Source organism: Actinoplanes subtropicus, from assembly GCF_000721705.1.
Taxonomy (GTDB): domain Bacteria; phylum Actinomycetota; class Actinomycetes; order Mycobacteriales; family Micromonosporaceae; genus Actinoplanes; species Actinoplanes subtropicus.
The window spans coordinates 112,642-225,650 of the sequence record NZ_JOJL01000008.1; the positions used below are offsets into that span (position 1 = coordinate 112,642).

Genomic DNA, 113,009 nt, shown 5'->3' on the forward strand with positions numbered 1-113,009 from the left:
CTGCTGTTCGACGTCGACGGGCAGCGCGACGTGAACGAGTCGATGGGTCACGCCGCCGGCGACAAGCTGCTCGCCGAGGTGGCCGAGCGGCTGCGCGCGATCGCCGGCCCGGGCGCCCTGGTCGGCCGGATCGGCGGCGACGAGTTCGTGGTGACCCAGCGGGCCGAGAGCGTCGACGCGACCGTCCGGCTCGCCACCGAGATGCGCGAGCAGCTGCGCGGGCCGATGACGGTCGGCAGCCTCACGCTGGATGTGGACACGGCCGTCGGGGTGTCCGTCTACCCGGATCACGGCGCCGACCCCGAGACGCTGATCCAGCGGGCCGAGCTCGCCGCGAACGCCGCCAAGGTCCTCCCGTACGGCGTCCAGCTGTTCCACCCCGCCCTTGAGTCCCGCGCGGTACGCCGGCTCGGGATAGCCGCCGATCTCCGCAAGGCCCTCGACCGGGACGAGCTGGATGTCTACTTCCAGCCCAAGGTCACGCTGGCCGATCGGCACCTGGTCGGCGTCGAGTGCCTGGCCCGCTGGACGCACGCCGCGCACGGCGAGGTCGCCCCGGAGGACTTCGTGGCGGTCGCCGAGCACACCGGCCAGCTCGCCCGGCTCACCGAACGGGTGCTCACCGAGGGCCTGCGCCGCTGCCGGGAGTGGGCCGAGGCCGATCGCCCGCTCTCCATCGCGGTCAACCTGTCGGTCCGCACCCTGCTGGACTCCCGCTTCCCCGACATGGTGGCGGAGCAGCTGGAGCGGTACGGCGTGGCCCCGGCCCAGGTCACCTTCGAGATCTCCGAGCCGGGCATGCTCGGCGACATCGAGCGGGTGCTGCCGACCCTCTACCGGCTGCGTGATCTCGGCGTCCGGCTCAGCGTCGACGACTTCGGCACGGGCGCGTCCTCGCTGTCGTACCTGCGGCAGTGGCCGGTGCACGAGGTCAAGATCGACGACAGCTTCGTGCAGGGCATGGCGACCGATTCGGGCGACCTGGCGATCGTACGGGCGGTGGTCAGCCTGTCCCGTGAATTCGGTCTCACCGTGGTCGCCGAGGGGGTCGAGAGCGAGCTGACCCTCGACCTGCTGGAGGAGATGGGCTGCGAGATCGGCCAGGGTTATCTGTTCAGCCGCCCGCTGCCGTACGAGCGGCTGGAGGCCTGGTTCAGCGCCCAGACCGAGCCCGAGTCGACCCCGACGGGCGAGGTCCGGCGGCTGCGCGCGGTGATCTGACCCCGATTTCACCCGGGAACCCGGGCCGTGTATTGTCTTCTCTGCGCAGCAAGCGAAAGCGCGTGCGCAAGCCCCCTTAGCTCAGTCGGCAGAGCGTCTCCATGGTAAGGAGAAGGTCTACGGTTCGATTCCGTAAGGGGGCTCTACCGGGTTCTTTCCCCGCCGCCGGCGCTGGATCTTGAGCCTGGCTCGGCGGTGTAGCTCAGTTGGCAGAGCAAGCGGCTCATAATCGCTGTGTCGCCGGTTCAAGTCCGGCCACCGCTACTAGCAGTCTTTTGCAGATCGGCGTGTCGAGCGTCTACGCTTGCATGTCGTTGAACTAACCCGTGAGCAGGAAGGCACCTTGCCGTGGCCAAGGCGACCGACGTCCGTCCGAAGATCACCCTGGCGTGTACGGAGTGCAAGGAGCGGAACTACATCACCCGGAAGAACCGGCGTAACGACCCCGACCGCATCGAGCTGAAGAAGTTCTGCCCCCGGGACGGCCGGCACACCGTGCACCGCGAGACGCGCTGACCCAGCACGCACCGATCTGGCACGCACTGGGCACCACCCACCTGCTGCGCCGTCCGAAAGGGCGGCGCAGAGTAGTTTGTGGGCATGCCCCTGGACCAGTCCTACGTCGGACGTTCGTATCCGCCCACCGAGCCCTACCAGGTCGGTCGCGAGAAGATCCGCGAGTTCGCCCGCGCGATCGGCGCCGCCGACCCGGAGTACCTCGACCCCGAGGCGGCCCGCGCTCTTGGGTACGCCGACGTCGTCGCCCCGCCGACCTTCCCGATCATCTTCACGATGGCCTCGAGCCACCGGCAGATCGTCGAGGACCCGGAGCTCGGCATCGACTACAGCCGGGTGGTGCACGGCGACCAGAGGTTCGCGTACCGCCGGCCGATCGTCGCCGGCGACGCCCTGGTCTGCGTCAACACCGTCGAGGAGATCACCAGCCGGGGCGGGCACGACTTCCTGACCACCCGCAGCGACGTGTCGACCGACGCCGGCGAGCCGGTGGTCACCGTCTGGGCCAAGCTCGTGCAGCGCGGGGAGGAGTAGCAGATGACCTTCGAGCCGCAGACCTTCCGAGTCACCCGGGCCGACCTGGTCCGCTACGCCGGCGCCTCCGGCGACTTCAACCCGATCCACTGGAGCGAGCGCTTCGCCAACTCGGTGGGCCTGCCCGGGGTGATCGCCCACGGCATGTTCACGATGGCCCTGGTGGGCCGCGCGGTGACCGCCTGGGCCGGCGCGGCGGACGCGGTCGTCGAGTTCAGCGTGCGCTTCTCCCGGCCGGTCCCGGTGCCGGACACCGACGAGGGCACCGAGGTCGTCGTCTCCGCCACCGTGAAGGGCGAGACCGAGGAGGGGCACACTCGGCTGGCGCTCACCGCGACGTGTCAGGGGGAGAAAGTTCTCTCCATGGCACAAGCCGTCGTACGGAAACGGTAGGGCGGGTTGGGCTAACGGGCGCTGTACCCGTACACTGGTCCGCCGTGGGGCAGTGACCCCCTGGACGCGCATGCCGCGATCCGGGGGCGGAGCCGTTCCGCACAGGGGTGTAGCTCAATTGGCAGAGCAGCGGTCTCCAAAACCGCAGGCTGCAGGTTCAAGTCCTGTCACCCCTGCGCAACTCTCCCCGACGTGCCCGCCCGGGACTGCGGTCCGCACGACCCCCGCCCCGGAAACGGGCGCCGACGGGGGACCACCACCACGATGACGGAAGTAGGGCGCCATGGCCGAGAGGAATCGACCCGGTGACGCCGGCGACCCGGCCGACGACGAGGTGTTTGACGACGCCGTCGACGACGCGGAGTCCGAGGACGATGTCGAGGACACCCCGGTCAGCCGTGGCGGCACCGCCGTCGCCGAGCGCACCAAGGGCGAGCCCAAGAAGAAGAAGGAAGCCCGTCGCACCGGCTTCTTCGGCCGCATCGGTGGTTTCTTCCGTGAGGTGGTCAGCGAGCTGCGTAAGGTCATCTGGCCGACGCGCAAGGAGCTGCTGACCTACACGACCATCGTGATCGTGTTCGTGACGATCATGACCACGATCGTGGGCTTCCTCGACTACGGGTTCGGCAAGGCCATCTTTTGGGCCTTCGGCGGTAAGTGATCAGAAGACTTAGTTGGAAGTGAGCGAGCGTGCCTGAGTACGACGACGAGACCGCGCAGTCCGCCGACGAGCTCTCGTCGGTGGCCACGGCGGACACCGACGAGTCGGTCGAGGCCGCGCCCAACGAGGACGAGGTGGCCGAGGCCGCCGTCGTCGTCGCCGCCGAGGATGACGACGACTTCGACCCGGTGCAGGAGCTGCGGCAGAAGCTGCGCTACGCGCCCGGTGAGTGGTACGTGGTGCACTCCTACGCCGGCTACGAGAACAAGGTCAAGACCAACCTCGAGACCCGGATCACGAGCCTCGACATGGAGGACTTCATCTTCCAGGTCGAGGTGCCGACCCGCGAAGAGGTCGAGGTCAAGAACGGCAAGCGCCAGCAGGTCAACAACAAGGTCTTCCCGGGCTACATCCTGGTCCGGATGGATCTGACCCCCGAGTCGTACTCCTGCGTCCGGAACACGCCGGGCGTCACCGGCTTCGTGGGCGCCACCGACCGGGTCGACCGGCCGGCCCCCCTCTCGCTGGACGAGGTGCTCAAGTGGCTCGCCCCGGCCGTCGAGCAGGAGGAGAAGAAGGCCAAGCCCGAGATCAAGGTCCTCGACTTCGAGGTGGGCGACTCGGTCACGGTCACCGACGGCGCGTTCGCCTCGCTGCCGGCCTCGATCAGTGAAATTAATGCCGACCAGCAGAAGTTGAAGGTTCTGGTCTCCATCTTCGGGCGCGAGACGCCGGTGGAGCTCAACTTCAACCAGGTCACCAAGATCTAGCTTTCGTTGGAAAGCGAGTGGGAGGGGCACCGTGCCCCGCCATCAACCACAGGAGTAAGAGAACATGCAGCGCAGCAAGGGCTACCGCAAGGCGGCCGAGCAGATCGACCACACCAAGCTGTACGAGCCGGCCGACGCCATCAAGCTGGCCAAGGAGACGAGCCCGACCAAGTTCGACGCCACCGTCGAGGTCGCGATGCGCCTCGGCGTCGACCCCCGCAAGGCCGACCAGATGGTCCGCGGCACGGTCAACCTGCCGCACGGCACCGGCAAGACGGCCCGCGTGATCGTCTTCGCCCAGGGCGCCAAGGCCGAGGAGGCCGTGGCGGCCGGCGCCGACGAGGTCGGCACCGACGAACTCGTCGCCCGCATCCAGGGCGGCTGGCTGGAGTTCGATGCCGCGATCGCGACCCCCGACCAGATGGCCAAGATCGGCCGGATCGCCCGTATCCTCGGCCCCCGTGGCCTGATGCCGAACCCGAAGACCGGCACGGTCACCATGGACGTGACCAAGGCGGTCAACGAGATCAAGGGCGGCAAGATCACCTTCCGGGTGGACAAGCACTCGAACCTGCACCTGATCATCGGCAAGGCGTCCTTCTCCGAGGACCAGCTGATCGACAACTACGCGGCCGTCCTCGACGAGGTCCTCCGCGTCAAGCCGTCGGCGGCCAAGGGCAAGTACCTCAAGAAGGTCACCGTCACCACCACCATGGGTCCCGGCGTGCCGGTCGACCCGAACGTGATCAAGGGCCTCAAGGCCGAGGCCTGATCGAGCTGGATCGTTACGGAAGGCCCCCGGGGACATCCCGGGGGCCTTCTTTGTGGCAGGCTTGCGGCCGTGCGTTTCGAGCAGGTGTGGTTCCGGTACGCCCGGCGGGCCGACTGGACGCTGCGCGAGGTGGCGGCGACGGTCGAGCCCGGCTCCACGGTCGTGATCCTGGGCCGCAACGGCGCCGGCAAGTCCACCCTGCTCCAGCTCGCCGCGGGCGTGCTGCGCCCGGGCCGGGGCGCCATCCGGGGCCGGCCGGCCATCGTCGGCTGGGTGCCCGAGCGTTTCCCCGCCGACCAGCCGTTCACCGCCGGTGACTACCTGCGCCGGATGGCCCAGCTGCGCGGCGCCCCCGAGACGGCCGTCGGCCAGTGGATCGAGCGCCTGCTGCTGACCGAGCACGCCGGCACCCGCCTCACCGACCTCTCCAAGGGCACCGCGCAGAAGGTGGGGCTCGCGCAAGCCCTCCTCGTACCGCCGGGATTGCTTGTCCTCGACGAGCCGTGGGAGGGCCTGGACTCGGTCGCCCGCACGCTGATCCCCGACATCGTCGCCGAGGTGACCGCGGCCGGCGGCATGGTGCTGGTCAGCGACCACCGCGGCGAGATCACCGCGCTGCCCGGCGCGCGGCACTGGACGGTCGCCGACGGCACCCTGCACGCCACCTCGGCCCCGCCGGCGGCGCCCACTGAGGAGGACGAGGTGATCGTGGAAGTCGCGGTCCGCCGCTCCGAGGCCGACCAGGCGGTGGTCGCGCTGCGCGCATCCGGTCACCGTGTCTTGGGCGTACGAGGATGAGGCCGCTGGTGGCAATGCGGATCGCCGGTTTCGTGCGCGGCGGCCGAGCGCTGGCTCCCCTGATCGCCGTGCTGGTCGAACTGGGCATCATCTACGGCGGCGGCGCGTCCCCGGCCGCCGTCGCGTATGGCTATTCCGCCGCCGCGCTCTTCCCGGTCATCGCCTGGCTCACCAAGCTGCTGCTGGACGCCGAGCCCGACGTGCAGCGCCGCCTGGCCCGCCTCTCCATCGGCCCCACCCGGGAGGCCACCGCGGGCGTCCTGGCCGCCCTGGTGCTGTCCCTGGCCGTCTGTGTGGCCGCGATGGCCGCCCCCTGGCTGTTCAACGGCATCGACACCCGCGTGAATCTCGGCGCCGGCCTCGCCCTCGGCGTCCTGGCCCACCTGCTGGCCGTCCCGGCCGCGATCGCCGTCGGCGCCCTGGCCAGCCGGGCCGTCACGGGCAGCATCCGGCTGGGCGTGACGGTCCTGGTGGTGTCCGCGGTGCTGGTGGTGGTGCTGGGGCTGAGCGGCTCGATCGCACCCTGGCTGGTGCCCCCGGTGATGGCCACCGCCCGCGCCCTGAACGGCAAGTACCTGCCGACCGCCGACCGCCTCGCCTTCCTGACCGGCTGGGCAGCGCTGTGGTGCGCCGCCGCCTTCACCGGTTACGGCTGGCTACGCCGCGCCCGCTCCTGACCCCTGTCCGCCCTGTGCACAACGACCCGAAACTGTCGCACCCACCTGTTCGTCTTGGCCCCACCCAGTGCCGGGGCGGGGGCGGCTCGCGGCCCGGCAGTCTGTCCGAGCGCGCGAACTCTCCAAGGTCGAGTCCCGCGGCGCCGAGAGTGCGGTGCTTGCGTGCGGGGACGCGCGAACTCCCCCAAGGTCGAGTCCCGCGGCGCCGAGAGTGCGGCGCTTGCGTGCGGGGTGAGCGCGAACTCTCCACGATCGCGAAACGCGAGTACGAGAGTGGAGCGCCGGCGTTCGGAGCGCACGCGAAACCTCCAAGGTTGGGGCTCCTGGTGGGGCGTGCGGGAGAGTGGGAGGCGCGGGTGTTGGCGGTGCTTGGGGAGCGTGTGGACGACGGGGCGAAAATGTCAGAGGCGCCTGCTTGACTTGGCCCCACCCAGTGCCGGGGCGGGGGGCGGATTGTGGCCGGCGGCTGATGATCACGGGCGTTGCGGGAGGGGCCGATTTGGCGGCGGCGGCGGCACCGCGTACTCTTTCTTCTCGGAGTTCCACCCATAGACCGCTGGTCGCCGCGCCGACGTCGGAAACGACGGAGGTCGCGGTCGAAGGTCCCGCATGATGCGGGCGGCCCGCGCAGGGGAGAACGGTTCGTGAGCAGGCTTTCCTAGCGACAGCCGTGCGCCTCGCCCCGTGCCCTTGCGCCGGGGCGTTTCTCATCTGTGGTTCCTTCTCCCCGACCAGTGGCTTTGAGCACTGAGAGAGGAGGGACATGGCGGACAAGCCGGTCCGGGCCGACAAGGCCAGCGCCGTTGCCGAGCTCACCGACAACTTCCGTGGTTCGACGGCCACCGTGTTGACCGAGTACCGCGGCCTTACGGTCAAGCAGATCACCGAGCTGCGGCGTTCGCTCGGCAAGGAGACCAAGTACTCCGTGTCGAAGAACACGCTCGCGAAGCGGGCGGCGACCGACGCGGGCATCGAGGGCCTCGACGAGCTGTTCACCGGTCCTACCGCGCTCGCCTTCATTTCCGGCGACCCGGTCGAGGCGGCCAAGAGTCTTCGGGCCTTCGCCAAGGCCAACCCCGTCCTGATCATCAAGGGCGGTGTCTTCGAGGGCAGGGCGATCACGGCCGACGAGGTCAACAAGATCGCCGACCTCGAGTCTCGTGAGGTTCTGCTGGCCAAGCTGGCCGGCGCCATGAAGGGCAACCTGACCAAGGCGGCCGGCCTGTTCCAGGCCCCGCTGTCGCAGGTGGCGCGCCTCGCGGCCGCCCTGCAGGAGAAGCGCGAGAAGGACGGTTCCGCGGAGGCCTGAGCCGCGCGGGACCCAGCACGACATTCACCACAAAAGCTAGGAAAGGTTGCCTAACATGGCGAAGCTCAGCACCGACGAGCTGCTCGACGCGTTCAAGGAGATGACGCTGATCGAGCTGTCCGAGTTCGTGAAGCAGTTCGAGGAGACCTTCGAGGTCACCGCGGCTGCCCCCGTCGCCATCGCGGCCCAGGGTGGCGGCGCCGCCCCGGCCGCTCCGGTCGAGGAGGAGAAGGACTCGTTCGACGTCGTCCTCGAGAACGACGGTGGCAAGAAGATCCAGGTCATCAAGGTCGTGCGTGAGCTGACCGGCCTGGGCCTCAAGGAGGCCAAGGACGCCGTCGAGGCCGCCCCCAAGGCGATCCTCGAGGGTGTCAACAAGGAGAAGGCGGACGCCGCCAAGGCCAAGCTCGAGGGTGAGGGCGCCAAGGTCACCCTCAAGTGATCTAACGCTCCACAGCTTTCCCTTGCGGATGGCGGGGACCCGTGGCGGGTCCCCGCCATCCGTGTTTTGGGGGACGTTGTCCCAGCTAGCGGCGTTGCGCGCGGCTGTCGGGCTCCCGACCGGCAAAGTCGGTTTAATCGGGCAATCGCTGGAGTATGGTCGCTAGGACGCGCCCGCCGGGAGGCGGCGCGAGTCCGACCCGCGGCGCAGGCCTTGACTGAGTGTCCACTGACAGGCACGCTGACATCAGCAAGTTCTCCGCGCTTGCGACAGCCGCCCTGCGGGTGGCCCGCGATTTTGGATGACAGAGTTGCCGGGTCATTTGCAGACGGCACCCGAGGGAGTTGCCGCGTTCGAGCGGCCCCACGCAGAGGCCCTGGCCATGGAGGCGCAGGTCAGAGGCAGTGGGGACACGTTCCGCAGGCTGCCCTCTGGTGTGGGCTGGACAGCGGTTAGCCGAGCGGCTACACTGCTAGTTTGCGCTGCCTTCTGCCTTGAGCCCTGCCGGGACATCCATCCGGATGACTTCCTGGGGGCTCGTTGTAATGCCTACAAACGAGGGCAACGCAAACAGTTGCATACCGCAGCTGCAGCCGCATCAGCAGCACCGGTCCTCGGAAGGACGCATCTTGGCAGCTTCCCGCCCTGCGAAGACCAGCCGTACGTCGAGCGCTTACGCACCCCGCCGTGTCTCTTTCGGCAGGATCACCGAGCAACTTGAGGTCCCCAACCTCCTCGCCCTCCAGACCGAGTCGTTCGACTGGCTGGTCGGTAACGAGGCATGGCAGGCCCGGTCGACGGACGACCCGCACGCCCACTCGGGCCTCGCAGAGATCCTCGAAGAGATCAGTCCCATTGAGGACTTCTCCGGCACTATGTCGCTGTCCTTCTCGTCTCCCCGATTCGACGAGGTCAAGGCCTCGATCGAGGAGTGCAAGGAGAAGGATCTGACTTACTGCGCGCCGCTGTTCGTGACCGCGGAGTTCACCAACAACACGACTGGTGAGATCAAGAGCCAGACCGTGTTCATGGGTGACTTCCCGATGATGACCCCCAAGGGGACGTTCGTCATCAACGGCACCGAGCGCGTCGTGGTGAGCCAGCTCGTCCGTTCGCCGGGCGTGTACTTCACCAAGGAGCCGGACAAGACCTCCGACCGCGACCTCTCCAGCGTCAAGGTCATCCCGAGCCGGGGTGCCTGGCTGGAGTTCGACATCGACAAGCGCGACACCGTGGGTGTCCGGATCGACCGGAAGCGCCGGCAGGCCGTCACCGTCCTGCTCAAGGCGATCGGCTGGTCGGCCGACCAGATCCGGGAGCGGTTCGGCTGGTCCGAGCTGCTCATGACCACCCTCGAGAAGGACCACATCGCCGGGCAGGACGAGGCCCTGCTCGACATCTACCGCAAGCTCCGCCCGGGCGAGCCCCCGACCCGGGAGAACGCGCAGACCCTGCTCGACAACCTCTTCTTCAACCCGAAGCGGTACGACGTCGCCAAGGTCGGCCGGTACAAGTTCAACAAGAAGCTCGAGATCGACGTCCCGATCCAGAACGGCGTTCTCACCGAGGAAGACATCGTCAAGACCGTCGAGTACCTCTGCCGGCTGCACGCCGGTGAGGAGGGCTACGAGGCCGACGACATCGACCACTTCGGCAACCGGCGTCTGCGTACCGTCGGCGAGCTCATCCAGAACCAGGTCCGCGTCGGCCTGTCCCGGATGGAGCGCGTCGTCCGCGAGCGCATGACGACCCAGGACGTCGAGGCGATCACGCCGCAGACCCTGATCAACATCCGCCCGGTGGTGGCGGCGATCAAGGAGTTCTTCGGCACGTCGCAGCTGTCGCAGTTCATGGACCAGACCAACCCGCTGGCGGGCCTGACCCACCGGCGGCGGCTGAGCGCGCTCGGCCCGGGTGGTCTGTCGCGTGAGCGGGCCGGCTTCGAGGTTCGCGACGTGCACCCGTCCCACTACGGCCGGATGTGCCCGATCGAGACGCCCGAGGGTCCGAACATCGGTCTGATCGGCGCGCTCTCGACGTTCGCGCGGGTCAACCCGTTCGGCTTCATCGAGACGCCGTACCGGAAGGTCGAGGACGGCACCGTCACCGATGAGGTCCACTACCTGACCGCCGACGAGGAGGACAGGTACATCAAGGCCCAGGCGAACGCCGTGCTGAGCAGCGACGGCACGTTCGCCGAGGACCGCGTCCTGGTCCGCCGGAAGGGCGGTGAGGTCGACTACGTGCCCGGCGCGCAGGTCGACTACATGGACGTGTCGCCGCGGCAGATGACCTCGGTCGCCACCGCGATGATCCCGTTCCTCGAGCACGACGACGCCAACCGCGCGCTGATGGGCGCGAACATGCAGCGTCAGGCCGTTCCGCTGGTCAAGGCCGAGGCGCCGCTGGTCGGCACCGGCATGGAGTACCGTGCCGCGGTCGACGCCGGTGACGTGGTCGTCGCCGAGGTCGGCGGCGTGGTCGAGGACCTGTGCGCCGACTACGTGACGGTGCACCAGGACGATGGTCACCGCCGTACGTACCTGCTGCACAAGTTCCGCCGCTCGAACGCCGGCTCCTGCGTCAACCAGAAGCCGGTCGTGTTCGAGGGTGACCGGGTCGAGGCCGGCCAGGTCATCGCCGACGGCCCGTGCACCGACGAGGGGGAGATGGCCCTGGGCCGCAACCTCCTGGTCGCGTTCATGTGCTGGGAGGGCCACAACTACGAGGACGCGATCATCCTGTCGCAGCGCCTCGTGCAGCAGGACGTGCTCACCTCGATCCACATCGAGGAGCACGAGGTCGACGCCCGGGACACCAAGCTCGGCCCGGAGGAGATCACCCGCGACATCCCGAACGTCAGCGAGGAAATGCTGGCGGACCTGGACGAGCGGGGCATCATCCGGATCGGTGCCGAGGTCGTCCCCGGCGACATCCTGGTCGGCAAGGTCACGCCCAAGGGCGAGACCGAGCTCACCCCCGAGGAGCGGCTGCTCCGCGCGATCTTCGGCGAGAAGGCGCGCGAGGTCCGTGACACCTCGCTGAAGGTGCCGCACGGCGAGACCGGCACGGTCATCGGCGTGCGTACCTTCTCCCGCGAGGACGGCGACGAGCTGCCCCCGGGCGTGAACGAGCTGGTCCGCGTGTACGTCGCGCAGAAGCGGAAGATCCAGGACGGCGACAAGCTCGCCGGCCGGCACGGCAACAAGGGCGTCATCTCCAAGATCCTCCCGGTCGAGGACATGCCGTTCCTCGAGGACGGCACCCCGGTCGACATCGTGCTCAACCCGCTCGGTGTGCCCTCGCGTATGAACATCGGCCAGGTGCTGGAGACCCACCTCGGGTGGATCGCCAAGACCGGCTGGTCGGTCGAGGGCGACGACGCCGAGTGGAAGCGCCAGCTGAAGGCCATCGAGGCGCACGAGTCCCCCAAGGACTCGAACGTCGCGACCCCGGTCTTCGACGGCGCGCAGGAGGCGGAGATCAAGGGGCTGCTCGAGTCGACGCTGGTCAACCGCGACGGTAAGCGGCTGGTCAACGGCGACGGCAAGGCGCAGCTGTTCGACGGCCGCTCCGGTGAGCCGCTGCCGGACCCGATCTCGGTCGGCTACGTCTACATCCTGAAGCTGAACCACCTGGTCGACGACAAGATCCACGCGCGGTCGACCGGCCCGTACTCGATGATCACGCAGCAGCCGCTGGGTGGTAAGGCGCAGTTCGGTGGCCAGCGGTTCGGCGAGATGGAGTGCTGGGCCATGCAGGCCTACGGCGCGGCCTACGCGCTGCAGGAGCTGCTCACCATCAAGTCCGACGACGTGCTCGGCCGAGTGAAGGTCTACGAGGCCATCGTCAAGGGCGAGAACATCCCGGAACCGGGCATCCCGGAGTCCTTCAAGGTGCTGCTCAAGGAGCTGCAGTCGCTGTGCCTGAACGTTGAGGTGCTCTCCAGCGACGGCGTGGCCCTCGAGATGCGCGAGACGGACGACGAGGTCTTCCGGGCCGCGGAGGAACTGGGTATCGACCTGTCCCGGCGTCCGAACGAGGGCGTCAGCAGCGTCGAAGAGATCTGACGGATGGCGGCCCCTTCCCCGGAAGGGGCCGCCGCCGCCGGCCTTGAATTCATCCGAGCAATGAAACACGAGGGATAGTCCAAGTGCTCGACGTCAACTTCTTCGACGAGTTGCGTATCGGCCTGGCGACCGCCGACGACATCCGGCAGTGGTCGCACGGCGAGGTCAAGAAGCCCGAGACGATCAACTACCGCACCCTCAAGCCCGAGAAGGACGGACTCTTCTGCGAGAAGATCTTCGGTCCGCAGCGGGACTGGGAGTGCTACTGCGGCAAGTACAAGCGGGTCCGGTTCAAGGGCATCATCTGTGAGCGCTGCGGCGTCGAGGTGACCCGGTCCAAGGTCCGCCGTGAGCGCATGGGCCACATCGAGCTGGCCGCGTCGGTCACGCACATCTGGTACTTCAAGGGTGTGCCGAGCCGGCTGGGCTACCTGCTCGACCTGGCTCCGAAAGACCTCGAGAAGATCATTTACTTCGCTTCGTACGTGATCACGAGCGTCGACGCCGAGGCGCGGCACCGCGACATGTCCACGATCGAGAACGAGATCTTCGCCGAGAAGCGCCAGTCCGAGAACGGGCGCGACTCGGAGATCGAGAAGCGCGCCGCGAAGCTGGAGCAGGACCTCGCCGAGCTCGAGGCCGAGGGGGCCAAGGCGGACGTGCGCCGCAAGGTCAAGGAGGCCGGCGAGCGAGAGATGCGCCAGATCCGCGACAAGGCGCAGCGCGAGATCGACCGCCTCGACGAGGTGCTCGACACCTTCCGCAAGCTCGACTCCAAGCAGCTGGTCACCGACGAGCTGCTCTACCGCGAGCTGCGGGACCGCTTCGGTGAGTACTTCACCGGCGGCATGGGCGCCGAGGCGATCAAGGCGCTGCTCGAGAACATGGACCTGGACGCCGAGGCCGAGAACCTGCGGGAGATCATCCGCAGCGGCAAGGGCCAGCGGAAGATCCGTGCGCTCAAGCGGCTCAAGGTCGTCGCCGCGTTCCTGAACACCCGGAACTCGCCGCTCGGCATGGTGCTCGACTGCGTCCCGGTCATCCCGCCGGACCTGCGCCCGATGGTGCAGCTCGACGGTGGCCGCTTCGCGACCAGCGACCTGAACGACCTGTACCGCCGGGTCATCAACCGCAACAACCGGCTCAAGCGCCTGATCGACCTGGGCGCGCCCGAGATCATCGTCAACAACGAGAAGCGCATGCTGCAGGAGGCCGTCGACGCGCTGTTCGACAACGGCCGCCGCGGCCGGCCGGTCACCGGCCCGGGCAACCGCCCGCTGAAGTCGCTCTCCGACATGCTCAAGGGCAAGCAGGGCCGGTTCCGGCAGAACCTGCTGGGCAAGCGCGTCGACTACTCCGGCCGCTCCGTCATCGTCGTCGGCCCCCGGCTCAAGCTGCACCAGTGCGGCCTGCCGAAGCAGATGGCGCTGGAGCTGTTCAAGCCGTTCGTGATGAAGCGCCTGGTGGACCTGAACCACGCGCAGAACATCAAGTCGGCCAAGCGGATGGTCGAGCGTCAGCGTCCGGTCGTGTGGGACGTCCTGGAGGAGGTCATCAGCGAGCACCCGGTGCTGCTGAACCGCGCGCCGACCCTGCACCGCCTCGGCATCCAGGCCTTCGAGCCGCAGCTGGTCGAGGGCAAGGCGATCCAGATCCACCCGCTGGTCTGCACGGCGTTCAACGCCGACTTCGACGGCGACCAGATGGCGGTGCACGTGCCGCTGTCCGCCGAGGCGCAGGCCGAGGCCCGGATCCTGATGCTGTCCTCGAACAACATCCTCAAGCCGGCCGACGGCAAGCCGGTCACCATGCCCACCCAGGACATGGTCATCGGCCTGTACCACCTGACCCACCTCACGCCCGGTGCCAAGGGCGAGGGCCGGGTGTTCTCCTCGGACGCCGAGGCGCGGATGGCCTTCGACAACGGCGAGCTGCACCTGCAGGCGCCCGTCAAGATCCGTCTGCGGGAGGTCATCGGCGTCGACAACGGCGCCAAGGGCGCCAAGTGGGACGCGCCGGAGGAGTGGACCGAGGGCGAGCCGCTGCTCGTCGAGACCACCCTGGGCCGGGTGATCTTCAACGAGACGCTGCCGCCGGGCTACCGCTTCATCAACTACGAGATCCGCAAGGGTCAGCTGTCGGCGATCGTCAACGACCTCGCCGAGCGCTTCCCCAAGGTCGCTCTGGCGGCGACCCTGGACGCGCTCAAGGAGGCCGGCTTCCACTGGGCCACCTGGTCCGGTGTGACGATCGGCATGGGCGACGTCATCGGCCCCCCGCGCAAGCCGGAGATCCTCTCCCGGTACCAGGTCGAGGCGGACCGGATCGACAAGCAGTACCAGCGTGGTCTGATGACCGCCGAGGAGCGTCGCGGCGAGCTCATCGAGATCTGGACCAAGGCGACCAACGAGATCTCCAAGGAGATGGAGACCGCGCTGCCGCAGGAGAACCCGCTCTGGGTGATGATCAACTCCGGCGCTCGCGGTAACCTCCTCCAGCTCCGGCAGATCGCCGCGATCCGTGGTCTGGTGGCCAACCCCAAGGGCGAGATCATCCCGCGGCCGATCACCTCGTCGTACCGCGAGGGTCTCACCGTGCTGGAGTACTTCATCTCCACGCACGGCGCCCGGAAGGGTCTGGCCGACACCGCGCTGCGTACCGCCGACTCGGGTTACCTGACCCGGCGTCTGGTGGACGTCTCGCAGGACGTCATCATCCGCGAGGAGGACTGCGGGACCGACCGCGCGATCCCGATGCAGGTGGCGGACCGGCAGGCGGACGGCTCGCTCGTCGTGCACACGCACGCCGAGACCGGCGTGCACGCCCGTACGCTGGCCGACGACATCAAGGACGCCAACGGCAACCTGGTGGTGCCCCGCGGCGCGGACCTCAACTCGATCCTGGTGGACCAGCTGGTCCACGCCGGCGTCGAGCACGTCCGGGTCCGCAGCGTGCTGACCTGCGAGTCGAAGCTCGGCGTGTGCGCGGCCTGCTACGGCCGTTCGCTGCCGACCGGCAAGTCGGTCGACATCGGCGAGGCGGTCGGCATCATCGCGGCCCAGTCCATCGGCGAGCCGGGTACCCAGCTGACGATGCGTACCTTCCACACCGGTGGTGTCGCGGGTGAGGACATCACCCAGGGTCTGCCGCGTGTGCAGGAGATCTTCGAGGCCCGCGTGCCCAAGGGCAAGGCGCCCATCGCCGACACCCCGGGACGCATCCGGATCGAGGACGGCGAGCGCTCGCGGAAGATCATCGTGGTGCCGGACGACGGCAGCGAGGAGATCGTGTACGACAAGATCTCCAAGCGGGTCAAGCTCCGCGCCCACGACGGCGACCACGTCGAGGTCGGCGAGAAGCTGACCGAGGGCACCATCGACCCGCACGAGCTTCTGCGGATCATGGGGCCGCGCGCGGTCCAGGTCCACCTGACCCAGGAGGTCCAGGAGGTCTACCGCTCGCAGGGTGTGCTCATCCACGACAAGCACATCGAGATCATCATCCGCCAGATGCTCAAGCGGGTGACGGTCATCGACTCGGGCGCCGCGGAGTTCCTGCCCGGCGTGCTGGTCGACCGGGCGCTGTTCGAGTCGGAGAACCGCCGGCTCGTGGGCGAGGGCGGCGAGCCCGCCGCCGGTCGCCCGGTGCTCATGGGTATCACCAAGGCCTCGCTGGCCACGGATTCCTGGCTCTCGGCGGCCTCCTTCCAGGAGACCACCCGGGTGCTGACCGACGCGGCGATCAACTCGCGCAGCGACTCGCTCGTCGGCCTCAAGGAGAACGTGATCATCGGTAAGCTCATCCCGGCCGGTACCGGCATCAGCAAGTACCGCAACATCCGGGTCGAGCCGACCGAGGAGGCCAAGGCCAAGGTGTACTCGATGACCGGGTACCCGGAGACCGACTACGGCTTCGGGCCGGCCAGCGGGCAGGCTGTGCCGCTGGACGACTTCGATTTCGGGTCGTACCGCTGATTGTTGCGTCTAGCGAGAGGCGGTCGCGCACTGCGCGGCCGCCTCTCGGCGTTCCTAAGATGGGGTGGTGACCTCGCCCGCAGCCGCACCGTCCACCCGTCATCCGCTCGATCCGGATCCGGCGCCCTCGTCGAAGGCGCGGGCGGTCTTCGCGCTCGGTCTGGTGGGCTTCCTGACCGGCGCGTTCGTCGGCGGGGTGATCCCGGCCACGGTGGCGCTCCTGCTGGCCCGTCAGGCCGCCCGGGACGCGTATGCGGCCAAGGGCTACCTCACCGGCTCGGCGTGGATCCGGCGTGGCCGCCGGCTGGCCTGGGCGGGCATCGTGCTGGCGCTCGCCACGCTGGTGGTGGCCGCGATCGCCGGCCTGCTGCACCTGGCGTCGGCGCCGTCCGGCACGAATTTCGCGCCCGGCACCGACTAGTGCCTGTCGCCGGGCCCGGACTGCGCCGCGCCACGGACGAGTGACATCCTCGACTCATGAGCCAGCAGCCGTATCCGTACTCGGCGCCCGTGCCGCCGCCCCCGCCGTCCGGCCGGTGGCAGCCGGAGCGGGTCGACCCGGTGCCGGGCACCGAGTTCGCCCTGGTGCAGCTGCGGGTCGAGCCGCTGACCTCGGGCCTGGCCATCGGCTCGCTGCTGGCCGGCATAGCGGCCATCCTGGTGTCGCTGCTGGTCCTCTGCTTCGGCCTGACCGGCGCCCAGGCCGGCTGGGGCGCCCTGGTGGCCGGCGCCTTCACCCTGCTCAGCGTGATCGGCGGGGTCGGCGCCATCGTGGTCGGCCTGGTCGCCCGCCGGCAGATCCGCCGCTCCGGTGGCAGCGGGCAGGTGCGCTTCACCGGGCGCGGCATCGCGGCGGCCGGTATCTCGTGTGGAGCCGTCGGCGCGGGAATCTCGCTGGCCGCCCTGGTGTTGGCCGTGGTGTTGCAGCAGTCGTCCGCCGGCAGCTGACCGCCCTCTGACCCGGTATCCCGATGCCGCGGCATGGCGCCTCGGCGGACCCGGTACACTTGCATCGGAGATATCCGTCGTGAGGAGCTAGCGCCAGGCATACTTGCCGATTTTGACCTGGCTGCTTGTGGTGGGTACTCTTTCCCTCCGTGCCCGGGCTTGCCCGGGCAACTCGTGCGTGCGCCCGAGTCGAAAATCAGGACGGGGTATCAGCACGCCGAGACCCGTCGGCCCGACCAGATCGGGACGACGACAGAGACCAAACCCGGTGCGCGTGTTCAGAACGCGTGGCGGGACCGTGAGCCGGACGACACGCCCGACCGCGGGTGCCGGAGGGACCCCCTTCCGGCGCACAGAGGAATAACGAGACGGTGCGGTCGCAGAAGGACGCGGCCGAAGGGAGCGGAGAAACCCGGTGCCCACGATCCAGCAGCTGGTCCGAAAGGGCCGCCAGGCGAAGACGAGCAAGACCAAGACGCCGGCGCTGAAGGGAAGTCCTCAGCGGCGCGGCGTGTGCACGCGCGTGTACACCACCACCCCCAAGAAGCCGAACTCTGCGCTGCGCAAGGTCGCTCGTGTGAAGCTCAGCAGCCAGATCGAGGTCACGGCGTACATCCCCGGCGTCGGTCACAACCTGCAGGAGCACTCGATCGTGCTCGTGCGTGGCGGCCGGGTGAAGGACCTCCCCGGCGTCCGCTACAAGATCGTTCGCGGTTCGCTGGACACCCAGGGTGTCCGCAACCGCAAGCAGGCCCGCAGCCGTTACGGCGCGAAGAAGGAGAAGAGCTGACATGCCGCGTAAGGGCCCCGCTCCGCGCCACCCGGTGGTCGCGGACCCGGTTTACAACTCCCCGCTGGTCACGCAGCTGATCAACAAGATCCTGATCGGCGGCAAGCGTCAGCTGGCCGAGCGCATCGTGTACGGCGCGCTCGAGGGTTGCCGGGAGAAGAGCGGAACCGACCCCGTCGTGACGCTCAAGCGCGCGATGGACAACGTGAAGCCGACCCTCGAGGTCCGCAGCCGCCGCGTCGGTGGCGCGACCTACCAGGTGCCGGTCGAGGTCCGTACCCCGCGGCAGACCACTCTCGGCCTGCGCTGGCTGGTCCAGTACTCCAAGGCCCGCCGGGAGAAGACGATGATCGAGCGTCTCCAGAACGAGCTGCTCGACGCCAGCAACGGCCTCGGCGCCGCCGTCAAGCGGCGTGAGGACACCCACAAGATGGCGGAGTCCAACAAGGCCTTCGCGCACTACCGCTGGTAAGACCCCGCCGCCGGCCCGGCCAACGCCGGGCCACGCGGCAAGTCGTACCGATCCACGAGACGACGACGAAGAAGAGTAGGGATTGAAGTGGCCGCCGCAGACGCGCTCGCCAACGTACGCAACATCGGCATCATGGCGCACATCGATGCCGGTAAGACCACGACCACCGAGCGGATCCTGTTCTACACCGGCATCACGTACAAGATCGGTGAGGTCCACGAGGGCGCTGCCGTCATGGACTGGATGGAGCAGGAGCAGGAGCGCGGTATCACGATCACTTCCGCCGCCACCAAGTGCGAGTGGAAGGGTCACACGATCCAGATCATCGACACGCCCGGCCACGTCGACTTCACGGTCGAGGTCGAGCGGTCGCTGCGCGTGCTCGATGGCGCGGTGGCGGTCTACGACGGCGTGGCCGGCGTGGAGCCGCAGACCGAGAACGTCTGGCGCCAGGCGGACAAGTACCACGTCCCCCGGATGTGCTTCGTCAACAAGCTCGACCGGACCGGCGCCGACTTCTTCCGCTGCGTGCAGATGATGATCGACCGGCTCAACGCGACCCCGCTGGTGCTGCAGATCCCGATCGGGCTCGAGCACGACCACATCGGCGTCGTCGACCTGATCAACATGCGCGCGCTCACCTGGCGTGGGGAGACCCAGAAGGGTGAGGACTACGCGATCGAGGAGATCCCGGCCGACCTGGTCGACTCCGCGAACGAGTGGCGCGAGAAGCTGATCGAGACCCTGGCCGACGTGGACGACGACGTCATGCTCAAGTACCTCGAGGGCGAGGAGCTCTCGGTGGACGAGATCAAGGCGGCGATCCGGCGCGCCACGATCGCGAGCAAGGCCAACCCGGTGCTGTGCGGCTCGGCGTTCAAGAACAAGGGCGTGCAGCCCATGCTCGACGCCGTGATCGACTACCTGCCGTCGCCCCTGGACATCCCGGCCATCGAGGGCACCGCGACGGACGGCGAGACGCCGATCCAGCGCAAGCCCTCCAACACCGAGCCGTTCTCGGCGCTGGCCTTCAAGATCCAGACCGACAAGCACCTCGGCAAGCTCACGTACGTCCGGGTCTACTCCGGCACGCTCGAGTCCGGTTCCCAGGTGGTCAACTCCACCAAGGACCGCAAGGAGCGGATCGGCAAGATCTACCAGATGCACGCGAACAAGCGTGAGGAGCGCGCCACCGCGCAGGCCGGCGACATCATCGCCGTCCAGGGTCTCAAGCAGACCACCACCGGTGACACGCTCAGCGACCCGGCCAACCCGGTCATCCTGGAGTCGATGACCTTCCCGGAGCCGGTCATCCAGGTCGCCATCGAGCCGAAGACCAAGTCGGACCAGGAGAAGCTGGGCACCGCGATCCAGCGCCTGGCCGAGGAGGACCCGACCTTCCGCGTCTGGAACGACGAGGAGACCGGTCAGACCGTCATCGCCGGCATGGGCGAGCTTCACCTCGACATCCTCGTCGACCGCATGCGGCGCGAGTTCAACGTCGAGGCGAACATCGGCAAGCCGCAGGTGGCTTACCGCGAGACGATCCGCGGCACGGTCGAGAAGCTGGACTACGTCCACAAGAAGCAGACCGGTGGCTCGGGTCAGTACGCGAAGGTCATCGTCAAGCTGGAGCCCCTGCCGCTGTCGGCCGACGGTCCCACCTACGAGTTCGTCAACGCGGTCTCCGGTGGTCGCATCCCCAAGGAGTTCATCCCCTCGGTGGACGCGGGCGCGCAGGACGCCATGCAGTACGGCGTGCTGGCCGGCTACCCGCTGGTCGGCGTCAAGCTGACGCTGCTTGACGGTCAGTACCACGAGGTCGACTCGTCCGAGATGGCGTTCAAGATCGCCGGCTCGATGGTGATGAAGGAGGCGGCCCGCAAGGCCGACCCCGCGCTGCTCGAGCCGATGATGGCCGTCGAGGTCACGACGCCCGAGGACAACATGGGCGACGTCATCGGCGACCTCAACTCGCGGCGTGGCATCATCCAGTCGATGGAGGAGCGGTCCGGAGCTCGGGTCGTCAAGGCGCTGGTGCCGCTCTCCGAGATGTTCGGCTACGTGGGTGACCTCCGGTCGAAGACCCAGGGCCGGGCCAGCTACAGCATGCAGTTCGACTCCTACGCCGAGGTCCCGCAGGGCGTCGCGAAGGAGATCATCGCCAAGGCTACGGGCGCCTGAGTCCGCAACTGAAGCGTTGAGGCGCGTGTGGTCTCTCAGGGGCCACACGCGCGCGAGCAGTCGACAGAGTCCCAGTCGCCTTGTCGGGCGTGCCGGGCAAAGTAATGATCAGTCCACAGGAGGACACCAGTGGCGAAGGCGAAGTTCGAGCGGACTAAGCCGCACGTCAACATCGGCACCATTGGTCACATCGACCACGGTAAGACGACGCTGACTGCGGCCATCACGAAGGTCCTGCACGACCAGTATCCGGACCTCAACCCGTACACCCCGTTCGACGAGATCGACAAGGCGCCGGAGGAGAAGGCCCGCGGCATCACGATCTCGATCGCGCACGTCGAGTACCAGACCGCGGCGCGGCACTACGCGCACGTGGACTGCCCCGGCCACGCCGACTACATCAAGAACATGATCACCGGTGCCGCGCAGATGGACGGCGCGATCCTGGTGGTCGCCGCGACTGACGGCCCGATGCCGCAGACCAAGGAGCACGTGCTCCTGGCCCGCCAGGTCGGCGTTCCGTACATCGTCGTGGCGCTGAACAAGAGCGACATGGTCGACGACGAGGAGCTCCTCGAGCTCGTCGAGCTCGAGGTCCGCGAGCTGCTGAGCACCTACGAGTTCCCGGGCGACGACCTGCCGGTCGTGCGCGTCTCGGCGCTCAAGGCGCTCGAGGGCGACGCGGAGTGGACCGAGAAGCTCCTGGAGCTGATGAACGCGGTCGACACCGCGATCCCGCAGCCCGAGCGTGACACCGAGAAGCCGTTCCTCATGCCGATCGAGGACGTGTTCACGATCACCGGTCGTGGCACGGTCGTCACCGGCCGGGCCGAGCGCGGCATCCTCAAGCCGAACGAGGAGGTCGAGATCGTCGGCATCCGCGAGAAGTCGACGAAGACCGTCTGCACCGGCATCGAGATGTTCCGCAAGCTGCTCGACGAGGCCCGCGCGGGTGAGAACGTCGGTCTGCTGCTCCGCGGCATCAAGCGCGAGGACGTCGAGCGCGGCATGGTGGTCATCAAGCCGGGCACCACGACCCCGCACACGGAGTTCGAGGGCCAGGTCTACATCCTCTCCAAGGAGGAGGGCGGCCGGCACACCCCGTTCTTCCAGAACTACCGCCCGCAGTTCTACTTCCGCACCACGGACGTCACCGGCGTCGTCACGCTGCCCGAGGGCACCGAGATGGTCATGCCGGGCGACTCCACCAGCATGTCGGTCAAGCTGATCCAGCCGATCGCCATGGAGCAGGGCCTGAAGTTCGCGATCCGTGAGGGTGGCCGCACCGTCGGCGCCGGAACGGTCACGAAGATCAACAAGTAGTTAAAGGTAACCCCGATTAGCGTTGCCGGAGAGTATCGGGCATACTAGTCAGGTTGCGTCCGCGCGGGGTGGTTGGTGGCCTTCGGCAGCCAGCCACCCTCGCCGGGTGTCCGGGTGTGTTCATGGCCCGCCCGGCACTCCAGATCCCCGTGATCGAGTTGCTTGATAAAGGCTGCATAGCGACAGCAGGCGCGACACGCCCGACCGCGGGGGTCGGACAACGCAGGATCGACGGTCCTGCGGCATGCGGAGGCCACCGGTTTCCGCACGTAGCGGCATCGAGAGAAGGAAACAGAAGCCACCATGGCGGGACAGAAGATCCGCATCCGGCTCAAGGCCTACGACCACGAGGTCGTCGACTCCTCGGCGCGGAAGATCGTGGAGACGGTGACGCGTACCGGGGCGCAGGTTGCTGGCCCGGTGCCGCTGCCCACGGAGATCAACCGTTTCTGCGTGATCCGTTCGCCGCACAAGTACAAGGACTCGCGCGAGCACTTCGAGATGCGCACGCACAAGCGTCTGATCGACATCATCGACCCGACTCCGAAGACGGTCGACTCGCTCATGCGCCTCGACCTGCCGGCTGGCGTCGACATCGAGATCAAGCTGTAGGGATCCGGACTGATGGACAGGCAAGTTAAGGGGATCCTGGGCGCCAAGCTCGGCATGACCCAGGTCTGGGACAACAACAAAGTCGTCCCGGTGACCGTGGTGCAGGCCGGCCCTTGTGTCGTGACCCAGGTCCGTACCGATGACAAGGACGGCTACAGCGCCGTCCAGCTGGCGTACGGCGCCGTCGACCCGCGCAAGGTCAACAAGCCGGAGAGCGGCCACTACGCCAAGGCCGGTGTGTCGCCGCGGCGCCACCTCGTGGAGCTGCGCACCACCGACGCCGGGGCCTACGAGCTCGGCCAGGAGATCACCGTCGACTCGTTCGAGCCCGGTGCCCCGGTCGACGTGACCGGCAAGACCAAGGGCAAGGGCTACGCCGGCGTCATGAAGCGGCACGGCTTCCACGGTCTCAAGAGCAGCCACGGTGTCGAGCGCAAGCACCGTTCGCCCGGCTCGATCGGCGCCTGCGCGACCCCGGGTCGCGTCTTCAAGGGCGTCCGGATGGCCGGCCGGATGGGCAGCAAGCGCTTCACCGTGCAGAACCTGACCGTGCAGGCGGTGGACACCGAGAACAACCTGCTGCTGGTCAAGGGCGCGGTGCCCGGTCCCAAGGGCTCGCTGATCCTGGTCCGCAGCGCGGCTAAGAAGGGCGGTGCCAAGTGAGCTCGGTTGACGTGATCAACGCCGAGGGCACGAAGGCGGGCTCGGTCGAGCTGCCGGGCGACATCTTCGACGTGCAGGCGAACATCCCGCTGATGCACCAGGTCGTGGTGGCCCAGCTCGCCGCGGCGCGGCAGGGCACGGCCAAGGCCAAGACCCGCGGCGAGGTCGCCGGTGGCGGCAAGAAGCCGTACAAGCAGAAGGGCACCGGCCGGGCCCGTCAGGGCTCGATCCGCGCGCCGCAGTTCACCGGCGGTGGCGTGGTCCACGGCCCGGTGCCGCGTGACTACAGCCAGCGGACCCCCAAGAAGATGAAGGCCGCCGCGCTGCGTGGCGCCCTGTCCGACCGGGCCCGCGACGGCCGGGTGCACGTGGTCGAGTCCTTCGTCGCCGGCGAGACGCCGTCGACCAAGGCCGCGGTCGCGACCCTGCGCAAGGCGACCGAGTCGAGCAAGGTCCTGGTCGTGCTCGGCAGCACCGACGAGCTGAACTGGCTGTCGCTGCGCAACGAGACGACCGTGCACCTGATCGAGGCGGGTCAGCTGAACACGTACGACGTGCTGGTCGCCGACGAGGTGGTCTTCACCAAGGACGCTCTCGACGAGTTTTGCGACCTTGGGAGCAAAACCGGCGAGCAGGGTCTGGGCGTGCCGGCCGAGGCCTCCGAGGAGGGGAACAAGTGACCACGATCGCCGACCCGCGTGACGTCATCGTCGCGCCCGTCGTCTCCGAGAAGAGCTACAGCGTTCTCGACCAGAACTGGTACACGTTCCTCGTCCACCCGGACGCGAACAAGACCCAGATCAAGATCGCGATCCAGCAGATCTTCAACGTGCGCGTGCTGACGGTGAACACCGCGAACCGCGAGGGCAAGCGCAAGCGCACCCGGACGGGCTTCGGTCAGCGCAAGGCGACCAAGCGCGCGATGGTCAAGCTGGCTGACGGTGACCGTATCGAGGCCTTCGGCGGCCCGGTCAGCTAAGGGGTTGTAAATCAATGGCTATCCGTAAGTACAAGCCGACCACGCCGGGCCGTCGCGGCTCCAGCGTCGCCGACTTCGCCGAGATCACCCGGTCCACCCCGGAGAAGTCTCTGCTGGTCCCGCTGCCCAAGAAGGGCGGCCGCAACGTCCACGGCCGGATCACCACCCGGCACCAGGGCGGCGGTCACAAGCGGCAGTACCGGCTGATCGACTTCAAGCGGGTCGACAAGGACGGCGTGCCGGCCAAGGTCGCGCACATCGAGTACGACCCGAACCGCACCGCCCGGATCGCGCTGCTGCACTACGCCGACGGCGAGAAGCGCTACATCGTGGCGCCGAAGGACCTGGCGCAGGGCGACCGGGTCGAGTCCGGCCCGGGCGCGGACATCAAGCCGGGGAACAACCTGCCCCTGCGCAACATCCCGGTCGGTACGACGATCCACAACGTGGAGCTTCGTCCCGGCGGTGGCGCCAAGCTGGCCCGCTCGGCCGGCGTCGGCATCCAGCTGCTCGGTCGCGAGGGCGCGTACGCCACGCTGCGTATGCCCTCCGGCGAGATCCGTCGCGTCGACGTGCGCTGCCGCGCCACCGTCGGCGAGATCGGCAACGCCGACCAGTCGAACATCAACTGGGGCAAGGCCGGCCGCATGCGGTGGAAGGGCAAGCGCCCGACCGTCCGTGGTGTCGCCATGAACCCGATCGACCACCCGCACGGTGGTGGTGAGGGTAAGACCTCCGGTGGTCGCCATCCGGTCAACCCCGCTGGTAAGCCCGAGGGCCGTACCCGCCGGAAGGGCCAGGAGAGCGACAAGCTGATCGTTCGCCGCCGCTACGCGACCCGCAAGCGCGGGTAACGGGAGTAGAAGATGCCTCGCAGCCTGAAGAAGGGCCCGTTCGTCGACGACCACCTGCTCAAGAAGGTGGAAGTCCAGAACGAGAAGAACTCGAAGAACGTCATCAAGACCTGGTCGCGGCGCTCGACGATCATCCCCGACATGCTCGGGCACACGATCGCCGTGCACGACGGGCGCAAGCACGTCCCGGTGTTCGTCACCGAGGCCATGGTCGGGCACAAGCTCGGTGAGTTCGCTCTGACCCGTACGTTCAAGGGTCACGAGAAGGACGACCGCAAGAGCCGTCGCCGCTAAGCAGATACACGGATTAGAGGATCAAGGAGCTACAGCGATGCCAGTCAAGGGCGACGCTCCGGTGCTTCCGGGCGCGCGGGCGGTTGCGCGGCACGTGCGCATCTCGCCGAACAAGGCGCGCCGGGTGGTCAACCTCGTCCGCGGTCTGCCCGCGAAGGAGGCGCTCACCGTCCTGCAGTTCGCGCCGCAGGCCGCCAGCGAGCAGGTCTACAAGGTGCTCGCCTCGGCGATCGCCAACGCGGAGAACAACGAGCGGCTGGACCCCGACGCGCTCCTCGTGAGTGAGGCGTTCGTCGACGAGGGTCCGACGCTCAAGCGGTTCCGTCCGCGGGCGCAGGGCCGGGCGTACCGGATCCGCAAGCGCACCTGCCACATCACGATCGCCGTCGAGGCGGTCCAGGTCGCGCGGCCGGCCAAGAAGGCCGCCGCCGCGAAGAAGGCCGCGCCGGCCAAGAAGGCTGAGCCGGCCGCCCAAACCCAGCGGGCGGAATCCCAGACGACGGAGGAGTCCGAGTAATGGGCCAGAAAGTTCATCCCACCGGATTCCGGCTCGGCATTTCCACCGACTGGAAGTCCCGTTGGTTCGCCGACAAGTTGTACAAGGACTACATCGGCGAAGATGTCAAGATCCGCCGGATGATGTCCCAGGGCCTCGAGCGCGCCGGCATCTCCAAGGTGGACATCGAGCGCACCCGGGACCGGGTTCGCGTCGACATCCACACCGCCCGGCCGGGCATCGTCATCGGCCGTAAGGGCGCGGAGGCCGACAAGATCCGCGGTCGCCTCGAGAAGCTCACCGGCAAGCAGGTGCAGCTGAACATCCTCGAGGTGAAGAACCCCGAGTCGGACGCGCAGCTGGTGGCGCAGGGCGTCGCCGAGCAGCTGTCCTCCCGGGTCAGCTTCCGCCGCGCGATGCGCAAGGCCATGCAGTCGGCCATGAAGAACCCGATCTGCAAGGGCATCCGGGTGCAGGTCTCCGGCCGTCTCGGCGGCGCGGAGATGAGCCGCACGGAGTTCTACCGTGAGGGTCGCGTTCCGCTGCACACGCTGCGGGCGAACATCGAGTACGGCTTCTTCGAGGCCCGTACCACGTTCGGCCGGATCGGCGTGAAGGTCTGGATCTACAAGGGCGACGCCGTTCCGGGTCGCGAGGTCGTCACCGAGGCGCCCGCGCGTCCGCGCCGGGACCGCGCCGACCGCCCCGAGCGTCCGCGCCGTGGCCGTTCCGGTTCGTCCGGCACGACCGCGGGTGGCACCGAGGCGGGTCGCGCGGCTCAGGCCCAGGCGGCCGCCGAGAACACCGCCGCTGCTCCGGCCGCGGCCGAAACGCAGCAGGAGGGCTGACCCATGCTGATGCCGCGTAAGCCCCCGAAGGGCTTCCGCAAGCCGCACCACCCGGACCGCCACGGCGCGTCCAAGGGCGGCAACCGGGTCGTCTTCGGCGAGTTCGGTATTCAGGCGCTGGAGCCCGCGTACGTGACCAACCGGCAGATCGAGTCGGCTCGTATCGCGATGACCCGCCACATCAAGCGTGGCGGCAAGGTCTGGATCTCGGTCTTCCCCGACCAGGCCCTGACCAAGAAGCCGGCCGAGACCCGGATGGGTTCCGGCAAGGGTTCTCCCGAATGGTGGGTGGCGAACGTCAAGCCGGGACGCATCCTGTTCGAGATGTCGTTCCCGAACGAGACGATCGCGCGCGAGGCGATGCGCCGCGCGATCCACAAGCTCCCGATGAAGTGCCGCATCGTGACGCGCGAAGTGGGTGAAAGCTGATGGCAGCGGGCGTTAAGGCCGGCGAGCTGCGCGAACTCTCCGGCGAGGAGCTGGTTTCGCGGCTGAAAGAGGCCAAGGCGGAGCTGTTCAACCTTCGCGTTCAGGGCGCGACCGGGCAGCTCGACAATCATCGTCGACTGCAGGTGGTCCGCAAGGACATCGCGAAGATCTACACGATCATGCGTGAGCGCGAGCTGGGGCTCTCGGTTGCGCCGGATGAGGTGACCGCATGAGTGACGAGAGCACGACCCCGGTGCGCGCGACCCGCAAGGTTCGCGAGGGCCTGGTGGTCAGCGACAAGATGGACAAGACGGTCGTCGTCGAGGTCGAGGACCGCGTCAAGCACGCCCTCTACGGCAAGGTTCTGCGGCGCACCCGCAAGCTCAAGGTGCACGACGAGCAGAACGCGTGCGGCATCGGCGACCGGGTCCTCCTGATGGAGACCCGTCCGCTCTCCGCCACCAAGCGGTGGCGGGTCGTGGAGATCCTCGAAAAGGCCAAGTGAGTTTGCCGGGCCGGCTCCGGCCGGCCCGGCGGACCATCGTTCCGCCAAGCTTCGGGCGCGTTGATCCGAAGAACTGGCAGACATAGGAGACCCCAGTGATCCAGCAGGAGTCGCGACTGCGTGTCGCCGACAACACGGGTGCGCGCGAGATTCTGTGCATCCGCGTGCTCGGTGGCTCCGGCCGCCGTTACGCGAGCATCGGCGACGTCATCGTGGCCACGGTCAAGGACGCCATCCCCGGCGCCGGTGTGAAGAAGGGTGACGTCGTCAAGGCGGTCATCGTCCGCACCAGCAAGGAGCGGCGGCGTCCGGACGGCTCGTACATCCGCTTCGACGAGAACGCCGCCGTCATCATCAAGGACGGCGGGGACCCCCGCGGTACCCGCATCTTCGGCCCGGTCGGGCGCGAGCTGCGCGACAAGCGGTTCATGAAGATCATCAGCTTGGCGCCGGAGGTGCTTTGATCATGAAGATCAAGAAAGGCGACACGGTCGTCGTCATCGCCGGCAAGGACAAGGGCGCCAAGGGCAAGGTCATCGCGGCCTACCCGCGGCAGGACAAGGTCCTGGTCGAGGGCGTCAACCGCGTCAAGAGGCACGAGCGCATCCGTACGACGCAGCGGGGTTCGAAGACCGGCGGCATCGTGACCCAGGAAGCCCCGATCCACATCTCCAACGTGCAGATCGTGGACGACCAGGGCAAGCCGACCCGGATCGGCTACCGGATCGACGACAACGGCCAGAAGGTCCGCATCGCACGTACCACCGGTAAGGAACTCTGATGACTGCCGCTACCGAGACAAAGACTCTGCCGCGCCTGAAGCAGAAGTACCGCAGCGAGGTTGTCGCCGCGCTTCAGGAGCAGTACAAGTACGGCAACCCCATGCAGGTTCCCGGCCTGGTCAAGGTCGTCGTGAACATGGGTGTGGGCGAGGCCGCCCGCGACGCCAAGCTGATCGACGGCGCGGTTCGCGACCTGACCACGATCACCGGTCAGAAGCCGCTCGTCCGCCGGGCCACCAAGTCCATCGCCCAGTTCAAGCTCCGCGAGGGCATGCCGATCGGCGCGAAGGTCACCCTCCGCAACGACCGGATGTGGGAGTTCCTGGACCGGCTGCTGTCCATCGCGCTGCCGCGTATCCGCGACTTCCGCGGCCTGGACGGCAAGAAGCTGGACGGCCACGGCAACTACACGTTCGGCCTGACCGAGCAGTCGGTGTTCCACGAGATCGACCAGGACCGGATCGATCGGACGCGGGGCATGGACATCACGGTGGTCACCACGGCCACGACCGACGACGAGGGCCGGGCGCTTCTCAAGCTCCTGGGCTTCCCGTTCAAGGAGAACTGAGCATGGCTAAGAAGGCGCTGATCCTGAAGGCTGCCGCGAAGCCGAAGTTCGCTGTGCGTGCCTACACCCGCTGCCAGAAGTGCGGTCGCCCGCACTCGGTCTACCGCAAGTTCGGCCTGTGCCGGGTTTGCGTGCGGGACATGGCTCACCGTGGTGAGCTGCCCGGCGTGTCCAAGGCTTCCTGGTAACCGACTGCAATACCGCTTCGCCGTAGGCCCGGGACCCCTGGGAACCCCGGCGAGAAAGGTTGACGAATACCCATGACGATGACGGACCCGATCGCAGACATGCTGACGCGTCTGCGTAACGCCAACCAGGCGTACCACGACAAGGTGACCATGCCCTTCTCGAAGATCAAGGCGAACATCGCCGAGGTCCTCAAGGCCGAGGGTTACATCGCCTCCTGGGCGGCCGAGGAGCCCGAGGAAGGCGCCGTCGGCAGGCGTCTGGTCGTTGAGCTCAAGTACGGCCAGAACCGCGAGCGCAGCCTCGCCGGCATCAAGCGCGTTTCCAAGCCCGGTCTCCGGGTTTACGCCAAGTCCGACGAGCTCCCGCGGGTGCTCGGCGGCCTGGGCGTCGCGATCATTTCGACGTCCCAGGGGCTGCTGACCGACAAGCAGGCCCGCAAGCGGAGCGTTGGCGGGGAAGTCCTCGCCTTCGTCTGGTAACTGGAGACTTAGACATGTCGCGAATCGGACGTAAGTCGATCCCGGTCCCGGCCGGCGTCGATGTCACCATCACGGGCCAGACCGTCAAGGTCAAGGGCCCCAAGGGCGAGCTGTCGCACACCGTCGCCGAGCCGATCACGGTCGAGCACGAGGGTGGCGAGCTGCACGTCAACCGCCCCAATGACGAGCGCAAGTCGAAGGAGCTCCACGGCCTCTCGCGTACCCTGGTCGCCAACATGATCGTCGGCGTGACCGAGGGCTACAAGAAGACGCTGGAGATCAACGGCACCGGTTACCGGGTTACCGCCAAGGGCAAGGACCTCGAGTTCGCCCTGGGCTTCTCGCACCCGGTCAACGTGGTCCCGCCGGCCGGGATCAGCTTCACCGTCGAGCGGCCGACGCAGTTCACGGTCGCCGGCATCGACAAGCAGCTGGTCGGCGAGGTGGCCGCCAACATCCGGAAGATCCGCCCGCCGGAGCCGTACAAGGGCAAGGGCGTCAAGTACCAGGGCGAGGTCATCCGCCGCAAGGCTGGAAAGGCAGGTAAGAAGTGACCGCCACGCTGCTCAAGCGCCGCAATGGCGGCGGCGCCGCCGCCAAGCGTGCCGTGGGGAAGGCGCGCCGGCACTTCCGGGTCCGCAAGAACGTCCGCGGTACCGCCGAGCGTCCCCGCCTGGTCGTCACCCGGTCCACGCGGCACATCTCCGCGCAGATCATCGACGACCTCAAGGGCCACACGCTGGTTTCGGCCTCCACCCTCGACGCCTCGCTGCGGGGCGCCGAGGGCGACAAGAGCGCCCTGGCCGGCAAGGTCGGCGCGCTTCTCGCCGAGCGGGCCAGGTCCGCGGGCGTGTCCAAGGTCGTCTTCGACCGCGGTGGCAACAAGTACGCGGGGCGGATCGCCGCGCTGGCCGACGCCGCCCGCGAAGCCGGACTCGAGTTCTAGGAGGAATTGACCAATGCCTGGTCAGCAGCGCCGAGGCGGCGGGTCCGGCGGTAACACCGAGGGTGGCAACCGCCGGGACAACCGCCGCGAGGGCGGTCGCGGCAACGCGCCCGTCGAGAAGACCCCGCATCTCGAGCGGGTCGTCGCGATCAACCGCGTCGCCAAGGTCGTCAAGGGCGGTCGTCGCTTCAGCTTCACCGCCCTGGTGATCGTGGGCGACGGCGACGGCACCGTCGGCATCGGCTACGGAAAGGCCAAGGAGGTGCCCGCGGCCATCGCCAAGGGCGTCGAGGAGGCCAAGAAGCACTTCTTCAAGGTGCCGCGGATCGGTGCGACCATTCCGCACCCGATCACCGGCGAGGCGGCCGCGGGTGTCGTGCTGCTCAAGCCGGCCTCCGCCGGTACCGGCGTCATCGCCGGTGGCCCGGTGCGTGCCGTGCTGGAGTGCGCAGGCATCCACGACGTGCTCTCGAAGAGCCTCGGCTCGTCGAACCCGATCAACATCGTGCACGCGACGGTGGCCGCGCTGAAGGGCCTCGAGTCGCCGGAGAAGGTCGCGGCGCGCCGTGGCCTGCCGGTCGAGGACGTGGCGCCGGCGGCCATGCTGGCGGCGCGTGCGGAAGCGGCGGTGCACTGATGGCACGCTTGAAGGTCACCCAGATCCGATCCGAGATCGGCCGTAAGCAGAACCAGCGGGACTCCCTGCGGTCGCTCGGCCTGAAGCGGATCAACGATGTGGTGGTCAAGGAGGACCGTCCCGAGATTCGGGGCATGATCTTCGCCGTGAACCACCTCGTCAGTGTCGAGGAGGTCGAGTAATGGGGATCAAGGTCCACCACCTCCGCCCGGCGCCCGGTGCCAAGACTCCGAAGACCCGCGTGGGTCGCGGTGAGGGCTCGAAGGGCAAGACCGCCGGTCGGGGTACCAAGGGCACCAAGGCGCGCTACCAGGTTCCGGCCCGGTTCGAGGGTGGGCAGATGCCCATTCACATGCGCCTGCCGAAGCTCAAGGGCTTCAAGAACAAGAACAAGGTCGTCTTCCAGGTCGTCAACCTGGACCGTCTCGCCGAGCTGTTCCCGAACGGCGGCGAGGTCGGCCCGGTCGAGCTGGCCGAGGCCGGCGCGGTCCGCAAGGGCCACCCGGTCAAGGTGCTCGGCTCCGGCGAGCTGGGCGGCGTGTCGCTGACCATCTCGGCGCACGCGTTCAGCGAGTCGGCCAAGGAGAAGATCGCAGCGGCCGGTGGTTCCACCACCGAGCTGTGAGGCTCGTGGGGGTGCTCGCCCGGGCGCCGAAAAATGGCGTCGCCCGGGCAGCATCCCCTTTGTGGCGTCTGACCTGCGGTTTCTCGAAGGACCCCGACGCCTACTCGCGGTGAGCCCTACCGTGACTCACCGCTCCGCTCCAAGACTGTTAGAGTCCGTTCCCAGCTAGGGATATCGGTCGTCCGGACCGATGCCTTTCCCCCACCCGCCGGACACGGCGGTAACCTCGCGCAGGAGGAAGAAGTTGCTCTCCGCCTTTACCAGTGCGTTCCGGACGCCTGACCTGCGCAAGAAACTGCTGTTCACGGTCGCGATGATCGCGCTGTACCGGCTCGGCGCCACCTTGCCCAGTCCCGGTGTGTCCTACACCAACGTGCAGACGTGTCTCAAGGCCGTGAACGAGGCCGGCACCGGTGGCGTGCTGAACCTGCTGAACCTGTTCTCCGGCGGTGCGCTGCTGCGCCTGTCGGTGTTCGCGCTCGGCATCATGCCGTACATCACCGCCTCGATCATCCTGCAGCTGCTCACGGTCGTCATCCCCCGTCTCGAGCAGCTGCGCAAGGAAGGTCAGTCCGGCCAGGCGAAGATCACGCAGTACACCCGGTACCTGACGCTCGGCCTGGCCGTTCTCCAGTCCTCGGCGTTCGTGGCGCTCGCCCGCACCGGTCAGCTCTTCGGCAACGCCTGTGACCAGAGCAACCCGAAGATGCAGATCATCCCGGAGAACACCGGCATCCCGATGTGGCTCACGCTCAGCATCCTGGTGCTGACCATGACCGCCGGCACCGGCGTGGTGATGTGGTTCGGCGAGATGGTCACCGACCGCGGCGTCGGCAACGGCATGTCCGTCCTGATCTTCACCTCGATCGCGGCCCGCCTCCCCGGCGAGGGCTGGTCGATCAAGCAGACCAGCGGCGTCGCCAAGTTCTTCCTGGTCATCGGCCTGGTCCTGGTGATCATCTGTCTGGTCGTCTTCATCGAGCAGGCCCAGCGCCGGATCCCGGTGCAGTACGCGAAGCGCATGATCGGCCGGCGCATGTACGGCGGCACCTCGACGTACATCCCGCTGAAGGTCAATCAGGCCGGTGTCGTCCCGGTGATCTTCGGCTCCTCGCTGCTCTACCTGCCGCAGCTGTACCTGCAGTTCTTCGACCAGAACAACCTCAAGGGCTACCAGATCTGGATCAAGCAGTGGCTGGCCACCCCGACCAGCATGCTCTACATCGGCGTCTACTTCTTCCTGATCATCTTCTTCACGTACTTCTACGTCTCGATCACGTTCAACCCGACCGAGGTCGCGGACAACATGAAGAAGTACGGTGGTTTCGTGCCGGGCATCCGGCCGGGCAAGCCGACCGCCGAGTACCTGGACTTCATCCTCAGCCGGATCACCCTGGCGGGCGCGCTCTACCTGGCCGTCATCTCGGTCCTGCCGAACTTCTTCTTCATCTGGCTGAACCAGCAGCAGTACCAGAACTTCCCGTTCGGTGGTACGGCAGTGCTGATCATGGTGGGTGTCGGCCTGGAGACGGTGAAGCAGATCGAGAGCCAGCTCATGCAGCGCAACTACGAAGGGTTCCTCCGCTAGTGGCAACGCTGGGCCGGGGGGCTCGTGCGTCCAGGATCTCAACTCACCTGAGCGAGGCGATGTAGGTGCGGCTGGTGCTGGTGGGCCCTCCGGGGGCCGGCAAGGGGACCCAGGCTGAGTTCATCGCCGCCCATCTCGCCGTACCGAAGATCTCGACCGGGGACATCTTCCGGGCCAACGTGTCGCAGGGCACGCCGCTGGGCGTGGAGGCCAAGCGCTACATGGACGCCGGGCAGCTGGTCCCGGACGAGGTCACCATCAACATGGTCCGGGACCGGCTCGCCGAGCCGGATGCCGGTGACGGGTTCCTGCTGGACGGTTTCCCCCGTACCGTCCCGCAGGCGTCCGCGCTGGACAAGCTGCTGGCCGACCTCGGCACCGCGCTCGACCTGGTGATGGAGCTCGTGGTCGACGACGACGAGGTGATCCGGCGGCTCTCCGGCCGGCGCACCTGCCGGGGCTGCGGCAAGATCTGGCACGTCGAGTTCGACCCGACCAGCAAGGAGAACATCTGCGACCGCTGCGGGTCGGAGCTGTTCCAGCGGGACGACGACAAGGCCGAGACGATCGCCAACCGCCTGGTCGAGTACGCCGAGAAGACCGCTCCGCTGGTCGACTTCTACGGCGCGCAGGGCAAGCTGGTGGGTATCGACGCGACCGGCCCGGTCGAGGACGTGACCGTGCGCGCCATCGACGCCCTGCGGTCGTACGGGGGCTGACATGCGCCGCCCCCAGCTGGACATTCAGCTGAAGACACCCGAACAGATCGAGCTGATGCGCGGCGCCGGCCTCGTGGTCGCCGCCGCGCTGGACGCGATGCGCGACGCGGTCGCCCCCGGCGTTTCCACCGCCGATCTGGACGCGATCGCCGAGAAGGTCATCCGGGACGCCGGCGCGATCCCGTCGTTCAAGGGCTACCACGGCTTCCCGGCGACGATCTGCGCCTCGGTCAACGAGCAGGTCGTGCACGGCATCCCGCGGCCCGAGCAGGTGCTGGCCGAGGGCGACCTGATCTCGCTGGACTGCGGCGCGATCCTGAACGGCTGGCACGGCGACTCGGCGATCACGGTGGGCGTCGGGGAGACCGACCCGGCGCTGCTGAAAATGGCCGAGGTGGCCGAGGAAGCGATGTGGGCCGGGATAGCCGCGGCCGCTCGCGGCGCCGCCAACGGCCGGGGCCGGCTCACCGACATCTCCTTCAACGTGGAGAAGGCGGTCCGCAAGGCCGGCCGGTACGGCATCGTGGACGGCTACGGCGGCCACGGCATCGGCACCGAGATGCACCAGGACCCGCACGTGCTCAACCACGGCAAGCCCGGCAAGGGCCCGCGGCTGATCCCCGGCCTGTGCCTCGCGATCGAGCCGATGATCACCATGGGCTCGCCGCGGACGGTCGAACTCGAGGACGGCTGGACGGTGATCACCCGGGACCTGTCGGTCGCCGCGCACGTGGAGCACACCATGTGTCTCCTCGAGGATGGCGTGTGGGTGACCACGGCGGTCGACGGCGGCCGCGGCCGGCTCGGCGATCTGGTGACGGCTCGCCAGCCCTGAACGGGCTCGGGTTCTCCGCGCCGTCCGTAAGACCAGGCGCCGACAATGACCCAGCCCCGAACGGGCTCGGGTTCTCCGCGCCGTCCGTGGGACCAGGCGCCGGCAATGACCCGGCCCTACCGGCTGTGGTTCCCGTGGGGCATGCTTTGACGCATGGGACGGGAGGACATGCGGGCCGGCGACGGTGATCGCAAGCAGGTCGCCGATCAGCTGAAGACCGCGCTCGACGAGGGCCGCCTCGATCTGAGCGAGTACGACGAGCGGATCCAGCGGACGTACGCGGCGAAGACCTACGCCGATCTGGACGGCCTGCTGGACGACCTGCCCGGTACGGTGCCCGTGCAGCACTCTCAGATCCAGCCTGCGCCCTCGGCGGCCCCGGCTGGTACTCCCGTCGACGGTGCGCGCTCCGCGGGCCGTCAGGTGGCCCAGTGGGTGGGCCCGTACGCGGGTGTGATTCTGGTCTGCACGCTGATCTGGCTGATCACCAGCGTGAGCTCCGGCCACCTCCAGTACTTCTGGCCGGTCTGGATGCTTATCCCGCTGGTCCTCGGCGTCGCCGGGCAGGTGTTCGGGGACGGCCGGGGGCGTGATCGGCGACGCCGGCGCTGAGCCTGGTGGACGGGGTGGCAACGTGACGGACATGAGCCGGGAGCGGATGCGGGCCGCCGACGCCGACCGGCACCAGGTCGCCGACCGGCTGCGGGCGGCGCTCGACGAGGGCCGCCTCGATCTGAGCGAGTACGACGAACGCCTGCGGGGGGCGTACGCCGCGAAGACCTATGGCGATCTCGACCGGTTGCTGACCGACCTGCCGGACGCCGCACCCGTCGTGCCGAGCCCGCCGCCATCGTCGCCGGCGGCGATCGCCACCGAGCCGGGTGGCCTCGCCGGGGCCTGGGTCCGGCATGTGTGGGCGCCGTGGATCAAGACCGCCGCCTGGCTGACCGCGTTCTGGGCGATGGCCTTCGTGTTCGCCGGCAACTCGCTCCTCTACTGGCCGGCCTGGGTGCTCGGGCCCTGGGGCGTGATCCTGGTCCTGCGTACGGTCGGCGGCCTGACCTCGGGCGAACCGCGCAGGCACGCCCTGGAGGCGGAGCACCGGCATGCCCTGCGGGCGCACCGGCAGGAGCGGAAGGCGCTCTACCAGCAGGCGATCGCGAACGGCGAGCTGCCGGCGAACCCGAGCAAGGAGCAGCGCAAGGCCTTCATCGCCGAGGCGACGGCCCGCGGCGATCTGGCGCCCAAGCCGCGGCGGCCCGCGGCGGGCGAGTGATTTGTCCGTTTTGAGAACGAGCGACACACCCGACCCCGGGTCACGGTGACCTCGGTTTGGCGTCGCTGCTGAGGCGCGCGTACACTGGCTCCTTGGCGCGCAGCGTCCACTCCCGCATGCCCTCAGCGCTTCGAGGGCGGCGGGTGCCGCGGCTGGTCCGAGTGCTCACCCGAGCCACTCGGGTATGACGTTGCATGCTAGCCCCGAACCCCAGTGTCAGGTAGCGGAGGACATGCCTAAGAAAGACGGAGCCATCGAGATCGAGGGCCGAGTGATCGAGCCCCTGCCGAACGCCATGTTCCGCGTGGAGCTCGCCAATGGTCACAAGGTGCTGGCACACATCTCCGGCAAGATGCGGCAGCACTACATCCGCATCCTTCCCGAGGACCGAGTCGTCGTCGAGCTCTCGCCGTACGACCTCACCCGGGGGCGAATCGTCTACCGCTACAAGTAACTGGCCGGGGGAGTCCCGTCCGTTCTGAGAGTTAAGGCAAACCGTGAAGGTCAAGCCGAGCGTCAAGCGGATCTGCAACAACTGCCGGGTCATCCGGCGGCACGGCCGCGTCATGGTCATCTGCAAGACCGACGCGCGCCACAAGCAGCGCCAGGGCTGAGCCCTCCAGCTGCCAGATCCGGCACCGAACACAAGCTCGTCCCAGCCGTCCTCGACGGCTACACCCCTGGTCGGAGGCCAGGGCCCGCCCGGGCAGGCGGGGTGGGAGGGGCACAGACCTCCGAAATGAAAGAGGAGTACGCCCACTTATGGCACGTCTAGTCGGCGTGGATCTGCCCCGCGAGAAGCGGATGGAGATCGCGCTCACCTACATCTACGGGATCGGTCGCACCCGTGCCGTCGAGGCACTGACCGCCACCGCGATTGACCTGAACAAGCGCGCCAAGGACCTCTCGGACGAGGAGCTGGTTCAGCTCCGCGACTACATCGAGGCCAATTTCAAGGTAGAAGGTGACCTTCGCCGCGAGGTCGCCGCGGACATCCGACGCAAGGTCGAAATCGGCTGCTACGCCGGCATCCGCCACCGCCGGGGCCTGCCCGTGCGGGGTCAGCGCACCCGGACCAACGCGCGTACGCGCAAGGGTCCGAAGCGCACGGTCGCTGGTAAGAAGAAGCCGGGTCGGAAGTAATAGGAGCGCACTGACTTATGCCACCGAAGGCACGCGCTGGGGCCGCAGTCAAGAAGGTCCGGCGCAAGGAACGCAAGAACGTCGCCCACGGGCAGGCGCACATCAAGAGCACCTTCAACAACACCATCGTGTCGATCACCGACCCGACCGGTGCGGTCATCTCCTGGGCCTCGTCCGGCCAGGTCGGTTTCAAGGGCTCCCGCAAGTCGACCCCGTTCGCCGCGCAGCTGGCCGCCGAGGCCGCCGCCCGCCGGGCGATGGAGCACGGCATGCGCAAGGTCGACGTGTTCGTCAAGGGCCCCGGCTCCGGCCGGGAGACCGCGATCCGTTCGCTGCAGGCCGCGGGCCTCGAGGTCGGCCAGATCGCCGACGTCACCCCGCAGCCGCACAACGGTTGCCGTCCGCCGAAGCGTCGCCGGGTCTGAGGGAGATCTAGGAACAATGGCTCGTTATACAGGTGCGGACTGCAAGCGCTGCCGCCGCGAGAAGATGAAGCTGTTCCTCAAGGGCAGCAAGTGCGACGGGCCGAAGTGCCCGTTCGAGTCGCGTCCCTTCCCGCCCGGCCAGCACGGCCGCGGCCGGACCAAGGAGACCGAGTACCTGCTCCAGCACCGCGAGAAGCAGAAGGCCCGCCGCGTCTACGGCGTGCTCGAGAAGCAGTTCCGCGGTTACTACGAGGAGGCTGTCACCAAGCCCGGCAAGACCGGTGAGGTGCTGCTGCAGATCCTCGAGTCGCGTCTCGACAACGTCGTCTACCGGGCCGGCCTCGCGCAGTCCCGGGACATGGCCCGGCAGCTGGTCAAGCACGGCCACTTCCTGGTCAACGGCGTCAAGGTGGACATCCCGTCCTACCGCGTCAAGGAGCACGACATCGTCACGACCCGGGAGAAGTCGAAGGAGATGACCCCCTTCGTCGTCGCCCAGGCCCAGGCCGGGTCCCGGCCGGTGCCGGCGTGGCTCGAGCCGATCCCCAGCGAGATGAAGATCCTCGTGCACTCGCTCCCGTCCCGCGCGGTCATCGACACGCAGGTCCAGGAGCAGCTGATCGTCGAGCTTTACTCCAAGTAAGGCTCTTTGGGATGCCGGCCGCCCTCCTGCCGCAGTTCGGGTTTTGGCGGGCAGTCCGGCATCCCAAAAACATCAGGACGGCCATCAAATAGCGGGTGGCCTGACAGAAAGAAGAATTGCGTGCTCATCAGCCAGCGGCCGACCCTCTCGGAGGAGTCGCTCTCGGAGACCCGCTCCCGGTTCACCATCGAGCCTCTGGAGCCGGGTTTCGGCTACACCCTCGGCAACTCCCTCCGCCGGACTCTGCTGTCGTCCATCCCGGGCGCGGCGGTGACCAGCATCAAGATCGACGGCGTCCTGCACGAGTTCACCACCATCCCCGGTGTCAAGGAGGACGTGGTCGAGCTGGTCATGAACGTCAAGGAGCTCACGGTCAGCTCCGAGCACGACGAGCCGGTCAGCATGTACCTGCGCAAGCAGGGCCCGGGCGACGTCACCGCCGGTGACATCCAGCCCCCGGCCGGCGTCTCCGTGCACAACCCCGACCTGAAGCTGGCCACGCTCAACAGCAAGGGCCGGCTCGACATGGAGCTCACCGTCGAGCGGGGCCGTGGCTACGTCACGGCGGCGCAGAACAAGAACACCGGCGCCGAGATCGGCCGGATCCCGGTCGACTCGATCTACTCGCCGGTGATGAAGGTGACCTACCGCGTCGAGGCGACCCGTGTCGAGCAGCGCACCGACTTCGACCGCCTGATCATCGACGTCGAGTCGAAGGCGTCCATCTCGCCCCGTACCGCGCTGGCGTCGGCCGGCTCGACCCTCGTCGAGCTGTTCGGCCTCTGCCGCGAGCTGGACGAGACCGCCGAGGGCATCGACATCGGTCCGTCCCCGCAGGACGCTCAGCTGGCCGCCGACCTGGCCCTGCCGATCGAGGAGCTGGACCTCACCGTCCGGTCGTACAACTGCCTCAAGCGCGAGGGCATCAACAGCGTGGGCGAGTTGATCGGACGTACGGAAGCCGATCTTCTGGATATAAGGAATTTCGGTCAGAAGTCCATCGACGAGGTCAAGATGAAGCTCGCCGGAATGGGCCTGGGGCTCAAGGACAGCGCGCCGTCCTTCGACCCGGCGCACGTCGTGGATTCGTTCGGCGACGTGGACTACGACACCGACGACTACCGCGAGACCGAGCAGCTGTAAGCTCGGCGGCCGCGCCATTCACAAGGAGCATCCGAAATGCCCACGCCCACCAAGGGTCCCCGCCTCGGCGGCAGCCCGGCGCACGAGAAGCTGATCCTGGCCAACCTGGCCACGGAGCTCTTCCGGCACGGGAAGATCAAGACCACCGAGACGAAGGCCAAGCGGCTGCGCCCGCTGGCTGAGCAGCTCATCACGAAGGCCAAGCGCGGCGACCTGCACTCCCGTCGCCGGGTCCTGACCGTCGTGCGGGACAAGGACGTCGTGTACGCCCTGTTCGAGCAGATCGCTCCGCGGTACGGCAACCGGCCGGGCGGCTACACCCGCATCACCAAGACCGGCCCGCGCAAGGGCGACGCCGCTCCGATGGCCGTCATCGAGCTGGTCGAGGAGCTGCAGGTCGCGGCCACCACGGCGCCGGCGAAGAAGGCCGCCAAGAAGGCCGCGGCGCAGCAGGACAAGGTCGAGGCGCTGGCCCGCGAGGACGAGGCGCCCGCCGCCACGCCCGAGCCCGAGCCGGTGGCCGACGACGAGGTCGCCGAGGTTCCGGACGACAAGTAAGTCTCATCGAGATCGGCCCGGCACCCCGAGGTGCCGGGCCTTTCTTTGTCGGAGGGGTGAATGGGTTCGATCCGCTTGCGCCTGGACGTGTCGTACGACGGGGCCGATTTCTCCGGGTGGGCCGCGCAGCCCGCTCGGCGTACGGTCGCCGGGGTCTTGATCTTGGCCTTGGAACGCCTGGTCGGGGCGGACACGCCGCTGGGGCTGACGGTGGCGGGACGGACCGACGCCGGGGTGCACGCCACCGGGCAGGTCTGCCACCTCGACTTTCCGCTGGACGCGTGGGGCGAGCTGGAGGGGACGCTGCTGCGCCGGCTGGCCGCGCTGATGCCGCCGGACGCCCGGGTGCGGGCGATCACGCCGGTGCCGGAGACCTTCGACGCGCGCTTCTCGGCGACCTTCCGGCGGTACGAGTACCGGGTCGCGGACACGCCGTGGGGCCCGGAGCCGCTGCGCCGGCACGACACCCTCGGCTGGGTGCGTCCGCTCGACCTGGACCGGCTCAACGCGGCCGCGGCCGGTCTGGTCGGCGAGCACGACTATGCGGCCTACTGCAAAAGAAAAGAGCATGCGACGACCGTACGGGCGATCACCCGGCTCGATTGGCGGCGCGATCCGGACGGCGTCTGCGTGGCGACCGTGCAGGCCGACGCGTTCTGCCAGTCGATGGTCCGCAGCCTGGTCGGGGCCATGCTCACGGTGGGCGACGGGCGACGCGAGCCGTCCTGGCCGGCGACCCTGCTCACGCTGCGGGAACGTTCGAGCGAGGTGACCGTGGCCCCGGCCCACGGGCTCACCCTGGTCGCGGTCGGTTATGCCGAGGAGGCCGACTACGCGGCCCGCGCGGAGGCCACCCGCCGGCTGCGCGCCTAGGGTTCGCGGCGGGCCATCACCGTGGTGCCGAGATAGCTGTCGACCAGGTCGTTGGTGATCCGGACCGCGTACGGGTCGCCGGCCGGCACCACCTCGCCGCCCGGCCGGTTGATCACGCAGTACAGCAGGTAGCGGCCGCGGGTCCGCCAGCCCACCTGGGAGGTGGGCAGGACATCCGGGTCGAGGCCGGCGCGGGGCAGGGTGGCGAAGGTGCCCTCGCCCGTCTCCACCAGGTGTCGCAGCTTGCCGTCGACGTCGGCCGCGCCCGGCGCGTCGGCCAGGCCGAACACGCCCGCGGTGACCTCGTAGCCGCCGTACGGCGCGACCAGGCCGGCGCGTATCACCTGGTCGCAGCCGTGGTCGGCGAGCAGCGAACCGAGCGCGCCGACCGTCGCCGTGGAGCAGTCGGCGTCGAGGTGGGTCATGGTGATCCGGTACGGCTGGGCCGCCGGCGGACGCACGACCTCCCGGTCCGGGAAGACCTCGTCGAGCGAGAGCGGCTCCGCGTCCACCTTGGGGTCGGCCGGGACCGGGGTGTCGTCGCGATGGTGCTCGCCGGCGACCACGAAGAACACGGTCACCGCGAGCAGGCCGAGCAGGATCAGTCCGCCGAGGCCGCGGACCAGGAACTCGGCGGCGCGCTCCGGCTCGCGGACGGCCCTCCGGCGTGCGCGGCTGGGCGAGCGGTGCTGTCCGGCGGGCGCGAGGGGGGTCCCGTACAGCATGCATTTCACGGTAGGAGCGCACGGTGGTCGATGGACGCACTGACTGTGCGGCACCCCGGCGCACCTGGTCGTTCGGAGCGGCGGCAGACTGGCGGGGTGACCGCCGAGCATTACTTCAGCGCCGAGCCCAGCGCGCCCGCCCAGCGTGGCGAGATCGAGTTCAGCGTCGCCGGGCGCGACTACCGGCTGGTCGTGGCGTCCGGCGTCTTCTCGGCCGGCCGGCTCGACCCGGGCACCACCGTACTGCTGCGGAAGGGCGACCTGCCCACGGCAGCGGCCACCGGGGTCTTCCTCGACCTCGGCTGCGGGTACGGTCCGATCGCCGCGGTGCTGGCCACCGAGTCACCACGGGCGACGGTCTGGGCGATCGACGTGAACTCACGGGCCCGCGAGCTGACCGCCGAGAACGCGGAAACGCTGGGCCTGGCCAACCTCAAGGTGGCCGAGCCGGAAGAGGTGCCCGGCGAGGTCGTCTTCGACCAGATCTGGAGCAACCCGCCGACCCACGTGGGCAAGGCCGAGCTGCGCGCGCTGATGGAGCGCTGGCTGCCGCGGCTCGCCCCGGACGGGGTGGCCTGGCTGGTGATCAACCGGCATCTCGGCGGGGACTCGCTGCACGCCTGGCTGGTCGAGCTGGGCTGGTCGGTCGAGCGGATGGCCAGCCAGAAGGGGTTCCGAGTGCTGCGCGTGTGCCGGAAAACCGGCTGACCGAAGCGGCCCTCGCCGGGGAGAATGCTGGCCCATGGGTTACGTGGATGTCGCCGGAGTGGGCTACGTGCTGCCCGACGGCCGTGAGCTGTTCGCCGACGTGTCGTTCCGGGTCGGTGAGGGCGCCAAGGTCGCGCTGGTCGGGCCGAACGGCGCGGGCAAGACCACGCTGCTGCGGATGGTCGCCGGTGACCTGCCGACCCCGAGCGGCGGCATCGCGCGCTCCGGCGGCCTCGGGGTGATGCGCCAGTTCATCGGCATGATCGGCGACGACCGTACGCTCGAGGAGCTGGCTCTTTCGCTGGTCGAGCCGGCGCTCGGCGCGGCCGGGGAGCGGCTTGCCACCGCCGCGGCGACGCTCGACGAGACCGAGCGCAGCCAGCTCGCGTACGCCAATGCCCTGGCGCACTGGGGCGAGGTGGGCGGCTACGACGCCGAGGTCCTCTTTGACACCGTCGCGGTCGGCATCCTCGGCAAACCGTGGGACGAGGTGCGCCACCGGCCGGTCCGCACGCTCTCCGGTGGACAGCAGAAGCGCTTCGCCCTCGACCTACTGCTGCGCGGGCGGGACGAGGTGCTGCTGCTCGACGAGCCGGACAACTTCCTCGACGTGCCCGGCAAGCGCTGGCTCGAGGAACGGCTGCGGGAGTCGTCGAAATCCGTGTTGTACGTGTCGCACGACCGCGAGCTGCTGGCCGAGACCGCGAACCGGGTGGTCGCGGTCGAGGGCGGCAGCGCCTGGACCCATCCGGGCGGGTTCGCCTCCTGGCACGAGGCCCGGGTGCACCGGCACGAGAAGCTCGAGGAGAATCGCCGGCGCTGGGACGAGGAGCATCAGAAACTGCGCGAGCAGATGCTGATGTACAAGCAGAAGGCCGCCTACAACTCCGATATGGCCTCTAGATATCAGTCCGCGCAGACGAAGCTCCGGAAGTTCGAGGAGGCGGGCCCGCCGCCGCTGCCGCCGAAGGACCAGTCGCTGCGGATGAACCTGCGCGGCGGCCGCACCGGCAAGCGCGCTGTGATCTGCGAGCAGCTCGAAATGGAGGACCTGACCTTCCCGTTCGACCTGGAGATCTGGTACGGCGACCGGGTCGCGGTGTTAGGGGCGAACGGGACCGGGAAATCGCACTTCCTGCGGCTGCTGGCGGGCGGCGGCACCGACCCGGACATCGACAACAGGCCGGTGGACGGGGCGCCGCTCGCGCACGTCAAGCACACCGGGGTGGCCCGGCTGGGCGCGCGGGTGCGTCCCGGGCACTTCTCGCAGACGCACGACCGGCCCGAGCTGCTCGAACGCACGCTGGTGGAGATCCTCTGGCGCGGTGACGACCACCGCGCCGGGATGGACCGGGCCGGGGCGATGAAGGCGCTCAACCGGTACGAGCTGGCTGGGCAGGGCGACCAGCGGTTCGGCACGCTCTCCGGCGGGCAGCAGGCGCGGTTCCTGGTGCTGCTGCTGGAGCTGTCCGGGGCGACAGTTCTGCTGCTGGACGAACCGACGGACAACTTGGACCTTGCCTCGGCGGAGGCGCTGGAAGAGGGGCTGAAGCAGTTCGAGGGGACGGTGATAGCGGTCACGCACGACCGCTGGTTCACCCGGTCGTTCGACCGCTTCGTGCTGTTCCAGGGCGACGGCGAGGTGATCGAGACCCCGGAGCCGGTCTGGGACGTCCGCTGAGCTGGCTGGCTCCCCTTCGCTCCGCGGACGATCGCCTTGTAACCGGTGAGATGGCATGTGGTTTCCGTCGCCGCGGTGTTTACGGTGCCGGAAACCACACGCCATCTCACCGGCGGCGATCGCTAGCTTTTCCGTCGCTGGGCGATTACGGTCCGAGAGAAGACAACCCCACGGGAGTCCGGTGCACCGGGCTGAGAGGGGGGCTGATGCGGCCCCCGACCGTCGAACCTGATCCGGATCATGCCGGCGCAGGGAGGAGCGTTCGTTTTGTTTCCTCGTTTGCACATCGTCACCGACTCGCTCCAGGTCGTGCGGGCGGCGGTCGGGCAGGGGCCGGTCGCCATTCAGGTGCGGGTCAAGACGTCGGACCGGGCGGCCTATGAGCTGACCGTCGAGGCGCTCGCGTTGTGTCGTGCGGCCGGGGCGATGTGCCTGGTGGACGATCGGGTCGGGGTGGCGCTCGCGGCCGGGGCGGACGGCGTCCACGTCGGCGCCGAGGACCTGCCGGTGGCGGCGGTCCGGCGCGTGCTGGGGGCGGCGGCCGTGGTGGGAGCAACCTGCCGTGCGCCGGAAGCCGCGCGCGCCGCGGTCGCCGAGGGGGCCAGCTATCTCGGGGTCGGGCCGGCCTTCGCCACGTCCAGCAAGGACGGGTTGCCGCCGCCGCTCGGGGCGGCCGGGATCGGGGCGGTGGCCGACGCGGTGCCGGGCACGCCGGTGATCGCGATCGGCGGGATCACCGCGGCTCGGGTCGCTCAGCTGCCCGGGTACGGGGTGGCGGCGATCTCGGCAGTCGCGCGGGACCCGGCCGCGGGGACCAAGTCGCTGCTCGACGCTCTGGCAGACCGGCTCGACGGGGCGGATCGGCACGACGTGGCGGATCGGCTCGACGTGGCGGATCGGCTCGACGTGGCGGATCGGCTCGACGTGGCGGATCGGCTCGACGGGGTGGATCGGCTCGACGGGGTGGATCGGCTCGACAGGGCGGATCGACTCGACAGGGCGGATCGACTCGACAGGGCGGATCGACTCGACAGGGCGGACCGATGAGTGCGCCGCGGGTGGCGATCGTCGGGGGCGGGATCATCGGGCTGGCCATCGGCTGGCGGTTGCGGCAGCGCGGCATCGACGACCTGGTAGTGCTGGACAGCGGCGAGCCGGGCGCCTGGCACGTCGCGGCCGGCATGCTGGCGCCCGGCGGCGAGTCCGCCTTCGAGCAACCGGCGCTCGCCCGGCTGCTCGAGGCGTCCAACGAACGCTGGCCCGCCTTCGCCGCCGAGCTCGGGGTGGACGTGGGGTTCGACACCACCGGGACGCTCGGGCTGGCGATGACCGCGGACGATCAGGCCGAGGCGGCCCGGTTCTGGACCCCTCCGCTGTTGCGCCCTTCCGAGCTGCGCGAACGAGAGCCGGCCCTGTCGCCGCGGGTGCGGGCCGGGGTGTACGCGCCGGCCGAGCGGCAGGTCGACCCACGCAAGGTGGTGGCCGCCCTGCGGGAACGACTGGCCGACCGGATCGTGGCCAAGCGGGTCGAGGATCTCGCCGAGGTGGACGCGGATGTCGTCGTGGTCGCGGCCGGTTGCGACACCGCCCGGCTGACCGGGCTGCCGGTGCGGCCCGTGAAGGGCCAGCTGCTGCGGCTGCGCGGCGAGCCGGGGCTGCTGCGGCACGTCCTCTCGGCGACGGTGGACGGCCGGGAGGTCTATCTGGTGCCGCGAGCCGACGGCGAGATCCTGGTGGGCGCTACCCAGGAGGAGCGAACCGATCACGCGGTCACGGCGGGCGCCGTGCACGAGTTGCTGCATGCGGCGCTCGACCTGGTGCCGGGACTCGCCGAGTTTGAGCTGATCGAGACGACCGTCGGGCACCGGCCGGGCACGCCGGACAATGCGCCGCTGCTCGGATGGTTGGCCCCGAACGACATCACCGATTTATCGGGTTTATCGGGCGTGGCCTTGTCGGGCGCGGCTTCGCCGGGCGCGGGCGATCGCCTGGTGATCGTGGCGGCCGGGCATCACCGCAACGGGGTGCTGCTGACCCCGATCACCGCGGATCTGATCGCCGGCCTGGTGGCCGACGGTCACCAGGATCCATTACTCGAGAAATTCGCGCCGGGGAGGTTCTGATGCGGTTGACGGTCAACGGGCGGGAGCTGGACGAGAACGGCGACGGGCTCTCGGTGGCGGCCCTGGTCGAGCGGCTCACCGAGGCGCGGCGCGGGGTGGCGGTGGCGGTCAACGGGACGGTGGTGCCCCGCTCGACCTGGGCGACCAGCCGGGTCGTGGACGGCGACGCGGTCGAGGTGCTCACCGCGGCGCAGGGAGGATGAGCATGCTGTTCGGGGAGTCCCGGCTGATCCTCGGCACCGGCGGGGCGAACAGCCTCGCGGCGCTGGAATCGGCGATCACCGCATCCGGAACCGAGCTGGTGACGGTCGCGCTGCGCCGGGTCGATGTGGCCGGTCCGGGCCTGCTGCCGATGCTCGACCGGCTCGGCGTGCGGGTGCTACCGAACACGGCCGGCTGCTACACGACAGGGGACGCGATCAAGACCGCACACCTCGCCCGGGACGCGTTCGAGACCGATCTGATCAAGCTGGAGGTGATCGGCGACGAACGCACCCTGCTGCCCGACGGCGTGGAGCTGCTGCGGGCGGCGGAGACGCTGGTGACCGACGGTTTCACGGTGTTGCCGTACACCAGCGACGACCCGATCCTGGCCCGCCGGCTCGCCGATGTCGGGTGCGCGGCGGTGATGCCGGCCGGGTCGCCGATCGGATCCGGGCTCGGCATCTCCAACCCGCACCACATCGAGCTGATCCGCCAGGCGGTCTCGGTGCCGGTCGTGCTGGACGCGGGGATCGGGACGGCCTCGGACGCGGCGCTGGCGATGGAGCTGGGCTGCGACGCGGTGCTGATCGCGAGCGCGATCACCCGGGCCGAGGACCCGGCCGGGATGGCGGCGGCGATGCGGCACGCGGTGCAGGCGGGCCGGCTGGCCTATACGTCGGGGCGGATTCCGCGACGGTTCCATGCGTTGGCGTCCACGTCGGACGAAGGGCTCGCACGGTGGTGACGCCGAGCGGGCTGGTGCTGCTGACGGATCGACGGCTCGCCTCCGGCTCGCTTCCGATGGTGGTTGCGGCGGCGGTCCGCGGGGGCGTCGCGTGGGTCATTCTCCGTGAGCGCGATTTGCCGTACGCCGAAAGACGGGCGCTCGCCGTGACCCTCCGAGACCTCCTGCCGCCGGGCCGGCTCATTGTCAGCGGGCCGGACCCGCTCGGCGCGGACGCGGTGCACCTGGCGGAGGCGGATCCGTTGCCGGCCGCCGGGGTGGCGCTGATCGGGCGCTCCTGCCACGAGGTGCCTCGGCTGTCCATCGAGGACTACGTGACGTTGTCGCCGGTCTACCCGACGCAGTCGAAGCCCGGCTACGGCCCGGCGATCGCCCCGGCGGCGGCCGCCGAGCTGGCGGGCCGGGTACCGTGGTTGGCGCTCGGCGGCATCGACACGGCCGAGCGCGCCGCCGCCTGCGCGGTCGTCGGCGCCCAGGGCATCGCGGTGATGGGCGCCATCATGCGAGCCCCCGACCCGGAGCGCACGGCCCGAGACCTGGCCACGGCCTTCGGCGCGGCCCGCGCGGCCCACGCGGCTCACGCGGCTCGCCTACGCGAACAGGCCGCACGGCAAATGTTGACTCGCAATGTTGATGTGGACGTGTTGACAGTCAATATTGACGAGTCGACGGTCAATATTGATGCAGTCAACCCATCAATCAAGCCCGGTCAACATGCCGCACCCAGTCAACGTGGCGCGGCCGGTCAACGTGGCGCGGCCGGTCAACGTGGCGCGGCCGGTCAACGTGGCGCGGCCGGTCAACGTGGCGCGGCCGGTCAACGTGGCGCGCGACGATCGCGGTCCTCGCTGCCGGCGCAATGGGATCGGCCCGGCCGATCGGCACCGCGCGGCCTGCGGGAGCAGCGCGGCCCGTTGCCCCGCCGACCGAGACGGCGCACCGGGTTGTCCCGCAGGCGGAGGCGGCGCACCGGGTTGCCCCGCAGGCGGAGGCGGCGCGTCGGGTTGCTCCGCAGGCGGAGGCAGCGCGTCGGGTTGCTCCGCAGGCGGAGGCGGCGCGTCCGGCGGCCCCGCGAAGTGAGACGGCGCGTCCGGCAGCCCCGCGAAGTGAGACGGCGCGTCCGGCCGCCTTGGTCGAGGGGTGGCGGCCGGGTGGGTGGGTGGCGGGGCGATGAGTCCGCCGGTGGTCTTGACGATTGCTGGGTCGGACTCCGGTGGGGGTGCGGGGATTCAGGCCGACCTCAAGACGTTTGCGGCGCTGGGGGCCTATGGGACCTCGGTAATCACGGCGATCACGGCGCAGAACACGCTCGGTGTCACCGCCATTCATCCGGTGCCGATCGACATCGTGGCGGCGCAGCTGGATGCGGTGCTGGCCGACTTCGAGGTGGCGGCGGTGAAGGTCGGGATGATCGGGGACCGGGCCGTCGCGGAGCTCATCCGGGAACGTGGGGATCGGCTGGCCAACCTGGTCGTGGATCCGGTGCTGGTGGCCACCTCGGGAGCGCGGCTGGGTGCCGCCGCGTCGGTTGCGCCGCTCCTGGCGTACGGCAAGAGCATTTTGACGCCGAATCGGGCGGAAGCCGCGGCGCTCAGCGGACGTCCCGTGGAGACCCCGGAGGACATGGTGGCGGCGGCTATGCAGCTCGCCGCGGGCCGGAACGAGGGCGGCCAGCGCGACCGGGCCGGCCTGCATGACGGCGACGGCGTGCGTGACGGCGGTGGCCTGCGTGACAGGGGCGGCGCGCGTGACGAGCGCGACCTGCGTGACAGCGGCGGCGCACGTGACGAGCGCGACCTGCGTGATGGGGGTGGGGCGCGTGACGAGCGCGACCTGCGCGCTGGGGGTGGGGCGCGGGCGGTGGTGGTGACCGGCAGTGAGCTGGCGGTCGACGTGCTGTGGCATGACGGGGAGACCGCCCTGCTGCGTGGCGAACCCGTGGACACCAGGAACAACCACGGGTCGGGGTGCACCTTTTCGGCGGCGCTTGCGGTGCGGCTGGCGTTCGGCGATTCGGTGCCGGAGGCGGTTTCGGCTGCCAAGAAATATGTGACGAGTGCGCTGCGGGGTGGTCGTGACTGGCGGCTGGGGGCCGGGCCCGGGCCGTTGAACCACTTCGCCTGATCACGGCTGAGGCCCGGGCGGGGGATTCGTGCTGCCGTCGGACGTCCGTTATATACCGATTAGGGAGGAACGATGAGGCGGAAGGTCTACGTCGAGGGCTCGCGTGCCGATCTGCGCGTGCCGTTCAACGAGGTGGTGCTCGGCGACGGGAACGCGCCGGTGCGGCTCTACGACACGTCGGGGCCGGGTAGCGATCCGGCGGTGGGGCTGCCGCCGCTGCGCGAGGCATGGCGTGGCGGGCATGCGACGCAGTTGGCGGCGGCGCGGGCGGGTGTGGTCACGCCGGAGATGGAGTTCGTGGCGATTCGGGAAGGGGTCGACGCGGCGCTCGTGCGGGACGAGATCGCCGCCGGGCGGGCGGTGCTGCCGGCCAACCGGAACCATCCGGAGACGGAGCCGATGGTGATCGGGTCGCGGTTTCTCGTCAAGGTCAACGCCAACATCGGCACCTCGGCGGTCACCTCGTCGGTGGCCGAGGAGGTGGAGAAGATGACCTGGGCGACCCGGTGGGGCGCGGACACCGTGATGGACCTGTCGACCGGGCCACGGATTCACGAGACCCGGGAGGCGATCATCCGGAACTCGCCGGTGCCGATCGGGACCGTGCCGATCTACCAGGCGCTCGAGAAGGTCAACGGCGATCCGCTGCGGCTCGGCTGGGAGGTGTTCCGGGAGACCGTGCTGGAGCAGGCCGAGCAGGGCGTGGACTACATGACGATCCATGCGGGAGTGCTGCTGCCGTACGTGCCGCTGACCGCCGAGCGGGTCACCGGGATCGTGTCCCGGGGCGGATCGATCATGGCGGCCTGGTGTCTCGCGTACCACCGGGAGAATTTCCTCTATGAGAACTTCGAGGAGCTCTGCCGGATCTTTGCGGAGTACGACATCACGTTCTCGCTGGGCGACGGGCTGCGGCCCGGGTCGATCGCCGACGCCAACGACGAGGCGCAGTTCAGCGAGCTGCGGACGCTGGGCGAGCTGACCCACCTCGCCTGGGAGCACGACGTACAGGTGATGGTCGAGGGGCCGGGTCACGTGCCGATGCACAAGATCAAGGAGAACGTGGACCTGCAGGTGGAGCTGTGCGGCGGGGCGCCGTTCTACACGCTCGGGCCGCTGACCACGGACATTGCGCCGGCGTACGACCACATCACCTCGGCGATCGGGGCGGCGATGATCGGCATGTTCGGGACGGCGATGCTCTGCTACGTCACCCCCAAGGAGCACCTCGGGCTGCCGAACCGGGACGACGTGAAGGCCGGGATGATCGCCTACAAGATCGCGGCGCACGCGGCCGACCTGGCGAAAGGCCATCCGGGGGCGCAGGCCTGGGACGACGCGCTGTCCAAGGCGCGCTTCGAGTTCCGCTGGGAGGACCAGTTCGAGCTGGCCCTCGACCCGGAGACCGCCCGGTCGTACCACGACGAGACGCTGCCGGCGGCGCCCGCCAAGACCGCGCATTTCTGCTCGATGTGCGGGCCCAAGTTCTGCTCGATGAAGATCTCGCACGAGATCCGGGCGCGCGGCATGCGGGAGAAATCGGACGAATTCGTAGCCGGCGGCGGAAAGGTCTACGTGGAGTTGCAGGCGGGAGCCTGAGGTCCCCGCCTGCCGCCAAGATCAGAGCTGGTAGAACGTGACGTAGTGGTCGGGGGTGAACCAGGTCTCCTTGGTGGACCGGTTCACCACGATCCGGTACGCGTCGCGCGAGGCGCCCTTGGCCCGCGAATAGACGTCGTACTCGTTGTAGCTCGCCCCCGAGGGCAGCTCGCCCTCCCGGTTCTGGAAGGTGCCGCCGGTGTAGTTGTACTGGCCGTACGGCCACTTGTACCACCCGGAGCCGAGCGGCCAGCCGAGCGAGGCCCAGCCGGTGCGCGCCGTCCGGGCCGCGGAGCAGCGCGCGACGGTGCAGCTGGAGATCACCGAGGCATGGGCGGCGTCGGTGTGCGTCGGCGCTATCACGGCCGGCGCGACGAGGCCGGTGCCGGCGATGCCGAGGACGAGGGCGAGGCCGGCGAGGAACCGGCCGAGGCGGGTGCGGGGTTGCCGGTCAACGATCATGATCGGACTCCGATGCCGATAGGGGGTCGGACCAACCCATCCTCGGCCGCGGAACCTACCCGCCGGTACATCCCCGACGGGTCATTCCATGTATGTTCGTCTATCCGTTACCCAGGCCGCTGACCCAGTCGGCCACGCTGTCGGCCTGCTGTTGTTGCTGGTTGGGCTGCTGCCGGGAGCCTCGGGGGCTCTTGGCGCGGCCGCGCGCCGTCGGCTGTTGCGGGACGGGCGGCGGCTGCGGAACCGCTTGCTGGGGAACCGCCTGCTGGGGAACTGGCGGCTGCTGCTGCTGCGGGGTGAAGCCGTCGAAGGAGGGCAGGTCCTTCATCGAGAAGACGCCGGTGTCCGACGGGCGGAGCTGCTCCTCGGGGCGCTGCGCGGCGGTGGCCGCGGCCCGGGCGATCGCCGACTCCGGCTGGGCGTCACGCTTCGGGAGCGGCGGGCGGTTCGGGCTCGGCGCGGCCGGCGGGTGGGCCGCCGGGGAGCGGCGCAGCACGGCCGCCAGCACCGAGCCGAGCACGCCGGCGCCGGCCGAGGTCATCGCCGCCCAGTACGGGACCGCCTGCCACTGGTCGTCGGCCGAGCCCGGGCCGGCGATCAGGTAGGCCATCGTGAGCAGGGCCGGGCCGCCCAGGCCGGCCAGCGCGATGGTCAGCGTCGACAGGCCGCGGCGGCGGGCCGACCAGCCGACCGCGACGCCGGCGATCAGCGCCAGGGCGGGCATGGTGAAGAGCGCGGTCCGCTTGGTGGCGTCGGCGGAGAGAAAATCGGCGTCGAGCACGCCCAGGCGTACGGACGGAAGGATTTTGCCCGGAGCCAGACCCGGCGCCACCGAGACCAGCGCGATCACCCACACCGCTATGCCCACGGCGCAGAAGTTCCATCGGGCCGTCGCCCGGCTCAGCGCCGCGTAGGCGGCGAAGATGCCGGCCGCGGCGCCCAGCGCGGCACAGATGCCGATCACCAGGACCGGCTGGACCCCGTCGACATGCGTGCTGCGGGCCGGCTGCATGGTCAGCGGCACGACCACCGCCGCGCCGACGGCCGCGGCCACCGAGGTGGCCAGCCGGGTGCCGGCGCCGGACCCCTTGGGCAGGTGGCGCCGGGCGGCCATGCCGCCGACCACCGCCGCGGTCATCGCGAACCAGGCGACCCAGGCCAGTTGGGCGGTCCAATGGTCACGCATGGTGATGTCAAGAGCGCGGGTGAGCACCACGACGCCGAGGCCGTATGCCAGCCCGAGCTGGCTGGCGCCGGCCAGCGCGGCAACGCCGAGCGCGACTCCCAACAGTTTGGCCGAGGTCCGGAAAGCCATGCCGCGCACGTTACGGAATGGGGGCCCCGCCACGCCACTCCACGTTCGGTTCTTAAGAAAGCTTTTGGAGGCTAACGCTTCGTAATCTAGGACGCGAGTCGCCAGCGGCCGGCCCGCGCCACCAGCAGAGTCAGCGCCTGCGGCATGAGCCCGGAGTGGTTGGCCGGGGTGAGCCGGATCGGTCCGGAGATCCCGTCGATCTGCGAGGTCTCCAGGATCGCCCGGATCTGATCGTGGTTGTTACCCACCCGGGCGACGGCCGCGGCGATCAGGTCGACCGCGTCGGCCGCGAACGAGGCGACCCCGGAGTAGCTGCCGTAACGCGAGATGTAGTCGCGGAACCACTGCTTGCGGGCGGCCTTGGCCGGGGTGGTGGCGATGACGTCGTCGATCGCGAGGATCTGGGTGAACACCATGGTGGCGTTGTCGGTGGCCGCGGCCGACGCCTTGGGGATGAACATGTCGCTCGCGGCGGCCGCGTCGAAGTAGAGGTGGCCGGTGAAATTGGCCGCCTTGGCGCTGGTGGCGGCGAGCGCGGCCTGGTCCGGCCCGGTCAGCACGAGCAGCGCGGCCGGTTTGGCGTCGACGAGCGTGCTGACCGCCTGGCTGACGTCGGTGGCCGTCGGCTTCACCGAGCGGGAGAGGGTCAGCGGGATGTGCGCCTTGCTCAGCTCGGCGGTCAGCGCGGCCTGGCCGCCCCGGCCGTACAGGTCGTCGGAGTAGAGGATCGCGACGTTCGGCACCTTGGCCCGGGTCAGCTCGGTCACCATCGTGGCGGCGCTGTCGGCCGAGTTCGGGCCGAGCTTGAAGACGTACTGCCGGTCGGTGACCGGCTGGGCGACCTCGTCCGCGGCGGCCAGCGCGATGGTCGGGATCTTCTTGCCGCCGATCGTCCGGGCGGCCTCGACGACGCAGTCGTCGCACGAGCCCATCACCACCGCGGCCACCGTCGGGTCGTCGGCGAAGGCGTTGATGTTGCGCAGCGAGGTCGCCGCGTCGGAACGGTTGTCCTGGGTACGCAGGACAAGCTTCCGGTTGCCCAGCTTGCCGGACGCGTTCTCCTGCTCGATCCGCAGTTGCAGGGCTCGACCGTACGCGATATCCACCGTGGACGAATTGTCCAGGTCGGCGCCGATCACGATGGTGTCACCACCGCCCGAGGCCCCGTTGTGCGAAGTGCAGCCGGTCAACCCGGCGAGCAGTAGCGTCGAGGCCACGACGGATGCCGTGGCGAGGCGGGGGAGCCTCACTGCGGTGCCTCCTCGGGGGCGGAAAGCGGGGCGGAAAGCGGTACACCGGCGGCAACGGTGACCGGCCGCGGGCGGGCCGACACGGACACGATGTCCGTCCGATCGCGCCAAACCTTGCCAACGTGAAGGCGGCTGGTCAAGCGGGTGCCGGATCGACGTTCCGAGACGACCGTCTCACATATTGGTTGGAATCTTGACACAGTTCCGTAACCGGAAAATTACGTTCGGTACCTGCTCGGACATTCGTGCACGTCAAAGCGCTGAGCGTGTCGAATGTGGAACCGAAAGTGTAGTTACTGATCGGACAACAAGTTTGTTTCCGGGCGCACCGAGGCTTCCCAAACACCAACAGTCTCTGATGAAATCGCCGGGCTGCAGCCTCAGGCGGCCGAAGAGACACGGGGATGGCACGGAGGAGAAGTCGTGAGCACCGGATCTTCGACCCAGGTGACACGTCGCGGTGTCTTCCCGCGGCTGCGGGACGCGAGGATCCGCGCCAAGCTGGCTCTCATCCTGTTCGTCCCGCTCGCCGCCGTCATCGTGCTCGCGACCGCTCGCCTCGTCGACGTCAGCGGGCAGGCCACCGAGGCCGGCCAGGTGCAGAAACTCACCGAGCTCGGCACCGACGTCTCCTCGCTCACCCAGCTCCTGCACGGCGAGCGGATGCAGGCCGCCGCCTTCCTCGCCGCGGCGAACGGACCGTCCAAGGGGTACGACGACGCGGTCAAGGCCACCGACGCTGGGATCGCCGCCTACCGGACCCATCGGCAAGCCCTCGAAGATCCGCCGGTCGCGGTGCAGACCCGGCTCGTCCAGATCGACGACAACCTCAACACTTTGGACACCACCCGCAACGCGGTCAGCAAGCGGGACGGGATCAGCGTGGCCGAGACCATGTCCCGGTACGGCGTGGTGCTCGACGACTTGCTCGGCTACGGCGATGCGGTCAGTCAGTTCGCCGGCGCCGACAAGGTCGGTGACAGCTTGCGGGCGACCAGCGCGTTCGCCAAGGCCAAGTCGGGCGCCGCCGAGCTCGAGGCGATCTCGTACTCGGCTCTGATCTCCGGCGACCTCAGCGCCGAGCAGCGGTCCTCGTTCATCGCGGCGCAGACCAGCCAGCAGGAGGGCCTGCTCACCTTCGCGTCGTTCGCCACGCCCGCCCAGCAGTCCCTGGTGGACAACGTGGTCACCGGCGACGCGGTCAATCTCGCCGACACCGTCTCCATCCAGCTCGGCCGGGGCGTCGCCGTGCCGCCCACCGAGGTCACCAACACCTTCGGCGCGGTCGTCGACCTGATGCGCTGGGCCGAGCAGGAGCTCGAGAGCCAAAACCGCACGCTCGCCGCGGACCAGCGAGATGCGGTCGTACGCCAGGCCGCGCTCGAGGCCGCCCTCGTGCTGCTCGTGCTCGTCGTCGCGGTGGCCCTGGCCGTCATCCTGGCCCGGTCGCTCAACATGTCGCTGCGCCGCCTGCGGGAGGGCGCGCTGGCGGTGGCCAACCGCGACCTGCCGGACGCCGTGGCCCGGCTCCGCGACGCCCGCACCATGGGCGAGAGCGGCGCCGAGGAGATCATCGGCCAGTTGCGCGACCCGATCCGGCTCACCAACCGCGACGAGATCGGCCAGGTCGCCCAGGCGTTCAACGTGGTGCACCGGGAGGCGGTCCGGATCGCGGCCGAACAGGCGGCGCTGCGGACCACCGTCTCGGCGATGTTCCTCAACCTGGCCCGCCGCTCGCAGTCCCTGGTCGACCGGATGATCGGCGAGCTGGACAGCATCGAGCGCACCGAGGAGGACCCGAAGCGCCTCGCCCGGCTCTTCGAGCTCGACCACCTCGCCACCCGGATGCGCCGCAACGACGAGAACCTCCTGGTGCTGGCGGGCGCCGACTCCAGCGCCCCGCGCCGCGAGGACGCGCTGCTGGTGGACGCGCTGCGCGCCAGCCAGTCCGAGGTCGAGCTGTACAACCGGATCGAGTTCGGCACGGTCGACACCGACGTCGCCATCGCCGCGATCGCCGTCAACGACGTGGTCCGGCTGGTCGCCGAGCTGCTCGACAACGCCACCCGGTTCTCCCCGCCGACCACCACGGTGGTCGCCGACGCCCGGCGCATCCGCGACTACGTGGTGATCCAGGTGGAGGACCGCGGCCTCGGCATGTCCGAGCAGCAGATGGACCAGCTGAACCGGCGGCTCGCCGAGACACCCGACGTGGACGTGGCCGCGTTCCGGCTGATGGGTCTGGCCGTGGTCAGCCGCCTCGCCAGCCGGTACGGCGTCCGGGTCGAGCTGCGCGCCAACATCGAGGGCGGCACCGTCGCCCAGGTCATCCTGCCCGGCAGCATCGTGGTGCTCCCGCACCGCGGCGGCGGAGCGCTGCCCGGCTCGCCGCCGGCCCCCGAGCTCGGCGCCGCGCCCGGCGGCTGGTCCAGCGCGCGGGCGGCGACCGCCACCCTGCCGGCCATCTCCTCGTCCGAGCCCTGGCCGGCCCAGCCGGCTCAGCAGGCGCACCCGCAGCTGCCGGCCTTCCCCTCGCAGCGCCCGCCGGCGACCACCCCGACGCCGGACCGGCCGCCGCTGCCCACCCGGGTGGCGAAGCCGGTCAGCGTGGAAGACACCCAGACGACGATGAACGGCTTCGTGTCGAGCCCGATGTCGCCGACCCCGGCGCCGGCCCAGCCGGACAACGGGAGCTGGGGCGCCGCGCTCGCGGCCATGCCGCCGGTGCCCGCGCCGCCCGAGGTCGCGCCGGCCGCGGAGCGCAACGAGTCGCCGATCTTCGTACAGATGCAGCAGAGCTGGTTCCGCAACCATGACCCGGCGGCCACGGAAGAGTGGGGGATGCCGACCGCCGGCTACGCACCACCGCCCAACTCTTCGGCCGGCAAGCCGGTGCAGCCCGCCTCGGCCCAAGTAGCCTCGGCCCCGGCCCCGGCAGCACCGGCCCCGGCAGCACCTCCGCCGCCTCCGCCACCCCCGGTCGCCGTGCCGGAGACGACCGAGCACAATGGATCATCGGTGCCGAAGCCGCGATCGGCGGCGGAGGACCGGTGGAGGACGGCGGCCGACGACGGGTGGAAGCGGGCGATGGCGGCGGCCGAACCCGTCGACGCCGGCACCACGCGGTCGGGCCTGCCCAAGCGCGTACCGCAGGCACAGCTCGTGCCGGGCGGCGTGCAGGCCGGCCCGCGCAACCAGAACCGTCGCAGCCCCGACGAGGTCCGTGGACTCCTGTCCGCGTACCACCGTGGTGTGCAACGAGGGCGGACGGACGGTACGGCCGAGAACGCCCTCCAGGCTAAGGAGACCGACCAGTGACCAGGCCCCCCACCATGCATGACATGGGCTGGCTGCTCAACAATTTCGCCAACAGCGTCGCCGGGATCGCGCACGTCGTGGCGGTGTCGGCCGACGGGCTGCTGCTCGCATCGTCGCGCGACCTGCCGGCGGACCGCGCCGACCAGCTTGCCGCCATCGCCTCGGGCGTGGTGAGCCTCACCGAGGGCGCGTCCCGGATGTTCAACGCCGGCGCCGTCCAGCAGACGATCATCGAGATGGAAAGCGGCTACCTGTTCCTGATGTCCGTCAGCGACGGCTCGTCGATGGGTGTGCTGGCCGCCCGCAGCTGCGACGTCGGGCAGGTCGGCTACGAGATGGCGCTGCTGGTCGAGCGGGTCGGCGCCGCGCTCACCCCGGCCCCGCGTGAGGCCGTGAGCCATTAGTCGGCGGCCGGCGGAGAGGGGGTGATCGCGTCATGGGGCAGCCACAGGACCCACGGGGCAACCTGGTGCGCCCGTACGCGGTCACCCGCGGACGGACCGAGCCGCGCCGTGAGATTCCGATCGAGGCGGTCCTGGTAGCCAGCCAGGCAGCCGTGCAAGAGGCCCGGTTCGCCGGGCATGACAAGTACCGCATAGCGGTGCTCTGCGAGACGAAAGCGCAGTCCCTGGCCGAGCTCTCCGCCCTCACTCGGCTGCCGCTGGGTGTGGCCCGGGTGCTGGTCGCGGACATGGTCGCCGACGGACTGCTGTCGTTGCACAGCGCCGCTCCCAAGAAGGGCTTCACGGAGCGGATGGATCTGCTGGAAAGGGTGTTGAGTGGACTTCGCAAGCTCTGAGCGGGCGGGGGCGCAACCCAGGGAGATCACCTCCGCGAAGATCGTCATTGCCGGGGGCTTCGGCGTCGGCAAGACGACGCTCGTCGGTTCGGTCTCCGAGATCGAGCCCCTGACCACCGAGGCGTTGATGACCTCGGCCGGTCAGGGCGTCGACGACGCGTCCAAGGTGCCCGGCAAGGAGACCACCACGGTGGCGATGGACTTCGGCCGGATCACCATGGCCGAGGACCTGATCCTCTACCTCTTCGGTACCCCCGGGCAGACCCGCTTCTGGTTCATGTGGGACGAGCTCATCCGGGGCGCCGTGGGCGCCGCCGTGCTGGTCGACACGCGGCGGATCGCCGACGCGTTCGCGCCGCTCGACTACTTCGAGAACCGGCATCTGCCGTACATCGTGGCCTTGAACTGCTTCGACGGCGCGCCGCGCTACGAGCCGGACGAGGTACGCGAGGCGCTGGCCATCCCGCCGCACGTGCCGCTGGTGATGTGTGACGCCCGGCACCGGGACTCGGTGAAGGGGGTGCTCGTGCAGGTCGTCGAGCACGCGATGGCCACCCTGGTGGCCGAGCAGAGTGGCGGCTATCCCGCCGTCGTCGGCTGACGGATCAATTGGACAGGCGGTAGCCGCGCTTGACCACGGTCTGGACCACGCCGGGCGCTCCCAGCCCGGCGCGGAGCCGGGCTACCGCCATCTCCACCGCGTGCTCGTCGGCGCCGCGGGGCAGAGCGTGCAGCAGGGCCGCCCGGGAGAGCACCCGCCCGGGCGCGGCGGCCAGCGCCCGCAGCACGGCCATCGGGGCCGGGGCGAGCGGCCGCAGCTCGCCGTCCACGATCGCGGCGTGCCCCCGCAGGGTCAGCGCGTGGCCGGCCACCTCCAGCGAGACCGCCCGTTTCGGCAGCTCCTCCACGATCGTGCGGACCAGGGCGCTGAGCCGGGCCCGGGCCGGCGCCACGATCGGCACCTGGAGCGGGCGCAGCGGGGCCGCGGTGACCGGGCCCACGCAGGCCACCAGGACATCGGTACGCAGCGCCGACAGCAGATCCTCGCCGGCCGGCTCCCCGGCCCGCAGCAGGGCGTTGACGGCCGCCGCCGAGGTGAACGTCACGGCGTCGACCAGGCGCCCGGCGATCAGATCGACCAGCCGGTGCAGCGGCGCCGAGTCGGTGGGCGGCGCCCAGCGGTAGACCGGCACCTCGATCACCCGGGCGCCGGCCGCCTCCAGCGCCTCGGTGTACTCGGGCTGGCTCTCCCCGTGCAGCTGCAGGGCGACGGTGAGTTTCGATACGTTTCGGGCCACGAGGTGGTCGACGACCTCCTCGTAGCTCTCCCCCTCGGGGGCCCAGCTCTCCCGCAGGCCGGCCGAGCGGATCGCGGCGCGGGCCTTAGGACCACGACCGATGAGGTACGCCCGGGCGAGCATCGCCCGCAGCGCCTCGGCCAGGCCCCAGCCCTCGGCCGCCTCCAGCCAGCCGCGCAGGCCGATACCGGTGCTGACCAGCACGATGTCGGGCGGTGACTCCAGGCAGGCCCGGGTGGCGGCGCGCAGCTCGGTGTCGTCGGCGATCGGGACGATGCGCAGCGCGGGAGCCAGCACGACCCGGGCGCCGCGGCTCTCCAGCAGGCCGGCCAGCTCGTCCCGCCGGCGGTCGGCGGTCACTCCGACCGTGTAGCCGGACAGTGGCGCGGCCAGGGCGGCCGCCTTGATCGCCGTCCGTCGCGTTCCCCCGGTCCGGTCGGTCATCCGGCGGGGGCCTCCGCATCGAGGTCGAGAAGTCGCGGTGTGGCCGGCCGGTCCACCGAAGGGCACGCTCGGAGTCCGCCGTCCTCAGCGTCGACCCGCTCCCATGTCACGCCTGCGATCTCCGCCGTACCTCCGTCCGGCGCACACCGCGACTTCTCCTCACCGCACCGGCTCGCCGGCGCGGCGGTCACCGTCAGGTCCGTCCTCAACCCCGACGGTGGCCTGTCAATAGTGCTCCGTCCGGGCACGTGGCGGCTATGCCTTGCCCGCGTCCTCCCCGGGTGCGCACCATTGGCCATGTCCGAAGCCTGCCGGTGGGGGATTTCGACGTGACGTCCCGTTTGTTTCCAGCCTGCTAAGAGGTGGCGTCGTCGTCTCCGGATCCCGCTGTCGGGTGCGCCGTAGGGCCGGAGTATGCTTGATGCGCTTATCCTTGGGGGTCCGGCAGTTTTTCTTGGGGAGACCGGCAGGGCCGCCATCGTTTTGACCACGCGCCGCGCGGCCGGGTATTGTTGCCTGCTGTTGTGTGACAGCTGCGAGCGTTCCCCTCGGGTACGCTTGACGTTCGCGCTCGACGCGACCAGCGCGCGACCCCAGACCGACGACAAGACAAGGTAATTCTGTGCGTACGTACAGCCCGAAGCCGGGTGAGATCGAGCGTCAGTGGCACATTATCGACGCTTCTGACGTCGTCCTGGGCCGCCTGGCTACCCACACCGCCAACCTCCTGCGTGGCAAGCACAAGCCGACCTTCGCGCCGCACGTCGACACCGGCGACTTCGTGGTGATCATCAACGCGGGCAAGGTGGCGCTCACCGGCAACAAGCGGCAGACCAAGGTGGCGTACCGGCACTCCGGTTACCCCGGTGGTCTCAAGCAGGTCGGGTACGAGGAGCTGCTGACCAAGCGCCCGGAGAAGGCGATCGAGCTTGCCGTCAAGGGCATGCTCCCGCACAACAAGCTCGCGCGGCAGATCCTCAAGAAGCTGAAGGTCTACCCGGGCGCCGAGCACCCGCACGCCGCTCAGCAGCCGAAGCCGTTCGAAATCACCCAGATCGCGCAGTGAGCGCGGGAGAAGGCAGCAGCATGTCCGACATCATCGAGCCCGAGGTCGTCGAGACCGTCGAGGAGCCCGCTGAGACGGTCGTCGTGGTCGAGACGCCCGCGCCGGCCCCGGTCCGCGCCCCGCGTCCCGGTGACCGTCCGATCCAGACCGTCGGCCGCCGCAAGGAGGCCATCGTCCGGGTGCGCCTCGTCCCCGGCTCCGGCAAGATCGTCTGCAACGGCCGGGAGCTGGAGAACTACTTCCCGAGCAAGGTGCACCAGCAGCTCATCCGCGAGCCGCTGGTGACCGCCGAGAAGGCCGAGCAGTTCGACGTGATCGCGAACCTCCGCGGCGGCGGCATCACCGGCCAGGCCGGCGCGCTCCGCCTCGGCATCGCCCGCGCGCTGATCACGAGCGACCCGGACGACCGGCCCGCCCTGAAGAAGGCCGGCTTCCTCACCCGGGACGCCCGGGTCAAGGAGAGCAAGAAGTACGGTCTCAAGAAGGCCCGCAAGGCTCCGCAGTACTCGAAGCGCTGATCGCTTGTCAGGCGGCCGGGTAACGCCCCTCACCACTGGGGGCGTGCCCGGCCGTTTGCATTCCCACTGAAAGGACGGCGCCGATGGGGCGACTGTTCGGTACCGACGGCGTGCGCGGGCTCGCCAACGGCGACCTCACCCCGGAACTGGCCCTCTCCGTCGCGATCGCCGCGGCCCGGGTCCTCGTCGAGAGCGACCGCAGCCACCAGCCGCTGGCGATCGTCGGGCGGGACCCGCGGGCCAGCGGCGAGATGCTCGAGGCCGCCGTCGTGGCCGGGCTGACCAGCGCCGGCGCGAACGTGGTCCGGGTCGGGGTGCTGCCCACGCCGGCCGTGGCGTACCTGGTCGCGCAGACCAACGCCGACCTCGGCGTGATGCTCTCCGCCTCGCACAACCCGATGCCGGACAACGGGATCAAGCTGTTCGCGGCCGGCGGCACCAAGCTGCCGGACGAGCTCGAGGCGCGCATCGAGCAGGCGATCGAGGACGGGCACGGGCTGATCGGCCGGCCCACCGGCGAGGGCATCGGCCGGGTGCACGACCTGCTGGACGGGGCCGAGCACTACATCAAGCACCTGGTCGGGTCGATCCCGCACCCCCTCAACGGCCTCAAGGTCGTGGTCGACTGCGCGAACGGGGCGGCCAGCGAGGTCGGGCCGACCGCGTACGAGGAGGCCGGCGCCGAGGTCATCGCGATCCACGCCGAGCCGGACGGCCTGAACATCAACGACGGCTGCGGCTCGACGCACATGGAGGTCGTCCGCGAGCGGGTGGTGGCCGAGGGCGCCGACCTGGGCATCGCGCACGACGGCGACGCCGACCGGTGCCTCGCGGTCACCGCATCGGGTGACATCGTCGACGGCGACCAGATCATGGCGATCCTGGCGCTGGCGATGCGCGACGCCGGGACGCTGACCGAGGACACCCTGGTGGCCACGGTGATGAGCAACCTGGGCCTGCGGATCGCGATGAAGCAGTCCGGCATCCGGCTGATCGAGGCCAAGGTCGGCGACCGGTACGTGCTGGAGGAGCTGAACGCCGGGGGCCTGGCGCTGGGCGGCGAGCAGAGCGGGCACATCGTGATGCCGGCCTTCGCCACCACCGGGGACGGCGTGCTGACCGGCCTGCACCTGATGGCCCAGCTGGCGGCGACCGGCAAGTCGCTGGCCGACCTGGCCGCGGTGGTGCACAAGCTGCCGCAGGTGCTGATCAACGTACGGGTCGGCGACCGCGAGGCCGGGGCCAAGGCGCCCGCCGTGCTGGCGGCCGTCGCGGCGGCCGAGGCGGAGCTGGGCGAGACCGGGCGGGTGCTGCTGCGCCCGTCGGGGACCGAGCCGCTCGTCCGGGTGATGGTCGAGGCCGGGACCGAGGAGCAGGCCCGCGAGGTCGCCACCCGGATCGCCGACGAGGTCAAGGCCTTCTGATCCTCAGGGGCGGCTCAGTTTCGACAGACGCTGGGCCGCCTCGTCGATCACCTCTTCGCGCTTGCAGAAGGCGAAGCGGATCAGGTGCCGCCCGGCCTCCTGGTGGTCGTAGAAGACCTGGGTGGGCACGGCGACCACGCCACAGCGGCCGGGCAGCTCGCGGCAGAAGTCGGCGCCGTCCGTGCCGCCCAGGGGCGTGATGTCGGCGGTCACGAAATAGGTGCCCTCCGAGGGCAGGACGGTGAAGCCCGCCTCGTCGAGGCCGGTGACCAAGCGGTCGCGGCGGGCCTGCAGGCCGGCCCGGAACTCGCTGAAGTACTCGTCGGGCAGGCCGAGAGCGACCGCGACGGCCGGCTGCAGGGGGCCGGCATTCACGAAGGTCAGGAACTGCTTCACCCGGGCCACCGTGGCGACCAGCGCGGCCGGGCCCGTGGCCCAGCCGACCTTCCAGCCCGTACACGAAAAGGTCTTTCCGGCCGAGGAGATCCGCAGCGTGCGCTCGGCCATGCCGGGCAGGCCGGCCAGCGGAACGTGCGGCTCGGGCGCGTCATCGAAAACCAGGTGCTCGTAGACCTCGTCGGTCACCGCGTAGACATCGTGCTCCCGGCACAGCTCGGCGATCAGGGTGAGCTCGGCGCGGGTGAAGACCTTGCCGGTCGGGTTGTGCGGCGAGTTGAGCAGCACCAGCCGGGTGCGCGGCCCGAAGGCCGTCCGCAGCTCACCCTCGTCGAACCGGTACCGGCCGTCCGGGCCGGGGCGGAGGGTGACGGGCCGTCGTCCGGCGCCGGCCAGCGTGATCGAGGCGGCGTACGAGTCGTAGTACGGCTCGAAGCAGACCACCTCGTCGCCCGGCTCGCAGAGGCCCAGGATCGCGGCGGCGACCGCCTCGGTGGCGCCCGCGGTGACCACGACCTCGCCGTCCGGGTCCCGTTCGAGGCCCCAGAAGCGTCGCTCGTGGTCGGTGATGGCCGTGCGCAGGGCCGGGATGCCATACAGCGGCGGGTACTGGTTGGCCATGCCGTGCCGGGCCACCGCGTCGAGCATCTCGGCCGGGCCGTCGGTGTCCGGGAAGCCCTGGCCCAGGTTGATCGAGCCGGTCCGCACGGCCAGCGCGGACATCTCGGTGAAGATCGTGGTGCCGAACGCGCGCATGCGCTCGACCAGCGGATCCCGGGTCATGACAGCGCCAGGTGGGTGCAGGTCGTGGTGGCGAACGCGGACCGGCCGGAGGTGTTCGTCTTGACCTCGTCGCCGTCGACCAGCGCCCGGCACTTGACCGTGCCGTCGGTGGCGCCGAGCCGCACCGCGACGACCGACAGCAGGGCCGGGGTCTGCACGGTGGTGCTGAACTTCCACGGCAGGTCCACCTGGGCGAGCCGGACCGGGGCGTCGCCCAGCTTCTGCAGGTAGATGATCGAGACCGGGCCGTCGCCGGAGACCTCGTAGGTCACCGAGATCGTCCGGCCGGTGGCCTCGGTCGGCAGGTCGGTGGGCAGGCCCGGCAGGTTGGGCACTTCGGTCGGCAGGTTGTCGAACGGGGCGGTGGCGGTCTCCTTGGCCTTCTCGGCCTTCTCGGTGATGCTGCGGCTGATCAGCACGCCGGCCGTGGCGATGCCGCCGCAGAGCAGCAGGGTGACCGCCAGGATCACGGCGATGATCGGCGCGCTGCTCTTGCGTGGAGGCGGCGGCGGAGCGTAGCCCGGCGGCGGGTACCCCTGCGGCGGATAGCCCGGTGGGGGACCATACGCGCCGTAGTCGGGGGCGTAGCCCGGGGGCGCGTAGTTGACCGGCGGCGGCTGGGCCGGGAACTGCGAGGTCGGCGGGGAAGCCGGCTCGGGGATCGGGGCCTGCCCGGGCGCGTATGCGGGCGGTTGATATGCCTGCGGCTTTTCCGAGAGCGCGTCCCCGGAGGTCGTCGACCACGGCTGTCCCGAGATCGGGGCGCCGGCGGTCGGATCCGGCGGCGGGTTGTCGGGCTGGTTGGTCACGCGTCTCTCCCGGTCCGGGCGCGGCCCATCGGCGCGCAAGCTGACGGTACGCCAACTACGCCACCGCCTGGGCGCTGGGCATCGGCTCTTCGGTCACCACACGAACACACTTTCGAGCAGAACGGGTGCTCGAAAGTGTGCTTCGCGAGCATGCGAAGTGAGCGGTCGTCGGCTACGCTGCCCCGCATGTGTGGCATCGTGGGTTACGTCGGCAGTCGGCCGGCGCTCAGTATCGTTCTCGACGGCCTCCGCCGGCTCGAGTACCGCGGATACGACTCCGCGGGGGTGGCCGTCGTCGACGACGGCACCGTCCTGACCGAGAAGAAGGCCGGCAAGCTGGCCAACCTGGAGAAGGCGCTCTCCGAGCGGGCCGACGACGGCATCGCCACCGGCAGCACGGCGATCGGGCACACCCGGTGGGCCACGCACGGCGGCCCGACCGACCGCAACGCCCACCCGCACCTGTCCGCCGACGGCCGGGTCGCCGTCATCCACAACGGCATCATCGAGAACTTCGCCCGCCTGCGCCGCGAGCTGGAGGCGACCGGCGTCGAGTTCGTCAGCGACACCGACACCGAGTGCGCGGCGCACCTGCTCGCCGCCGAGGTCCGCGCGCTGCGCGAGGCCGGCACGGTGCAGGGGCCGCAGCTGCTCGCCGAGGCGATGCGCCGCACGGTCCGCCGGCTCGAGGGCGCCTTCACGCTGCTCGCCGTGGACACCGAGATGCCCGACGCGGTGGTCGCCGCCCGGCGCAACTCGCCGCTCGTGGTCGGCCGCGGCATCGGGGAGAACTTCCTGGCCAGCGACGTCTCCGCGTTCATCGAGCACACCCGCGAGGCGATCGAGCTGGGCCAGGACCAGGTCGTGCTGATCACCCCGGCCGCCATCGAGATCACCGGCTTCGACGGCGCCGCCGCCAAGGGCCAGGAGTTCCACATCGACTGGGATGCCTCGGCCGCCGAGAAGGGCGGCTACGACTACTTCATGCTCAAGGAGATCGCCGAACAGCCGCAGGCGATCGCCGACACGCTGCTCGGCCGGCTCTCCGACCGCGGCGACATCATCCTCGACGAGGTCCGCCTCACCGACCAGGACCTGCGCGACGTCGACAAGATCTTCATCATCGCTTGCGGCACCTCCTACCACGCCGGGATGGTCGCGAAATACGCCATCGAGCACTGGGTGCGCATCCCCTGCGAGGTCGAGCTCGCCAGCGAGTTCCGCTACCGGGACCCGATCCTCGACCGCTCGACGCTGGTGATCGCGATCAGCCAGAGCGGCGAGACGATGGACACCCTGATGGCGCTGCGGCACGCCAAGGAGCAGAAGGCGCGGGTGCTCGCCATCTCCAACACCAACGGCTCGACGATCCCGCGCGAGTCGGACGCGGTGCTCTACACCCACGGCGGCCCCGAGATCGCGGTGGCCTCCACCAAGGCGTTCCTGACCCAGCTGGTCGCCTGCTACCTGATCGGGCTGCACCTGGCCCAGATCCGCGGGGTCATGTACGCCGACGAGGTCGCCGCCGTGGTGGAGAAGCTGCAGAGCACGCCGGAGAGCCTGACCCACCTGCTGGGCCAGATGGAGGAGGTACGCGAGCTGGCCCGCGACCTGAAGACGGCCTCGACGGTGCTGTTCATCGGGCGACATGTCGGCTACCCGGTGGCCCTGGAGGGCGCGCTGAAGCTGAAAGAGCTCGCCTACATGCACGCCGAGGGCTTCGCGGCCGGCGAGCTCAAGCACGGCCCGATCTCGCTCATCGACGAGGGCACCGCGGTCGTCTGCGTGGTGCCCTCGCCGGCCGGCCGCGGCGTCATGCGGGACAAGGTCGTCTCCAACATCCAGGAGGTACGCGCCCGCGGCGCCCGCACCATCGTGATCGCCGAGGAGGGCGACGACGGCCTGCGCGCCTTCGCCGACCACCTGATCCCGGTGCCGCACACGCCGACCCTGCTGGCGCCCCTGATGACCACGGTGCCGCTGCAGATCCTGGCCTGCGAGATCGCGGCGGCCCGCGGCCTCGACGTGGACCAGCCCCGCAACCTGGCCAAGTCGGTCACGGTCGAGTAGCCGCCACGCTCTGCCTAGGAGGCGCCGGGTTCTCACCGGGCGGCGTCCGGCTCCTCCGGGGCGCTGGTGATGCCCGGCGCTCATCGGGCGGTGTCCGGCGCTCATCGGGCGGTGCCCAGCGTGATCGCCGCCATGGTGTCCAGCGACGGGCTGCCTTGGTCCCAGTAGCCGAGGTGGCCCGCGCCGGGACTGCTCCGGAAGGTGTGCGCGCCGAACGCCGGATCGCTCGGGTTGTGACCGAACCACAGGTCCTTCTGCGGCAGGGCGGCGGCCGGGAAGGCCGGGGCCAGCAGCAGGTCGCGGGCGGCAGCGGCGGGCGCCGGCGCCGCGTACTGGATGACGTCGCTGAGCGAGGTCGTCGCCCAGACCCGGCCGGTCAGGTCGCGGGCCGAGTCGACGCCGACGCCCGGCGACCCGACGAAGACCACGTTGTCGGCGGCGAAGCCGCTGGTCGCCGCCTTGCCGACGACCAGCGAGCCATAGCTGTGGCCGATCACGGTCTGCCGCGCCGAGCCATCCGCCCGCAGCCCGTCCTGGAACCGTCGCAGCGCCGGCGCGCCGGCCTCGGCCCGGCGGGCGCTCGCCGCCTCGTCGACGAAATCGGGGGCGTCGTAGTCGAGCCAGAGCACCGCGCTGGTCGACGCGGCCGGGGAGATCTCGGTCGCGCGGTCGGCCACCCGCTCGGCCCGGGACAGCTCGCCCTCGAACCGGGCCAGCTCGGCGGTCATCCCGGGCACGTGGGTGACCACGTTGTCGGCCCGGTCGGGGTCGCCGAGCGCGAGCGCCACCCGGCCCTCCTCGCTCAGGTCGAGCCGGAGCAGGTAGGCGCGCGGCCCACGGTCGTCATCCAGCCGGTCGGCCAGCGTGTCCAGCCCCTGCCGCAGCTCGCGCAGCCGACGCCGGTCCCCGGCCGGGGCACTGGTCAGGGCTTGATCGAGCTCGGCCCGTCGCTCGTCGAGCAGGAGACGGTTGGCCGCGTCGCGGTCGGCCGCCGGGATGCCGTCCAGCGGGGCCAGCCAGCTCGGCTCGGTGACCAGCAGCCAGTAGCGCTCGGCCGGGGACAGCGCCGCCCACCAGCGGCGCACCTCGGCCGGGGTGGCCGTGCAGGCCGGCCGCTCCGGCCCCGGCGACTGGGCCGGTAGCCGGCTGGCGCCCTCGATCTCGGCCAGCCGGTCGGCCGCCACGTCGTCGGCCCGGGCCGCGATGGTGAGTGCCGCACTCAGGTCGGCGGAGATTGTCGCGCGCTGGGCGGCCATGATCGCGTCGCCCGCGACCGGCCCGGCGTAGATCGCCGCGCCGGTCGCCGCCGGGCCGCGTGCCGGCGCGCCGCTTGCCGGCGTGCCGGGTGCGGCCGCGCCGGGTGCAGGCGTGCCGCTTGTTGCCGTGCCGGGTGCGGCCGCGGCTGGGTGTGCCGTTCGTGGACCGGCGGATGGTGCTGAGGCGTCGCGGAGCCGGCCCTCGTCGTCGATCGTCAGGCCGGCCCGGTGCGCGGCGGCCAGGGCGCGGGCGAGCAGACGTTTCGCCCGATCGAGGGCGGCCGCGAACTCGCTCGCCGTCTGGTCGGCCTGCCAGCACAGGAGACGCACGACGGTCAGGCCGCGGCGCAGGGTGGTCAGCCGGGCCACGGCCGCCGACGCCGCCGCACCGGACCAGGCCGTGCCCAGGCGTACGAGATCGGCATGGAGACGGTCGGCGAGCCGGCCCGCCAGGGTGGCCCACCGGCGCCAGGCCCGGGCGATCCCTCGCCAGCGGGCGGGATCGGCGACCCGCAGCCGGGCGTAGACGGCGGCGCTCATCGGGTGAGCCGCAGACGGGTGGCGGCGCGGGCGTCGGCCTCCGCATACGCCGCGGCGGCCACGGCGATCAGGCGCGCCGTCTCGGCCGTACTGGCGCCGAGATGTCGCAGCTGCTGCTGGACGGCCTCGACGGCCAGGGCCGCCGCATCCGTCGCCCGCCAGCGGGGCGTGCGCTCGGCCGGCGGTGTCTCCGCCGCGGTGGCGCCGACCTCGGCGGCGGTGGTGGTCAGGGCGGAGGCGGTGCGGCGCAACTCCTCGGTGTCGACCTCGAAATCGGGATTCACGGCAACCTCCAAGCCGGGGCAACGGGATGCGCCGACGTTAGGCGCCGGCGACCGTGATCGGGGGCGCCTGTGGACAACCGCGCGGGTCTGGCCCATGGGTTGTCCACAGGGCCTTGCCGCAGCTCCGGCGGTGCGCTACGGCGCAGCGCCGCCCGATCGGGACCGATAGGGTTGGGCCGTGATCGTGGCTGTCGGCATCGATGTCGTCCTGGTGGACCGCTTCGCCCGCGCCCTCGACCGGACCCCGCTGCTGGGGGTCCGACTCTTCACCGAGGACGAGCGGGTGACCGGCTCCGGCAACCCACGGTCGGCCGAGTCGCTGGCCGCCCGGTTCGCCGCCAAGGAGGCCGTGGCGAAGGCGCTGGGCGCGCCGGCCGGCCTGCTCTGGCACGACTGCGAGATCGTCGCCGATCCGGATGGCCGTCCGTGGTTGACCGTCTCGGGTACGGTCGCCGCGGCCGCGGCGGCGCGTGGCATCTCTCGATGGCATCTCTCGCTCTCGCACGACGGCGGGATCGCCTCGGCGATGGTCGTGGCGGAGTCCTGACCAGCGCGAACGCGAAACTGTCGTACCCGGGGCCTAAAACCGACGGCAGCACCGAGATGGCTTGGAGGGCAGATGCGGCAGGCATGGCGGGTCGCCGACGTGCGGGCGGCCGAGAAGGCGTTGATGGCGACGCTGCCGGAGGGCACGCTCATGCAGCGGGCCGCGGCCGGCCTGGCCCGCCGATGCGCGCTGCTGCTGGAGGACGACGGCGGCGTCTACGGCGCCCGGGTGGTGCTGCTGGTGGGCAGCGGCGACAACGGCGGCGACACGCTGTATGCCGGGGCCGCCCTGGCCCGGCGCGGCGCCCAGGTGCGGGCCATCCTGCTGCGCCCCGACCGGGTCCACCTCGCCGGCTTGGCGGCGTTGCGCGCGGCCGGCGGCTTCACCGTGCGTGACCTGCCCGAGCGGGCCGATCTCGTGCTCGACGGCATCGTCGGCATCGGGGCGAGCGGTGGCCTGCGCCAGCCGGCGGCCGGCCTGGTCGCCCGGTTGGGTGACCTGCGCGGGCGTTCCGGCCGGCGGCCCGCGGTGGTCGCGGTCGACGTGCCGAGCGGCGTCGCGGTCGACACCGGCGACGTGCCCGGTGAGGCGGTCACCGCCGACGTCACGGTCACCTTTGGCTGCCTCAAGCCGGCCCACGTGGTCGGGCCGGCCGCCGTGCGCTGCGGTCAGGTCGAGCTGGTCGACATCGGTCTCGGGCCGGTGCTGCGGGCCGACCCGGCGGTGCACGTGCCGGATGCGGCGGATATCGCCGGCTGGTGGCCGACCCCCGGCGCGGAATCCGACAAGTACACCCGGGGCGTCGTCGGCATCGCGACCGGCTCGGCGAAGTATCCGGGCGCCGCCCTGCTCTCGGTGAGCGGCGCGCTGGCCGGCCCGACCGGCATGGTGCGCTACGCCGGCAGCGCGTATGCCGACGTCGTCCGGGCGCACCCCTCGGTGGTCGCGGTGAACAAGGTGGGCGCGGCCGGCCGGGTGCAGGCCTGGGTGTGCGGCTCCGGGCTCGGCACCGACGACGAGTCGCGGACGACGCTGCGCAGCGTGCTGGCCACCTCGGTGCCGGTGGTGCTGGATGCCGACGCGCTGACGCTGCTGGTGGACGGCAGCCACGCCGAGGACCTGCGCCGGGACGCACCGTTGGTGATCACCCCGCACGACGGCGAGTTCAAGCGGCTGGCCGGGGAGTCGCCGGGTGCCGACCGGGTCGGCGCCGCGTGCCGGCTGGCCGCCTGGATCAACGCGGTGGTGCTGCTCAAGGGCGACCGGACGATCGTGGCGACCCCGGCCGGCGAGGTCTGGGCCAACCCGACCGGCAGCTCGGCGCTGGCCACTGCGGGCAGCGGCGACGTGCTCGCCGGCCTCCTCGGGTCGCTGCTGGCCGGCGGCCTCCCGCCGGAGCGGGCGGCGGTCGCGGCGGCGTATGCGCACGGTCTCGCCGGCCGCTGGGCCGCTCAGCACGGCCCGGTCACGTCGCCCGATGTCGCCGCCGCGCTGCGACCGACGCTCGCGGCGCTGCTATGACCACGCGGAGTGCGCCCCCGACCGCGCGGAGTGCGCCCCCGACCGCGCGGAAGGCGCCCCCGACAGCGCGGAAGGCGCCTCTGACCGCGCGGGGTGCGCCTCTGACCGCGCGGGGTGCGCCCCTGACCGCGCGGGGTGCGCCCCTGACCGCGCGGGGTGCGCCCCTGACCGCGCGGGGTGCGCCTCTGACCGCGCGGGGTGCGCCCCTGACCGCGCGGGGTGCGCCCCCGACCGCGCGGGGTGCGCCCCCGACCGCGCGGAAAGCGCTCACGGCCAAGCGGAAAGAGCTGCTCCGACCGCCAGGAAGGCTGTTCTTCACCGGGAAAACCGATAAGTAGGCTGGGAATCATGTGGCAGGCCGAGGTCCGGATCGATCTGGACGCCATCCGGGACAACGTGGCGCTGATGCGCGCCGGCACCACCGCCGAGGTGATGGCGGTGGTGAAGGGCGACGGCTACGGGCACGGCATGCTGCCGTCCGCCCGGGCGGCGCTGGCCGGCGGCGCGACCTGGCTGGGCGTGGCCACCCTCGAGGAGGGTCTCGTGCTGCGCCGGGCCGGCCTGGACGTGCCGGTGCTGGCCTGGCTGCATTCGCCGGGCCAGGCGCTGCACGAGGGCGTGACAGCCGGTATCGACCTGTCCGCGAGCACGCTGGGGCTGATCGACGAGCTGGTCACGGCCGCGCGCCGGGCGGAGCGGCAGGCCCGCGTCCACCTCAAGCTGGACACCGGGCTGTCCCGCGGCGGCGCCACCGCGGCCGAGTGGCCCGCCGTGCTGGAGGCGGCCGCGAAGGCGCAGGCCGACGGCGACATCGACGTGGTCGGCGTGTGGAGCCACTTCATCAGCTCGGACCTGCCCGACGACCCGACGGTCGACCACCAGCTGGCCGCGTTCGCCGACGGGCTGGCCGTGGCCGAGCGGTACGGCATCAACCCGCGGTATCGGCACATCGCCAACTCGGCGGCCACGCTGGCCCGCCCCGACGCCCACTACGACCTGGTCCGGCCGGGCATCGCCTGTTACGGCCTGTCACCGGTCGCGGGGCGGCAGTTCGGGCTGCGGCCGGCCATGACCGCCCGGGCCCGGGTCGCGCAGACCAAGCGGGTGCCGGCTGGGCAGGGCGTGTCGTACGGTCACACGTACTACACCGAGCGGGAGACGACGCTGGCCCTGGTGCCGCTCGGGTATGCCGACGGGGTGCCGCGCGCCGCCTCGAACGCCGGACCGGTGCAGCTGGGCGGCAAGCGGCGCCGGGTGGCCGGCCGGGTCTGCATGGACCAGATCGTGCTCGACGTCGGCGACGACGAGGTGGCGGCCGGCGACGTGGCGACGCTGTTCGGGCCGGGCGACGACGGCGGCCCGACCGCCGACGACTGGGCCGAGGCGGCCGGCACGATCAACTACGAGATCGTCACCCGGTTCGGCAGCATGCGAGTGCCCCGCGTGTACGACGGCGACGCGGCGACGGGGGCCGCCGCGTGAGCCCGAAGATCCCGCGGCGGCGGGCCAAACAGGTCGGCATCGCCGGCGCCGCGATCGGCGTGGTGGCGGCCGGCCTGGCCACGGCGTTCGCGGTCGAGCGCACCCTGGTCCGCCGCTCGGTCAACGCCCCCGGCGACCCCTACGCCGACGAGTCGTTCGCCGACCAGCCGTTCGACGCGGAGCTGACCGTCACCGCGGCCGACGGCACCGAGCTGCACGTCGAGATCGTCGAGCCGACCGCGCCCACCGACAAGCCGACGATCGTCTTCGTGCACGGCTTTGCGCTGGACATGGGCACCTTCTACTTCCAGCGCCAGATGTTCACCGAGCGGGGCGACCATCGGCTGGTCTTCTACGACCAGCCCGGGCACGGCCGGTCCAGCAAGCTGAAATCCGGTAACTACGACATCTCGACGCTCGGCGAGTCGCTCGCCGCGGTGCTGGATGCCACCGTGCCGGACGGCCACATCATCCTGGTCGGGCACTCGATGGGCGGCATGACCATCATGTCGTTCGCGGAAAAGTATCCGGAGTGGTTCGGCAACCGGGTCACCGGCGTGGTACTGATCTCCACCTCGGCACGCCTGATCGACCGAGCCAAGCTGGCCCTGCCGTCGCTGGTCGCGCGGGCCAGCGCGCCGTTCTTCCCGCTCTGGGGCACCGCCGCGCACCTGGGCGGCAACGTGATCGAGCGGGCCCGGTTCGCCTCCTCCGACCTGGCCTGGCTGCTCACCCGGCGGTACGGCTTCGGCGACGCCAAGCCGAGCCCGTCGTTGGTCTCCTTCGTGGAGGGGATGAACTCCAAGACCTCGGTCGAGACGCTGACCAAGTATCTGAACACGCTGTACAACCACAATCGCTACCCGGCGCTGGCGGCGCTGCGCGGCGTGCCGGTCCTGGTGATCGTGGGCGACAAGGACTACCTGACCCCGGTGAGCCACTCCGAGGAGATCATCAAGCGGCTGCCCGACGCCCGCATGGTCAAGATCGAGGACAGCGGCCACGTCGTGATGTTGGAGAAGTCGGACGAGGTCAACGCCGCGATGCTGCCCTTCGTGGAGAAGATCTCATGACTGGCGAAATGAAGCTCGCCACCGTCGAGGAGACACAAGCCTTCGGCAAACGGCTGGCCGCGATTCTGCGCGCCGGCGACCTGGTGCTGCTCACCGGCCCGCTCGGGGCCGGCAAGACGGCGCTCGTGCAGGGCATCGGCGCCGGGCTCGGAGTGGCGGGCGCGATCACCTCGCCGACCTTCGTGATCGCCCGGCTGCATCGGGGCCCGGTCCCGCTGGTGCACGCCGACGCGTACCGTCTCGGCGACCGGCCCGACCCGCGCGCCGAGATCGACGACCTCGACCTGGACGCCTCGGCCGAGGAGACGGTCACCGTCGTCGAGTGGGGCGCCGGCCTGGTCGAGCAGCTCAACGACGAATACCTGCAGGTCCGGCTCGACCGGCTGGACGACGACACCCGAGTGGTGGAGCTGGTGCCGCACGGCGGCGACTGGGCCGCCCGCATAGGACGACTGGAGACCACGTGAACCTGCCTGACCTGCTGCCGGCCGAGTGGCGGGACGAGTTGGCCCCCTTCCTGGACGCCGACGCGACCGCGGCGCTGGGCGCGTTCGTGGCCGCCGAGTACGCGGCGCACACGATCTATCCCCCGATCGAGGACCTGTTCGCGGCGTACCGGCTGTGCTCGCCGGCCGAGACCCGGGTGCTGATCCTCGGGCAGGACCCCTACCACGGCCCGGGCCAGGCGCACGGGCTCAGCTTCAGCGTGCGCGACGGCGTACGGATCCCGCCGTCGCTGCGCAACATCTTCAAGGAACTCGCCGAGGATGTCGGGGTCGCGCCGCCGACCTCCGGCGACCTCACCGGCTGGGCCCGGCAGGGCGTGCTGCTGCTCAACGCGGTCCTCACGGTTCGGGGCGGGGCTGCCGCTTCGCATGCCGGCAAGGGCTGGGAGGCGTTCACCGACGCCACGATCCGGGCGCTGAATGCCCGTACCGACCGGGTGGTTTTCCTGCTCTGGGGTGGCTACGCCCGGAAGAAGGCCGCCCTGATCACCAACCCGGCGCACGCCGTGCTCGAGGCCGGCCATCCCAGCCCGCTCAACCGGGAGGGCTTCCGCGGGGTCCGCCCGTTCAGCGCGGCCAACAAGGCGCTCGCCGACGGCGGCCGCCCGCTGGTCGACTGGGATCCGCGTTAGGGTCGGCTCGTGCTCGTACTCGCCTTGGACACCGCGACCCCCGCGTCGACGGCCGCGCTGGTGGAGGTCACCGCCGACGGCCTGCGCGGGGTCGCCGAGCGGCGCACCGTCGACCCCCGAGCGCACGGCGAGAAACTGGCGCCCGAGATCGCCGCGATCCTGGCCGACCACGACGTCCGGCCGCGCGACCTGACCGCGATCGTGGCCGGCGTCGGGCCGGGCCCCTTCACCGGCCTGCGGGTCGGGCTGGCGACGGCCGCGAGCATGGCGCAGGCGCTGGACATTCCGACGTACGGCGTGTGCTCGCTGGACGGTCTGGGCCGGGCCGCCGGGCCGGGCCGGGTGCTGGTCGCCACCGACGCGCGCCGAAAGGAGATCTACTGGGCGGCCTATGTGGACGGTGAGCGCGTCGAGGGCCCGGAGGTGAGCAAGCCGTTCCCCGTACGGGAGCAAGAAAGGGTGGTGGGCGAGGGCGGCCTCAAATATGGCGACATCTTCGGCGTACCGGTGGAAGAGCATTTGCTTTATCCACCCGGCGCGGCCCTCGTCGCCCTCGCGGCCGACCGGATTAGCCGGGCCGCGCCGAGCGAGCCACTCACGCCCCTCTACCTGCGGCGCCCCGACGCGGTCGAGCCGACGACCCGGAAATCCGTGCTGACTTGATGCAGATACAACGTTTCCGCTGGTGGCACATCGCCGAGGTGCTGCCGATCGAGAAGGACCTGTTCGGCGCCGAGAAGTGGTCGCCGGCGATGTTCTGGAACGAGTTGGCCCAGCGCAACTTCTACATCGTCGCGGTCGACGGCGACGAGTTGCTCGGCTACGCCGGGCTGGCCGCGACCGGCGACGAGTCCTGGGTGCAGAACATCGCGGTGCGCCGCACGGCCCAGCGCCGCGGCGTCGGCCGGACGATGCTCGAGGCGCTGCTCGCCGAGGCCGAACGGCGCGGCATCCGGAAGACGTTGCTGGAGGTCGCCGTGGACAACGCGCCGGCCCAGCGGCTCTACGCGACCTACGATTTCGAGCCGGTCGGCATCCGGCGCGGCTACTACCAACCCAGCAACACGGACGCCCTGGTGATGATGCGCGATGCCTGACGAGCCCCTGGTCCTCGGGATCGAGACCTCCTGCGACGAGACCGGCGTGGGCATCGTGCGCGGGCACACGCTGCTAGCCGACGCGCTGGCGTCCAGTGTGGACCAGCATGCCCGGTTCGGCGGCGTCGTGCCCGAGGTGGCCAGCCGCGCCCACCTGGAAGCGATCGTGCCCACCATGCGGCGCGCGCTCGACGATGCCGGGGTGACCCTGGCCGACGTGGACGCGATCGCGGTGACCAGCGGACCCGGCCTGGCCGGCGCGCTGCTGGTGGGGGTGGCCGCGGCCAAGGGCTATGCACTGGCCGCGGAGAAGCCGGTCTACGGCGTCAACCACCTGGCCGCGCACGTGGCGGTGGACACGCTGGAGCACGGCCCGCTGCCCGAGCCCGCGGTCGCGATGCTGGTCTCCGGCGGGCACTCGTCGCTGCTGCTGGTCGACGACCTGACCACCGGCGTGACCCCGCTCGGTGCGACCATCGACGACGCGGCCGGGGAGGCGTTCGACAAGGTGGCGCGGCTGCTGGGGCTCGGTTTCCCAGGCGGCCCGGTGATCGATCGGCGGGCGCGCGAGGGTGATCCCGGCAAGATCGCGTTTCCGCGTGGGCTGACCGCGCTGAAGGATCTCGCCGCGCACCGCTTCGACTTCTCCTTCTCCGGGCTGAAGACCGCGGTCGCCCGCTGGGTGGAGGCGCGCGAGCGGGACGGCGAGCCGGTGCCGGTGGCCGACGTGTCGGCGAGCTTCCAGGAGGCGGTCTGCGACGTGCTGACCGCCAAGGCGATCGATGCCTGCCTGGCCAACGGCGTGCGGACCCTGGTGATCGGCGGAGGCGTCGCGGCCAACTCCCGCCTGCGGGTGCTTGCCGAACAAAGAGCGGAAAAGCACAAGATTGCCGTACGCGTGCCACGCCCGTCCCTGTGTACCGACAACGGCGCCATGGTGGCCGCCCTCGGCTCGCGACTGGTCGCCGCCGGGGTCGCGCCGTCGCGTCTCGATCTGCCCGCCGATTCCTCAATGGCATTGACCTCGGTCAGCGTAGCGGGGTAGGAAGCCAGCATGATCGCGAGGATGTGGGAGGTGCGGGCCTCGGCCAGCGGCTTCGACGAGCTGCTGACCTGGGTCTGCGACGTGGCAGTGCCCCGGATCGAGGTGCTGCCGCAGCACGTGTCGAGCGAGGTGTTCTCGTCGACCGACCGCCGGATCGTGGTCATCTCGAAGTGGCGCAACAGCCCGGAAAGCCTGCTCACGCCGCCGGCCAAGCTGGTCGCGCGGGCGCCGCACGTCTGGGATTTCAGCCCCGTCGACCGCTGACCGCGGGCCGGGAAAACGCGTCGCGTTCTGTCGTACCCCGCCCGTAACGTCGGGGCCCTGATGACGCAGCTGCCCGACGCCGACCCCGGCGTTCCCGACGACCGGTCCGCCAGCCGTTACCTCGGTTGGCTGGTCCGGCGTTACCGGTTGCCCGTGCTCGGCGCGCTCGTGATGGGCGTCGTTTGGATGCTGTTCCAGGCCTTCGTGCCGGCCGTCGTGGGCAAGGCGATCGACGCGGCGACCCGGCACGACCGCGACGACCTGATGCTCTGGTGCCTCGTGCTGTTCCTGATCGGAGCCGGCCAGGCCTGGAGCGGGATCGTCCGCCACCGCATCACGGTGGTCAATTTCCTGAGGGCCGCGTTCGTCACCGTGCAGCTGGTGGTGCGCCAGGCGGGCCGGCTCGGCTCGGCGCTGTCCCGCCGGCTCGACACCGGCGAGGTGGTGGCGATCGGAACGGCCGACATCCGGGCGGTCGGTTCGGCCGTCGAAATCATTGCCCGCGGCGTCGGCTCGCTGGTCGCGGTGGTCACCGTCACGGTGATTCTGCTGGTCACGTCGGTGCCGCTCGGCCTGGTCGTGGTGCTCGGCGTGCCGATCCTGATGGCCGTGGTCGGCCTGCTGATCAAGCCGCTGCACCATCGGCAGCAGATCACCCGCGCGCAGCAGGGCCTGCTCACCGGGCGCGCGGCCGACCTGGTCAGCGGCCTGCGTGTGCTGCGCGGGGTGGGTGGCGAGGCGGTGCTGGCCGAGCGCTACCGGGTCGAGTCCCAGTCGCTGCGGGCGGCGGGGGTGCGTACGGCGCGGGTCGAGTCGCTGCTCGAGGCGGCCCAGGTGCTGCTGCCCGGCGTCTTCCTGGTGCTGGTCACCTGGCTCGGCGCGCGTTTCGCGCTGACCGGGCAGGTCACGGTGGGCCAGTTGGTCTCCTTCTACGCGTACGCGGCCTTCCTGGTCACCCCGCTGCGCCAGCTCACCGAGGCGCTCGACAAGCTCACCCGCGGCCACGTCGCCGGCCGCCGCGTGGTGACCATGCTGACCGCGACCACCGACCTGCCCGACCCGGCGTCCCCGGCCGCGCCGGAAAGCTTCGCGGGCGACCTGGCCGACCCGCGGTCCGGTGTGGTCATTCGCCCCGGCGAGATCACCGCGATCGTCTCCGCGCAGCCCGCCGAGGCGGCGCTGATCGCCGACCGGCTGGGGCGGTATGCGGAGGGCGGCACGGTCGGCGGCCGCCCCTTGGACCAGTTCGCGATGGCCACCGTCCGCGAGCGGATCCTGGTGGCGGACAACGACGCGCACCTCTTCTCCGGCCCGCTGCGCTCCGATCTGGATCCGGAGGGCAGCGGCCGCCTGCCGGCCGCGCTGCACACCGCGGCGGCGGCCGACATCGTCGAGGCGCTGCCCGACGGGCTGGATAGCGAGGTCGCCGAGCGTGGCCGGTCGTTCTCCGGCGGCCAGCAGCAGCGGCTGCGGCTGGCCCGGGCGCTGGTCGCCGACCCCGACACGCTGATCCTGGTCGAGCCGACCAGCGCGGTCGACGCGCACACCGAGGCCCGCATCGCCGAGCGGCTGATCGCCGCCCGGGCCGGGCGCACCACGGTGATCTGCACGTCCAGCCCGCTGGTGCTCGACCGCACCGACCGGGTCTGCTTCGTCGAGGCGGGGCGGCTGGTCGCGGCGGGCCGTCACCACGGCCTGCTCGACACCGAGCCCCGCTACGCCCGCACGGTGCTCCGGGCGGACCAGCCATGAGCGGCCTATTGCCGGTGGCCGACAACGTCCAGGTCCGGCGGTACGTGGTGGAGCTGTTCCGCCGTCACCCGCGGGCCCTCGGCGGCGCGGTCGCGCTGCACGTGGCGGCCGCGATCGCCGGGCTGGTCGGGCCGCGCCTGCTGGGCGAGCTGGTGGAGAGCCTGCAGCACGGGGGTGGCGCCGCGGCGATCGACCGGCTGGGGCTGCTGATCGCCGGGTTCGTGCTGGTGCAGGCGGTGCTGACCCGCTTCGCGCACCTGGCGTCGGCGCGGCTCGGCGAGGGGGTGCTGGCCCGGCTGCGCGAGGAGTTCGTCGAGCGCGTCCTCGCCCTGCCGCTGTCCACCGTGGAGCGGGCCGGCAGCGGTGACCTGCTGACCCGTACGACCAGGGATGTGGACGCGCTCTCCCGGTGCGTGCGGCTGGCCGTGCCGGAAACGATGATCGCGCTGATCACGGTCGCGCTGGTGGTCGGCGCGCTGGTCGTGGTCACCCCGCTGCTGGCGCTGCCGCTGCTGATCGCCGTGCCGATCCTGGTCGGCGGCACCCGGTGGTACCTGCGTCGCGCGCCCGCGGCGTACCTGGCGCAGAACGCCCGCTATTCGCTGGTCACCGACGGCCTCGCCGAGACGGTCGACGGCGCCCGCACGGTGGACGCGCTGCGCCGCCGGCGGGAACGCGTCGAGCGGACCGACCGGGACCTGCACCGCACCTGGCTCAGCGAGCGGTACACCCGGTTTCTGCGGACCGTCTGGTACCCGATGGTCGAGGTCGGCTACGTGCTGCCGGTGGTGGCGACGCTGCTGGTGGGCGGCCTGCTCTACCTGCGCGGCACGGTCACGCTCGGCCAGCTGACCGCGGCGGTGATCTACGTGCAGCTCCTGATCGACCCGGTCGACCGGCTGCTGAGCTGGCTCGACGAGCTGCAGGTCGGGGCGGCGTCGCTGGCCCGGCTGCTGGGCGTGGCGGAAAGCGATCCCGAGCGATCCGAGGCCGAGGTGCCGGTCCCGGCCGGGGGAAGAATGGAGGTGCGCGGGCTGCGCTTCGGGTACACGCCCGGGCGCGAGGTGCTGCACGGGATCGACCTGACCCTCGAGCCGGGGGAGCGGCTGGCCATCGTCGGGCCGTCCGGGGCCGGCAAGTCCACGCTCGGGCGGCTGCTGGCCGGCGTGCACCAGGCCGGCGCCGGCACGATCACGGTGGGTGGGGTGCCGCTCGGTGACCTGCCGCTCGACCGGTTGCGGGCCGAGGTGGCCCTGGTCAGCCAGGAACACCACGTCTTCATCGGCTCGGTGTGGGAGAACGTCGCGATGGTCCGGCCGGGCGCGGCCGAGGCGGAGGTGCGTTCGGCGCTGGCGGCGGTGCACGCGCTCGACTGGGCGCTCGCGTTGCCGAAAGGGTTGGCGACCGAGGTGGGCGCCGGCGGCCATCAGCTCTCCGCGGCGCAGGCCCAGCAGGTCGCGCTGGCCCGGCTCGTCCTGGCCGACCCGCACACGCTGGTGCTGGACGAGGCGACGTCGCTGCTCGACCCGCGGGCGGCGCGCGATCTGGAACGTTCACTGGCGGCGGTGCTGCGCGGGCGCACGGTGGTGGCGATCGCGCACCGGCTCTTCTCGGCGCACGACGCCGACCGGGTGGCGGTGGTCGAGGACGGGCGGATCACCGAGCTCGGCTCGCACGACGAACTGGTCGCGGCGAACGGTCCGTACGCGTCGCTGTGGCGCTCGTGGCACGGCGAGCGCACCCCGGAGGACACCGACGAGCCGCTGGCGCGACTCACCGAGTAAAGGAGGCAGCGCGGCGCGACTCGGCGAGCGGTGGCGGCGGCTCAGCGGCCAGCGCGACTCAGCGGGCGAGGGCGGCAGCTCAGCGCCGGCGCGACTCAGCGCGTGAGGCGGCTCAGCGATGTTCGGCGGCCCCGCTGAGGGCGGCGGCTCGGCGCGACGCACCGAGTATGGGCGGCGCGACCCACCGACTTTGGGCGGCGCGGCTCAGCGGGTGAGGGCGATGAAGATGCCCAGCACGACCAGCGTGGCCGCGGCGATGGCGAAGAGCAGGAGCAGGTCGCGGCGCGGGCCCTCACCGTCGGCCGCGTCGGCCGCGTCAGCCGGCAGGTCGTGCACGACGGCGGCCAGGTCGTCGAGGGTCCGGGCGTCGTGTGCGAGCTGGGCGCGCTCGGCGAACTCGTCCAGCGTGAGCCGGCCGGCGCCGGTGTGCCGCTCGAGCGCGGCCACGATCCGCTGCCGATCGTCGTCGGAGGCCCGGATAGTCACGGCCGCACTCTACCGCCGCCGCGCCGCCGGGAAGGAGCGGCGAGGGCTGAGCGGCGCCCGCCCACCGCACGGGAACTCGGCGGTCGCCTCCGCGGCCTGCTCGATACCCCGGGCTTCGCGTCGCCGAGTGGATCCGCCGCGGCGGCCAGCAGCAGCTTCCGGGTCGTCGGCGGCAGCGACCGCACCCGCCGCGCGAAGCTCCGCTCGATCTGGTTCGCCAGCGGCTGGGCGTGGTGGAACGCGGAAGGGCGCGCCAGTGGCGCGCCCTTCCGGTGATACAGCGGATCAGAAACCCGGGCCGTGCTGGTGGCCGTGGCCACCGTGGCTGTGCCCGTGGCCGCCCGCGGCGGGCGCCGGCTCGGCCGGCTTGTCGACCACGAGGCTTTCCGTGGTCAGCAGCAGGCCGGCGATCGAGACGGCGTTGGAGACCGCGTTGCGGGTCACCTTGACCGGGTCGATGATGCCGGCCGCGGACAGGTCGACGTACTCGTCGGTGGCCGCGTTGAGGCCGTGACCCCAGCCGAGCTCGTTGACCTTGCCCACCACGACGTAGCCGTCGTGGCCGGCGTTCTGCGCGATCCAGCGCAGCGGCTCCACCAGCGCCTTGCGGACGATGCCGACGCCGGTCGCCTCCTCGCCGGTGAGGCCGAGGTTGCCCTCGAGCTCCTTGGCGACCTGGGCGAGGGCCGCGCCGCCACCGGGGACGGTGCCTTCCTCGACCGCCGCCTTGGTCGCCGCGATGGCGTCCTCGATGCGGTGCTTGCGCTCCTTCATCTCGACCTCGGTGGCCGCGCCGACCTTGATCACCGCGACGCCGCCGGAGAGCTTCGCGAGGCGCTCGGAGAGCTTCTCGCGGTCCCAGTCGGAGTCGGACGCCTCGATCTCCTTGCGGATCTGCGCGACCCGGTCGGTGACCTCGGAGGTCTTGCCGCCACCGTCGACGATCGTGGTGTTCTCCTTGTCCACCACGACCCGCCGGGCGGTGCCCAGCATGTCGAGGGTGACCTGGTCGAGCTTGTAGCCGAGCTCGGGAGCGATCAGCTCGCCGCCGGTCGCGATCGCCATGTCCTGCAGCATCGCCTTGCGCCGGTCGCCGAAGCCCGGCGCCTTCACCGCGGCGACCTTGAAGGTCTTGCGGATCGCGTTGACCACCAGGGTGGACAGGGCCTGGCCCTCGACGTCCTCCGCGATGATCAGCAGCGGCTTGCCGGCCTGCAGCACCTTCTCCAGCAGCGGGAGCAGTTCCTCGAGGCTGGCGATCTTCTGCGTGGTCAGCAGGATGTAGGCGTCCTCGAGAACGGACTCCTGCGACTCGGGGTCGGTCACGAAGTTCGGTGAGATGAAGCCCTTGTCGAACTGCAGGCCCTCGGTGACCTCGAGCTCGGTCAGCATCGCCGAGCCCTCCTCGACGGTGATGACGCCGTCGCGGCCGACCCGGTCCATCGCCTCGGCGATCAGCTCGCCGATGGTGGCGTCCTGGGCCGAGATGGTGGCGACGTTGGCGATCGCCTTGTGGTCGTCGACCTCGACCGCCTTGGCCAGCAGCGCCTTGGAGACGGCCTCGGCCGCCTTGTCCATGCCGCGCTTGAGGCCGAGCGGGTTCGCCCCGGCGGTGACGTTGCGCAGGCCCTCACGCACGAGCGCCTGGGCGAGCACGGTCGCCGTGGTGGTCCCGTCGCCGGCGACGTCGTTGGTCTTGGTCGCCACCTCCTTGACCAGCTGGGCGCCGAGGTTCTGGTACGGGTCGGAGAGATCGATCTCCTTGGCGATGGTGACGCCGTCGTTGGTGATCGTGGGGGCGCCGAACTTCTTGTCCAGGACGACGTTGCGGCCGCGCGGGCCCAGAGTGACCTTGACCGTGTCGGCGAGCGTGTTGACGCCGTGCTCCAGCAGGTGCCGGGCGTCGTCAGAGAAGCTGAGAATCTTCGCCATCTTTAGGTCCTTTCAAGCACCACCGCCCTGACCCAAGAGGAAATGGGCCAGGGCGGTGCGCACTGTCAGTAGGTCACTTCTCGATGACCGCGAGGACGTCGCGGGCGGAGAGCACCAGGTACTCCTCGCCGGCGTACTTGACCTCGGTGCCGCCGTACTTCGAGTAGAGGACCGTGTCGCCGACCTGGACGTCAACCGGAACGCGGTTGCCCTTGTCGTCGATGCGGCCCGGGCCCACAGCGAGGACGGTGCCCTCCTGCGGCTTCTCCTTGGCGGTGTCGGGGATCACGATGCCCGACGCCGTGGTGGTCTCAGCCTCGTTCGCCTGGACCACGATGCGGTCCTCGAGCGGCTTGATCGCAACCTTGGTCGCGGTAGTCACGGGCATACCCTCCTGGGTACAGGTTCCGCCGGCCAAGAGTTTTGGCCGGTCTGATGCCTCATGCCACCGGGCGGGGCCGTCGTCGCGGGTGCCGGTCCGCCTGGTGCCTAACCGTCCACCCGTCGGGTGACCGGCTGGCACCCTCATGTTGAGAGTGCTAACCGCGAGGTTATGCCGGAACTAGCACTCCGTCAACCAGAGTGCCAGTGTCGTCACGCCGGGGAGAATGCCTTCGTGACCCCCGATATTCTCGCCCTCCTGCGGCGCCCCGAAGGGGTGAATGCGCTGGCCGAGGCCGATCGGCTGGCGACCGGCGACCCGTTGGCCGCGGCCTCGGCGCTGCGGGCCCGGGGCGTCGGCCCGGAGCTGGCGGCGGCCGCGCTGACGCAGGTCGATCTGCGCCGCCGCGCGACCTCGAAGTTCGGCCCGGCGGCCGGCCGGATGTTCTTCACGCGCGCCGGGCTCGAGCAGGCGACGCGAGCGGTGGTCGCCCAGCGCCGGGCGGCGCGGCTCGCGGCGGCGGGCGTCAAGACGCTGGCCGATCTGGGGTGCGGGCTGGGCTCGGATGCCTTGGCGGCGGCTTCCCGAGGCATTTTCGTGTACGCCGTGGAAGCCGACCCGCCGACCGCGGCCCTGGCCGCCGCGAACGCCGCGGCGCTCGGCCTCGACCACTTGATCAAGGTCGACTGCGCGGACGCCACGACGATCCGGGTCGAGGACTACGACGCGGTCTTCGCCGATCCGGCCCGCCGCCGGGCCGGGCGCGGCCGGGTGTTCGACCCCAGGTCGTACTCGCCGCCCTGGGATTTCGTGGCCGGCCTCGCCGAGCGGGTGCCGCGGACCGTCCTCAAGCTCGCCCCCGGCATCGATCACGACCTGCTGCCGCCGGGCGCCGAGGGGGAGTGGGTGAGCGTGGACGGTGATCTGGTCGAGGCCGCCTTCTGGTGTGGACCGCTGGCGACCGTGCCGCGCCGGGCCACCCTGCTCCCGGGTGGAGCCGAGCTCACCGGGAGCGGGACCGCGGCGGCGCCGGTCGGCCCCGTCGGGGCGTACGTCATCGATCCTGACCCTGCCGTTGTTCGTTCTCACCTGGTCGCGGAGTTCGCGGAAACGGTCGGCGGCCGGTTGGGTGACCCCGAGATCGCCTACGTGTACGCCGACGAGCCGGTCGACACCCCGTTCGGCCGTCGCCTGGAGATCACCGACGTGCTGCCGTTCTCGCTGAAGCGGCTGCGGGCCCTGCTCCGCGAGCGTGGCGTCGGCCGCCTCGAGATCCGCAAGCGCGGCTCCGCCCTCGAGCCCGAGCAACTGCGGCGCGACCTGCGACTCTCCGGTTCGGAGGCGGCGTCGCTCGTGCTCACCCGGGTGGCCGGCGCGCCGACCGTGCTGCTCTGCCGTCCGGTGTAGGCGCTGCCACACGGCGCGGCCGGGCAGCCTCACCTGAGCAAACGGGCAGATATCTTGCTGGCATGGCGAAGAAGCCCGCGGCCGGTACCCCCGCGACCGCCGTCCTGGCCGAGCAGCGGGTCGAGCACACCCTGCACCCGTACGACGTCTCCCCGGACGCGCCGAATTACGGCGCGCTGGTGGCGCAGGCGCTGGGGATCGAGCCGGCCCGGGTCTTCAAGACGCTGATCGCCGAGGTCGACGGCCGGTTGGTGGTCGCGGTGGTACCGGTGACCGGCGATCTCGACCTCAAGGCGCTGGCCGCCGCGGCCGGTGGCAAGCGGGCCGGCCTGGCCGACCGGGTCGCCGCCGAGCGGAGCAGCGGTTACGTACGGGGCGGAATCAGTCCGCTGGGGCAGCGCAAGCGCCTGCCGACGGTGGTCGACGCGTCCGCCCTCGACCTCGACCGGATGTACGTCTCGGCGGGTCGCCGGGGCCTCCAGGTGGCGCTGGCGCCGTCGGATCTGATTCGCCTGACCGATGCGGTTACCGCCGCTATACGGACATAAAAGGCGATATCTCCGCCGGTCGTCAGCCCGTTACGACAACGTTACGGGCCGCCGGGATCTTTCTCCCGAGAATGGGCGAGATCGGGCGGGGGAGTGACCTAGCGTCACTTCGTGAGGACCCGAAGCGACGCCCGGTACCGGTACCGGGCCATCGGTGCAGGCCACGTCGCTGCATCACCGCCGTGTTGCCGGATTGTTATGCCGGGTTACGAGATCGTCCGGGCGCACCGCTTGTGCGACGGGCCGTAACGGGAATACGTTGCCGGGCACAACAAACTAAGAAACTGATCATTCGGCGTCTCGGGGAGCGACACTCCCGGCAGCGCACACCCATCGAATCCGATCGAAGGCCCGGATTACCCGAAAGGAACCAAGGAATGCGTAAGGGACTGTTCGCCCTTGCCGCGGTCGGCCTCCTGGCGACCGGCGGCCTGGCCGCGTGTGGCAAGAAAGACAGCGGCTCCGGCAGCAGCGGCGGTAGCTCCAGCGTCGGCAAGGTCGGCGTCATTCTCCCCGACACCAAGAGCTCGGCCCGGTGGGCGACCGCCGACGCGAAGTACCTCAAGGAGGCGTTCGACGCCGCCGGTGTCCAGGCCGACATCCAGAACGCGCAGGGTGACAAGACTCAGTTCCAGACCATCGCCGACGGCATGATCGCGAACAAGGTCAAGGTTCTGATCATCGTCAACCTGGACTCCGGCACCGGCAAGGCCGTGCTGGACAAGGCCAAGGCCGCCGGCATCGCCACGATCGACTACGACCGCCTCACCCTGGGCGGCGGCGCGAACTACTACGTCTCCTTCGACAACGTGAAGGTCGGCGAGCTGCAGGGCCAGGGCCTGGTCGACTGCCTGAAGGCCAAGAACTACACCAAGCCGATCGTCGCCGAGCTCAACGGCTCGCCGACCGACAACAACGCGACCCTGTTCGCCCAGGGCTACGACTCGGTGCTCAACCCGCTCTACGCCGACGGCACCCTGACCAAGGGCCCGAACCAGTCCGTTCCGGACTGGGACAACGCCCAGGGCGGCACGATCTTCGAGCAGATGCTGACCCAGAACAAGCAGATCAAGGGTGTGCTGGCGGCGAACGACGGCCTCGGCAACGCGGTGATCTCGGTTCTGAAGAAGTACAAGCTCAACGGCCAGGTGCCGGTGACCGGTCAGGACGCCACCACCCAGGGTCTGCAGAACATCCTCGCCGGCGACCAGTGCATGACGGTGTACAAGGCGATCAAGCAGGAGTCGGACGCGGCTTCGGCGCTCGCCATCGCGATCGCCAAGGGCCAGAAGCCGACCACGGCGACCGGCACCGTCACCGACCCGACGTCGAAGGCGTCGGTTCCCTCGGTGCTGCTGACCCCGAAGGCGATCACCAAGGACACCATCAAGGACGTCATCGCGGACGGCTTCGTGACCAAGGACGAGGTGTGCACCGCCGCGTACGCGAAGGCTTGCACCGACGCGGGCATCAGCTGACGCATGTGACGGGCTAGTCCCGAACGGCTGACGACGGCGCCGCTCACCCCACGGGCACTCGGGGGTGGGCGGCGCCGGAGTCGGGTCACCCCCACCGGTCACTTAGCGAAGGAGAACCATCGTGGCCGCGACACCCCTCTTGGAGCTCAACGGGATCGACAAGAGCTTCGGCCCCGTTCAGGTCCTGCACGACGTCGGTCTGAGCGTCTACCCCGGCGAGGTCACGGCCCTGGTGGGCGACAACGGCGCCGGCAAGTCGACCCTCGTCAAGTGCGTCAGCGGTATCTACACGATCGACTCGGGCACGATCACCTTCGACGGCAACCCGGTGGCGATCCACAGCCCGCGCGATGCTTCCGCGCTGGGCATCGAGGTTGTGTACCAGGACCTGGCCCTCTGCGACAACCTGGACATCGTCCAGAACATGTTCCTCGGCCGGGAGAAGAAGCGCGGCATCGTCTTGGACGAGCCGACCATGGAGCAGATGGCCGGCGACACCCTCGCCAGCCTCTCGGTCCGTACGGTGAAATCGCTCCGTCAGCTGGTGGCCAGTCTCTCCGGTGGCCAGCGGCAGACCGTGGCGATCGCCAAGGCGGTGCTCTGGAACAGCCGCGTCGTGATCCTCGACGAGCCGACCGCCGCACTCGGCGTCGCGCAGACCGCCCAGGTGCTGGAGCTGGTCCGCCGCCTCGCGGACAACGGCCTCGGGGTCGTCCTGATCTCGCACAACATGAACGACGTGTTCGCGGTGTCCGACCGGATCGCGGCGCTCTACCTCGGCCGGATGGCCGCCCAGGTCAAGGCCACCGAGGTGACGCACTCCCAGATCGTCGAGCTGATCACCGCGGGCCGCAGCGGCAACCTCGGGCTGCCGCCCGAGAAGCCGTCCGACTTCAACGGCGACGTCGTCGACATCACGCCCGGAGGCGACCAGTGAGCACCACCACGACCACCACGGCCGGCGGCGTCCAGGTCGTCAAGCCGACCGTCGCCAGCCACCTCTACGACTACTGGGGCCGGGTCCGCGGCGGTGACCTCGGCAGCCTGCCCGCCGTCCTCGGCCTGGTCATCCTGAGCCTGATCTTCGGCGTCGCCCGGGACACCTTCTTCAGCTCGCTCAACTTCGCGAACATGTTCTCGCAGGGCGCTCAGTACGTCTTCATCGCGATGGGCCTGGTCTTCGTCCTGCTCCTGGGCGAGATCGACCTCTCCGCCGGCTTCGCCTCGGGCGTCTGCGGCGCGGTCATGGCAATCATGCTGACCACCCACGGCTGGCCCTGGTACGCCGCCATCCCCGCGGCGATGGTCACCGGCATCGTGATCGGCTTCGTGCTCGGCTTCCTGGTGGCGAAGTTCGGCATCCCGTCGTTCGTCGTCACCCTGGCCGCGTTCCTCGCGTTCCAGGGCATCCTGCTGTACCTGCTCGGCGGCGGCAAGAACATCTCGATCACCGACACGTTCGTGCTGAAGCTCGCCAACGGCAACCTCTCCGCGGCGCTCAGCTGGGCCCTCACCATCGTCGCGGTCGTCGGCTACGCGCTGATCCAGCTCAACCGGGTCCGGAGCCGCGCCGCCCGGGGCCTGGTCACCGACCCGATCGGCATCGTGGGGCTGCGCATCGGCGGCCTGGCCGTCGTGCTGCTCATCGCCACCGCCATCCTCACCCAGGAGCGCTCGATCAACCCGGTGCTCACCTCGGTGAAGGGCATCCCGATCGTCGTACCGATCATCGCGTTCTTCCTGGTGATCTGGACCTTCGTGCTCGGCCGCACCACGTACGGCCGGCACGTCTACGCGGTCGGCGGCAACACCGAGGCGGCCCGCCGGGCCGGTATCCCGGTCGACCGGATCCGCATCTCGGTCTTCGTCATCTGTTCGTTCATGGCCTCGATCGGCGGCATCCTCGCGGTGAGCCGGGCGAACTCGGTCGACCCGAACACCGGCGGCAGCAACATCCTGCTCTACTCCGTGGGTGCGGCCGTCATCGGCGGCACCAGCCTCTTCGGCGGCAAGGGCAAGGCGATCAACGCGGTCATCGGTGGCGCGGTGATCACCGTCATCGACAACGGCATGGGTCTGATGGGCTACTCGGCCGGCACCAAGTACATCGTGACCGGTCTGATCCTGCTCGTCGCCGCGAGCGTCGACGCCCTGGCGCGGCGCAGAGCGGCGGCCACCGGAAACCGATGAGAGAGATCCTGGGCGCGGGGGCGGCACGCTGATGCGGGCCGGCCCCAGCCAGGAGGAGGTCCGCCGGCACAACCTCGGGACCCTGCTGCGCTACGTGCACGTGCACGGCGCGACCTCCCGGGCGGAACTCACCAGCCGGCTCGGGCTCAACCGCAGCACCATCGGGGCACTGACCGCCGAGCTGACCACCGCAGGGCTGGTCAGCGAGGCGACGCCGCGAGAGACGCGAGGAGCCGGGCGGCCGTCGCTGGTCGTCCGGCCCGAGTCGGCCAAGGTCTACGCGTACGCCCTGAGCATCGAGGTGGATCGGCTGCGCGCGGCCCGGGTCGGGCTCGGCGGTCAGATCCTCGATCGGCGCGAGACCGACCGGCCCCGCGGCATGCAGGTGCTCGACGCCGTACAGCCGCTCGCGGGTTTTGTGCGGGAGATGCGCGCGGAGGTCTCCGACGACGCGCGGTACGTGGGGACCGGGGTGGCGGTGGCCGGGATGGTCCGGCGCGTCGACGGCATGGTCCGGCTCGCGCCGACGATCGGCTGGGTCGAGGAGCCGGTCGGCGCCGCGCTGCGCGACGAACTGGGCGACGCGGGCAAGCTGACCGTGGGCAACCACGCCGACGTCTCGGCCCTCGTCGAGCACGCCCGGGGCGCCGCCGTCGGCTGTGACAACGTTGTCTATTTGTACGGCGACGTGGGCGTGGGCGCCGGCATCATCGCCGACGGCCGCCGGGTCGCCGGGCACGGCGGGTACGGCGGCGAGGTCGGCCACATGGTGGTCAACCCGTACGGTCGGGAATGCAGCTGTGGATCGCGCGGCTGCTGGGAGACCGAGATCGGCGAGTATGCGCTGCTCAAGCACGCCGGCCGGGGCGACCAGACCGGCCGCGAGGCGGTGCTCGCGGTGGTCGACGCGGCGATGCGCGGGGACAGCCAGGCCCAGTTCGCGGTGCGCCAGGTCGGCGAGTGGATCGGCTTCGGCGTCGGCAACCTGGTCAACATCTTCAACCCGGAGGCGGTCATCTTCGGCGGCACGCTCCGCGACGTCTACCTGGTCGCGGCCGCGCAGATCCGCAGCCGGCTGAACGCCATCGCCCTGCCGGCCTGCCGCGAGCACATTCGCTTGCGTACGCCCGAGCTAGGCTACGACGCCGCCCTGATCGGCGCGGCCGAACTGGCCTTCGAGCACCTCCTCGAGGACCCGTTGATCGGTTAGCTGGAGGCGCAGTGTCCGACCGTGTGGTGCTGGATCTCGCCGCCGCCCATCCCGAGGCGACCGTGGTCCGCGACGCCCTGGCGGCCCGCGACTGGGGCGCCGTGCGGGCCGGGCTCGACGCGGCTCCTCCGGTGCTCCGCTCGATGCTGATCGACGACGCCGCCGAGCGCGACAACCTCGAGGAGTTCCTCCGGGAAGTGATCGCCGCCGACCCGGCCGACACCACGGCCGTGGCCCTGCTCGCGGCGCACCTGATCGGCGTGGGCGGGCACGACCGGCTGCGCAGGGCCGAGCTCGTGCTGCTCGACGGGGTGGCGCGCAACCCGGCCGACCCGGCCCTCTGGGTGGCCCGGCTGACCTCGGCCCGCGGCCTCTCGCTGGATCTGGCCGAGGTCGACCGGCGTTACGCCAGGCTGGCCGAGATCGACCCGCACCACCTGCCCGGGCAGGACGCCTACCTCCAGCGGCTCTGTCCCAAGGGGGGCGGCGACTGGGACCGGCTGCACGGCTGGTGCCGCGCGGCCATGCTGGCCGCGCCGCCCGCGGCGGTGCAGGCGCGGCTGGTCGTCGACGGGCACCTCGAGCACTGGCTCGGGGACGGCCGAAGCCGGATCTACCTGAGCCGCAAGCCGGTCCGCGTGGAGCTCTACGAGGCGGCGCGCCGCTCGATCTGGCATCCCGGCTTCCGCAAGGTTCCCGGCTGGGTCGGCCTGGCGAGCAGCTTCGCGATGGCGTTCAGCCTGCTGGACGACCGGCCCGCGGCCGCACGCGTCTTCGACCTGCTGGGCGACCTGAGCTCGAAGTGGCCCTGGACGTATCTGGGCGGCACGGACCCGGCCGCCACGATCGTCGAGCAGCGGAAGATCGCTTACAAGTACGCGGAGATCGACCGATGATCGAACGGCACACGGTCGACGGCGTGCCGGCCCTGCTGGCCCCACCCACCGGCCCGACCCGGGCCGGGCTCGCCTTCCGGGTCGGCCAAGTCGACGAGCCGTTGGCCCGCCGTGGCATCACCCGCCTCGCCGCGCACGACGGCGCCGTCGGGCCCGAGTTCACCTCCTTCCACGTGCAGGGTGACGAGTCGGCGACCGCCGCCTTCCTCACCGGCGTCTGCGCGTCGCTGCGCGAGCCGCCGACGGACCGACTCGCCGCCCTCGCCGCCCTCGCCACTGTCGATCCGCTCCGGGCCGAGCCGCTGTGGCGCAGGCGGCACGGCGCGCGCGACTACGGCCTGGCCGCCTACCCGGAATGGGGTTTGCCGGCGATCACCGAGGACGACCTGCGGGAGTGGGTGGGACGCTGGTTCACCCGGGAGAACGCGGTGCTCTGGGTGGCCGGCGACCGGATACCCGCCGGCCTGCGGCTCGACCTCCCGTCCGGGATCCGGCACGACCCGCCGGCACCCTCGTCGGCATTATCGGTCACGCCGGCGTTCTTTTCGGCCGGGCCGGACCTGATCGGGTGGAGCGCCGTGGCGCCCCGGTCGGCCGCCACCTCGGTCTTCGCCGCGCTGCTGGAGCGGATGATGTCCCGCGATCCGCGGGTCGACCAGCAGCCCCTCGGTGCGGACACGATGCTGGTCAGCGCGATCGCCGACGCGTTGCCGGGCGCGCTGATCGACCTGCTCGCCACTCTCCGGGTCGGCCGGGTCGACGAGGCCGACCTGACCGCGGTGGTCGCCGAGCGGATCGAGGCGCTCCGGCACGCCGAGGAGACCACCGACCGCCTGCGCGCGCAGGCTTTCCGGCTCCTGCTCGGCCGCGAGGTCGAGCAGCTCGAGGACGAGATCGCACGACTGCGCGCGGTGACCGTCGCGGACGTGGCCGAGGTGGCCACCGCGGCCTGGCGGACCGTCCTGCTGATGTCACCCACGCCGGCCGACTGGGCAGGCTTCGCCGCCGCCCCGACCTACTCGGCGTCGGCGGTGCCCGGAACGACCTATCGGTCGTTAGAGGACGAAAACCGCCGGCTCATCGTGGGCGAGGAGGGCGTCAGCACCGTCGATGCCGAAAACCTTGCGACCGTACGCGCGGCCGACTGCGTCCTGATGCGCTCCTGGCCGGACGGCGCCCGCCACCTGCTCGGCCCCGACGGCATCGACATCCGGGTGGAGCCGACCCTGTTCGCGAACGGCCCGGCAGCGGTGGCCGCGATCGACGCGCTGATCGCCCCCGGGATCCGCGTCGACCAGCCGGCCCGCGACACGGCGCAGATCCCTCGGCCCCGCGCCCGGGCGCGCGGTGGCCCGGCCTGGTGGCGGGAGCTGGCGCAGGGGTGGCGCCGGGCGCACTGGCGGCTGCGGTGGTCGTTCGCCGGCGCCCTGATCGGTGCGGTCGGCTTCACGGTGGTCGCCGGGCAGGCCGCGATCGAGTCGGCACGGACCAGCGATGCCCTCTACACCCTGGCCGTTGCGGTGCTCTGCGTCGGCGTCTTCGGCCGTGCCGCCTGGAAGCGAGCGGCGCTCCTGCGGGCGACGTAAGCCCTTGAGCCGGCGGCTTGCCGCTCACGTTGGTGGACATGGTGTGGCGGACGCCGGGCAGGCTCTCCAAGGTCTCGGCTGCGGAACTGACCCGCGACTCCGATTTCCTTACCGTCCGGTGACGGAGTCGTCGGGTGGGGGGTTGGCGGAGCACGATGAGGGGGTGAATCTTTCGGTGCGCGCCGGGGTCGCCGGTGTGGTGGCGGCCGGCCTGGCGGTGGGGGTCGCCGAGGTGGTGGCGGTCTGGACCGGGCCGTTGTCGGCGCCGTTGCTTGCGGTTGGTGGCGTGGTGGTGGACAACGTGCCGCCGGGGGTCAAGGACTTCGGGGTGCAGGTCTTCGGGGTGCATGACAAGACCGCGCTGATCACCGGTACGGCGATTCTGCTGGCGGCGTACGCGTTCGGGCTCGGCGTGGTGGCGGTGCGGTCCTGGCGGCTGGCGCTGGTGGGGATCGGGCTGTTCGCGGCGGTCGGCGTGGCGTCGGCGCTGACCCGGCACGACGCGGGGGTCGCGGCGGCGCTGCCGACGCTGGTCGGGGCCGGGCTGGCGGTCTGGGCGCTGCGCTATCTGCTCGACCTGGCGGGCGCCGAGCTCGCGACGACCGCGCCGGCCCGGGAGAAGGCGCTGGTCGGGGCCGGTGGGGGACGGGTGACCGCGGGTGCGCGGGCGGGCGGCGGTTCGGGCGGGAGCGTGACCACGCAGGACAGCCCGGCGGCGGGCGACGGCCCGGACCACGACGGAGCCGTCGCCTCGAACCAGGGGACTCGTGCCCAACCGTACGATGTAGGGAATGGGGGAAGCCGGCGGCGCTTCCTCCAAGCGCTGGGGATCACGGCCGGCGTCTCGATTCTCGCCGGATTCGGTGGACGGCTGCTCACCTCGCGGAAGGCCGTCACGGCGGCGCGCAAGGCGGTCGTGCTGCCGGCGGCCCGGCAGACGCCGCCGCCGCTGCCCGCGGGGGTGCAGGCGCCGGGGGCGACGCCTTACATTTCGGCGAACAAGGACTTCTACCGGATCGACACCTCGTTGTATCCGCCGCAGGTGGATCCCTCGACGTGGCAATTGCGGATCCACGGGATGGTGCGGAACCCGATCACGATCACCTGGGAGCAGTTGCTGCAGCGGCCGATGATCGAGCGGTACATCACGCTGACCTGCGTCTCCAACGAGGTGGGCGGGGATCTGATCGGGAACGCGCTGTGGCTGGGCACGCCGATCAAGGAACTGCTGGACGAGGCGGATCCGCTGCCGGGCGCCGATCAGGTGGTCCAGCGGTCGGTGGACGGGTGGACCTGCGGCAGTCCGACGGCGGCGCTGCGGGACGGGCGGGACGCGCTGCTCGCGGTGGGCATGAACGGCGAGGCGCTCCCTGTCCAGCACGGCTTCCCGGTGCGTATGGTGGTGCCAGGCCTGTATGGGTACGTGAGCGCATGCAAGTGGATCGCCGAGATCGAGTTGTCGCGCTTCGAGGACTTCGACGCGTACTGGGTACCGCGCGGCTGGTCGCAGCAGGCGCCGATCAAGACCGAGTCGCGGATCGACACGCCGCGCGACGGGGCGCAACGGGATCCGGGCACGATCGTGGTGGCCGGGGTGGCCTGGGCGCAGCACCGGGGGATCAGCAAGGTCGAGGTGCAGATCGATCAGGAGCCGTGGGCGGTGGCGACGCTCGCCGAGACGGTCTCCAGCGACACCTGGCGGCAGTGGAGTTACCCCTGGCAGGCGACCAAGGGAGAGCACACGATCCGGGTACGCGCGACCGACAACACCGGTCAGACGCAGACCAGTACCCCCGCCGACCCGGCCCCGAACGGCGCCACCGGATGGCACTCCGTGCAGGTCACTGTCGGATAAAACGCCTTCAGTCCGGTTAAGGGCGGCGGCGGGGTGGTTGGACGGGGCATTGGTCTGCCGACGCACTACCGGTCCGACTTGCGCGCGCAAGTCGCTCATACGGTGGCTTGCATGTCCACCGATGCGGTTGTTGAAGAACCGTCGAACAACGGAACCCGGCCCCCTGCCGGGAGCCGGGTCGTGGGGATCGTGCCCCGCGGCGGGCGGTCTCAGGCCGCCGGGGCCTGCCGCTGTGCCGGCACGGCAGACTTGTGGGGCCGTCCCAGGCGCGCCTCGAGCCGAACAAGGTCGACCCGTCCGTGATGGCGGTCGGCGAGGTCCTCCCAGCCGACCGCGAGCAGCCGCAGCCGCTCCGCTTCGCTGAAACCTCCCCAGACCCCGTACGGCTCGCGCACCGCGAGCGCATGCGCGGCGCATTCCGCCCGGACCGGGCACGCGCGGCACATGGTCTTGGCCTTCGCCTCGCGGCGGTTGCGGGACGATCCGCGTTCGCCGTCCGGGTGGAAGAACTGCGAACTGTCACGGCCCCGGCAGAGCCCGAGGCGCTGCCAGTCCCACAGATCGGCGATGGGCCCGGGCAGTCGGCGAACGTTCGACATCTAACACCCTCCTCGCTCATGAGGGGCCTTGCTCAGGCCTGGCCGGGTGTTACCCCGGTGATCCCCGGCTCACACCCCGATCTTCGATGTCTTCATGAACCGCATGACATCGACCGAGCAACTCATACCGATCTTTCCCATTTTTTCCATCTAAAGCGCGTAATGCTGCGGCCCTCGCGTGATCTCCTCTGAGAGAGAAGGAGGATCACTGTGCGTACCGTCCTCGTGTGCGTCCGTACCCCGCTGGCGGCCCAGACCGTCGCGTCCACCGCGGCCCGGCTCGGCATGACCGGCGTCGTCCGGACCGCGGTCAGCGAGACCGAGGCCATGATCCGACTGGCTGAACGGCCGGCCGAAGTGGTCCTCGCCGACACCGCCGTGACTCGTCCCGACAGCGTCGGCTTCACCCGGCGCGTCCTCGCCCGCGCTCCCCAGGCGCAGGTGGTGCTCTTCGGCGCCGAAGACCCGCGGGTGGCCGCGGCGGCGGTCGCGGCCGGCGCCCGTGGCGTCATCCGCGGCGTCGAGCACGACCTGGTCAGCGTCGTCGCCAAGGCGCTGCTGCTCCTCCTGCTGCCGGTCCGGCCGCAGGGCCTGCCGATCAACGGAAACGCGCAGCCGGCGGGGGTCGTCGGCGGCGCGCGGAACAACAACTCCGCCGCGGCCCGCGCCTACCAGAACGGCATCAGCGTGGGCGCGCCGAACGCCGCGGCCGTGCCGGCCATGCTGCCCAGCTCACCGATGGTGCCGTCGCAGCGCGGCGACGCCCCGATCGACCCGGCCACCGGCCGGCCGATGGTCGCCTGGCCCGGCAACGAGGCCGGGGTCGGCGTGGCCGAGGCCCAGCCGACCGGGCGGCGGCTCACGCTGACCGAGCGTGAGCTTCAGGTGCTGCGCGGAATGGCGGACGGCAAGAGCAACGCCGAGATCGGCCGCGAATTGTTCGTCTCGGAGGACACCGTCAAGACCCACGCCCGCCGCTTGTTCCGCAAGCTCGGGGCGCGCGACCGGGCGCATGCCGTCGCGGCCGGCTTCCGGGCCGGTCTGGTGGCCTGACTTTGGTGAGGGGACCTACGACTCGTCGTCGGTCCCCTCAGTGAGGGTGTCGTGCACGCCGTCGGCGTAGCCTCGCGCATATTCCCAGGTCACGTAGTGATCGGGGTCGGGGTCGTAGGCCGGCTCGTGCACCCGGGGGCGGCCGCTCTCGAGCAGGTGACGCAGGTTGCCACGGAGCAGGTCCCAGTCGAAGTAGTGCGGCTCGTGGCAATCCTCGCACTCGATGACCAGCCCACGGATGCCGGTGGGACTCAACAGCGCCTGGTAGATCTCCAGGTCGGAGAGGTCCTCGAGGACATCCTGCCGCTCGGCCTCGGTCAGCGGCTCGGCCTCGGCGTCGTCGCCGATGTCCTCGAGACCGGCGGCCGGGTCGGTCGGGTCACCGTTGAACGGGTCAATGGGCTCATCCTGCACCCCCTTACCGTACTCACCTCGGGCGGATGTGTGCTGGCCCGCACGTCCTGTCCGTCGCACGAGAGCGCACCGGCCGGATGGGTACGATGAACCATCCGTCTTCCGGCAGTTAGGGATGCTCCGTGGAAAGCGACTCGGCCCGTACGGTTCCACTCGGTCTGACCTTCGATGACGTGCTGCTCCAGCCCGGCGAATCGGACATCGTGCCGAGCCGGGTCAACACCGACACCCGCCTCACCCGGAACATCGGTTTGACCATCCCGGTGCTGTCCGCCGCGATGGACACGGTGACCGAGGCGCGGATGGCGATCGCGATGGCCCGCGAGGGCGGCATCGGTGTGCTGCACCGCAATCTGTCGGCGGAAGATCAGGCCGCCCAGGTCGATCTCGTGAAGCGGTCCGAGTCCGGCATGATCACCAACCCGGTCACCTGCAGCCCCGAGGACACCCTGCGCGAGGTCGACGCGCTCTGCGCCCGCTACCGCATCTCCGGCGTCCCGGTGGTCGACGGCGAGGGCACCCTGGTCGGCATCGTGACCAACCGCGACATGCGCTTCGTCACCGACCACGGGGTCAAGGTGCGCGAGGTGATGACCAGGTCGCCGCTGTTCACCGCCCCGGTCGGGGTCAGCAAGGACGACGCGCTCGCCCTGCTCCAGCGGCACAAGGTGGAGAAGCTGCCGCTGGTCGACGAGAGCGGGCGGCTCCGTGGCCTGATCACGGTGAAGGACTTCACCAAGTCCGAGCAGTATCCGCTGGCCACCAAGGACGAGCAGGGCCGGCTGCGGGTCGCGGCCGCGATCGGCGTCGGCGACGAGTCGTACAAGCGGGCCCGCGGCCTGATCGACGCCGGCGTCGACGTGATCATTGTGGACACGTCGCACGGCCACCAGCGCCAGGTGCTCGACATGATCGCCCGCCTGAAGCGGGAGACCGCGACCGACATCGTCGGCGGCAACGTGGCCACCTTCGCGGGCGCCAGGGCGATGGTCGAGGCCGGGGCCGACGCGGTGAAGGTCGGCGTGGGCCCGGGCGCCATCTGCACCACGCGCATCGTCGCCGGCGTCGGCGTACCGCAGATCACCGCGGTGATGGAGGCGGCCCGTGCCTGCCGCCCGGCCGGCGTCCCGGTGATCGCCGACGGCGGCATCCAGTACTCCGGCGACATCGCCAAGGCGATCGTGGCCGGCGCCGAGACGGTGATGCTGGGCGGCCTGCTGGCCGGCTCGGAGGAGAGCCCGGGCGACCTGATCTTCGTGAACGGCAAGCAGTACAAGTCGTACCGGGGGATGGGCTCGCTGGGCGCGATGCAGAGCCGTGGCCAGGCAAAGTCGTACTCGAAGGACCGCTACTTCCAGCACGACGTGCCGGAGGAGAAGCTGGTGCCCGAGGGCGTCGAGGGTCAGGTGCCGTACCGCGGTCCGCTGTCCCGGGTGGTCGCCCAGCTGGTCGGCGGCCTGCGGCTGGCGATGGGCTACTCCGGTGCCGAGACCATTCCGGACTTGCAGGAGCGTGGGCAGCTCATCAGGATTACCGCTGCCGGTCTGAAGGAGAGCCACCCGCACGACATCCAGATGACCGTCGAGGCTCCGAATTATCACTCCCGCTAAAGAGGGCTGAAGAAGATGCGTGACGTCGTGGAGATCGGCCTCGGTAAGACCGCCCAGCGCGGCTACCACCTGGACGACATCGCCATCGTCCCGAGCCGGCGCACCCGCGACGTGGACGACGTGTCCACCGAGTGGCGCGTCGACGCGTACCCCTTCAAGATTCCCTGCGTCGCGCATCCGTCCGATGCCACCATGAGCCCACAGTCGGCGATCGCCCTGGGCCGCCTCGGCGGCCTGGGCGTGCTCAACGCCGAGGGCCTGTGGACGCGGTACGAGGACCCCACCAAGATCCTGGAGGAGCTGGCGTCGCTCGGTGAGGACGCCGACGCCACCAAGCGCCTGCAGGAGGTGTACGCCGAGCCGATCAAGCCGGAGCTGATCGCCGAGCGGGTCAAGACGATCCGGGAGGCCGGCGTGACGGTCGCCGTCCGGGTGTCGCCGCAGCACACGCTGACGCTCGCCCCGGTGGTGCTGGACGCCGGCGTCGACCTGCTGGTCATCCAGGGCACGCTGGTCAGCGCCGAGCACGTCTCGACGACCGACGAGCCGCTGAACCTCAAGGAGTTCATCGCCGACCTCGACCTGCCGGTGATCGTCGGCGGCTGCACCGACTACAAGACGGCGCTGCATCTGATGCGCACCGGCGCGGCCGGCGTGATCGTGGGTGTCGGCGCCGACGAGTGGTCGACCACCGACACGGTGCTGGGCATCCGGGTGCCGATGGCCACCGCGATCGCCGACGCCGCGGCCGCCCGCCGCGACTACCTGGACGAGACCGGCGGCCGCTACGTTCACCTGATCGCGGACGGCGGGATCAGCACATCGGGTGACATCGCGAAGGCGATCGGCTGCGGCGCCGACGCGGTGATGCTCGGCGAGCCGCTGTCGCTGGCCGAGGGCGCGCCGGCCGGGGGTGCCTGGTGGCACTCGTCGGCGAGCCACCCGTCGCTGCCGCGCGGGGGCTTCTGCATCGCCGGCGAGCCGGACGGCACGCTGGAGGAGTTGCTGTTCGGCCCGGCCGACCGGCCCGACGGGCAGCTCAACCTGTTCGGCGGGCTGCGGCGGGCGATGGCGAAATGCGGGTACCGGGACGTCAAGGAGTTCCAGAAGGTCGCGCTTGTTCTCGACAAGTAGGGCGGGTCTTCTGCTCCTCGCGGTGCTGCTGGGCGGGTGTTCGTCATCGGCCCCGTCCGGCAGCCCTGATTTTCGCCCGGGCGCGCCCGGCGCCGGCGACCCGTATTTCCCCACCTACGGCAACGGTGGCTACGACGTCTCCGGATATGACGTTAATGTCCGGTATGACCCGGCGACGAAGACCCTGCGTGGCACCGCCACGATCACCGCGACGGCTACGCAGGATTTGTCCAAATTTGACCTCGACCTGGCGCGCCTTGCCGCCTCGAAGGTCACTGTGGACGGCGCTGCGGCCACCTCCTCCGCCAACGGCAACGAGCTCGTGATCACCCCGGCGACCGGCATCCGGATAAATAGGAAATTTACCATTATTGTCGACTACAGTGGCAGCCCGGGGCAACTGGCGAACAAGACCCTGGGTGACGGCGGCTGGCTGAACACTACCGACGGCGCCCTCGCCCTCGGCCAGCCAGAATCGGCCAGCACCTGGTTCCCGGTCAACGACCACCCCTCGGACAAGGCAACCTTCCAGCTCGAGATGACCGTCCCCGACGGCCTGTCCGTGCTCAGCATCGGTGTGCCCGGCCCGAAGACCACCGCCGGCGGCTGGACCACCTGGCGCTGGACCGAGAACTCGCCGCTGGCCAGCTACCTGTCCACTGTGATCATCGGGAAGTACCGGGTCACCACGACCACCCACGACGGCAAGCCGATGATCACCGCGGTGCCCGACTCGTTGCCCGCCGACGGGCCGGCCGCGAAGTCGCTGGCCCGGACGGGGGAGATCGCCGACTTCCTGGCCACCCAGTTCGGTCCGTACCCGTTCGACGCGTACGGCGGAATCGTGGTGAACGACGACCGGATCCGGTACGCGCTGGAGACGCAGTCCCGCCCCACGTACAGCGCATCGTTCTTCGCCACCGACCCGAACCCGGTGGTGATCGCGCACGAGCTCGCCCACCAGTGGTTCGGCGACAGCGTCGCCCTCGAACGCTGGCAGGACATCTGGCTCAACGAGGGCTTCGCCACCTACGCCGAGTGGCTGTGGCAGCAGCACGCGGGCACCGACACGATGGCGTCGATCTTCGACCGGACGTACCGCGGCTTCGACTGGAACCAGACGCCCGGCGACCCCGGCGTCGAGCACCTGTTCGGCGACGCTGTCTACGACCGCGGCGGAATGACCGTGTATGCACTACGCGAGACGATCGGCGACGCCGCCTTCGCGACGCTGCTCACCACCTGGACCAGCACGTACAAGGATCGCAACGCGGACACCGCCGAGCTGATCAAGATGGCCGAGCAGGTGTCCGGCAAGGACCTCGGCGCCTTCTTTCAAAGCTGGCTGTATGGCAAGACCGCCCCGCCGCGCCCCTGAGGGCTACTTGTTGACCAGATCCGGGTGCTTCGCCAGATAGGGGGCGATCTGGTCCTTGGCGACCGCGGTCAGGAAGCCCTTGCCCTCCGCGGTCAGCGCCTCGCCCTTGTACGAGCCGCCGCTGCCCACGCCGTTGCCCGGCAGGCCGACCAGCGTCAGGGCGCTCGGCTGGAGGTTCCGCAGGGCGTACGCGTACTCGAGCGGCGTCCGCCCGCCCACGTAGACCAGCATCTGGCCGAGCGCCGTGATCACGTTCTGCAGCTTCTGCGGGTCGGCGGCGAGCCCCTGGTCGAGCGCCTTGCCGAGGATCGTGCGGACGATCTGCCGCTGGTGGCGGGTGCGGTCGTAGTCGCCGTTGGGCAGCCCGTACCGCTGCCGCGCGTAGTCGATCGCCTGCCAGCCCACGAAGTGCCGCTTGCCGGGCAGGTAGACCGCCTGCGGCCCGGAGTAGTCCCCGCCGCCGGGCACGAGCGGGCGGAACGTCCCGTCCGGCTCGCGGTGGTGCGACTTGACCTTCTCGTCGACCACCATGTCGATGCCGCCGAGCTGGTCGACCAGGTTCTCCAGGCCGCCGAAGTTGAGGATCGCGCCCGCCTGGAACTGCTTGATCCCGGTGTAGGCGCTGATCGTGCGGGTGAGCAGCTCGTACCCCTGCGGGACGTTGGTCTTCTTGCTGCCCGGCACCCGTGACCCGCGGCTCATCGCCTCGGTCAGCTTGTACGTGCCGCCGCCGAACCCGGCCTTCGCGAACGCCGGCATGGTGACCCGCAGGTCGCGCGGCAGCGAATAGAGGTACGCCTTCCGCAGCCCGGCCTCGACGTGCAGCAGCATGATCGTGTCGGAGTGCGGCTCCCAGTCCGGAATGGTCACCCGGGTGTCCACACCGAGCAGCACGAGGTCGAGCGGCCCCTGAATGTCGGCCCCGGCCGAGGGGGCCGGCGAGGTGGACGGCGTCGAAGCTGTCACCGCCGACGATGAAGCCGTCTTTTGCGGGTTATTTCCGGACTTATGGGTAACCGCTAACGCGATGCCGCCCCCGCCCAGCAGCACAACCGCCAGGGCGCCGACGATCCACCACAGTAACTTTCGGTTCCGCACGTCGGAACAATGAACCAAGAGCCGCTCAGGGGCAACCCGGCCCCCGAGGTTGCCGACGGTAAACTCGCCGGGTGAGCACCCCGCGTCCCGTCCTCGTCGTCGACTTCGGCGCCCAGTACGCCCAGCTGATCGCCCGCCGCGTCCGCGAGGCGCGGGTCTACTCCGAGATCGTGCCGCACTCGATGCCGGTCGCCGAGATGCTCGCCAAGGACCCCGCCGCGATCATCCTGTCCGGCGGCCCGTCCAGCGTCTACGAGGCCGGCGCCCCGTCGCTCGACCCGGCGCTGTTCGACAACGAGGTGCCGGTCTTCGGCATCTGCTACGGCTTCCAGGCGATGGCCCAGGCGCTGGGCGGCACGGTCGCGCACACCGGCGCCCGGGAGTACGGCCGCACCCTGCTCACCGCCCAGGGCGGCACCCTGCTGCGCGACCTGCCGGCCGGCCTCCCGGTCTGGATGAGCCACGGCGACAGCGTCGCGGTCGCCCCCGACGGCTTCGCGGTCACCGCCTCGAGCCCCGGCGCGCCGGTCGCCGCCTTCGAAGACCTCACCGCCAAGCGGGCCGGCGTGCAGTTCCACCCCGAGGTGGCGCACACCGAGCGGGGCCAGGAAATGCTCAGGCGCTTCCTGTACGACATCGCCGGCATCCAGCCCACCTGGACCGCCAGCAACATCATCGACGACCAGGTGGCCGCGATCCGTGCGCAGGTCGGCGACAAGCAGGTGCTCTGCGCGCTCTCCGGCGGGGTCGACTCGGCGGTCGCCGCAGCGCTCGTCCACAAGGCCATCGGCGACCAGCTGACCTGTGTCTTCGTCGACCACGGCCTGCTGCGCGCGGGCGAGGCCGAGCAGGTCGAGAAGGACTACGTGGCCGCCACCGGCATCCGGCTCAAGGTCGTCGACGCCGCCGACGTCTTCCTCGGCCACCTGGCCGGCGTGACCGATCCCGAGCAGAAGCGCAAAATCATCGGCCGCGAGTTCATCCGCACCTTCGAGGCCGCGGCCCGCGAGTTGGATGCCGAGCGGCACATCGAGTTCCTGGTGCAGGGCACGCTCTATCCGGATGTGGTGGAGTCCGGCGGCGGCACCGGCACCGCCAACATCAAGTCCCACCACAACGTCGGCGGCCTCCCCGACGACCTGCAGTTCGCGCTGATCGAGCCGCTGCGCACGCTCTTCAAGGACGAGGTGCGCGCCCTCGGCAAGGAGTTGGGCCTCCCCGACGAGATGGTCCACCGGCACCCGTTCCCGGGTCCCGGCCTGGCGATCCGCATCATCGGCGCGGTCGACCGCGACCGCCTCGAGATCCTCCGCGCCGCCGACCTGATCGCCCGCGAGGAGCTGACCGCGTCGGGCCTCGACCGCGAGGTGTGGCAGTTCCCGGTGGTCCTGCTGGCCGACGTCCGCAGCGTCGGCGTCCAGGGCGACGGCCGCACCTACGGCCACCCGGTCGTCCTGCGCCCGGTCTCCAGCGAGGATGCGATGACCGCCGACTGGTCCCGCCTCCCGTACGACGTGATCGCCCGCATCTCCACCCGCATCACCAACGAGGTCCGCGAAGTCAACCGCGTAGTCCTCGACGTCACGAGCAAGCCCCCCGGCACCATCGAGTGGGAGTAGCCCCGGTCAGGCGGTCGGCCGGCCCCAGGTGGGGTCTGACGGGTCGCGCCAGGAGGGGGTGGGGGCGATAGGGCGGTCCTCCGGGATGAGGAACCAGCAGAGTGGGTAGGCGAGGAGTGCGGCGCCCCAGGTGACGGCGGCGAAGATGATGAAGGCGACCCGGATCAGCACCGGGTCGACCCCGAAATACCGCCCGATGCCGCTGCAGACGCCGGCGACAATCCGGTCGTCGAGGGGGCGGAGGAGGCGGCGGTACGGTGCGTCAGTCATGCCACCATGCTCGCCCTCGGCGGTACCCGACGACCTCGGTGACAGCCCCGAGAACGACCCTGAAATCCGGCCCTAACAAGATCGGAAATTCCCGACACGACGGGTGCTTTTTTGACGACGCAGAGTGATCAGCAAGCTCGCTACCTGCTATTACGCAGGACGTTCACGCTGTCAGGAATCCGACAGACGTTTTTCGGACGCAACATATTACGGGCAGAATTGCCGCCCGTGACCCCCGCACTGGAACCACTCCGGCGAATCGCCGCGTACGCCGTCGCCACCGACGACGACGGTCGTGTGCTGCTCGTCCGAGCCTCGAGCCGCTCCGGCACCCCCGGCGTCTGGTCGCTCCCCGGCGGCGCAGTCGATCACGGTGAAGATCCCAACCACACGGTCGTCCGCGAGACCGCGGCCGAGACCGGCCTCTCCGTCGCCGTCACCGGGCTGCGCGACGTCCTGGCCGACATGCGGTCCCTGCCCCATCGCGGCGTCACCATCCACACCGACCGCCTCATCTACACCGTCTCGATCCGCGGCGGCACGCTGGTCGACCGGGTCGGGCACCCCACCGACCTGGCCCGCTGGCACACCCCGGCCGAGGCGGCCGAGCTGAAGCTCCGCCAGTTCACCGCGGCCGCGCTGGGCCTCGATGCGGCGAGCGCCGACCTGCGGCCGGAGGAGGCGCCCGACTTCCCGTCGTTCTACGCCTACCCCGGCCCGGACGGCTTGCACCGGGCGCAGCGCTTCGCGGCGTACGCGATCGCCACCGACGCCGACCAGACCAGCCTCCTGCTGACCCGGATCGCCCCCGGCTACCCGGGCGCGGGCTGCTGGCACCTGCCCGGCGGCGGCACCGACTACGGCGAGCAGCCGGGCAGCGCGCTGATCCGCGAGCTGGTCGAGGAGACCGGCCAGCAGGGCCGGCTGATCGAGCTGCTCGGCGTGGCCAGCCACCGGGACGCGGCCTCGCTGGGCCCGGAGGGCTACCCGATCGACTGGCACGGCGTCCGCGCCTTCTACCGGGTGATCGTCGACGACCCGACCGAGGTGACCATCCACGACGTGGGCGGCTCGACCTCGGAGGCGCGCTGGATGTCGCTCTCCGACGTGCGCCGCCTCGGCGACGACCAGCTGACCGAGGTGACCGCCGAGGCCCTGGCAAAAGCCCGACTAACCTAGGCCCTGTGTTGAATCGGCAGACGACACCTGGACCCCGCCTCGCTCCGGCCCCCCATCCAACACAGGACCTGGTCGAGTGAAGATCAGGCGAGTCGGCGCGTACGGAATCTGTCGTGACCAGGGCGGACGGGTCCTGCTCGCGCGGAATTCACCCGCCAGCGAGTTCCCCGGCCTATGGACGCTGCCCGGCGGCGGCGTGGAGCACGGCGAGCACCCGGACGACGCGGTGGTGCGCGAGTTCGCCGAGGAGACCGGCTTCATGGTGCGCCGCGAGGGCCTGCGCGCGGTGACCGCCGACCTCGCCATGCTGCCCGGCGGCGACCTCGAGCACACCGACCGGATCATCTACGACGTCTCGGCGGTCGGCGGCAACCTGCGCGCCGAGACGGATGGCACGACCGACCTGGTCGACTGGGCCGGCCCGGCCGAGCTGGCCGATTGGCCGCTGATGCCGTTCACCGCCGCCCAGCTCGGGCTTTCCCCCGATTTGCCAGAAATTTCCGATAAAAACCAGGAAATCTTCCGGCCGCAGCGGGTGCAGCGCTTCGGGGCGTACGCCGCCGCGACCGACCCGGACGGGCGAATTCTGCTCGCCAAGATCTCCGAGGGGTACCCCGGCGCCGGCCGCTGGCACCTGCCCGGCGGCGGCACCGACCACGGCGAGACCCCCGAGCAGGCGCTGGCCCGCGAGCTGTACGAGGAGACGTCGCAACACGGCCGGGTGACCGGCCTGCTGGGCATCTCGCATCGCTACGACCCGGCGGCCGTGGGACCGGAGGGCCGGCCGATGGATTGGCACGTCATCCGGGTCCTGTTCCGGGTTCGGGTGGACGAGCCCGGGGAACCCTCCGTGACCGAGGACGCGGGTGGGTCGACCGCCGAGGCGGCCTGGTTCCCCCGGGCGGCGATCGACAAGATCGACCTGACCGAATTGGCCCGCGAAGCCGTAGACCGAATCGACCAGGAACCCAGGAGTTAAAATCCATACAGGGGGTGGGTGGAATGATCCGCTCCCCGGCGAGCGCTCGTACCAAGGGCTGCCGGCCGATCTCTCGCCAGGGTCGTCCGGCTGTGCGATGGTGTAACCCCCGCAAAATCCGACCATCGGATGCGGCGGGTCAGGGGGCCACTACCCACCGCAAAAGTGCTGGTGGGCATACCGATCCCATGGAGGAAACACGTGCCGAGTACCCCTTGGCGCCGGCGTCGTACGACGGATAGTCCCCGTCCCGCCGGTCGCCGTTGGGCAGGCCGTTTACGCCGCGGCGGCACCCTCGCCCGGCAGGCCCTGCTGGTGCGGGTGGGCCGCCGTTCCGGAGGAGACTCCGGGCGCGCCGCCACCGCCACCCGGGCCGAGGTGATCTACACCGGGCCGGAGCTCGTCGAGCCCTTCCCGGTCGTGTCCTACCCGGCGCTTGCCGACATGCCCGTCCCGGTCGAGCCCGGCGAGCCGGTCGCGACCACCGTACCGCTGCTGCCCGGCGAGCAGAGCGCGGCCCGCAAGCTGCGCTTCGCCCTGGTCAACGGCTGCACCCTGGCCAGCCTGACGCTGGGCCTGCTGGCCATCTTCCTGGCCATGCAGGGCGACGTGAAGCAGGCGGCCGGCTGCCTGGTGGCCTGCGTGGCCTTCGACGGGCTGGATGGCGCGCTGGCCCGCAAGCTGGGCGTGGCGAGCCCGTTCGGCGCCCAGATGGACTCGCTGGCCGACATGTGCTCGTTCGGCCTGGCCGCCCCGGTCGTGGTCTACGCGTCGCTGGCGCACACCGTGCCCACCGCCGCGGCGGCCGTGGCCTGCGTGCTGGTGGCCGGTTGCGCGGCGATCCGGCTGGCCCGCTTCAACGTCTCGCCGAAGGACGGCAAGTTCTTCTGCGGCGTCCCCACCACGATGGCGGCCGCGGTGCTGGCCGTGACGGTGCTGATCGACCTGCCGCTGCCCGGCCCGGTGCTGCTCGGCGGCGTCGCGGTGCTGGCCTTCGCGATGGTCTCCAGCTTCCCGTATGCGAAGCTCGCCCGCCTGGTGAAGCTGCCGCCGTGGCTCTGGCTGCTCCCCGCGGTCGGCGCCCTGGTCGACCCGCGGCTCACCTTCGCGGCCGTGGTGATGGCGTACCTGGTCAGCGGCCCGGTGATGTGGGCCCGCGCCAAGCGCGTCTGATCTGACAACGCAAAGGGGCCGCTCCCACGTGGGAGCGGCCCCTTTCGTCTGCGCTAGATCCAGCGGGCGATCACCGAGGCGCCGCCGACCACCTTCTCGCCGACCGTGACCAGCGGCTCGGCCCGGTCCGCCGGCAGGTAGACGTCGGTCCGCGAGCCGAACCGGATCAGGCCCATCCGCTCGCCCCGGGCCACCAGCGCACCGACCGGCGCCCGCTGCACGATCCGTCGCGCGATCAGCCCGGTGCGCTGCGCGACCACCACCGTCCCGCGCTCGGTGTCCAGCACCGTGTAGGCCGCCACGTTGTGCTCGGCCGCGGCGGTCATCGCGTTCGCATACCCGCCGTCCTCGACGAAGTAGTCGGTGACCCGGCCGGCCACCGGCACCCGGTTCACGTGCACGTCGAGCACCGACAGGAAGACCGCTATCCGCAGGAACTCGCCCTGGCCGAAGCGCGGGTCGGTCATCCGCTCGACCGAGAGCACCTTGCCGTCCGCCGCCGCCACCACCGCGGCCGGGCCGGTCGGCGCCTCCCGCTCCGGGTCCCGGAAGAACGCCGCCACCGGGGCCGCGGCCAGCGCCGGGAGCAGCCACAACTTCGATTTCGGCCGGGCGGCGCGGGCCAGCAGGGCCAGGCCGAGCGCGAGGCCGCCGGCCACCACGCCGTTCGAGTCGATGTGCATCCCGCGGGTCACCGGCACGCTGGACGGCCTGTACGCCGGAGCCAGGGTGGCCGCCACCTTGGGGTCGGCCGCCGTGAACCGCAGCCGGTGCACCCGCAGCGGCGGCGAGTTGCGGACCACCAGGTCGGAGCCGACCCCGAACAGCGCGCCCTGCCGGAAGAGCTCGGCCGCCGCCCCGCCGGTGCGCCCCGGCACGGCCGGCGTCGCCAGCGTGACCACCGCGCCGTCGTTCAGATACTTGCCGACCTCGTCGAGCAGGGCCCGCACCTCCTGCGCGGTGCCGCTGACCGGCTCCCCGAGGATCACCACGTCGGCCGGCTGCGCCTCGGCGAGCGCGTCCACCACCTTCACCCGATCGGCGATCCAGCTGCCCAGGCCGGCGATGTGATCGCGGAGCAGCTCCGCGGTGCTGCGCTCGCCGGCGACCAGGGTCAGCACGTCGCCGGGCAGCAGCGCCTCGACCGCCGAGGCCACCACCAGCGACGCGTGGTCGGCGCCGATGACCAGCGCCGTCGTGGCCGCGTTGTGCCGGGAGAACTCGGCGGTGAGGGCGCGGGCGGCCGTGGCGCCGATGCCGACGATGGGTGCCTTGGACACGGACGGGTACGGGGTCATGAGGCCGAGCATATTGCCCGGCCTCATGATCTCTGGCGTCAGTCCTGGTGCTTCTCCGCCTGAGTGTCGGGGTGCTCCTTGCGGAACCGCTCGCCGGGCTCCTCGAGCAACTCCCGGACGATCGACGCGTGCATCTCGGGCGGCAGGTCGCCGGGGATCTCCGGCTCGGCGGCCGGCTGGGCCACCGGTGCCGGCTGCGGGGCCGGCGGGCGGGCGGAGCGGATCGCTCCGAGCAGCCCGATCACGCCGAACACGATCAGGGCGGCGGCCACCAGCCAGCCCAGGGCCGGCAGGTGCAGGTCGACCACCCGGGAGACCGCCCACCACAGGGCGACCAGCAGGAAGATCAGCCCGAAGCTCAGCGAGACGCCGTCGGTACGGTGCGGCTTCATCGGTTGACCTCCACGCTTCCGGTGTCCATCTGCAGGTCGAGCTTGAGCGTGCCGCCGCCGTTGCCGTCGGAGCCGAGGTCGGTGACGGTCTCGTCGTTCACGCTGCGCCCGTCGTACTGATGGCCCAGGATCATCGCCCGGCCGGTGTCCAGCGACAGCGTGGCGGTCGTGTCGACGGTGGGCGGGAGCAGGACCCGCAGCTGGCCCAGCTTCATGGTCAGCGTGATCGTCTCGGACTGGCCGGTGAAGTCGATGGCGCTCAGGTCGAGCGTGACGTTGCCGGCCGTGAAGTCGTACCGGTCGGCGATCTCGGCGACGCTCTGCGGCCGGTAGATGCTGTTGCCGACCTGGCCGCCCCAGCGCTCGACGCCGGTCGAGACGCCCAGGCCGATCGAGAGCAGGATGGCCAGCGCGATCAGCCCGCGGGCCCGGCCGAACCAGGCCCCGACGACCAGGCCGAGCGCGACGGTGACCAGGGCGGCCGCGAAGTAGGCGGAGACCGTGATGTGCGCGCCGGCCATGCCGAGCACCGCCATCAGGCCGATCACCACGATCACCGCGAAGAACGTGAGGCGGCCGAGCTTCGAGCGCTCACGCGGCGGCTTCGGCGGCCGGGGCGCCCGGGGCGGCGGCTGCGGCGGCTGGTAGGCCGGCGGCACGTTGCTGCTGGCCCAGGGGCCGTGCGGGGCGAACGGCGGCCGGTACCCGCCGGGTGTGGGCGGCATCGGCGGCATCGGGAGCATGGGTGGCATCGGGGGGATCGGCGTGGTCACCGGCTCCTCGGTCGCCGGGGCGCCGGGAGGCGGCGCCGCGAACTGCGCCGTCGGCGCCGCGGAGCCGGGAGGCGGAACCTGGTCGGCCGGTGGCGGAAATGTGGCGGCCGGCCCGGGGTCGGACGGCGCGGAGCTCCCGCCGTTGCGCTTGATCAGCAGGATCACGCCGACGATCACCGCGGCGGCCACCAGGCTGGCCGGCATGCCGTTGTGCACGATCAAGCCGAACAGGAGCACCGAGACCGCGCCCAGCAGGACCACGGTGAACGGCGCCATCCCGGAACGGCCGCGGCCGAGCAGGCCCTCGATCGGCGACGCGCTGTCGCCCTCGGACGGGATGATCAGCCAGCCGATCAGGTAGAGCAGGACGCCGACGCCGCTCAGGATGCCGAGCACGGCGACCAGCACCCGCCACAGCACCGGGTCGGTGTTGGTGGCCCGGGCCAGCGCGGCGCAGACGCCGGCGACGTAGCGGCCCTGCCGCGGGCGGACGAGATTCTGCCGGGAGAAGGACGGGCCCGGTGACCAGGGCGGCGGCTCGGGCGGTGCGGTCGTGCCCGACGAAGAGGCGCCGGGCGGAACGGAAGCAGTGGTGTCGGCTTCGTCGGTCATGGCATCGATCCTGTCCGACCGGGCGCCTGAGTCGCTTCCGGCGCCGACCCTGAGGCCACCCTGAGATCCGGGCGGCCGGATACCGGGGGACATTCCCCGTGGCCCGGCGGCGCGCGACGTGTGACGATCGGTGTACCGGACCGAGGAGGAGTCATCACCACCGCCGTCACCCCACCCACCCGCCGGCTCGTCCGGCCGCGCGACCACCGGATCATCGCCGGTGTCGCGGCCGGTCTGGCCGAGCATCTGGGTGTTCCGCTGCTGGCGGTCCGCATCGCGCTGGTGGTCCTTCTCGGGTTCAACGGTCTCGGCCTGCTGCTGTACGCCGCGTTCTGGGCCGTCCTACCGCAACAGGTTCCCACCGGCGCCGAGCCGCCGCGACGCGACTTCGCCAAGCTGCTGCCGTTCGCCGCGATCGGCCTGGGCGTCGTGCTGCTGCAGGCCCTGGTCTTCAAGAACAACGTGGCCGGCACGGTCGGCTGGTTGATCGCGGTGGTCGCGGTCGGCGCCGGCATCATCTGGCACCAGTCCGACCCGTCCCGCCGCGGCCAGTCGGCCGGCAACCTGCCGCAGACGCCCTGGCTGGCCGCCGTGGTCGCGGAAAGCGACCGGCGCTTCTTCCTGTTCCGCTTCGTCGGCGGCGGCGTGCTGGTCGCCACCGGCATCATCGGCGTCGTCGCGGTGTACGCGCCGGCCGGCTCGCTCTCCGCGGTGATCAACGGCGTGATCTTCGCGCTGGTCGGCCTGCTCGGCGTCGGCGTGGTCGCCGCGCCCCTGATCTACCGGATGTTCAACCAGCTGCGCGCCGAGCGCGAGGGCCGCATCCGGGAGCAGGAGCGCGCCGAGGTGGCCGCCATGATTCACGACCAGGTGCTGCACACGCTGGCCCTGATCCAGCGCAACTCGGCGGACATCAAGGAGGTGCAGCGGCTGGCCCGCGGCCAGGAGCGCAGCCTGCGCAACTGGCTGTACAAGCCGACCGCCTCGCCGACCGAGCGGTTCGCCGCCGCGCTCGAGCAGGCCGCGGCCGAGGTCGAGGACACGTACGCGATCAGTGTCGAGACCGTGGTGGTCGGCGACACCGAGTGCGACGAGCGGGTCGCGGCGCTGGTCGCGGCGGCCCGCGAGGCCCTGGTCAACGCCGCCCGGCACGCCGGCGTCCAGACCGTCTCGCTGTACGCCGAGGTCGAGGCCGACGAGCTGAGCGTCTTCGTCCGCGACCGGGGTGCCGGATTCGACATCAACGGCGTGGAGGAATCGCGCCACGGCGTCCGAGGGTCGATCATCGGGCGGATGAAACGGCACGGCGGCAAGGCCGAAATTCGGAGCACGCCCGGTGAGGGCACCGAGGTCCGCCTCATGCTGCCGACCACCCGAGAGAGCATGACCGCTGGGAAGGAGTCCGCAAGATGACCGAGACCGAGGGCGGCCGTCTCCGGGTCTTCCTGGTCGACGACCACGCCATGTTCCGCGCCGGGGTGCGCGCCGAACTGGGCGTGCACGTCGACGTGATCGGCGAGGCCGGCACCGTGCCGGAGGCGATCAGCAAGATCTCCGCCAGCGAGCCGGATGTGGTGCTGCTCGACGTGCACATGCCGGAGGGCGGCGGCCGGGCCGTTTTGGACGCGATGCGCCGCAGCCATCCGCAGGTGCGTTTTTTGGCGCTATCCGTGTCGGATGCGGCCGAGGACGTGATCGGCCTGATCCGGGCCGGCGCCCGGGGCTACGTCACCAAGACCATCTCGCCGGACGAACTGGCCGCCGCGATCAAGCGGGTGGCCGACGGCGACGCGGTGTTCAGCCCGCGGCTGGCCGGCTTCGTGCTGGACGCGTTCGCCTCCCGGCCGGACGTGCCGGTCGCCGACCCCGAGCTCGACCAGCTCACCAACCGCGAGCGTGAGGTGCTGCGGCTGCTCGCCCGGGGCTACGCGTACAAGGAGATCGCCAAGGAGCTGTACATCTCGATCAAGACGGTCGAGACGCACGTCTCCAACGTGCTCCGAAAGCTCCAAATGAGTAACCGTTACGAATTGTCACGATGGGCAGCTGACCGCAGACTTGTCTGACGCTGCGTCGTGATCACCTAACGGAAGGGCATATTCCCAGCTCAGGGGGGGGTTGAAAACTAACTGGAAGGGCTGTGACTAGTATCGGCTTGGTAACGGGAGCTTGGGCTCCCGTTTCGCTGTGTCACAGTTGCTGGCGACTCGCAGACCCCCGTGAGCGCCCCTGAAGGAGGCATCCTCCACATGCGTGGGAATGGCCCATGGAAGATGGCGGCCGGAGCGGCCGCCATCGCCTTGTTGGCGGCCGGCTGCTCCAGCGGCTCCTCGAACGACGACCAGACGGTGCCGAACACCATCAGCATCGGTATCGCGGAGCCGGAAAGCCTGGTTCCGACCAACACCACGGAATCGAACGGCTCCCAGGTGCTGTCGTCGTTGTTCTACCCGCTTGTCAACTTCGACGAGAAGAGCACGCCGTACCTGGTGGCCGCCGAGTCGATCACGCACGACAAGGCGAACAAGGTCTGGACGATCAAGCTGCGCCCCGGCTTCACGTTCAGCAACGGCGAGCCGGTGACCTCGGACAACTACATCAACGCCTGGAACTACGGCGCGTACGGCCCGAACGGTCAGCTCGCCTCGTTCTACTTCAGCAAGATCGAGGGGTACGCCGCCATGCAGGCGGTCGACCCGGACGGCACCGGCCCCAAGAAGGCCGAGCCGCCCAAGGCCACGAAGCTCACCGGGCTCAAGAAGATCAACGACACCACCTTCCAGGTGACGCTCACCTCCGGCTTCGCGGGCTGGGAGTCGTTGATGGGGTACGACTGCTTCTACCCCCTGCC

119 protein-coding genes, 3 tRNA genes, 2 pseudogenes and 1 riboswitch (2 of these 125 only partly in view) are annotated in these 113,009 nt (G+C 70.5%); of the genes and pseudogenes, 105 read left to right on the plus strand and 19 right to left on the minus strand.

Annotated elements, in window-relative coordinates; genetic code table 11:
- The 56 genes from IH26_RS0113335 to truA form a co-directional block, all read left to right on the plus strand.
- Nucleotides 1-1,221 carry the 3' end of a putative bifunctional diguanylate cyclase/phosphodiesterase gene (locus IH26_RS0113335; protein WP_030436490.1) on the plus strand. It extends 1,314 nt beyond the left edge of the window, so 1,221 of the gene's 2,535 nt are visible here — the last part of the coding sequence; its start codon lies off the left edge, out of view; it ends in the stop codon at nt 1,219-1,221.
- 70 nt (nt 1,222-1,291) lie between these two features.
- Nucleotides 1,292-1,364, plus strand: a tRNA-Thr gene (locus IH26_RS0113340).
- Nucleotides 1,365-1,412: 48 nt separating this feature from the next.
- Nucleotides 1,413-1,485 (plus strand) — tRNA-Met (locus IH26_RS0113345).
- An 84-nt stretch (nt 1,486-1,569) separates the two neighbouring features.
- Complete coding sequence (rpmG, locus tag IH26_RS0113350; RefSeq protein ID WP_030436491.1) at nt 1,570-1,737, plus strand: 50S ribosomal protein L33; 168 nt, start codon at nt 1,570-1,572, stop codon at nt 1,735-1,737.
- A gap of 84 nt (nt 1,738-1,821) precedes the next feature.
- Nucleotides 1,822-2,271, plus strand: a complete 450-nt coding sequence (locus IH26_RS0113355) for a MaoC family dehydratase N-terminal domain-containing protein (protein ID WP_030436492.1) — start codon at nt 1,822-1,824, stop codon at nt 2,269-2,271.
- Nucleotides 2,272-2,274: 3 nt separating this feature from the next.
- Nucleotides 2,275-2,664, plus strand: a complete 390-nt coding sequence (locus IH26_RS0113360; protein WP_030436493.1) for a MaoC family dehydratase — start codon at nt 2,275-2,277, stop codon at nt 2,662-2,664.
- A 103-nt stretch (nt 2,665-2,767) separates the two neighbouring features.
- Nucleotides 2,768-2,840 (plus strand) — tRNA-Trp (locus tag IH26_RS0113365).
- A gap of 107 nt (nt 2,841-2,947) precedes the next feature.
- Nucleotides 2,948-3,325, plus strand: a complete 378-nt coding sequence (gene secE / locus IH26_RS0113370; protein WP_030436494.1) for a preprotein translocase subunit SecE — start codon at nt 2,948-2,950, stop codon at nt 3,323-3,325.
- A 29-nt stretch (nt 3,326-3,354) separates the two neighbouring features.
- Nucleotides 3,355-4,095 carry a transcription termination/antitermination protein NusG gene (gene nusG / locus IH26_RS0113375; protein ID WP_030436495.1) on the plus strand — a complete coding sequence of 247 codons (741 nt, stop codon included), beginning with the start codon at nt 3,355-3,357 and terminating at the stop codon, nt 4,093-4,095.
- A 64-nt stretch (nt 4,096-4,159) separates the two neighbouring features.
- Entirely contained in the window at nt 4,160-4,867 is a 708-nt protein-coding gene (rplA, locus tag IH26_RS0113380; protein WP_030436496.1) for a 50S ribosomal protein L1, read from the plus strand.
- 69 nt (nt 4,868-4,936) lie between these two features.
- Nucleotides 4,937-5,665 carry an ATP-binding cassette domain-containing protein gene (locus IH26_RS0113385; RefSeq protein ID WP_030436497.1) on the plus strand — a complete coding sequence of 243 codons (729 nt, stop codon included), beginning with the start codon at nt 4,937-4,939 and terminating at the stop codon, nt 5,663-5,665.
- A gap of 14 nt (nt 5,666-5,679) precedes the next feature.
- Nucleotides 5,680-6,342, plus strand: coding sequence for a hypothetical protein (locus IH26_RS0113390; protein ID WP_342668269.1), 663 nt, complete (start codon nt 5,680-5,682; stop codon nt 6,340-6,342).
- Nucleotides 6,343-7,105: 763 nt separating this feature from the next.
- Nucleotides 7,106-7,651, plus strand: a complete 546-nt coding sequence (gene rplJ, locus IH26_RS0113395) for a 50S ribosomal protein L10 (protein WP_030436499.1) — start codon at nt 7,106-7,108, stop codon at nt 7,649-7,651.
- Nucleotides 7,652-7,706: 55 nt separating this feature from the next.
- Nucleotides 7,707-8,093 (plus strand): 50S ribosomal protein L7/L12, encoded by a 387-nt coding sequence (gene rplL, locus IH26_RS0113400; protein ID WP_030436500.1) that lies wholly within the window; start codon nt 7,707-7,709, stop codon nt 8,091-8,093.
- 629 nt (nt 8,094-8,722) lie between these two features.
- Nucleotides 8,723-12,163, plus strand: coding sequence for a DNA-directed RNA polymerase subunit beta (rpoB, locus tag IH26_RS0113405; protein ID WP_030436501.1), 3,441 nt, complete (start codon nt 8,723-8,725; stop codon nt 12,161-12,163).
- An 83-nt stretch (nt 12,164-12,246) separates the two neighbouring features.
- Entirely contained in the window at nt 12,247-16,137 is a 3,891-nt protein-coding gene (locus IH26_RS0113410) for a DNA-directed RNA polymerase subunit beta' (RefSeq protein WP_030436502.1), read from the plus strand.
- 64 nt (nt 16,138-16,201) lie between these two features.
- Nucleotides 16,202-16,558, plus strand: a complete 357-nt coding sequence (locus tag IH26_RS0113415) for a hypothetical protein (protein WP_030436503.1) — start codon at nt 16,202-16,204, stop codon at nt 16,556-16,558.
- A gap of 56 nt (nt 16,559-16,614) precedes the next feature.
- Nucleotides 16,615-17,085 (plus strand): DUF4190 domain-containing protein, encoded by a 471-nt coding sequence (locus IH26_RS0113420; protein ID WP_051808084.1) that lies wholly within the window; start codon nt 16,615-16,617, stop codon nt 17,083-17,085.
- A gap of 415 nt (nt 17,086-17,500) precedes the next feature.
- Complete coding sequence (gene rpsL, locus IH26_RS0113425; protein ID WP_014440718.1) at nt 17,501-17,875, plus strand: 30S ribosomal protein S12; 375 nt, start codon at nt 17,501-17,503, stop codon at nt 17,873-17,875.
- A gap of 1 nt (nt 17,876) precedes the next feature.
- Nucleotides 17,877-18,347 (plus strand): 30S ribosomal protein S7, encoded by a 471-nt coding sequence (gene rpsG / locus IH26_RS0113430; protein WP_020513583.1) that lies wholly within the window; start codon nt 17,877-17,879, stop codon nt 18,345-18,347.
- Between the two features lie 87 nt (nt 18,348-18,434).
- Entirely contained in the window at nt 18,435-20,531 is a 2,097-nt protein-coding gene (fusA, locus tag IH26_RS0113435) for an elongation factor G (protein WP_030436505.1), read from the plus strand.
- A gap of 129 nt (nt 20,532-20,660) precedes the next feature.
- Nucleotides 20,661-21,854, plus strand: a complete 1,194-nt coding sequence (gene tuf / locus IH26_RS0113440; protein WP_020513585.1) for an elongation factor Tu — start codon at nt 20,661-20,663, stop codon at nt 21,852-21,854.
- Nucleotides 21,855-22,157: 303 nt separating this feature from the next.
- The gene (gene rpsJ, locus IH26_RS0113445) at nt 22,158-22,466 is read left to right on the plus strand and encodes a 30S ribosomal protein S10 (protein ID WP_007073037.1); all 309 of its coding nucleotides are present in this window, start codon (nt 22,158-22,160) and stop codon (nt 22,464-22,466) included.
- Between the two features lie 12 nt (nt 22,467-22,478).
- Nucleotides 22,479-23,129, plus strand: coding sequence for a 50S ribosomal protein L3 (gene rplC / locus IH26_RS0113450; protein ID WP_030436506.1), 651 nt, complete (start codon nt 22,479-22,481; stop codon nt 23,127-23,129).
- Nucleotides 23,126-23,809 carry a 50S ribosomal protein L4 gene (gene rplD, locus IH26_RS0113455; RefSeq protein ID WP_030436507.1) on the plus strand — a complete coding sequence of 228 codons (684 nt, stop codon included), beginning with the start codon at nt 23,126-23,128 and terminating at the stop codon, nt 23,807-23,809. Before rplC ends, rplD begins: the two co-directional genes overlap by 4 nt.
- Nucleotides 23,806-24,108: a 50S ribosomal protein L23 gene (gene rplW / locus IH26_RS0113460; protein ID WP_030436508.1), complete on the plus strand. Its 303-nt coding sequence runs from the start codon at nt 23,806-23,808 to the stop codon at nt 24,106-24,108. Before rplD ends, rplW begins: the two co-directional genes overlap by 4 nt.
- Before the next feature lie 14 nt (nt 24,109-24,122).
- Complete coding sequence (rplB, locus tag IH26_RS0113465) at nt 24,123-24,962, plus strand: 50S ribosomal protein L2 (RefSeq protein WP_030436509.1); 840 nt, start codon at nt 24,123-24,125, stop codon at nt 24,960-24,962.
- Between the two features lie 12 nt (nt 24,963-24,974).
- Nucleotides 24,975-25,256, plus strand: a complete 282-nt coding sequence (rpsS, locus tag IH26_RS0113470; RefSeq protein WP_014687760.1) for a 30S ribosomal protein S19 — start codon at nt 24,975-24,977, stop codon at nt 25,254-25,256.
- 37 nt (nt 25,257-25,293) lie between these two features.
- Nucleotides 25,294-25,773, plus strand: coding sequence for a 50S ribosomal protein L22 (rplV, locus tag IH26_RS0113475; RefSeq protein ID WP_030436510.1), 480 nt, complete (start codon nt 25,294-25,296; stop codon nt 25,771-25,773).
- Entirely contained in the window at nt 25,773-26,600 is an 828-nt protein-coding gene (gene rpsC, locus IH26_RS0113480) for a 30S ribosomal protein S3 (RefSeq protein WP_030436511.1), read from the plus strand. Before rplV ends, rpsC begins: the two co-directional genes overlap by 1 nt.
- 3 nt (nt 26,601-26,603) lie before the next feature.
- On the plus strand, nt 26,604-27,029 hold the full coding sequence (rplP, locus tag IH26_RS0113485) for a 50S ribosomal protein L16 (RefSeq protein ID WP_020513593.1): 426 nt from the start codon (nt 26,604-26,606) through the stop codon (nt 27,027-27,029).
- A complete protein-coding gene (rpmC, locus tag IH26_RS0113490) occupies nt 27,029-27,262 on the plus strand; it encodes a 50S ribosomal protein L29 (RefSeq protein WP_030436512.1) in 234 nt (77 codons plus the stop codon). The genes rplP and rpmC overlap by 1 nt, the downstream gene beginning before the upstream one ends.
- Nucleotides 27,259-27,534, plus strand: coding sequence for a 30S ribosomal protein S17 (gene rpsQ / locus IH26_RS0113495; RefSeq protein WP_030436513.1), 276 nt, complete (start codon nt 27,259-27,261; stop codon nt 27,532-27,534). Before rpmC ends, rpsQ begins: the two co-directional genes overlap by 4 nt.
- Before the next feature lie 95 nt (nt 27,535-27,629).
- On the plus strand, nt 27,630-27,998 hold the full coding sequence (gene rplN, locus IH26_RS0113500; protein ID WP_014687766.1) for a 50S ribosomal protein L14: 369 nt from the start codon (nt 27,630-27,632) through the stop codon (nt 27,996-27,998).
- A complete protein-coding gene (rplX, locus tag IH26_RS0113505; RefSeq protein WP_211268639.1) occupies nt 27,995-28,315 on the plus strand; it encodes a 50S ribosomal protein L24 in 321 nt (106 codons plus the stop codon). Before rplN ends, rplX begins: the two co-directional genes overlap by 4 nt.
- Nucleotides 28,315-28,884 carry a 50S ribosomal protein L5 gene (gene rplE, locus IH26_RS0113510; protein ID WP_030436515.1) on the plus strand — a complete coding sequence of 190 codons (570 nt, stop codon included), beginning with the start codon at nt 28,315-28,317 and terminating at the stop codon, nt 28,882-28,884. The genes rplX and rplE overlap by 1 nt, the downstream gene beginning before the upstream one ends.
- A gap of 2 nt (nt 28,885-28,886) precedes the next feature.
- On the plus strand, nt 28,887-29,072 hold the full coding sequence (locus IH26_RS0113515) for a type Z 30S ribosomal protein S14 (protein WP_020513598.1): 186 nt from the start codon (nt 28,887-28,889) through the stop codon (nt 29,070-29,072).
- A 72-nt stretch (nt 29,073-29,144) separates the two neighbouring features.
- On the plus strand, nt 29,145-29,552 hold the full coding sequence (rpsH, locus tag IH26_RS0113520) for a 30S ribosomal protein S8 (RefSeq protein ID WP_020513599.1): 408 nt from the start codon (nt 29,145-29,147) through the stop codon (nt 29,550-29,552).
- Between the two features lie 14 nt (nt 29,553-29,566).
- Nucleotides 29,567-30,106 carry a 50S ribosomal protein L6 gene (gene rplF / locus IH26_RS0113525; protein ID WP_030436516.1) on the plus strand — a complete coding sequence of 180 codons (540 nt, stop codon included), beginning with the start codon at nt 29,567-29,569 and terminating at the stop codon, nt 30,104-30,106.
- Nucleotides 30,103-30,498: a 50S ribosomal protein L18 gene (gene rplR, locus IH26_RS0113530; protein WP_034215014.1), complete on the plus strand. Its 396-nt coding sequence runs from the start codon at nt 30,103-30,105 to the stop codon at nt 30,496-30,498. The genes rplF and rplR overlap by 4 nt, the downstream gene beginning before the upstream one ends.
- Before the next feature lie 13 nt (nt 30,499-30,511).
- Nucleotides 30,512-31,135: a 30S ribosomal protein S5 gene (gene rpsE, locus IH26_RS0113535; protein WP_020513602.1), complete on the plus strand. Its 624-nt coding sequence runs from the start codon at nt 30,512-30,514 to the stop codon at nt 31,133-31,135.
- Nucleotides 31,135-31,317 (plus strand): 50S ribosomal protein L30, encoded by a 183-nt coding sequence (gene rpmD, locus IH26_RS0113540; protein ID WP_026206137.1) that lies wholly within the window; start codon nt 31,135-31,137, stop codon nt 31,315-31,317. The genes rpsE and rpmD overlap by 1 nt, the downstream gene beginning before the upstream one ends.
- Nucleotides 31,317-31,760, plus strand: coding sequence for a 50S ribosomal protein L15 (rplO, locus tag IH26_RS0113545; RefSeq protein ID WP_030436518.1), 444 nt, complete (start codon nt 31,317-31,319; stop codon nt 31,758-31,760). The genes rpmD and rplO overlap by 1 nt, the downstream gene beginning before the upstream one ends.
- A 244-nt stretch (nt 31,761-32,004) precedes the next feature.
- Nucleotides 32,005-33,348 (plus strand): preprotein translocase subunit SecY, encoded by a 1,344-nt coding sequence (gene secY, locus IH26_RS0113550; protein WP_030436519.1) that lies wholly within the window; start codon nt 32,005-32,007, stop codon nt 33,346-33,348.
- A gap of 65 nt (nt 33,349-33,413) precedes the next feature.
- Entirely contained in the window at nt 33,414-34,067 is a 654-nt protein-coding gene (locus tag IH26_RS0113555) for an adenylate kinase (protein WP_030436520.1), read from the plus strand.
- A gap of 1 nt (nt 34,068) precedes the next feature.
- The gene (gene map, locus IH26_RS0113560; RefSeq protein ID WP_030436521.1) at nt 34,069-34,902 is read left to right on the plus strand and encodes a type I methionyl aminopeptidase; all 834 of its coding nucleotides are present in this window, start codon (nt 34,069-34,071) and stop codon (nt 34,900-34,902) included.
- Between the two features lie 153 nt (nt 34,903-35,055).
- A complete protein-coding gene (locus IH26_RS0113565; protein WP_245665166.1) occupies nt 35,056-35,514 on the plus strand; it encodes a DUF1707 SHOCT-like domain-containing protein in 459 nt (152 codons plus the stop codon).
- A gap of 46 nt (nt 35,515-35,560) precedes the next feature.
- Nucleotides 35,561-36,178 (plus strand): DUF1707 SHOCT-like domain-containing protein, encoded by a 618-nt coding sequence (locus tag IH26_RS0113570; protein ID WP_084598830.1) that lies wholly within the window; start codon nt 35,561-35,563, stop codon nt 36,176-36,178.
- Nucleotides 36,179-36,410: 232 nt separating this feature from the next.
- On the plus strand, nt 36,411-36,632 hold the full coding sequence (gene infA, locus IH26_RS0113575; protein WP_007073013.1) for a translation initiation factor IF-1: 222 nt from the start codon (nt 36,411-36,413) through the stop codon (nt 36,630-36,632).
- A 43-nt stretch (nt 36,633-36,675) separates the two neighbouring features.
- Nucleotides 36,676-36,792 (plus strand): 50S ribosomal protein L36, encoded by a 117-nt coding sequence (gene rpmJ / locus IH26_RS0113580; protein ID WP_015619018.1) that lies wholly within the window; start codon nt 36,676-36,678, stop codon nt 36,790-36,792.
- Nucleotides 36,793-36,940: 148 nt separating this feature from the next.
- Entirely contained in the window at nt 36,941-37,321 is a 381-nt protein-coding gene (rpsM, locus tag IH26_RS0113585; protein WP_030436524.1) for a 30S ribosomal protein S13, read from the plus strand.
- Between the two features lie 17 nt (nt 37,322-37,338).
- A complete protein-coding gene (rpsK, locus tag IH26_RS0113590) occupies nt 37,339-37,746 on the plus strand; it encodes a 30S ribosomal protein S11 (protein WP_020513613.1) in 408 nt (135 codons plus the stop codon).
- A gap of 16 nt (nt 37,747-37,762) precedes the next feature.
- A complete protein-coding gene (gene rpsD, locus IH26_RS0113595) occupies nt 37,763-38,389 on the plus strand; it encodes a 30S ribosomal protein S4 (RefSeq protein WP_030436525.1) in 627 nt (208 codons plus the stop codon).
- 120 nt (nt 38,390-38,509) lie between these two features.
- Nucleotides 38,510-39,532 carry a DNA-directed RNA polymerase subunit alpha gene (locus IH26_RS0113600; RefSeq protein WP_020513615.1) on the plus strand — a complete coding sequence of 341 codons (1,023 nt, stop codon included), beginning with the start codon at nt 38,510-38,512 and terminating at the stop codon, nt 39,530-39,532.
- 36 nt (nt 39,533-39,568) lie between these two features.
- The gene (rplQ, locus tag IH26_RS0113605) at nt 39,569-40,090 is read left to right on the plus strand and encodes a 50S ribosomal protein L17 (RefSeq protein WP_030436526.1); all 522 of its coding nucleotides are present in this window, start codon (nt 39,569-39,571) and stop codon (nt 40,088-40,090) included.
- Nucleotides 40,091-40,150: 60 nt separating this feature from the next.
- A complete protein-coding gene (gene truA / locus IH26_RS0113610; RefSeq protein WP_030436527.1) occupies nt 40,151-40,963 on the plus strand; it encodes a tRNA pseudouridine(38-40) synthase TruA in 813 nt (270 codons plus the stop codon).
- Here the strand turns inward: truA and IH26_RS0113615 are convergent.
- Nucleotides 40,960-41,688: a hypothetical protein gene (locus IH26_RS0113615; protein WP_030436528.1), complete on the minus strand. Its 729-nt coding sequence runs from the start codon at nt 41,686-41,688 to the stop codon at nt 40,960-40,962. The genes truA and IH26_RS0113615 overlap by 4 nt on opposite strands.
- A 96-nt stretch (nt 41,689-41,784) precedes the next feature.
- Here IH26_RS0113615 and IH26_RS0113620 point away from each other — a divergent pair, with 96 nt between their 5' ends.
- The 9 genes and pseudogenes from IH26_RS0113620 (at nt 41,785) to thiC (ending at nt 50,872) form a co-directional block, all read left to right on the plus strand.
- Nucleotides 41,785-42,396, plus strand: coding sequence for a class I SAM-dependent methyltransferase (locus IH26_RS0113620; protein WP_030436529.1), 612 nt, complete (start codon nt 41,785-41,787; stop codon nt 42,394-42,396).
- Between the two features lie 34 nt (nt 42,397-42,430).
- Nucleotides 42,431-44,077, plus strand: a complete 1,647-nt coding sequence (locus IH26_RS0113625) for an ABC-F family ATP-binding cassette domain-containing protein (RefSeq protein ID WP_030436530.1) — start codon at nt 42,431-42,433, stop codon at nt 44,075-44,077.
- 160 nt (nt 44,078-44,237) lie between these two features.
- Nucleotides 44,238-44,349, plus strand: a riboswitch (TPP riboswitch).
- A pseudogene (locus tag IH26_RS0113630) lies at nt 44,318-44,914 on the plus strand (thiamine phosphate synthase); the annotation flags it as partial. Its footprint overlaps the riboswitch before it by 32 nt.
- A 206-nt stretch (nt 44,915-45,120) precedes the next feature.
- Nucleotides 45,121-46,200, plus strand: a complete 1,080-nt coding sequence (locus IH26_RS0113635; RefSeq protein ID WP_084598817.1) for an FAD-dependent oxidoreductase — start codon at nt 45,121-45,123, stop codon at nt 46,198-46,200.
- Entirely contained in the window at nt 46,200-46,403 is a 204-nt protein-coding gene (gene thiS / locus IH26_RS0113640) for a sulfur carrier protein ThiS (RefSeq protein WP_030436533.1), read from the plus strand. Before IH26_RS0113635 ends, thiS begins: the two co-directional genes overlap by 1 nt.
- Nucleotides 46,400-47,149: a thiazole synthase gene (locus IH26_RS0113645; RefSeq protein WP_030436534.1), complete on the plus strand. Its 750-nt coding sequence runs from the start codon at nt 46,400-46,402 to the stop codon at nt 47,147-47,149. Before thiS ends, IH26_RS0113645 begins: the two co-directional genes overlap by 4 nt.
- A pseudogene (locus tag IH26_RS57885) lies at nt 47,143-47,718 on the plus strand (thiamine phosphate synthase); the annotation flags it as partial. The gene IH26_RS0113645 and the pseudogene IH26_RS57885, both read left to right, overlap by 7 nt.
- A gap of 601 nt (nt 47,719-48,319) precedes the next feature.
- Nucleotides 48,320-49,273 carry a bifunctional hydroxymethylpyrimidine kinase/phosphomethylpyrimidine kinase gene (gene thiD / locus IH26_RS62825; protein ID WP_030436535.1) on the plus strand — a complete coding sequence of 318 codons (954 nt, stop codon included), beginning with the start codon at nt 48,320-48,322 and terminating at the stop codon, nt 49,271-49,273.
- Nucleotides 49,274-49,345: 72 nt separating this feature from the next.
- Entirely contained in the window at nt 49,346-50,872 is a 1,527-nt protein-coding gene (thiC, locus tag IH26_RS0113665) for a phosphomethylpyrimidine synthase ThiC (RefSeq protein ID WP_030436536.1), read from the plus strand.
- A gap of 21 nt (nt 50,873-50,893) precedes the next feature.
- Here the strand turns inward: thiC and IH26_RS0113670 are convergent, their stop codons facing one another.
- The 3 genes from IH26_RS0113670 to IH26_RS0113680 form a co-directional block, all read right to left on the minus strand.
- A complete protein-coding gene (locus IH26_RS0113670) occupies nt 50,894-51,334 on the minus strand; it encodes a ribonuclease domain-containing protein (protein ID WP_030436537.1) in 441 nt (146 codons plus the stop codon).
- A gap of 100 nt (nt 51,335-51,434) precedes the next feature.
- On the minus strand, nt 51,435-52,649 hold the full coding sequence (locus IH26_RS0113675; protein WP_157437175.1) for a hypothetical protein: 1,215 nt from the start codon (nt 52,647-52,649) through the stop codon (nt 51,435-51,437).
- 86 nt (nt 52,650-52,735) lie between these two features.
- Nucleotides 52,736-53,899 (minus strand): ABC transporter substrate-binding protein, encoded by a 1,164-nt coding sequence (locus tag IH26_RS0113680; protein ID WP_030436539.1) that lies wholly within the window; start codon nt 53,897-53,899, stop codon nt 52,736-52,738.
- Between the two features lie 423 nt (nt 53,900-54,322).
- On the opposite strand from IH26_RS0113680, the gene IH26_RS0113685 reads away from it, so the two are divergent.
- Genes IH26_RS0113685 through IH26_RS0113700 form a run of 4 tightly spaced genes read left to right on the plus strand, consistent with a single transcriptional unit; the run spans nt 54,323 to nt 58,617 of the window.
- Nucleotides 54,323-57,217: a sensor histidine kinase gene (locus IH26_RS0113685; RefSeq protein ID WP_030436540.1), complete on the plus strand. Its 2,895-nt coding sequence runs from the start codon at nt 54,323-54,325 to the stop codon at nt 57,215-57,217.
- Nucleotides 57,214-57,621: a roadblock/LC7 domain-containing protein gene (locus IH26_RS0113690; protein WP_063763688.1), complete on the plus strand. Its 408-nt coding sequence runs from the start codon at nt 57,214-57,216 to the stop codon at nt 57,619-57,621. Before IH26_RS0113685 ends, IH26_RS0113690 begins: the two co-directional genes overlap by 4 nt.
- 32 nt (nt 57,622-57,653) lie before the next feature.
- Nucleotides 57,654-58,016, plus strand: a complete 363-nt coding sequence (locus IH26_RS0113695; protein WP_030436542.1) for a DUF742 domain-containing protein — start codon at nt 57,654-57,656, stop codon at nt 58,014-58,016.
- On the plus strand, nt 57,997-58,617 hold the full coding sequence (locus IH26_RS0113700) for a GTP-binding protein (protein WP_030436543.1): 621 nt from the start codon (nt 57,997-57,999) through the stop codon (nt 58,615-58,617). Before IH26_RS0113695 ends, IH26_RS0113700 begins: the two co-directional genes overlap by 20 nt.
- Before the next feature lie 4 nt (nt 58,618-58,621).
- Here the strand turns inward: IH26_RS0113700 and IH26_RS0113705 are convergent, their stop codons facing one another.
- Complete coding sequence (locus IH26_RS0113705) at nt 58,622-59,758, minus strand: uroporphyrinogen-III synthase (protein ID WP_084598818.1); 1,137 nt, start codon at nt 59,756-59,758, stop codon at nt 58,622-58,624.
- A gap of 622 nt (nt 59,759-60,380) precedes the next feature.
- On the opposite strand from IH26_RS0113705, the gene rplM reads away from it, so the two are divergent.
- The 3 genes from rplM to glmM all read left to right on the plus strand — a co-directional run bounded on the left by rplM (nt 60,381) and on the right by glmM (nt 62,766).
- Nucleotides 60,381-60,824: a 50S ribosomal protein L13 gene (gene rplM, locus IH26_RS0113710; protein WP_030436545.1), complete on the plus strand. Its 444-nt coding sequence runs from the start codon at nt 60,381-60,383 to the stop codon at nt 60,822-60,824.
- 20 nt (nt 60,825-60,844) lie between these two features.
- Entirely contained in the window at nt 60,845-61,342 is a 498-nt protein-coding gene (rpsI, locus tag IH26_RS0113715; RefSeq protein WP_030436546.1) for a 30S ribosomal protein S9, read from the plus strand.
- 83 nt (nt 61,343-61,425) lie between these two features.
- Nucleotides 61,426-62,766: a phosphoglucosamine mutase gene (glmM, locus tag IH26_RS0113720; RefSeq protein ID WP_030436547.1), complete on the plus strand. Its 1,341-nt coding sequence runs from the start codon at nt 61,426-61,428 to the stop codon at nt 62,764-62,766.
- A gap of 3 nt (nt 62,767-62,769) precedes the next feature.
- Here glmM and IH26_RS0113725 read toward each other — a convergent pair whose 3' ends face one another.
- The gene (locus IH26_RS0113725; protein WP_030436548.1) at nt 62,770-63,945 is read right to left on the minus strand and encodes a pyridoxal phosphate-dependent aminotransferase; all 1,176 of its coding nucleotides are present in this window, start codon (nt 63,943-63,945) and stop codon (nt 62,770-62,772) included.
- The gene (locus IH26_RS0113730) at nt 63,942-64,754 is read right to left on the minus strand and encodes an MmpS family transport accessory protein (RefSeq protein WP_030436549.1); all 813 of its coding nucleotides are present in this window, start codon (nt 64,752-64,754) and stop codon (nt 63,942-63,944) included. The genes IH26_RS0113725 and IH26_RS0113730 overlap by 4 nt, the downstream gene beginning before the upstream one ends.
- Nucleotides 64,755-64,940: 186 nt before the next feature.
- On the opposite strand from IH26_RS0113730, the gene glmS reads away from it, so the two are divergent.
- On the plus strand, nt 64,941-66,824 hold the full coding sequence (glmS, locus tag IH26_RS0113735; protein ID WP_030436550.1) for a glutamine--fructose-6-phosphate transaminase (isomerizing): 1,884 nt from the start codon (nt 64,941-64,943) through the stop codon (nt 66,822-66,824).
- 101 nt (nt 66,825-66,925) lie between these two features.
- On the opposite strand, the gene IH26_RS0113740 is transcribed toward glmS, so the two are convergent.
- Together IH26_RS0113740 and IH26_RS0113745 are read right to left on the minus strand one after the other, a co-directional pair.
- Entirely contained in the window at nt 66,926-68,620 is a 1,695-nt protein-coding gene (locus tag IH26_RS0113740) for an alpha/beta hydrolase (RefSeq protein ID WP_030436551.1), read from the minus strand.
- On the minus strand, nt 68,617-68,904 hold the full coding sequence (locus IH26_RS0113745; protein ID WP_030436552.1) for a hypothetical protein: 288 nt from the start codon (nt 68,902-68,904) through the stop codon (nt 68,617-68,619). Before IH26_RS0113745 ends, IH26_RS0113740 begins: the two co-directional genes overlap by 4 nt.
- A gap of 178 nt (nt 68,905-69,082) precedes the next feature.
- On the opposite strand from IH26_RS0113745, the gene IH26_RS0113750 reads away from it, so the two are divergent.
- From IH26_RS0113750 to IH26_RS0113805, 12 genes are all read left to right on the plus strand, one after another.
- Nucleotides 69,083-69,451 (plus strand): holo-ACP synthase, encoded by a 369-nt coding sequence (locus IH26_RS0113750; protein WP_030436553.1) that lies wholly within the window; start codon nt 69,083-69,085, stop codon nt 69,449-69,451.
- 72 nt (nt 69,452-69,523) lie between these two features.
- On the plus strand, nt 69,524-70,972 hold the full coding sequence (locus IH26_RS0113755) for a bifunctional ADP-dependent NAD(P)H-hydrate dehydratase/NAD(P)H-hydrate epimerase (RefSeq protein ID WP_030436554.1): 1,449 nt from the start codon (nt 69,524-69,526) through the stop codon (nt 70,970-70,972).
- A 348-nt stretch (nt 70,973-71,320) separates the two neighbouring features.
- The gene (gene alr / locus IH26_RS0113760) at nt 71,321-72,454 is read left to right on the plus strand and encodes an alanine racemase (RefSeq protein WP_030436555.1); all 1,134 of its coding nucleotides are present in this window, start codon (nt 71,321-71,323) and stop codon (nt 72,452-72,454) included.
- On the plus strand, nt 72,451-73,527 hold the full coding sequence (locus IH26_RS0113765; protein ID WP_030436556.1) for an alpha/beta fold hydrolase: 1,077 nt from the start codon (nt 72,451-72,453) through the stop codon (nt 73,525-73,527). The genes alr and IH26_RS0113765 overlap by 4 nt, the downstream gene beginning before the upstream one ends.
- Nucleotides 73,524-73,994 (plus strand): tRNA (adenosine(37)-N6)-threonylcarbamoyltransferase complex ATPase subunit type 1 TsaE, encoded by a 471-nt coding sequence (gene tsaE, locus IH26_RS0113770; protein WP_030436557.1) that lies wholly within the window; start codon nt 73,524-73,526, stop codon nt 73,992-73,994. Before IH26_RS0113765 ends, tsaE begins: the two co-directional genes overlap by 4 nt.
- Complete coding sequence (gene ung / locus IH26_RS0113775; RefSeq protein ID WP_030436558.1) at nt 73,991-74,665, plus strand: uracil-DNA glycosylase; 675 nt, start codon at nt 73,991-73,993, stop codon at nt 74,663-74,665. The genes tsaE and ung overlap by 4 nt, the downstream gene beginning before the upstream one ends.
- Before the next feature lie 9 nt (nt 74,666-74,674).
- Nucleotides 74,675-75,328, plus strand: coding sequence for a tRNA (adenosine(37)-N6)-threonylcarbamoyltransferase complex dimerization subunit type 1 TsaB (gene tsaB / locus IH26_RS0113780; protein ID WP_030436559.1), 654 nt, complete (start codon nt 74,675-74,677; stop codon nt 75,326-75,328).
- Entirely contained in the window at nt 75,328-75,762 is a 435-nt protein-coding gene (gene rimI, locus IH26_RS0113785) for a ribosomal protein S18-alanine N-acetyltransferase (RefSeq protein ID WP_030436560.1), read from the plus strand. Before tsaB ends, rimI begins: the two co-directional genes overlap by 1 nt.
- On the plus strand, nt 75,755-76,807 hold the full coding sequence (gene tsaD, locus IH26_RS0113790) for a tRNA (adenosine(37)-N6)-threonylcarbamoyltransferase complex transferase subunit TsaD (protein ID WP_030436561.1): 1,053 nt from the start codon (nt 75,755-75,757) through the stop codon (nt 76,805-76,807). Before rimI ends, tsaD begins: the two co-directional genes overlap by 8 nt.
- A 9-nt stretch (nt 76,808-76,816) precedes the next feature.
- Nucleotides 76,817-77,071, plus strand: coding sequence for a hypothetical protein (locus IH26_RS0113795; RefSeq protein ID WP_030436562.1), 255 nt, complete (start codon nt 76,817-76,819; stop codon nt 77,069-77,071).
- Nucleotides 77,072-77,131: 60 nt separating this feature from the next.
- Nucleotides 77,132-78,823: an ABC transporter ATP-binding protein gene (locus IH26_RS0113800; RefSeq protein WP_030436563.1), complete on the plus strand. Its 1,692-nt coding sequence runs from the start codon at nt 77,132-77,134 to the stop codon at nt 78,821-78,823.
- Nucleotides 78,820-80,607, plus strand: coding sequence for an ABC transporter ATP-binding protein (locus IH26_RS0113805; RefSeq protein ID WP_030436564.1), 1,788 nt, complete (start codon nt 78,820-78,822; stop codon nt 80,605-80,607). Before IH26_RS0113800 ends, IH26_RS0113805 begins: the two co-directional genes overlap by 4 nt.
- A 204-nt stretch (nt 80,608-80,811) precedes the next feature.
- Here IH26_RS0113805 and IH26_RS0113810 read toward each other — a convergent pair whose 3' ends face one another.
- From IH26_RS0113810 to groES, 3 genes are all read right to left on the minus strand, one after another.
- Nucleotides 80,812-81,093, minus strand: coding sequence for a DUF1707 SHOCT-like domain-containing protein (locus IH26_RS0113810; RefSeq protein WP_030436565.1), 282 nt, complete (start codon nt 81,091-81,093; stop codon nt 80,812-80,814).
- A 285-nt stretch (nt 81,094-81,378) separates the two neighbouring features.
- Entirely contained in the window at nt 81,379-83,025 is a 1,647-nt protein-coding gene (gene groL, locus IH26_RS0113815; protein WP_030436566.1) for a chaperonin GroEL, read from the minus strand.
- A gap of 73 nt (nt 83,026-83,098) precedes the next feature.
- Nucleotides 83,099-83,413: a co-chaperone GroES gene (groES, locus tag IH26_RS0113820; RefSeq protein WP_030436567.1), complete on the minus strand. Its 315-nt coding sequence runs from the start codon at nt 83,411-83,413 to the stop codon at nt 83,099-83,101.
- Between the two features lie 228 nt (nt 83,414-83,641).
- On the opposite strand from groES, the gene IH26_RS0113825 reads away from it, so the two are divergent.
- The 9 genes from IH26_RS0113825 (at nt 83,642) to IH26_RS0113865 (ending at nt 94,577) form a co-directional block, all read left to right on the plus strand.
- On the plus strand, nt 83,642-84,814 hold the full coding sequence (locus tag IH26_RS0113825) for a class I SAM-dependent methyltransferase (protein ID WP_030436568.1): 1,173 nt from the start codon (nt 83,642-83,644) through the stop codon (nt 84,812-84,814).
- A 62-nt stretch (nt 84,815-84,876) separates the two neighbouring features.
- The gene (gene ybaK, locus IH26_RS0113830; protein WP_030436569.1) at nt 84,877-85,362 is read left to right on the plus strand and encodes a Cys-tRNA(Pro) deacylase; all 486 of its coding nucleotides are present in this window, start codon (nt 84,877-84,879) and stop codon (nt 85,360-85,362) included.
- Between the two features lie 377 nt (nt 85,363-85,739).
- Nucleotides 85,740-86,840 (plus strand): sugar ABC transporter substrate-binding protein, encoded by a 1,101-nt coding sequence (locus IH26_RS0113835; RefSeq protein WP_030436570.1) that lies wholly within the window; start codon nt 85,740-85,742, stop codon nt 86,838-86,840.
- 121 nt (nt 86,841-86,961) lie between these two features.
- On the plus strand, nt 86,962-87,777 hold the full coding sequence (locus IH26_RS0113840) for an ATP-binding cassette domain-containing protein (protein WP_030436571.1): 816 nt from the start codon (nt 86,962-86,964) through the stop codon (nt 87,775-87,777).
- On the plus strand, nt 87,774-89,030 hold the full coding sequence (locus IH26_RS0113845) for a sugar ABC transporter permease (RefSeq protein ID WP_030436572.1): 1,257 nt from the start codon (nt 87,774-87,776) through the stop codon (nt 89,028-89,030). The genes IH26_RS0113840 and IH26_RS0113845 overlap by 4 nt, the downstream gene beginning before the upstream one ends.
- A gap of 31 nt (nt 89,031-89,061) precedes the next feature.
- Nucleotides 89,062-90,240, plus strand: coding sequence for an ROK family protein (locus tag IH26_RS0113850; protein ID WP_030436573.1), 1,179 nt, complete (start codon nt 89,062-89,064; stop codon nt 90,238-90,240).
- A gap of 11 nt (nt 90,241-90,251) precedes the next feature.
- Nucleotides 90,252-91,136 carry a hypothetical protein gene (locus tag IH26_RS0113855; protein ID WP_034215037.1) on the plus strand — a complete coding sequence of 295 codons (885 nt, stop codon included), beginning with the start codon at nt 90,252-90,254 and terminating at the stop codon, nt 91,134-91,136.
- Complete coding sequence (locus IH26_RS0113860) at nt 91,133-92,722, plus strand: peptidase M16 family protein (RefSeq protein WP_030436575.1); 1,590 nt, start codon at nt 91,133-91,135, stop codon at nt 92,720-92,722. Before IH26_RS0113855 ends, IH26_RS0113860 begins: the two co-directional genes overlap by 4 nt.
- A gap of 256 nt (nt 92,723-92,978) precedes the next feature.
- Nucleotides 92,979-94,577, plus strand: coding sequence for a molybdopterin-dependent oxidoreductase (locus IH26_RS0113865; protein ID WP_425394379.1), 1,599 nt, complete (start codon nt 92,979-92,981; stop codon nt 94,575-94,577).
- Between the two features lie 209 nt (nt 94,578-94,786).
- Here IH26_RS0113865 and IH26_RS0113870 read toward each other — a convergent pair whose 3' ends face one another.
- The gene (locus IH26_RS0113870; protein ID WP_030436577.1) at nt 94,787-95,176 is read right to left on the minus strand and encodes a WhiB family transcriptional regulator; all 390 of its coding nucleotides are present in this window, start codon (nt 95,174-95,176) and stop codon (nt 94,787-94,789) included.
- Between the two features lie 210 nt (nt 95,177-95,386).
- Between IH26_RS0113870 and IH26_RS0113875 the strand changes: the two genes are divergently transcribed.
- Nucleotides 95,387-96,229 (plus strand): response regulator transcription factor, encoded by an 843-nt coding sequence (locus tag IH26_RS0113875; protein ID WP_030436578.1) that lies wholly within the window; start codon nt 95,387-95,389, stop codon nt 96,227-96,229.
- 15 nt (nt 96,230-96,244) lie between these two features.
- Here the strand turns inward: IH26_RS0113875 and IH26_RS0113880 are convergent, their stop codons facing one another.
- Entirely contained in the window at nt 96,245-96,643 is a 399-nt protein-coding gene (locus tag IH26_RS0113880) for a DUF5319 domain-containing protein (protein ID WP_030436579.1), read from the minus strand.
- A gap of 122 nt (nt 96,644-96,765) precedes the next feature.
- Between IH26_RS0113880 and guaB the strand changes: the two genes are divergently transcribed.
- Genes guaB through IH26_RS0113895 form a run of 3 tightly spaced genes read left to right on the plus strand, consistent with a single transcriptional unit; the run spans nt 96,766 to nt 100,765 of the window.
- Complete coding sequence (gene guaB, locus IH26_RS0113885; RefSeq protein ID WP_030436580.1) at nt 96,766-98,253, plus strand: IMP dehydrogenase; 1,488 nt, start codon at nt 96,766-96,768, stop codon at nt 98,251-98,253.
- 15 nt (nt 98,254-98,268) lie between these two features.
- Nucleotides 98,269-99,387, plus strand: a complete 1,119-nt coding sequence (locus IH26_RS0113890) for a GuaB3 family IMP dehydrogenase-related protein (RefSeq protein WP_030436581.1) — start codon at nt 98,269-98,271, stop codon at nt 99,385-99,387.
- On the plus strand, nt 99,371-100,765 hold the full coding sequence (locus IH26_RS0113895; protein WP_030436582.1) for a M1 family metallopeptidase: 1,395 nt from the start codon (nt 99,371-99,373) through the stop codon (nt 100,763-100,765). The genes IH26_RS0113890 and IH26_RS0113895 overlap by 17 nt, the downstream gene beginning before the upstream one ends.
- 3 nt (nt 100,766-100,768) lie before the next feature.
- Here the strand turns inward: IH26_RS0113895 and IH26_RS0113900 are convergent, their stop codons facing one another.
- Nucleotides 100,769-101,731, minus strand: a complete 963-nt coding sequence (locus IH26_RS0113900; RefSeq protein WP_245665168.1) for an LCP family protein — start codon at nt 101,729-101,731, stop codon at nt 100,769-100,771.
- Nucleotides 101,732-101,934: 203 nt separating this feature from the next.
- On the opposite strand from IH26_RS0113900, the gene guaA reads away from it, so the two are divergent.
- The gene (guaA, locus tag IH26_RS0113905; RefSeq protein WP_030436584.1) at nt 101,935-103,482 is read left to right on the plus strand and encodes a glutamine-hydrolyzing GMP synthase; all 1,548 of its coding nucleotides are present in this window, start codon (nt 101,935-101,937) and stop codon (nt 103,480-103,482) included.
- A 6-nt stretch (nt 103,483-103,488) separates the two neighbouring features.
- On the opposite strand, the gene IH26_RS0113910 is transcribed toward guaA, so the two are convergent.
- Nucleotides 103,489-103,752: a PspC domain-containing protein gene (locus IH26_RS0113910; RefSeq protein WP_030436585.1), complete on the minus strand. Its 264-nt coding sequence runs from the start codon at nt 103,750-103,752 to the stop codon at nt 103,489-103,491.
- A gap of 228 nt (nt 103,753-103,980) precedes the next feature.
- Here IH26_RS0113910 and IH26_RS0113915 point away from each other — a divergent pair, with 228 nt between their 5' ends.
- The 3 genes from IH26_RS0113915 (at nt 103,981) to IH26_RS0113925 (ending at nt 107,083) form a co-directional block, all read left to right on the plus strand.
- A complete protein-coding gene (locus IH26_RS0113915; protein WP_030436586.1) occupies nt 103,981-104,931 on the plus strand; it encodes an NUDIX hydrolase in 951 nt (316 codons plus the stop codon).
- Between the two features lie 76 nt (nt 104,932-105,007).
- Nucleotides 105,008-105,910, plus strand: a complete 903-nt coding sequence (locus IH26_RS0113920) for an NUDIX hydrolase (RefSeq protein ID WP_030436587.1) — start codon at nt 105,008-105,010, stop codon at nt 105,908-105,910.
- A 321-nt stretch (nt 105,911-106,231) separates the two neighbouring features.
- Complete coding sequence (locus tag IH26_RS0113925; RefSeq protein ID WP_211268640.1) at nt 106,232-107,083, plus strand: CDP-alcohol phosphatidyltransferase family protein; 852 nt, start codon at nt 106,232-106,234, stop codon at nt 107,081-107,083.
- Nucleotides 107,084-107,136: 53 nt separating this feature from the next.
- Here IH26_RS0113925 and IH26_RS0113930 read toward each other — a convergent pair whose 3' ends face one another.
- The 3 genes from IH26_RS0113930 to IH26_RS0113940 are packed head-to-tail and all read right to left on the minus strand — an operon-like array spanning nt 107,137 to nt 110,158.
- Nucleotides 107,137-108,381, minus strand: coding sequence for a phosphatidylserine decarboxylase (locus IH26_RS0113930; RefSeq protein ID WP_030436589.1), 1,245 nt, complete (start codon nt 108,379-108,381; stop codon nt 107,137-107,139).
- 38 nt (nt 108,382-108,419) lie between these two features.
- On the minus strand, nt 108,420-108,773 hold the full coding sequence (locus IH26_RS0113935) for a phage holin family protein (RefSeq protein WP_030436590.1): 354 nt from the start codon (nt 108,771-108,773) through the stop codon (nt 108,420-108,422).
- Nucleotides 108,770-110,158 (minus strand): PspC domain-containing protein, encoded by a 1,389-nt coding sequence (locus IH26_RS0113940; protein ID WP_030436591.1) that lies wholly within the window; start codon nt 110,156-110,158, stop codon nt 108,770-108,772. The genes IH26_RS0113935 and IH26_RS0113940 overlap by 4 nt, the downstream gene beginning before the upstream one ends.
- Before the next feature lie 153 nt (nt 110,159-110,311).
- On the opposite strand from IH26_RS0113940, the gene IH26_RS0113945 reads away from it, so the two are divergent.
- The 3 genes from IH26_RS0113945 to IH26_RS0113955 all read left to right on the plus strand — a co-directional run.
- Entirely contained in the window at nt 110,312-111,571 is a 1,260-nt protein-coding gene (locus tag IH26_RS0113945) for an ATP-binding protein (protein ID WP_030436592.1), read from the plus strand.
- Entirely contained in the window at nt 111,568-112,224 is a 657-nt protein-coding gene (locus IH26_RS0113950; protein WP_030436593.1) for a response regulator, read from the plus strand. Before IH26_RS0113945 ends, IH26_RS0113950 begins: the two co-directional genes overlap by 4 nt.
- A gap of 183 nt (nt 112,225-112,407) precedes the next feature.
- Nucleotides 112,408-113,009: the 5' portion of a peptide ABC transporter substrate-binding protein gene (locus tag IH26_RS0113955; protein WP_245665170.1), read on the plus strand. 1,033 nt of this gene lie beyond the right edge of the window; the window shows 602 of its 1,635 coding nt (coding positions 1-602); its start codon is at nt 112,408-112,410; the stop codon falls past the right edge of the window.

Coding starts and splice junctions, on each gene's coding strand:
- IH26_RS0113355 (WP_030436492.1), top strand. CDS start 1,822: ATGCCCCTGGACCAGTCCTACGTCGGACGTTCGTATCCGCCCACCGAG.
- IH26_RS0113360 (WP_030436493.1), top strand. CDS start 2,275: ATGACCTTCGAGCCGCAGACCTTCCGAGTCACCCGGGCCGACCTGGTC.
- secE (WP_030436494.1), top strand. CDS start 2,948: ATGGCCGAGAGGAATCGACCCGGTGACGCCGGCGACCCGGCCGACGAC.
- rplA (WP_030436496.1), top strand. CDS start 4,160: ATGCAGCGCAGCAAGGGCTACCGCAAGGCGGCCGAGCAGATCGACCAC.
- IH26_RS0113390 (WP_342668269.1), top strand. CDS start 5,680: ATGCGGATCGCCGGTTTCGTGCGCGGCGGCCGAGCGCTGGCTCCCCTG.
- rplJ (WP_030436499.1), top strand. CDS start 7,106: ATGGCGGACAAGCCGGTCCGGGCCGACAAGGCCAGCGCCGTTGCCGAG.
- rplL (WP_030436500.1), top strand. CDS start 7,707: ATGGCGAAGCTCAGCACCGACGAGCTGCTCGACGCGTTCAAGGAGATG.
- IH26_RS0113420 (WP_051808084.1), top strand. CDS start 16,615: ATGAGCCAGCAGCCGTATCCGTACTCGGCGCCCGTGCCGCCGCCCCCG.
- rpsG (WP_020513583.1), top strand. CDS start 17,877: ATGCCGCGTAAGGGCCCCGCTCCGCGCCACCCGGTGGTCGCGGACCCG.
- rpsJ (WP_007073037.1), top strand. CDS start 22,158: ATGGCGGGACAGAAGATCCGCATCCGGCTCAAGGCCTACGACCACGAG.
- rplC (WP_030436506.1), top strand. CDS start 22,479: ATGGACAGGCAAGTTAAGGGGATCCTGGGCGCCAAGCTCGGCATGACC.
- rplB (WP_030436509.1), top strand. CDS start 24,123: ATGGCTATCCGTAAGTACAAGCCGACCACGCCGGGCCGTCGCGGCTCC.
- rpsS (WP_014687760.1), top strand. CDS start 24,975: ATGCCTCGCAGCCTGAAGAAGGGCCCGTTCGTCGACGACCACCTGCTC.
- rplV (WP_030436510.1), top strand. CDS start 25,294: ATGCCAGTCAAGGGCGACGCTCCGGTGCTTCCGGGCGCGCGGGCGGTT.
- rpsC (WP_030436511.1), top strand. CDS start 25,773: ATGGGCCAGAAAGTTCATCCCACCGGATTCCGGCTCGGCATTTCCACC.
- rplP (WP_020513593.1), top strand. CDS start 26,604: ATGCTGATGCCGCGTAAGCCCCCGAAGGGCTTCCGCAAGCCGCACCAC.
- rpmC (WP_030436512.1), top strand. CDS start 27,029: ATGGCAGCGGGCGTTAAGGCCGGCGAGCTGCGCGAACTCTCCGGCGAG.
- rpsQ (WP_030436513.1), top strand. CDS start 27,259: ATGAGTGACGAGAGCACGACCCCGGTGCGCGCGACCCGCAAGGTTCGC.
- rplE (WP_030436515.1), top strand. CDS start 28,315: ATGACTGCCGCTACCGAGACAAAGACTCTGCCGCGCCTGAAGCAGAAG.
- IH26_RS0113515 (WP_020513598.1), top strand. CDS start 28,887: ATGGCTAAGAAGGCGCTGATCCTGAAGGCTGCCGCGAAGCCGAAGTTC.
- rpsH (WP_020513599.1), top strand. CDS start 29,145: ATGACGATGACGGACCCGATCGCAGACATGCTGACGCGTCTGCGTAAC.
- rplF (WP_030436516.1), top strand. CDS start 29,567: ATGTCGCGAATCGGACGTAAGTCGATCCCGGTCCCGGCCGGCGTCGAT.
- rpsE (WP_020513602.1), top strand. CDS start 30,512: ATGCCTGGTCAGCAGCGCCGAGGCGGCGGGTCCGGCGGTAACACCGAG.
- rpmD (WP_026206137.1), top strand. CDS start 31,135: ATGGCACGCTTGAAGGTCACCCAGATCCGATCCGAGATCGGCCGTAAG.
- rplO (WP_030436518.1), top strand. CDS start 31,317: ATGGGGATCAAGGTCCACCACCTCCGCCCGGCGCCCGGTGCCAAGACT.
- map (WP_030436521.1), top strand. CDS start 34,069: ATGCGCCGCCCCCAGCTGGACATTCAGCTGAAGACACCCGAACAGATC.
- IH26_RS0113565 (WP_245665166.1), top strand. CDS start 35,056: ATGGGACGGGAGGACATGCGGGCCGGCGACGGTGATCGCAAGCAGGTC.
- IH26_RS0113570 (WP_084598830.1), top strand. CDS start 35,561: ATGCGGGCCGCCGACGCCGACCGGCACCAGGTCGCCGACCGGCTGCGG.
- infA (WP_007073013.1), top strand. CDS start 36,411: ATGCCTAAGAAAGACGGAGCCATCGAGATCGAGGGCCGAGTGATCGAG.
- rpsM (WP_030436524.1), top strand. CDS start 36,941: ATGGCACGTCTAGTCGGCGTGGATCTGCCCCGCGAGAAGCGGATGGAG.
- rpsK (WP_020513613.1), top strand. CDS start 37,339: ATGCCACCGAAGGCACGCGCTGGGGCCGCAGTCAAGAAGGTCCGGCGC.
- rpsD (WP_030436525.1), top strand. CDS start 37,763: ATGGCTCGTTATACAGGTGCGGACTGCAAGCGCTGCCGCCGCGAGAAG.
- rplQ (WP_030436526.1), top strand. CDS start 39,569: ATGCCCACGCCCACCAAGGGTCCCCGCCTCGGCGGCAGCCCGGCGCAC.
- truA (WP_030436527.1), top strand. CDS start 40,151: ATGGGTTCGATCCGCTTGCGCCTGGACGTGTCGTACGACGGGGCCGAT.
- IH26_RS0113615 (WP_030436528.1), bottom strand. CDS start 41,688: ATGCTGTACGGGACCCCCCTCGCGCCCGCCGGACAGCACCGCTCGCCC.
- IH26_RS0113625 (WP_030436530.1), top strand. CDS start 42,431: ATGGGTTACGTGGATGTCGCCGGAGTGGGCTACGTGCTGCCCGACGGC.
- IH26_RS0113635 (WP_084598817.1), top strand. CDS start 45,121: ATGAGTGCGCCGCGGGTGGCGATCGTCGGGGGCGGGATCATCGGGCTG.
- thiS (WP_030436533.1), top strand. CDS start 46,200: ATGCGGTTGACGGTCAACGGGCGGGAGCTGGACGAGAACGGCGACGGG.
- IH26_RS0113645 (WP_030436534.1), top strand. CDS start 46,400: ATGAGCATGCTGTTCGGGGAGTCCCGGCTGATCCTCGGCACCGGCGGG.
- thiD (WP_030436535.1), top strand. CDS start 48,320: ATGAGTCCGCCGGTGGTCTTGACGATTGCTGGGTCGGACTCCGGTGGG.
- thiC (WP_030436536.1), top strand. CDS start 49,346: ATGAGGCGGAAGGTCTACGTCGAGGGCTCGCGTGCCGATCTGCGCGTG.
- IH26_RS0113670 (WP_030436537.1), bottom strand. CDS start 51,334: ATGATCGTTGACCGGCAACCCCGCACCCGCCTCGGCCGGTTCCTCGCC.
- IH26_RS0113675 (WP_157437175.1), bottom strand. CDS start 52,649: ATGGCTTTCCGGACCTCGGCCAAACTGTTGGGAGTCGCGCTCGGCGTT.
- IH26_RS0113695 (WP_030436542.1), top strand. CDS start 57,654: ATGGGGCAGCCACAGGACCCACGGGGCAACCTGGTGCGCCCGTACGCG.
- IH26_RS0113705 (WP_084598818.1), bottom strand. CDS start 59,758: ATGACCGACCGGACCGGGGGAACGCGACGGACGGCGATCAAGGCGGCC.
- rpsI (WP_030436546.1), top strand. CDS start 60,845: ATGTCCGACATCATCGAGCCCGAGGTCGTCGAGACCGTCGAGGAGCCC.
- glmM (WP_030436547.1), top strand. CDS start 61,426: ATGGGGCGACTGTTCGGTACCGACGGCGTGCGCGGGCTCGCCAACGGC.
- IH26_RS0113725 (WP_030436548.1), bottom strand. CDS start 63,945: ATGACCCGGGATCCGCTGGTCGAGCGCATGCGCGCGTTCGGCACCACG.
- glmS (WP_030436550.1), top strand. CDS start 64,941: ATGTGTGGCATCGTGGGTTACGTCGGCAGTCGGCCGGCGCTCAGTATC.
- IH26_RS0113740 (WP_030436551.1), bottom strand. CDS start 68,620: ATGAGCGCCGCCGTCTACGCCCGGCTGCGGGTCGCCGATCCCGCCCGC.
- IH26_RS0113755 (WP_030436554.1), top strand. CDS start 69,524: ATGCGGCAGGCATGGCGGGTCGCCGACGTGCGGGCGGCCGAGAAGGCG.
- alr (WP_030436555.1), top strand. CDS start 71,321: ATGTGGCAGGCCGAGGTCCGGATCGATCTGGACGCCATCCGGGACAAC.
- tsaE (WP_030436557.1), top strand. CDS start 73,524: ATGACTGGCGAAATGAAGCTCGCCACCGTCGAGGAGACACAAGCCTTC.
- rimI (WP_030436560.1), top strand. CDS start 75,328: ATGCAGATACAACGTTTCCGCTGGTGGCACATCGCCGAGGTGCTGCCG.
- tsaD (WP_030436561.1), top strand. CDS start 75,755: ATGCCTGACGAGCCCCTGGTCCTCGGGATCGAGACCTCCTGCGACGAG.
- IH26_RS0113795 (WP_030436562.1), top strand. CDS start 76,817: ATGATCGCGAGGATGTGGGAGGTGCGGGCCTCGGCCAGCGGCTTCGAC.
- IH26_RS0113800 (WP_030436563.1), top strand. CDS start 77,132: ATGACGCAGCTGCCCGACGCCGACCCCGGCGTTCCCGACGACCGGTCC.
- IH26_RS0113805 (WP_030436564.1), top strand. CDS start 78,820: ATGAGCGGCCTATTGCCGGTGGCCGACAACGTCCAGGTCCGGCGGTAC.
- groL (WP_030436566.1), bottom strand. CDS start 83,025: ATGGCGAAGATTCTCAGCTTCTCTGACGACGCCCGGCACCTGCTGGAG.
- groES (WP_030436567.1), bottom strand. CDS start 83,413: ATGCCCGTGACTACCGCGACCAAGGTTGCGATCAAGCCGCTCGAGGAC.
- ybaK (WP_030436569.1), top strand. CDS start 84,877: ATGGCGAAGAAGCCCGCGGCCGGTACCCCCGCGACCGCCGTCCTGGCC.
- IH26_RS0113835 (WP_030436570.1), top strand. CDS start 85,740: ATGCGTAAGGGACTGTTCGCCCTTGCCGCGGTCGGCCTCCTGGCGACC.
- IH26_RS0113850 (WP_030436573.1), top strand. CDS start 89,062: ATGCGGGCCGGCCCCAGCCAGGAGGAGGTCCGCCGGCACAACCTCGGG.
- IH26_RS0113860 (WP_030436575.1), top strand. CDS start 91,133: ATGATCGAACGGCACACGGTCGACGGCGTGCCGGCCCTGCTGGCCCCA.
- IH26_RS0113870 (WP_030436577.1), bottom strand. CDS start 95,176: ATGTCGAACGTTCGCCGACTGCCCGGGCCCATCGCCGATCTGTGGGAC.
- IH26_RS0113890 (WP_030436581.1), top strand. CDS start 98,269: ATGCGTGACGTCGTGGAGATCGGCCTCGGTAAGACCGCCCAGCGCGGC.
- IH26_RS0113910 (WP_030436585.1), bottom strand. CDS start 103,752: ATGACTGACGCACCGTACCGCCGCCTCCTCCGCCCCCTCGACGACCGG.
- IH26_RS0113930 (WP_030436589.1), bottom strand. CDS start 108,381: ATGACCCCGTACCCGTCCGTGTCCAAGGCACCCATCGTCGGCATCGGC.
- IH26_RS0113935 (WP_030436590.1), bottom strand. CDS start 108,773: ATGAAGCCGCACCGTACCGACGGCGTCTCGCTGAGCTTCGGGCTGATC.
- IH26_RS0113940 (WP_030436591.1), bottom strand. CDS start 110,158: ATGACCGACGAAGCCGACACCACTGCTTCCGTTCCGCCCGGCGCCTCT.
- IH26_RS0113950 (WP_030436593.1), top strand. CDS start 111,568: ATGACCGAGACCGAGGGCGGCCGTCTCCGGGTCTTCCTGGTCGACGAC.